The organism is Pseudomonas sp. FSL R10-0056 (genome assembly GCF_009600105.1).
GTDB lineage: Bacteria > Pseudomonadota > Gammaproteobacteria > Pseudomonadales > Pseudomonadaceae > Aquipseudomonas > Aquipseudomonas bubulae.
This window is the reverse complement of the sequence record NZ_WIWL01000067.1, coordinates 1-88822: the sequence shown is the minus strand read 5'-3', so window position 1 is coordinate 88822 and position 88822 is coordinate 1. Positions and strand designations below refer to the sequence as shown.

The 88822-nt window shown below is 57.5% G+C and carries 78 protein-coding genes, 2 pseudogenes and 1 riboswitch; of the genes and pseudogenes, 42 read left to right on the top strand and 38 right to left on the bottom strand.

From position 1 onward, the window contains the following. The 8 genes and pseudogenes from GHO42_RS03795 to arcD (GHO42_RS03760) form a co-directional block, all read right to left on the bottom strand. Positions 1 to 784: pseudogene (locus tag GHO42_RS03795) on the bottom strand (glycine dehydrogenase (aminomethyl-transferring)); the annotation flags it as partial. Positions 785 to 794: 10 nt separating this feature from the next. Continuing rightward, positions 795 to 1178 carry a glycine cleavage system protein GcvH gene (gene gcvH / locus GHO42_RS03790; protein WP_133144258.1) on the bottom strand — a complete coding sequence of 128 codons (384 nt, stop codon included), beginning with the start codon at positions 1176 to 1178 and terminating at the stop codon, positions 795 to 797. A gap of 464 nt (positions 1179 to 1642) precedes the next feature. Then, on the bottom strand, positions 1643 to 3151 hold the full coding sequence (locus GHO42_RS03785) for a sigma-54-dependent transcriptional regulator (RefSeq protein ID WP_095019742.1): 1509 nt from the start codon (positions 3149 to 3151) through the stop codon (positions 1643 to 1645). 184 nt (positions 3152 to 3335) lie between these two features. Then, positions 3336 to 3695 carry a DUF5064 family protein gene (locus tag GHO42_RS03780; protein WP_016782057.1) on the bottom strand — a complete coding sequence of 120 codons (360 nt, stop codon included), beginning with the start codon at positions 3693 to 3695 and terminating at the stop codon, positions 3336 to 3338. A gap of 54 nt (positions 3696 to 3749) precedes the next feature. Next, a complete protein-coding gene (arcC, locus tag GHO42_RS03775; RefSeq protein ID WP_095001375.1) occupies positions 3750 to 4679 on the bottom strand; it encodes a carbamate kinase in 930 nt (309 codons plus the stop codon). A 124-nt stretch (positions 4680 to 4803) separates the two neighbouring features. Then, complete coding sequence (locus GHO42_RS03770; RefSeq protein WP_095001376.1) at positions 4804 to 5814, bottom strand: ornithine carbamoyltransferase; 1011 nt, start codon at positions 5812 to 5814, stop codon at positions 4804 to 4806. A gap of 78 nt (positions 5815 to 5892) precedes the next feature. Continuing rightward, a complete protein-coding gene (gene arcA / locus GHO42_RS03765; protein ID WP_088377977.1) occupies positions 5893 to 7149 on the bottom strand; it encodes an arginine deiminase in 1257 nt (418 codons plus the stop codon). A gap of 33 nt (positions 7150 to 7182) precedes the next feature. Further along, positions 7183 to 8610 carry an arginine-ornithine antiporter gene (gene arcD, locus GHO42_RS03760; protein ID WP_029611554.1) on the bottom strand — a complete coding sequence of 476 codons (1428 nt, stop codon included), beginning with the start codon at positions 8608 to 8610 and terminating at the stop codon, positions 7183 to 7185. A gap of 454 nt (positions 8611 to 9064) precedes the next feature. On the opposite strand from arcD (GHO42_RS03760), the gene arcD (GHO42_RS03755) reads away from it, so the two are divergent. Further along, positions 9065 to 10492, top strand: coding sequence for an arginine-ornithine antiporter (gene arcD, locus GHO42_RS03755; protein ID WP_095001377.1), 1428 nt, complete (start codon positions 9065 to 9067; stop codon positions 10490 to 10492). A gap of 171 nt (positions 10493 to 10663) precedes the next feature. On the opposite strand, the gene GHO42_RS03750 is transcribed toward arcD (GHO42_RS03755), so the two are convergent. The 7 genes from GHO42_RS03750 to gap form a co-directional block, all read right to left on the bottom strand. Then, a complete protein-coding gene (locus GHO42_RS03750; protein WP_095001397.1) occupies positions 10664 to 11065 on the bottom strand; it encodes a YbaN family protein in 402 nt (133 codons plus the stop codon). Between the two features lie 57 nt (positions 11066 to 11122). After that, positions 11123 to 11731: a biliverdin-producing heme oxygenase gene (locus GHO42_RS03745; protein ID WP_095001378.1), complete on the bottom strand. Its 609-nt coding sequence runs from the start codon at positions 11729 to 11731 to the stop codon at positions 11123 to 11125. Between the two features lie 112 nt (positions 11732 to 11843). Then, the gene (locus GHO42_RS03740; RefSeq protein WP_095001379.1) at positions 11844 to 14441 is read right to left on the bottom strand and encodes a TonB-dependent receptor; all 2598 of its coding nucleotides are present in this window, start codon (positions 14439 to 14441) and stop codon (positions 11844 to 11846) included. 118 nt (positions 14442 to 14559) lie between these two features. Further along, entirely contained in the window at positions 14560 to 15528 is a 969-nt protein-coding gene (locus tag GHO42_RS03735) for a FecR domain-containing protein (protein WP_178126952.1), read from the bottom strand. Between the two features lie 51 nt (positions 15529 to 15579). Then, positions 15580 to 16098 (bottom strand): RNA polymerase sigma factor, encoded by a 519-nt coding sequence (locus GHO42_RS03730; protein ID WP_095001381.1) that lies wholly within the window; start codon positions 16096 to 16098, stop codon positions 15580 to 15582. A gap of 165 nt (positions 16099 to 16263) precedes the next feature. Continuing rightward, the gene (locus GHO42_RS03725) at positions 16264 to 16728 is read right to left on the bottom strand and encodes a methylglyoxal synthase (protein ID WP_095001382.1); all 465 of its coding nucleotides are present in this window, start codon (positions 16726 to 16728) and stop codon (positions 16264 to 16266) included. Positions 16729 to 16732: 4 nt separating this feature from the next. Next, positions 16733 to 17734 carry a type I glyceraldehyde-3-phosphate dehydrogenase gene (gap, locus tag GHO42_RS03720; RefSeq protein ID WP_153327067.1) on the bottom strand — a complete coding sequence of 334 codons (1002 nt, stop codon included), beginning with the start codon at positions 17732 to 17734 and terminating at the stop codon, positions 16733 to 16735. Positions 17735 to 17943: 209 nt separating this feature from the next. Between gap and edd the strand changes: the two genes are divergently transcribed. The 4 genes from edd to GHO42_RS03700 all read left to right on the top strand — a co-directional run bounded on the left by edd (position 17944) and on the right by GHO42_RS03700 (position 22994). Then, positions 17944 to 19770, top strand: coding sequence for a phosphogluconate dehydratase (edd, locus tag GHO42_RS03715; RefSeq protein ID WP_095001384.1), 1827 nt, complete (start codon positions 17944 to 17946; stop codon positions 19768 to 19770). Next, entirely contained in the window at positions 19767 to 20723 is a 957-nt protein-coding gene (locus tag GHO42_RS03710) for a glucokinase (protein ID WP_095025545.1), read from the top strand. The genes edd and GHO42_RS03710 overlap by 4 nt, the downstream gene beginning before the upstream one ends. A gap of 89 nt (positions 20724 to 20812) precedes the next feature. Continuing rightward, positions 20813 to 21544: a response regulator gene (locus tag GHO42_RS03705; protein WP_095019828.1), complete on the top strand. Its 732-nt coding sequence runs from the start codon at positions 20813 to 20815 to the stop codon at positions 21542 to 21544. Next, positions 21534 to 22994: a HAMP domain-containing sensor histidine kinase gene (locus GHO42_RS03700; protein ID WP_153327071.1), complete on the top strand. Its 1461-nt coding sequence runs from the start codon at positions 21534 to 21536 to the stop codon at positions 22992 to 22994. The genes GHO42_RS03705 and GHO42_RS03700 overlap by 11 nt, the downstream gene beginning before the upstream one ends. Here the strand turns inward: GHO42_RS03700 and GHO42_RS03695 are convergent. Next, positions 22963 to 23610: an AP2 domain-containing protein gene (locus GHO42_RS03695; protein ID WP_095020852.1), complete on the bottom strand. Its 648-nt coding sequence runs from the start codon at positions 23608 to 23610 to the stop codon at positions 22963 to 22965. The genes GHO42_RS03700 and GHO42_RS03695 overlap by 32 nt on opposite strands. 354 nt (positions 23611 to 23964) lie before the next feature. Here GHO42_RS03695 and GHO42_RS03690 point away from each other — a divergent pair, with 354 nt between their 5' ends. From GHO42_RS03690 to GHO42_RS03665, 6 genes are all read left to right on the top strand, one after another. Further along, the gene (locus GHO42_RS03690; protein WP_095019694.1) at positions 23965 to 25254 is read left to right on the top strand and encodes an ABC transporter substrate-binding protein; all 1290 of its coding nucleotides are present in this window, start codon (positions 23965 to 23967) and stop codon (positions 25252 to 25254) included. A 107-nt stretch (positions 25255 to 25361) separates the two neighbouring features. Next, the gene (locus GHO42_RS03685; RefSeq protein ID WP_095003275.1) at positions 25362 to 26270 is read left to right on the top strand and encodes a carbohydrate ABC transporter permease; all 909 of its coding nucleotides are present in this window, start codon (positions 25362 to 25364) and stop codon (positions 26268 to 26270) included. Then, positions 26263 to 27099, top strand: coding sequence for a carbohydrate ABC transporter permease (locus tag GHO42_RS03680; protein WP_095020853.1), 837 nt, complete (start codon positions 26263 to 26265; stop codon positions 27097 to 27099). The genes GHO42_RS03685 and GHO42_RS03680 overlap by 8 nt, the downstream gene beginning before the upstream one ends. Positions 27100 to 27102: 3 nt before the next feature. Beyond that, positions 27103 to 28263 carry an ABC transporter ATP-binding protein gene (locus tag GHO42_RS03675; RefSeq protein WP_095003273.1) on the top strand — a complete coding sequence of 387 codons (1161 nt, stop codon included), beginning with the start codon at positions 27103 to 27105 and terminating at the stop codon, positions 28261 to 28263. Positions 28264 to 28347: 84 nt separating this feature from the next. After that, on the top strand, positions 28348 to 29685 hold the full coding sequence (locus tag GHO42_RS03670) for a carbohydrate porin (RefSeq protein ID WP_095003272.1): 1338 nt from the start codon (positions 28348 to 28350) through the stop codon (positions 29683 to 29685). 97 nt (positions 29686 to 29782) lie between these two features. Beyond that, entirely contained in the window at positions 29783 to 30646 is an 864-nt protein-coding gene (locus tag GHO42_RS03665; protein WP_095003271.1) for a D-hexose-6-phosphate mutarotase, read from the top strand. 22 nt (positions 30647 to 30668) lie between these two features. Here the strand turns inward: GHO42_RS03665 and GHO42_RS03660 are convergent, their stop codons facing one another. Continuing rightward, entirely contained in the window at positions 30669 to 31529 is an 861-nt protein-coding gene (locus tag GHO42_RS03660) for a MurR/RpiR family transcriptional regulator (RefSeq protein ID WP_169845242.1), read from the bottom strand. Between the two features lie 205 nt (positions 31530 to 31734). Between GHO42_RS03660 and zwf the strand changes: the two genes are divergently transcribed. From zwf to GHO42_RS03645, 3 genes are read left to right on the top strand one after another with little or no spacing between them, the layout of a single operon-like run. Next, positions 31735 to 33204, top strand: coding sequence for a glucose-6-phosphate dehydrogenase (zwf, locus tag GHO42_RS03655; protein WP_153327073.1), 1470 nt, complete (start codon positions 31735 to 31737; stop codon positions 33202 to 33204). Continuing rightward, positions 33191 to 33904 (top strand): 6-phosphogluconolactonase, encoded by a 714-nt coding sequence (gene pgl / locus GHO42_RS03650; protein ID WP_095019695.1) that lies wholly within the window; start codon positions 33191 to 33193, stop codon positions 33902 to 33904. The genes zwf and pgl overlap by 14 nt, the downstream gene beginning before the upstream one ends. Positions 33905 to 33921: 17 nt before the next feature. Further along, entirely contained in the window at positions 33922 to 34587 is a 666-nt protein-coding gene (locus GHO42_RS03645; protein ID WP_095003268.1) for a bifunctional 4-hydroxy-2-oxoglutarate aldolase/2-dehydro-3-deoxy-phosphogluconate aldolase, read from the top strand. A gap of 95 nt (positions 34588 to 34682) precedes the next feature. Here GHO42_RS03645 and GHO42_RS03640 read toward each other — a convergent pair whose 3' ends face one another. Then, positions 34683 to 35876, bottom strand: coding sequence for an aminotransferase class V-fold PLP-dependent enzyme (locus tag GHO42_RS03640; protein WP_153327075.1), 1194 nt, complete (start codon positions 35874 to 35876; stop codon positions 34683 to 34685). 12 nt (positions 35877 to 35888) lie between these two features. After that, positions 35889 to 36125, bottom strand: a complete 237-nt coding sequence (locus GHO42_RS03635) for a DUF3820 family protein (RefSeq protein ID WP_019693207.1) — start codon at positions 36123 to 36125, stop codon at positions 35889 to 35891. A gap of 208 nt (positions 36126 to 36333) precedes the next feature. Between GHO42_RS03635 and GHO42_RS03630 the strand changes: the two genes are divergently transcribed. Next, complete coding sequence (locus tag GHO42_RS03630) at positions 36334 to 36801, top strand: PA2169 family four-helix-bundle protein (RefSeq protein WP_095003266.1); 468 nt, start codon at positions 36334 to 36336, stop codon at positions 36799 to 36801. A 119-nt stretch (positions 36802 to 36920) separates the two neighbouring features. Here GHO42_RS03630 and GHO42_RS03625 read toward each other — a convergent pair whose 3' ends face one another. Both GHO42_RS03625 and GHO42_RS03620 read right to left on the bottom strand, forming a co-directional pair. Then, positions 36921 to 37391: a MaoC family dehydratase gene (locus tag GHO42_RS03625; RefSeq protein WP_019829146.1), complete on the bottom strand. Its 471-nt coding sequence runs from the start codon at positions 37389 to 37391 to the stop codon at positions 36921 to 36923. Positions 37392 to 37470: 79 nt separating this feature from the next. Then, the gene (locus GHO42_RS03620) at positions 37471 to 38415 is read right to left on the bottom strand and encodes an alpha/beta hydrolase (protein ID WP_095003265.1); all 945 of its coding nucleotides are present in this window, start codon (positions 38413 to 38415) and stop codon (positions 37471 to 37473) included. Positions 38416 to 38624: 209 nt separating this feature from the next. Between GHO42_RS03620 and fadD2 the strand changes: the two genes are divergently transcribed. Both fadD2 and fadD1 read left to right on the top strand, forming a co-directional pair. Next, positions 38625 to 40313 (top strand): long-chain-fatty-acid--CoA ligase FadD2, encoded by a 1689-nt coding sequence (gene fadD2, locus GHO42_RS03615; protein WP_153327077.1) that lies wholly within the window; start codon positions 38625 to 38627, stop codon positions 40311 to 40313. 329 nt (positions 40314 to 40642) lie between these two features. Next, positions 40643 to 42334 carry a long-chain-fatty-acid--CoA ligase FadD1 gene (fadD1, locus tag GHO42_RS03610; RefSeq protein ID WP_095003263.1) on the top strand — a complete coding sequence of 564 codons (1692 nt, stop codon included), beginning with the start codon at positions 40643 to 40645 and terminating at the stop codon, positions 42332 to 42334. A gap of 206 nt (positions 42335 to 42540) precedes the next feature. Here the strand turns inward: fadD1 and GHO42_RS03605 are convergent, their stop codons facing one another. Then, positions 42541 to 42921: a hypothetical protein gene (locus GHO42_RS03605; RefSeq protein ID WP_016782092.1), complete on the bottom strand. Its 381-nt coding sequence runs from the start codon at positions 42919 to 42921 to the stop codon at positions 42541 to 42543. 281 nt (positions 42922 to 43202) lie between these two features. Here GHO42_RS03605 and GHO42_RS03600 point away from each other — a divergent pair, with 281 nt between their 5' ends. Next, the gene (locus GHO42_RS03600) at positions 43203 to 44156 is read left to right on the top strand and encodes a YihY/virulence factor BrkB family protein (protein WP_095003262.1); all 954 of its coding nucleotides are present in this window, start codon (positions 43203 to 43205) and stop codon (positions 44154 to 44156) included. Positions 44157 to 44158: 2 nt separating this feature from the next. Then, positions 44159 to 44698: a peptide deformylase gene (gene def / locus GHO42_RS03595; RefSeq protein ID WP_095003261.1), complete on the top strand. Its 540-nt coding sequence runs from the start codon at positions 44159 to 44161 to the stop codon at positions 44696 to 44698. On the opposite strand, the gene GHO42_RS03590 is transcribed toward def, so the two are convergent. After that, the gene (locus GHO42_RS03590) at positions 44652 to 45098 is read right to left on the bottom strand and encodes a GNAT family N-acetyltransferase (protein WP_095003260.1); all 447 of its coding nucleotides are present in this window, start codon (positions 45096 to 45098) and stop codon (positions 44652 to 44654) included. The genes def and GHO42_RS03590 overlap by 47 nt on opposite strands. Positions 45099 to 45702: 604 nt before the next feature. On the opposite strand from GHO42_RS03590, the pseudogene GHO42_RS26385 reads away from it, so the two are divergent. Beyond that, positions 45703 to 46473, top strand: a pseudogene (locus GHO42_RS26385) (PAS domain-containing protein); the annotation flags it as partial. Beyond that, a complete protein-coding gene (locus GHO42_RS26380) occupies positions 46450 to 47022 on the top strand; it encodes a methyl-accepting chemotaxis protein (protein WP_371928113.1) in 573 nt (190 codons plus the stop codon). The pseudogene GHO42_RS26385 and the gene GHO42_RS26380, both read left to right, overlap by 24 nt. A 34-nt stretch (positions 47023 to 47056) precedes the next feature. Here GHO42_RS26380 and GHO42_RS03580 read toward each other — a convergent pair whose 3' ends face one another. After that, positions 47057 to 48088: a LacI family DNA-binding transcriptional regulator gene (locus tag GHO42_RS03580; RefSeq protein WP_095003278.1), complete on the bottom strand. Its 1032-nt coding sequence runs from the start codon at positions 48086 to 48088 to the stop codon at positions 47057 to 47059. Between the two features lie 229 nt (positions 48089 to 48317). On the opposite strand from GHO42_RS03580, the gene GHO42_RS03575 reads away from it, so the two are divergent. Beyond that, positions 48318 to 48851 (top strand): gluconokinase, encoded by a 534-nt coding sequence (locus GHO42_RS03575; RefSeq protein ID WP_095003258.1) that lies wholly within the window; start codon positions 48318 to 48320, stop codon positions 48849 to 48851. A gap of 85 nt (positions 48852 to 48936) precedes the next feature. Further along, entirely contained in the window at positions 48937 to 50289 is a 1353-nt protein-coding gene (locus tag GHO42_RS03570; RefSeq protein WP_095003257.1) for a GntP family permease, read from the top strand. 48 nt (positions 50290 to 50337) lie between these two features. On the opposite strand, the gene alaC is transcribed toward GHO42_RS03570, so the two are convergent. Continuing rightward, positions 50338 to 51546, bottom strand: a complete 1209-nt coding sequence (alaC, locus tag GHO42_RS03565) for an alanine transaminase (protein WP_095003256.1) — start codon at positions 51544 to 51546, stop codon at positions 50338 to 50340. Between the two features lie 198 nt (positions 51547 to 51744). Between alaC and GHO42_RS03560 the strand changes: the two genes are divergently transcribed. After that, positions 51745 to 52236 (top strand): GyrI-like domain-containing protein, encoded by a 492-nt coding sequence (locus GHO42_RS03560; protein ID WP_095019698.1) that lies wholly within the window; start codon positions 51745 to 51747, stop codon positions 52234 to 52236. Here GHO42_RS03560 and GHO42_RS03555 read toward each other — a convergent pair. From GHO42_RS03555 to GHO42_RS03535, 5 genes are all read right to left on the bottom strand, one after another. After that, positions 52233 to 52739 carry an N-acetyltransferase gene (locus GHO42_RS03555; protein ID WP_153327079.1) on the bottom strand — a complete coding sequence of 169 codons (507 nt, stop codon included), beginning with the start codon at positions 52737 to 52739 and terminating at the stop codon, positions 52233 to 52235. The two genes, GHO42_RS03560 and GHO42_RS03555, sit on opposite strands and share 4 nt — an antisense overlap. Positions 52740 to 52852: 113 nt before the next feature. Continuing rightward, positions 52853 to 53641 carry a methanethiol S-methyltransferase gene (gene mddA / locus GHO42_RS03550; protein WP_095019700.1) on the bottom strand — a complete coding sequence of 263 codons (789 nt, stop codon included), beginning with the start codon at positions 53639 to 53641 and terminating at the stop codon, positions 52853 to 52855. A 141-nt stretch (positions 53642 to 53782) separates the two neighbouring features. After that, the gene (locus GHO42_RS03545) at positions 53783 to 54961 is read right to left on the bottom strand and encodes a GAF domain-containing sensor histidine kinase (protein ID WP_153327081.1); all 1179 of its coding nucleotides are present in this window, start codon (positions 54959 to 54961) and stop codon (positions 53783 to 53785) included. Between the two features lie 130 nt (positions 54962 to 55091). Next, a complete protein-coding gene (locus tag GHO42_RS03540) occupies positions 55092 to 55397 on the bottom strand; it encodes a PepSY domain-containing protein (RefSeq protein ID WP_095003251.1) in 306 nt (101 codons plus the stop codon). Positions 55398 to 55492: 95 nt separating this feature from the next. Then, the gene (locus tag GHO42_RS03535; protein ID WP_153327083.1) at positions 55493 to 56626 is read right to left on the bottom strand and encodes a glycerophosphodiester phosphodiesterase; all 1134 of its coding nucleotides are present in this window, start codon (positions 56624 to 56626) and stop codon (positions 55493 to 55495) included. Positions 56627 to 56794: 168 nt separating this feature from the next. On the opposite strand from GHO42_RS03535, the gene GHO42_RS03530 reads away from it, so the two are divergent. Next, positions 56795 to 57118: a DUF2025 family protein gene (locus tag GHO42_RS03530; protein WP_095003249.1), complete on the top strand. Its 324-nt coding sequence runs from the start codon at positions 56795 to 56797 to the stop codon at positions 57116 to 57118. Between the two features lie 23 nt (positions 57119 to 57141). On the opposite strand, the gene GHO42_RS03525 is transcribed toward GHO42_RS03530, so the two are convergent. Beyond that, a complete protein-coding gene (locus GHO42_RS03525; protein WP_095003248.1) occupies positions 57142 to 58221 on the bottom strand; it encodes a diguanylate cyclase in 1080 nt (359 codons plus the stop codon). Between the two features lie 256 nt (positions 58222 to 58477). Here GHO42_RS03525 and GHO42_RS03520 point away from each other — a divergent pair, with 256 nt between their 5' ends. Then, complete coding sequence (locus GHO42_RS03520) at positions 58478 to 59506, top strand: MBL fold metallo-hydrolase (protein WP_095003247.1); 1029 nt, start codon at positions 58478 to 58480, stop codon at positions 59504 to 59506. Between the two features lie 9 nt (positions 59507 to 59515). Here the strand turns inward: GHO42_RS03520 and GHO42_RS03515 are convergent, their stop codons facing one another. Beyond that, on the bottom strand, positions 59516 to 59833 hold the full coding sequence (locus tag GHO42_RS03515; RefSeq protein ID WP_095003246.1) for a helix-turn-helix transcriptional regulator: 318 nt from the start codon (positions 59831 to 59833) through the stop codon (positions 59516 to 59518). 609 nt (positions 59834 to 60442) lie between these two features. Between GHO42_RS03515 and GHO42_RS03510 the strand changes: the two genes are divergently transcribed. Next, positions 60443 to 61489 carry a hypothetical protein gene (locus tag GHO42_RS03510; protein WP_153327084.1) on the top strand — a complete coding sequence of 349 codons (1047 nt, stop codon included), beginning with the start codon at positions 60443 to 60445 and terminating at the stop codon, positions 61487 to 61489. Between the two features lie 79 nt (positions 61490 to 61568). Here GHO42_RS03510 and GHO42_RS03505 read toward each other — a convergent pair whose 3' ends face one another. The 3 genes from GHO42_RS03505 to GHO42_RS03495 all read right to left on the bottom strand — a co-directional run bounded on the left by GHO42_RS03505 (position 61569) and on the right by GHO42_RS03495 (position 63985). After that, positions 61569 to 62819, bottom strand: a complete 1251-nt coding sequence (locus GHO42_RS03505; RefSeq protein WP_016782118.1) for a ribonucleotide-diphosphate reductase subunit beta — start codon at positions 62817 to 62819, stop codon at positions 61569 to 61571. Between the two features lie 503 nt (positions 62820 to 63322). After that, positions 63323 to 63580: a heme utilization protein gene (locus GHO42_RS03500; RefSeq protein ID WP_095019707.1), complete on the bottom strand. Its 258-nt coding sequence runs from the start codon at positions 63578 to 63580 to the stop codon at positions 63323 to 63325. A gap of 141 nt (positions 63581 to 63721) precedes the next feature. Then, the gene (locus GHO42_RS03495; protein WP_095003243.1) at positions 63722 to 63985 is read right to left on the bottom strand and encodes a DUF2790 domain-containing protein; all 264 of its coding nucleotides are present in this window, start codon (positions 63983 to 63985) and stop codon (positions 63722 to 63724) included. Positions 63986 to 64400: 415 nt separating this feature from the next. On the opposite strand from GHO42_RS03495, the gene acs reads away from it, so the two are divergent. From acs to argR, 7 genes are all read left to right on the top strand, one after another. Next, entirely contained in the window at positions 64401 to 66356 is a 1956-nt protein-coding gene (acs, locus tag GHO42_RS03490; protein WP_086798394.1) for an acetate--CoA ligase, read from the top strand. A 512-nt stretch (positions 66357 to 66868) separates the two neighbouring features. Then, positions 66869 to 67642, top strand: a complete 774-nt coding sequence (locus GHO42_RS03485; RefSeq protein ID WP_095003241.1) for an ABC transporter substrate-binding protein — start codon at positions 66869 to 66871, stop codon at positions 67640 to 67642. Between the two features lie 105 nt (positions 67643 to 67747). After that, positions 67748 to 68437, top strand: coding sequence for an ABC transporter permease (locus GHO42_RS03480; RefSeq protein WP_095003240.1), 690 nt, complete (start codon positions 67748 to 67750; stop codon positions 68435 to 68437). Further along, on the top strand, positions 68434 to 69132 hold the full coding sequence (locus GHO42_RS03475) for an ABC transporter permease (protein WP_095003239.1): 699 nt from the start codon (positions 68434 to 68436) through the stop codon (positions 69130 to 69132). The genes GHO42_RS03480 and GHO42_RS03475 overlap by 4 nt, the downstream gene beginning before the upstream one ends. Before the next feature lie 3 nt (positions 69133 to 69135). After that, entirely contained in the window at positions 69136 to 70248 is a 1113-nt protein-coding gene (locus tag GHO42_RS03470) for a succinylglutamate desuccinylase/aspartoacylase family protein (RefSeq protein WP_095003238.1), read from the top strand. Positions 70249 to 70271: 23 nt separating this feature from the next. Beyond that, positions 70272 to 71036 carry an ABC transporter ATP-binding protein gene (locus GHO42_RS03465; protein ID WP_095003237.1) on the top strand — a complete coding sequence of 255 codons (765 nt, stop codon included), beginning with the start codon at positions 70272 to 70274 and terminating at the stop codon, positions 71034 to 71036. Positions 71037 to 71151: 115 nt separating this feature from the next. Beyond that, positions 71152 to 72132, top strand: a complete 981-nt coding sequence (argR, locus tag GHO42_RS03460; RefSeq protein ID WP_095003236.1) for a transcriptional regulator ArgR — start codon at positions 71152 to 71154, stop codon at positions 72130 to 72132. 2 nt (positions 72133 to 72134) lie between these two features. Here argR and GHO42_RS03455 read toward each other — a convergent pair whose 3' ends face one another. After that, positions 72135 to 77258, bottom strand: coding sequence for an NEL-type E3 ubiquitin ligase domain-containing protein (locus tag GHO42_RS03455; protein ID WP_153327085.1), 5124 nt, complete (start codon positions 77256 to 77258; stop codon positions 72135 to 72137). A gap of 396 nt (positions 77259 to 77654) precedes the next feature. Between GHO42_RS03455 and GHO42_RS03450 the strand changes: the two genes are divergently transcribed. From GHO42_RS03450 to astE, 7 genes are all read left to right on the top strand, one after another. Further along, positions 77655 to 78875 (top strand): aspartate aminotransferase family protein, encoded by a 1221-nt coding sequence (locus GHO42_RS03450; RefSeq protein ID WP_153327086.1) that lies wholly within the window; start codon positions 77655 to 77657, stop codon positions 78873 to 78875. Between the two features lie 240 nt (positions 78876 to 79115). Next, positions 79116 to 80135, top strand: a complete 1020-nt coding sequence (aruF, locus tag GHO42_RS03445; RefSeq protein ID WP_095003233.1) for an arginine/ornithine succinyltransferase subunit alpha — start codon at positions 79116 to 79118, stop codon at positions 80133 to 80135. 55 nt (positions 80136 to 80190) lie between these two features. Beyond that, positions 80191 to 81228: an arginine N-succinyltransferase gene (gene astA / locus GHO42_RS03440; RefSeq protein WP_130872045.1), complete on the top strand. Its 1038-nt coding sequence runs from the start codon at positions 80191 to 80193 to the stop codon at positions 81226 to 81228. After that, positions 81225 to 82694, top strand: a complete 1470-nt coding sequence (astD, locus tag GHO42_RS03435; protein ID WP_176465210.1) for a succinylglutamate-semialdehyde dehydrogenase — start codon at positions 81225 to 81227, stop codon at positions 82692 to 82694. The genes astA and astD overlap by 4 nt, the downstream gene beginning before the upstream one ends. Positions 82695 to 82811: 117 nt before the next feature. Continuing rightward, positions 82812 to 84158 carry an N-succinylarginine dihydrolase gene (astB, locus tag GHO42_RS03430; protein WP_095003230.1) on the top strand — a complete coding sequence of 449 codons (1347 nt, stop codon included), beginning with the start codon at positions 82812 to 82814 and terminating at the stop codon, positions 84156 to 84158. Between the two features lie 67 nt (positions 84159 to 84225). Beyond that, complete coding sequence (locus GHO42_RS03425; protein WP_003440880.1) at positions 84226 to 84513, top strand: hypothetical protein; 288 nt, start codon at positions 84226 to 84228, stop codon at positions 84511 to 84513. A 12-nt stretch (positions 84514 to 84525) separates the two neighbouring features. Further along, the gene (astE, locus tag GHO42_RS03420) at positions 84526 to 85536 is read left to right on the top strand and encodes a succinylglutamate desuccinylase (protein ID WP_095003229.1); all 1011 of its coding nucleotides are present in this window, start codon (positions 84526 to 84528) and stop codon (positions 85534 to 85536) included. On the opposite strand, the gene GHO42_RS03415 is transcribed toward astE, so the two are convergent. After that, complete coding sequence (locus GHO42_RS03415) at positions 85533 to 87014, bottom strand: M91 family zinc metallopeptidase (RefSeq protein WP_153327087.1); 1482 nt, start codon at positions 87012 to 87014, stop codon at positions 85533 to 85535. The genes astE and GHO42_RS03415 overlap by 4 nt on opposite strands. A gap of 152 nt (positions 87015 to 87166) precedes the next feature. Further along, on the bottom strand, positions 87167 to 87661 hold the full coding sequence (locus GHO42_RS03410) for a 6,7-dimethyl-8-ribityllumazine synthase (RefSeq protein WP_095019218.1): 495 nt from the start codon (positions 87659 to 87661) through the stop codon (positions 87167 to 87169). A 131-nt stretch (positions 87662 to 87792) separates the two neighbouring features. After that, positions 87793 to 87963: riboswitch (FMN riboswitch) on the bottom strand. A 215-nt stretch (positions 87964 to 88178) separates the two neighbouring features. Between GHO42_RS03410 and ltaE the strand changes: the two genes are divergently transcribed. Beyond that, a partial coding sequence (gene ltaE, locus GHO42_RS03405; protein WP_153384116.1) for a low-specificity L-threonine aldolase occupies positions 88179 to 88822 on the top strand: 644 nt, incomplete at its 3' end.

Below are 88822 nucleotides of genomic sequence, written 5' to 3'. Positions count from 1 at the left end.
CGTCCGCGCCGAACTCGCCCGGCGGGGTCAGCAGGGTCAGCGCCAGCAGGTCGGCGGCAACAGCCACCAGGGCGTTGGCGGCGTGGAAACGCTCGACCAGTTCGCGATAGTCGAATACATCGCCGTTGCTGGCCGGGTATTGCAGCAACGCGCCGAAGAAGGCTGTCACGTCAGTCAGTTCGCGCTCGTCGGCCACAAACACTTCAATGCCCAGCGGCTCGGCACGGGTGCGCAGCACGTCGAGGGTTTGCGGGTGGCAGTGGCTGGAGGCGAAAAAGCGGTGGCTGGTTTTGTTCTTGCTCAGGCGTTTGCAGAAGGTCATGGCTTCTGCAGCAGCGGTGGCTTCGTCGAGCAGCGAAGCGTTGGCAATCGGCAGGCCGCTAAGGTCGCTGATCAGGGTCTGGAAGTTGAGCAGCGCTTCGAGACGGCCCTGGGAAATTTCTGGCTGGTACGGTGTGTAGGCGGTGTACCAGGCCGGGTTTTCCAGCAGATTGCGCAGGATCGGCGAAGGCGTGTGGCAGTTGTAATAGCCTTGGCCGATATAGGTTTTGCATAGTTGGTTTTTGGTCGCAATGGCCTTGATCGAGGCCAGGGCGTCGGCTTCACTTTGCCCGGCCGGCAAGTTGAGCACGCTGGTGCCCTTGATGCTTTCCGGGATCACGCTGGCGCTGAGACCTTCAAGGGAATCAAAGCCCAGGGTGGCGAGCATGGCCTGTTCATCGGCCTGACGCGGGCCGATATGGCGCGCGATAAATTCATTGGCGGTGCTGAGATTGATGGTCATGGCTGGGCTCTCAGTTGTCGTCTTGGGCTTTGAGCAGGCGGTCATAGGCGTCCTGATCGAGCAGTTGGCCAACAGCGTTGGCGTCGGCGGGCTTGAAGCGGAAGAACCAGCCTTCGCCCAGCGGGTCTTCGTTGACCAGTTCCGGGCTGCTGTCGAGCGCCGGGTTGACTGCGATCACTTCGCCGTCCAGGGGCATATACACGCCGCTGGCCGCCTTGACCGACTCGACAGTCGCGGCTTCGGCGCCCTTGTCGTAGGCCTGCAGCTCGGGCAATTGCACAAACACCACGTCACCCAGAGCGTTTTGCGCAAACGCGGTAATCCCCACGGTTACGCTGCCGTCAGCTTCGGCGCGCAGCCATTCGTGGTCTTCAGTAAAACGCAATTCGCTCATGGAAACTCCTCAAGGCCAGACAGGTCTGGTGGTCACAGGTAAATGCTCGTGCAGGTCGAGCTTATGAGGAGTTCTCTGCAAGATGGTTGCCAGTTTAAAAATATCCTTATTTATCAATGAGTTAAGATTTTAAAAGAGGTATTCGAAGAGCAAGACTGTAGCGAATTCGATACAGCCTGAAGGCCATAAAAAAATCCAAGGGGATCAAAGCCTTGCGTGGCATGGGTAGAGAGGGTGTGTATCGAATTCGTTCCGGTGGATTGAATTCGATACAAGGCTTGGGTTGCCAATGAGCGGGAGCACAAACTCTGTGGCGGCTGCCGAACTCAGCCTTCGGCAGCTGCAAGGTCTGAAGGGAATTTTAACTGTGGGAGCGAGCCTGCTCGCGAACGACTTTCGCGAGCAGGCTCGCTCCCACAGGGAGGGTTGACAGGCAACAGAGTATCTACAGGGCTCTGTGTCCGTCAGGCCTTGCCCGGGATGCCGTATTTGCGCAGTCGATGGGCGATGGCGGTGTGACTGGTTTGCAGGCGGCTGGCCAGTTGGCGGGTGGAGGGGTAACTGACGTAGAGCTTCTCCAGCAGCGCCTTCTCGAATGTTTCGACAGCGTGCTCGAGGGTCTCGATCTCGCTGTCGTTTTGGCGTGCCACCGAGGTGCCGGCGATATCCAGGTCGCCAATGTCCACCAGCGAACCCTCGCAGATGGCCGCTGCGCGAAAAATCACGTTCTGCAACTGGCGTACGTTGCCGGGCCAGCGGTTGCCCAGCAGGGCCGGGTAGGTACCGGGTGCCAGGCGACACGCCGGACGCTGGATCTGGGTACAGGCCTGCTGCATGAACGCGCGTGCCAGCAACAAAATATCCTGGCCACGCTCACGCAGGGGGGGCACTTCGATATTGAGCACGTTCAGACGGTAGAACAGGTCTTCGCGAAAGCTGCCTTCGTTGACCATTTTTTCGAGGTTGCGGTGCGTGGCGCTGAGGATGCGCACATTGACCTTGACCTCGCGTTCGCCGCCCACCCGGCGAAAGCTGCCGTCGTTGAGAAAGCGCAGCAGCTTGGCTTGCAGGTAGGGTGACATTTCGGCGATTTCGTCGAGAAATACCGTGCCGTTGTTGGCCAGTTCCATCAGCCCCGGCTTGCCGCCACGCTGGGCGCCGGTAAAAGCGCCGGGGGCATAGCCGAACAGTTCGCTTTCAGCCAGGTTCTCCGGGAGCGCAGCGCAGTTCAGGGCCAGGAACGGTGCGCCAAACCGATCGCTGATGGCATGGCAGGCGCGGGCCACCAGTTCTTTGCCGGTGCCGGTCTCCCCCTGGATCAGCAAGGGCGCGTCCAGGGCCGCTACGCGCTGCGCCCGGGCTTTCAGCGTGCGGATGGCAGGTGAGTCGCCGAGCAGGGCGTCAAAGCCTTCTGCGTGATCGTGATGCAGGGCTGCCAGGCGCTCGCCGATGCGGCTTGGCTGGTACAGGGTGAGCAGGGCGCCGGCATCGGTGATCGGCGTAGCGTCGAGCATCAGCGGATGGCCGTTAAGCGTGACTTCGCGCAGTGGCAGGCGAAAGCCGTTTTCCAGCAGCACGTCGAGCAGCCCGGGGTCGCTGAACAGTTGGCCGATACTTTCGCCGGTCGGCTCGTGGCCGTACAGTGCAACCAGCGCCGGGTTGGCCAGCAGCACATGGCCTTCGCTGTCGAGCGCCAGTACCGGGTCGGTCATGGCGGCGAGCAAGGCGTCCAGTTGCAGGTGACGGCGCTGGCCGGGAAGGATATCGACCACCGTTACCGTTTGCACACCGCGGACACCAAACAGGGCCTCGCGCAGCTCGTCGAGCACTTGCGGGCTGAGGGTCGGGGCGTCGATGTAAACGTTGGGCGGAACCATTTCCACCGCATCCAGATTGAGGTTGCGCCCGCCCAGCAATGCCAGGACTTCCTGGGTGATGCCAACTCGGTCGATAAAACTGACATGGATACGCATGGGAACGGCAAACACTTCTGGCCAGCAGGGACGGCCAGTATGCCTTGGCGGGGGGGATAGGTGAAATTCCGTGGGAGCGGGCTTGCTCGCGATGGCATCAGCGCGGTCTAGTCGTTAAACCGTGTTGCCTGCATCGCGAGCAAGCCCGCTCCCACAAAAATGCAGCCCTCAGCCAGTGGCTGAATCAGTCCAGATGGTCGAGCTTGATCGGGTCGCCCGGCTTGTGGTTGAGCTGGGCCATCACGTCGGCGAACATCTTGTCGTAGTAACCGTGCATCGAGCGGATGTCGGCGGTTTTGGGAATGCCGTGCTTCACGGCAATCTGGAAAGCGTCATGGGCAAAGTTGTAGGCCATGTCCTTGGGCAGTGTGAAGGACTCCTTGAACTCCTTCTGGTTGATCTGGCCGTGCATGTCGAACTGCATCGACTTGCCTTCCTTGGGATCCTGAACGACCTGGTAATCGATCTTGATGTCATACCCAAAGTCGCTCGGTTGCAGCGGTTCGCGGTGGATATGCAGGTGACCGGGTTCGAACGAGGCCATAGGGTACTCCTTGAGGCTATGGGAAAGGGCAGGCCCCGGGGCCTGCCCCGAGGTTCAGAAGTAGGTGATACCCGGTTTTTCGGTGCTGACCCGAGTACCGGCCTTACCTTGAACGATTGCTTCGATATCCGCCAGTGCGCCGATCACGGCAGTCTTGCCGGTTTTGCGGGCAAACTCGCAGGCCGCTTCCACTTTAGGGCCCATGGAGCCCGAGGCAAAGCCGAGTTTTTCCAGCTCGTCCGGGTGGGCCTGAGCAATGCCCTTCTGGGTTGGCTTGCCCCAGTCGATAAAGGCCGCATTCACGTCAGTGGCGATCACCAGCAGGTCGCTGTCCAGTTGCTGGGCCAGCAGCGAGGACGCCAGGTCCTTGTCGATCACCGCTTCGATGCCGCGCAGCTTGCCGTCTTCGCCGTACATGGTGGGAATGCCGCCGCCGCCCGCACAGATCACGATGGTGCCTTTTTCCAGCAGCCACTTGATCGGGCGAATTTCGAAGATGCGTTTGGGTTTCGGGCTAGGCACTACGCGACGGAACTTGTCGCCGTCCGGAGCAATGCTCCAGCCTTTTTCGGCGGCCAGGCTCTTGGCTTCGCTTTCGGTGTAGACCGGGCCGATCGGCTTGGTCGGCTTCTGGAACGCGGGGTCCTTGGGGTCGACTTCAACCTGAGTCAGCAGGGTGGCAAACGCGGCCTCCTGTGGCAGCAGGTTGCCCAGTTCCTGCTCGATCATGTAGCCGATCATGCCTTCGGTTTCAGCACCGAGCACGTCCAGCGGGTAAGGGGCGACTGCAGTGTAGGCGGCGGCTTGCAGGGACAGCAGGCCGACTTGCGGACCGTTACCGTGGGCCACTACCAGCTCGTTGCCATGGGCAATGCGGGCAATCTGGGCGGTAGCGGTCTGGATGTTTTCGCGCTGGTTCTCGGCGGTCATGGGCTGGCCGCGACGCAAGAGGGCGTTACCGCCCAGTGCAACGACGATACGCATAGAAGATGTCCTTTTAGAAATATGAGAGCGCCTTGTGTGGGAGCGAGCCTGCTCGCGAAGCTCGTTCGCGAGCAGGCTCGCTCCCACAGTCGTTATGCATTCACATAACGACTGTGAGCCAGGCTTAGATATCAGCCAATGCCGCGACCAAAATCGCCTTGATGGTGTGCATGCGGTTTTCAGCTTGCTCAAAGGCGATGTTGACAGGGGACTCGAACACTTCCTCGGTCACTTCAATGCCGTTTTTCAGGTTTGGATGGTGCTCGGCCACGTCTTTGCCGACCTTGGTTTCACAGTTGTGGAACGCAGGCAGACAGTGCATGAACTTCACGCGTGGGTTTTCTGCCGCCTTGATCATGTCGCTGTTGACCTGGTAAGGCAGCAGCAGCTTGATACGGTCGTTCCAGGCTTCAACCGGCTCGCCCATCGATACCCAGACGTCGGTGTGGATAAAGTCCACGCCTTTGACGGCAGCTTTAGGGTCTTCGGTCAGGGTGATTTTGGCACCGCTTTCCTTGGCGAATTCCTGGCACTGTTTAACGAACGACTCTTCCGGCCACAGGCTTTTTGGTGCGGCAATACGCACGTCCATGCCCAGTTTGGCACCGATCAGCAGCAGCGAGTTACCCATGTTGTTGCGGGCGTCGCCCAGGTACGCGTAGCTGATGTTGTGCAGCGGCTTGTCGCTGTGTTCGCGCATGGTCAGCACGTCGGCGATCATTTGCGTCGGGTGGAACTCAGCGGTCAGGCCGTTGAACACCGGCACGCCTGCGTACTTGGCCAGCTCTTCGACAACAGCCTGTTCAAAGCCACGGTATTCGATGGCGTCAAACATGCGGCCCAGAACGCGGGCGGTGTCTTTCATGCTTTCTTTGTGACCGATCTGCGAAGAAACCGGGTCGATGTAGGTAACGTGCGCGCCCTGGTCGTGGGCTGCCACTTCAAATGCGCAACGGGTGCGGGTCGACGTTTTTTCGAAGATCAGGGCGATGTTTTTGCCTTTCAAGTGCGGCTCTTCAGTACCGGTGTACTTGGCGCGCTTGAGATCGCGGGACAGATCGAGCAGGAAATGCAACTCACGTGGAGTGTGGTGCATCAGGCTCAGAAGGCTGCGGTTTTTCATGTTAAAAGCCATGGTGATCTCCTTGGTTTCGGGTTAACCGGCTTGCACCGGCCCCGTGTTGGGGCCGGGGCAAGCAATCAAATGGGTAGATTAATAGTCGACAGGGTCACGCACGATCGGGCAGGTCATGCAGTGACCGCCGCCACGGCCGCGGCCCAGTTCGGAGGCGCTGATGGTGATGACTTCAACGCCAGCCTTGCGCAGCAGGGTGTTGGTGTAGGTGTTGCGGTCGTAACCGATCACCACGCCAGGCTCCAGGGCCACCACGTTGTTACCGTCATCCCACTGCTCGCGTTCTGCTGCGAACGAGTTGCCGCCGGTTTCGACCACACGCAGTTTTTTCACGCCCAGGGCCTTGGCCACTACGTCGAGGAAGTGGCCTTCTTCGCGTCGTACGTCCACGCCGCCTTGTTTCTTGTCGTCCGGGTACACCGAGAACGCAACGATCTGGTTCACGACTTCAGGGAAGATGGTTACCAGGTCGCGGTCGCAGAAGCTGAACACGGTGTCCAGGTGCATTGCCGCGCGGGACTTGGGCATACCGGCAACGATCACTCGTTCTACAGCGCCGTTCTTGAACAGGTTTTGTGCCAGTTGGCCAATGGCCTGACGTGACGTGCGCTCGCCCATACCGATCAGGACTACGCCGTTGCCGATTGGCATCACGTCGCCGCCTTCAAGGCTGGCGTTGCCATGGTCGACTGTCGGGTCGCCGTACCAGATCTGGAAATCGGCGTTGGTGAACTCAGGGTGGAACTTGTAGATCGCGGTGGTCAGCAGGGTTTCCTGACGACGCGCCGGCCAGTACATAGGGTTCAGCGTCACGCCACCGTAGATCCAGCAAGTGGTGTCACGGGTGAACTGGGTGTTGGGCAGCGGTGGCAGGATAAAGCTGGTGTGACCGAGGAAGTCACGGAACATCTGGATGGTCTTGCCACCAAAGCTGTCTGGCAGATCGTCTGCCGACACGCCGCCGATCAGGTACTCGGCAATTTGGCGTGGCTCAAGGCTTTTAAGCCAGGATTTGACTTCGTTGACCAGGCCCACACCCACCTGATTGGGGGTCACTTTGTGGTCCAGAATCCAGTCCAGGGCTTCCGGGATGGCAACGATATCGGTCAGCAGGTTGTGCATTTCCAGCACATCAATGCCGCGGTCGCGCATTTTGGTGACGAAGTCGAAGTGGTCACGCTTGGCCTGGTTGACCCACAGTACGTCATCGAACAGCAATTCATCGCAGTTGCTTGGGGTCAGGCGCTGGTGAGCCAGGCCTGGGGAACACACCATAACCTTATGCAGCTTACCGGCTTCGGAATGCACGCCGTATTTCACTTTTTCCGTGGTCATTACAGTCATCCTCCAAAGTACACAAACAGGTTGTTACAGGGTCAGGAAACCGTCGTAGAGACCATAGGCAGCCACCAGGGCGCCGATCACTACTGCGGCAAAAATCACTTTCTCGATGTTGGTGAACACGGGCTGGCCGCTTTCACGCTTGGCCTTGGCGAACAGAATGGCGCCAGGTGCATAGAGCAGGGCCGACAACAGCAGGTACTTGAGGCCGCCGGCATAGATCAGCCAGATCGCGTAGATCAGCGCGATACCGCCGATGATCAGATCTTTCTTGCGTTCTGCCAGGGCGTTCTCGTAAGTCTCGGCACGTACCGCCAGCAGGAAGCCGTAGGCTGCAGACCAGAGGTAAGGCACCAGGATCATCGAGGTCGCCAAGTAGATCAGCGACAGATAAGTACTGGCCGAGAACAGGGTGATGATCAGGAACAGTTGCACCATGGCGTTGGTCAGCCACAGGGCGTTGACCGGTACATGGTTGGCGTTTTCCTTTTTCAGGAAGGCCGGCATGGTGTGGTCCTTGGCCGCCGAGAACATGATCTCTGCGCACAGCAGTACCCAGGAGAGCAGGGCACCCAGCAGGGAGATGATCAAGCCGACGCTGATCAGTACTGCACCCCAGTGACCGACCACATGCTCAAGCACGGCCGCCATCGAAGGGTTTTGCAGTTTTGCCAGTTCAGGCTGAGTCATGATGCCCAGCGACAGCACGTTCACCAGTACCAGCAACAGCAGCACGGTGATAAAGCCGATCACGGTGGCCCGACCCACGTCCGAACGTTTTTCGGCACGGGAAGAGAAGATGCTTGCGCCTTCGATACCGATGAACACCCAAACGGTGACCAGCATCATGTTGCGCACCTGATCCATCACGCTGCCCAGGTCCGGGTTTTTTACGCCCCAGATGTCACTGGTAAAGATGTCCAGTTTGAACGCGAAGAGGGCAATCAGGATAAACAGAACCAGCGGTACGACCTTGGCAACGGTGGTTACCAGGTTGATGAACGCTGCTTCCTTGATGCCGCGCAGTACCAGGAAATGCACGGCCCAGAGCAGGATCGAGGCGCCGATGATGGCGGCGGGGGTATTGCCTTCGCCGAAGATCGGGAAGAAGTAACCCAGGGTGCTGAACAGCAACACGAAGTAGCCGACGTTACCCAGCCAGGCGCTGATCCAGTAGCCCCAGGCTGACGAGAAACCCATGTAATCGCCGAAGCCTGCCTTGGCGTAGGCATACACGCCGCCGTCAAGGTCAGGTTTGCGATTGGCGAGGGTCTGGAACACAAAAGCGAGGGTCAACATACCGACAGCGGTAATTGCCCAACCGATCAGGATTGCGCCGACATCAGCGCTGGCGGCCATGTTTTGAGGCAGCGAAAAAATCCCGCCGCCAATCATTGAGCCGACTACCAGAGCAACCAACGCACCCAGTCGCAGTTTTCCAGGAGTATCAGACATTTGTAGTGACTCCAATCTAGGAGAAGTGAGGCTTCAAAGTTAAGTCCATTGATATTCAAGCCGTTTGACATAGATCAGGGCATTACTACATTCCATTGTTGATAGAGCGGGGAAGGTCGCGATCACGCATTTTTATGACGCTTCCTGAAAGCCTTACTCCAGAGATGTTTTCAGGTATTAATACGTTCGTTACCCACGGTGTCGTGGGGATTGAAGCTAGCCAGTATTTCCAGATTTGCAAATGTCATCTTCAAGTTTCATGAACCCCTCCATGAAATTAAATCGTCATCTATATATGAACGGTTTTTTAGGTTTCAATAGGCGCAATGGTTATCAGGGAAGCACGGCTTATTGCGGGGATCTATTAAACGTTTGGGCACTGCATATATTTAGTCAGTGAACGTCTGTAGCCTGATATTCATAAGTTTTAACCAAGTAGTACAGCGAGGTGACGATGTCGCAACAGACGCAAAAGCTTAGGCTCAACGCCCTGATCGCGTTGGTTGTCGGCTCGATGATTGGAGGCGGGATTTTTTCGTTGCCACAAAATATCGCCGAGCATGCTGCCGGTGGTGCCGTGTTGATCGGCTGGGCAATCACGGCAGTGGGCATGCTGGCGCTGGCCTTTGTGTTCCAGACCCTGGCCAATCGCAAGCCGCAGCTGGATTCGGGGGTGTATGCCTACGCCAAGGCCGGGTTTGGCGACTACATGGGTTTCTCGTCAGCCTGGGGCTACTGGATCAGCGCCTGGATGGGCAACGTCGGTTACTTCGTATTGCTGTTCAGCACCCTGGGCTATTTTTTCCCGGTGTTTGGCCAGGGCAACACGCCGATCGCCATAGGTTGCGCATCGTTGCTGCTGTGGGGGGTGCATTTCCTGGTGCTGCGCGGGATCAAGGAAGCGGCGTTTATCAACCAGCTGACCACCGTGGCCAAAATCGTCCCCATTGTGATGTTTATCGTGCTCACCGCCGTGGCGTTCAAGGCCGATATTTTCACCCGGGATTTTTGGGGCACACAAACACCCAGCCTGGGCAGCGTGATGGATCAGGTGCGCAACATGATGCTGGTGACGGTTTTCGTGTTTATCGGTATTGAAGGTGCCAGTGTCTACTCGGGCCGTGCCGAGAAACGTTCGGATGTGGGCAAGGCTACGGTTATTGGCTTTCTCGGCGTGCTGGCCCTGCTGGTGCTAGTGAACGTGCTGTCGCTGGGGATCATGAGCCAGCCGGAACTGGCCAGTCTGCAAAACCCGTCGATGGCCGGGGTGCTCAAGCATGTGGTGGGAGAGTGGGGTGCGATACTGATCAGTATCGGGCTGGCGATCTCGCTGCTGGGGGCGCTGCTGTCGTGGGCGTTGCTGTGCGCCGAGATCCTCTATGCCACAGCCCGGGACAACACCATGCCGGCGTTCCTGAAAAAGGAAAACGCCAACCATGTGCCGGTCAATGCCCTGTGGCTGACCAACTCGATGATCCAGATTTTCCTGGTGATCACCCTGGTGTCCGCCGGTACTTACACCAGTCTTATCTATCTGGCGTCATCGATGATCCTGGTGCCTTACCTGTGGTCGGCAGCTTACGCGGTGCTGCTGTGCGTGAGGGGCGAGACTTACGAGCGGGCGGGGCGGCGGAGGGTCAAGGACCTGCTGGTAGGGGCGGTGGCGCTGATTTATGCGATGTGGCTGTTATATGCGGCGGGGCCCAAATACCTGCTGCTCTCGGCGTTGCTGTATGCACCGGGGGTGTTCTTTTTCGCCAAGGCCAAGCGCGAGCAGGGTGAGCTGCTGTTCAAGCCCTGGGAGAAGGTGATATTCGCGATGGTGGTGATAACCGCACTGGCGGCAGCTTATGCGCTGTATAGCGGGGCGTTGGCGTTGTAAGTGGCGATTTGTGGGAGCGGGCTTGCTCGCGATGGCATCGCCGCCGTTTGCCTGATACACCGGGGTGTCAGTATCGCAGGCAAGCCAGCTCCCACAGGTGTGCGGCGCTCATAAATTCCGAGGGGGGCCAGTTCCTGTAAAAAGCCTTATGAGTGCTCCGCTCGTCAGCTGCTACGAAGGGCTTGGCAAGCGCTCCGGTCGCGACCAGATCCACAGATTGCCCATGCTCATGCCGGCTATCGCCAGAAACACCGGCCAGTTGTGATCCAGCACATACAGCATCAGCCCTGCGCACAACAACATGCTGACAGTGGCGCTGATTTTGGCGTTGCGCTTGATGATCTTGCCGTTGCGCCAGTTGCTCAGGATCGGACCAAACAACCGGTGGTTTTCCAGCCAGGCACTCAAGCGCGGGGAGCTTTTGGTCGCGGCCCAGGCGGCGAGCAAAATAAATTCGGTGGTCGGCAGGCCAGGAATCACAATCGCAATCAGGCCAATGCCCAGGCTCACATAGGCCAGCAAGCCGAACAGGATTCGGGCGATTTTCGACGTGGATCGGGTTTGGCGGGTCATAAGCTCAGGACGCATAAAAGGACACCCGACCAGCGTGCGCTGGTCGGGCCTGTCAGCTTAAGCCAGTTCTGGCTGAGCAGCGTAGGCGTGTTCCAGTAATACGGTAAAACGCTCAAAGGCCGCTACTGCACCTTTGTCGAGGTCGGCTTCTTCTTCAGCCGTCAGTTCCAGGCCGTCGAGGGTGCGGATAAAGCTTTTCCAGCCTTCGGCACGGCCACCGGCAGGCTCGCCCAGGTGGCGGGCGCCGAAGCTGTCGCTCAGGCCCAGGCCCACAGCACGCTTGATCAGGAATGCAGCGCCCAGCTTGGAGCCTTCGGAAACGAAGATCCAGCCCAGTGCTTCAGCCTTGCTTGGCGAGTTGACCGCGCCGGCAACCGGGGCAGGCACTTCGGTGTTGAGGTCGGCCAGGTCGGCCTTGGCTTGCTCGGCGCGGCAGCGCTCTGGCAGGTCAGGGACGATTTCTTTCAGGGCCGGGTCGGTGTACAGCGCCTTGAGCTCCGACTGGAACAGGTACTGGGCGACGACAAAGCGGGCGAAGCTGGCCACGTCATCAAATGGCTTGTGCGCCTTGACCAAAGCGTCGAGCTTTTGATGCGGCTCGTTGGTGATCTGGTTCAGACGTTGGGAACGCAAGGCCGGACGTGATGCGGAATCAGCAGTGGTCATGAAAAAATCCTTGAGAATGAGATGCGCTTTGTAACTAGACGATCAGGAAGACGCATCACAGTAAAAAATCCTCACTGCGCAGAGCAGAATTCTGCGCAGTGAGCGTGGCTGATCAGATATCCCAGACCAGATTGATCGAGAAGTTGCGGCCCGGCGCGGTCAGTCGCTCCATATTGGCCGGGTTCAGCACGCCGGCCTCACCCACGCTGTCGTAGCCGCGCACGTCATCCCAGTTCCAGTATTTCTTGTCGGTCAGGTTGTACAGGCCGGCATTGACGGTGACGTCCTTGGTGACCTTGTAGAAACCGGTCAGGTCGAGCACACCATAGCCAGGCGACTTGAACTGCTTGCTGGTGCCATCGGGGGCGAAGTAGCTGGTGTCGTCGACCTGATCCTTGCTCTTGACCAGGGTCCAGCTCACCAGAGCGCCATAGTTCTGCTGCTCGTAGCCCAGGCCCATCACGGCGGTCAGCGGGTTGACGCTGTTGATCGGCTGGCCGGTGTCTTCGTTGCGACCGTGGGCATATGCCACGGAACCACGGGTATAGAGGCCCTGTGGCGCGCCGAAAGCGTCCAGGTTCAGGCGGCCTTTGACCTCGGCACCCTTGATGGTGGCGTGCTTGATGTTGTTGGCCTGGAACTTGAGGTCGTCGTAGCCGGGGGTGATGGCATCTTCGTTAATGAAGTCGCGGTACTTGTTATAGAACACCGCCACGTCGAATGAGCCAGCGTCAAAGTTGCCGCGCAGGCCGGTCTCGTAGCTTTTGCTTTTTTCCGGTTCCAGATCCGGGTTCGGCTCTACCGAGTAGCCTGCCTGCAGGTTGTCAAATCGACCGTACAACGCTTTGGCGGTCGGGGTGCGGAAGCCTTCGGCGTACTGGCCGTACCAGGTGTAGTTGTCGTTGAATGCGTAAGTGACGCCCAGTTTTGGCGACAGGCGGTGCCAGACCTTGTCTGCATCGCTTACGGTGCCTTTCTGGTCGCTGTTGACGGTGTTGAGGAATTCCTGGGTGATATGCGGCGTCAGCTTGGTGTAGTCGTAGCGCAGGCCGGGCATGAAGGTCCAGTCATTCCAGCTGATCTGGTCCTGGGCGAACAGGCTGTAGGTGTTGATGGTCGGGTCCGGGAAGTCGCTGGATTTGACCAGGTAATCTTTCGGGCTGTCGGCGCCCACGGCGGTGCAACCATTGCCTACTGCCAGGCAGGTGCCCGAGCCACTGCGCGAACCGGTGACTTTCTGGTGCTTGATAGTGGCACCGTAGGTCAGCAGGTGATCGGTGTCAGCAATATGGAAGGCTTTATCTGCCTGGGCGTCCAGTACCCAGGTTTTTTCTTCGTAGGTGGTGTTGCGCGAACGCATCACATGACGGCTGTAGGGGAAGTAGTCTTCCAGGGTGTTCTGGTCGGTTTTGGCGATCTGGTAGTTCAGGCTCCACTTGAAGTGGTCAGCCACGGCGGTATCCAGCGCCATGCTGTTTTCCAGGCCGAAACGCTCGCGGCTGATGGTGTCCTTGCCGTTACGCGACAGGTACATGCCCAGCGGCTGGCCGTTGTTGAACGGTCCGCCGACCGCGCTTTTTTCATTGATGTCGAGGCGGTCCTTGTACTTCTCATAAGTGAAGCCAAGACGGTCGTCATCGTTGTAGTTCCAGCCCAGCTTGGCCAGTACGTTGGTGGTTTTGGTATCTTCAGGGTTGGCCGCGGTACGGGACAGCCCGGTGCCGCCGTGGTCACCGTAGGATTCGGTTTCGTGACCGTCGCGCTGGCTCAGGTGCAACAAGCCGTCGAAGTCGCCCGAGCGGCCGGCGACGGTGCCGGATTTCAACCAACTGCGATCGGCCGAGCTGTAGCCGGCCTTGAGGCGGGCGCCAACATCCTGGCCCGGCTTGATGATGTCATTGGGGTCGAGGGTGAAGTAGCTGACGGCACCGCCAATGGCGTTGCTGCCATAAAGTACCGACGCCGGGCCACGGAGGATTTCGACGCGCTTGATGATTTCCGGGTCGACGTAGTTGCGCTGGGTCTTGGCGTACGGGCCGTTGAAGAACGAGTTGGGGATCTCGACGCCGTCCACCTGGGTCAGGATCCGGTCGCCGTCGATACCGCGGATGTTGTAGTTGCTGATGCCGCCACGCTGGCCGGCGCCGCCTACCGAGACACCCGGCTCATAGCGCACCAGGTCCTTGATGGTATTGACGTTATCGCGGTCCATATCCTGGCGGTCATGGACGGTAATTGTGCTGGGCACCGAGTTCACGTCCTGCTCCTGGCGAGTGGCGCTGATGGTGACTTGTTGCAGGGCCAGGGTGCCGGTGGAGCTGCTGCGCTTTTCCAGCACGATATTGTTGCTGGCCAGCTTGCGGTAGCCCAGGTTGGTGCCGATCAACAGGCGCTCCAGGGCTTTTTCCGGGGTGAGTGAACCGCGCACGCCGGGCGAGGACACATTCTGCGCCAGCTCTGCCGGCAGGCCGACCTGCCAGCCGGTCACCGTGCTGAAATCGTTAAGCGCGGAGGCCAATGGCTGCTGGGAGATCGCAAACTTGTAATTGCCCACGGAGCGGGTCGCCGGCTGCTCATCGGTCGCCGCCAGGGCTGGAGCCGCCTGCACACCGGCCAAAAGCATGGCGGCGGTCAACAACGACAACGTGCACTGCTGCAAACCACCCTTGCGGGCGTTGGATGAGGACCGGCTGTTGAAACGAGTGGGCATTGATAGCGCTCCGTGGTGAACGAATCTTATAGTTGCGAAGCTGACTCAAAATGCGAATCAGTTGCATTGACTACAACGAGACGTATGACCTTAGGCTATCGAGTAAAAAAACCTACTTTTAATTGAGAATTACCAACGCCGGGAATTCTGAAAGGCTACTTGAGGTGATATGGGCCAGTGAGCGGACGATATCCAGAGGCTGATCCAGCCGGTAGTTGCCGGTCACTGCCACGTTGGCGAGTTTGTCGTTGTTGTTGACGATCCAGCCTGGGTAGTAGCGGCGTACTTCATCCAGCACCTTGCCCATCGGGCAGTTTTCGAACACCAGGCGCCCCTGCACCCAGGCCAGGTCGGTCTGGGGGTTGAGCCGGGCGGTCTTGCTGAAGCCGTCAGGGCCAATGCGCACGCTGTTGCCAGCCGACAGGCGCATTTGCGCACCGGCACTGTTGACCCGCAAGTCGACGTCGCCGCGCTGCACCCGCACCTGTGTTTCACCATTGAGGTAGCTCACGGCGAAGGCGGTGTCGCGCACGCTGACGCGCACGGGGCCAGCATCAAGCACCAGCGGGAACTCCAGGTCGGCGGGAATTTCGAAATACGCTTCGCCCTGATACAGGCGGGCGCTGCTTTGGGCATTGACCACCTTGCTGGAAAACGCCGAGTTGGTGTTAAGCAGCACTTTTGAGCCGTCCTCGAGTTGCAGGCGCTGGCGCTCGCCCACCACGGTCAGGTGATCGGCTTGCAGGCGTAACGGTACATTGCTGTAGCTGCCGACGCTGATAATCACCACCGCCGCAGTTGCCAGGTGTTTCCAGTGTCGTCCTATGCGCCGCAACAGGCCGGGGCTACGGCGGGCTTGCAGGGTTTGCGCGGCGGCCAGCAGCGGTTCGCCGTTCCAGATCGCATTGGCCTTGGCAAAGGCCTGGGCATGGGCGGGGTCGGCATTGAGCCAGTTATCGAAAGCGGCTTTTTGTTCGTCGCTCGCACACTCAAGAGTAATCAGCCATTCCAGTGCCTGATCCATGGCGCTGTCCTGCAGCACGTCTTGCGCCAGTTCTGGCACGGCAGATTTGTGAGTGTCCGTCACGGATGTTCCTTGGCAGTTTCAGAGCGTTCTAGCAGGCATCGCCGGTCAAGGTTAAGGGCGATTGAGTCTGTCGGCTACCCCGATGCAGATTGCCATGATCAATTTGAGTTCCTTTTGAACGGTGCTCAAGGAAACGTCAAGCTCTTCGGCAATCTCCTGATAACTGCAGCCATGCAGGCGGCTGAGGATGAAAATCCGTTGTTGACGGGCACTTAACTGGCTCAGGCTCACACTCAGACGCTCCAGTAGTTGCGCGGCTTGATGGGCTTCTTCAGGGGTGCTGAGAGGGGAGGCAACGCCTTCGATCACTTCAGTGGGCACATCTTCGACCACGGTGCGTGACTGGATCCGCCGGGCGCGCAGGTGGTCAAGCGCCAGATTGCGTGCGGTCTGGAACACAAAGGGCTCAAGGTGCTCGACGCTGCGTTCGCTCAAGGCGCGGGTTACGCGCAGGTAGGTCTCCTGCAGCAGGTCTTCGGCGGTGCTGTGGTTGTTGACCATCCGCTCCAGGGTGCGCAGCAGGGTTACCCGTTGGGTAAGGAAGACTTGATTGAAGTGGGACTGACTCACAGTGCTACCCGACCGATTTTGAGCGAATGATAATGCTTATCATCTGTGCTATTGGTCAAGTGCTGTTTTGAAATGGTTTGAAATCGTTCTGGTGGGAGTGAGCCTGCTCGCGAAGGTCGTAGACGATAGTGCGTCTTCGCGAGCAGGCTCGCTCCCACCATAAACCTAAACCCGACCCTTCAAATACGCACTGTAATCAGGAATGCGGTGTTCATGGGGCTGGCTCATCAGCGGGCTGCTGAGCAGGTAGTCGGCGCTGCATTCATTGCACGCCACGGGGATGTTCCATACTGCCGCAACCCGCAGCAGTGCCTTGATGTCCGGGTCGTGGGGCTGGGGCTCGAACGGGTCCCAGAAGAACACCAGCATGTCGACCCGTTGCTCGGCGATCCGTGCCCCCACCTGTTGATCGCCGCCCAACGGCCCGCTGATCATGCTTTCGATCGGCAGGCCCAGGCGCTGGCTCAGCAGCAGCCCGGTGGTGCCGGTGGCGCACAGGTCATGCTGGCTGAGGGCTGCCTTGTGGCGTTCGGCCCAGTCCAGCAAAAAGCCCTTGCAATGATCGTGGGCCACCAGGGCGATACGCTTGCGCGCCGCCAGGGTGGCCGTGGTGAAGCTGATACCGATCATCGCGTTACTCCGCGTTGTTCAGCGCCAGGCAGTTATCGAGCATGCGGTTGGAGAAGCCCCACTCGTTGTCGTACCAGGCCAGCACTTTTAGCAGTTTGCCGCTGACTTTGGTGTGATTGGCATCGAAGATCGACGAAAGCGGGTTGTGGTTGAAGTCGCTCGATACCAGCGGCAGGGTGTTGTAACCCAGTACCCTGGAGTGCTGGCTGGCTTCCTTGAACAGTGCGTTGACTTCAGCTGCGGTGGTTTCGCGCTTGAGTTCAATGGTCAGGTCGACCAGCGACACGTTGATCACCGGCACCCGCACGGCCATGCCGGTGAGCTTGCCGGCGAGTTCCGGCAATACCAGGCCCACGGCTTCGGCTGCGCCGGTTTTGCTCGGGATCATGTTCTGGGTGGCCGAACGTGCGCGGTAGGGGTCCGAGTGATAAACGTCGGTCAGGTTCTGGTCATTGGTGTAGGCGTGAATGGTGGTCATCAGGCCGTTTTCAATGCCGAATTCGCGGTGCAGGATTTGCGCCACGGGTGCCAGGCAGTTGGTCGTGCAGGAAGCATTGGAAATAATGTGGTGGGATTGACGCAAAATGTCGTGGTTGACACCGTAGACCACCGTCGCATCGGCATTTTTGCCGGGAGCAGAGATAATCACCTTGCGGGCGCCAGCAGTAATATGTGCTTGTGCCTTGCTGCGCTCGGTGAACAAACCTGTGCATTCAAACACCACATCGATGTTCAGTGCCGCCCACGGCAGTTCGGCCGGATTGCGAATGGCGGTCACGCTGATGCGGTCACCATTGACGGTCAGGCTTTCCTGATCGTGTTCGACATTGGCGTCGAACGTGCCGTGAACCGTGTCGTACTTGAGTAGATGGGCATTGATCGAACTGTCACCCAGATCGTTGATGGCGACGATCTGCAGGTCCTGACGGTAGCCTTGGGTATACAGTGCGCGCAGGACGTTACGGCCGATACGGCCAAAACCATTGATTGCGATTCGTAGAGTCATGGAAAGCGCCTGCCATCGATTTGTTGTTGGAATTACAAGATTATTCGCATAAAAATAGAAAACAAGCCATTTAAGTGGCAATATTTTGTTTTATCTACAACGAGTGACCTGAATCAACGGGTCCGAATGATTGAAGTCGCTCCCCGGAGCCCTTCGGTCAGCATAGGACACGCACAGGTCGCCACATCCGTTAGCCTGGAGTTCAACACATGCATCCCCGCGTTCTTGAAGTCACCGAGCGTCTTATTGCCCGCAGTCGTGCAACCCGCGAGGCGTATCTGACGCTTATTCGTGGCGCTGCCGGCGACGGCCCGCAACGCGGCAAGCTGCAATGCGCGAACTTCGCCCACGGCGTGGCAGGGTGTGGCACTGAAGATAAAAACAGCCTGCGGATGATGAACGCGGCCAACGTGGCAATTGTTTCGTCATATAACGACATGCTCTCGGCGCACCAGCCGTACGAGCACTTTCCTGAGCAAATCAAAAAAGCCCTGCGTGAAATTGGCTCGGTGGGCCAGTTCGCAGGCGGCACCCCGGCCATGTGTGACGGCGTGACCCAGGGCGAGCCGGGCATGGAACTCAGTTTGCTGAGCCGCGAAGTGATTGCCTTGTCCACAGCCGTGGCGCTGTCCCACAATATGTTCGACGCGGCGCTGATGCTGGGCATTTGCGACAAGATCGTGCCGGGCCTGCTGATGGGGGCGCTGCGTTTTGGTCACTTGCCGACCATCTTTGTACCGGGTGGGCCGATGCCGTCGGGCATTTCCAACAAGGAAAAAGCCGATGTGCGCCAGCGCTACGCCGAAGGCAAGGCCAGCCGCGAAGAGTTGCTGGAATCGGAGATGAAGTCCTACCACAGCCCTGGCACCTGCACGTTCTACGGCACCGCGAACACCAACCAGTTGCTGATGGAAGTGATGGGCCTGCATTTGCCAGGCGCCTCTTTCGTTAACCCCTACACGCCTTTGCGCGATGCCCTGACTCGCGAAGCGGCTCATCAAGTCACTCGTCTGACCAAGCAAAACGGCGATTTCATGCCGCTGGGCGAGATCGTTGACGAGCGTTCGCTGGTCAACTCCATCGTTGCGCTGCACGCCACCGGCGGTTCGACCAACCACACCTTGCACATGCCGGCGATTGCCATGTCGGCGGGTATCCAGCTGACCTGGCAAGACATGGCCGACCTCTCCGAGGTGGTACCTACCCTGTCCCACGTGTATCCAAACGGCAAGGCCGATATCAACCACTTCCAGGCCGCCGGTGGTATGGCGTTCCTGATTCGGGAGCTGCTGGAAGCCGGTCTGCTTCACGAAAACGTCAACACCGTGGCGGGCTATGGCCTGAGCCGCTACACCCGCGAACCGTTCCTGGTGGATGGCGAGCTGGTATGGCGTGAAGGTCCGATTGAAAGCCTCGACGAGTCGATCCTGCGCCCGGTTGCCCGTGCATTCTCCGGCGAGGGTGGCCTGCGGGTGATGGAAGGCAACCTGGGCCGTGGCGTGATGAAGGTCTCGGCGGTAGCCCCCGAACATCAGATCGTCGAAGCCCCGGCGCGGGTGTTCCAGGACCAGCAGCAACTGGCCGATGCGTTCAAGGCCGGTGAGCTGGAACACGACTTCGTGGCCGTGATGCGTTTTCAGGGGCCGCGCTCCAACGGTATGCCCGAGCTGCACAAGATGACGCCGTTTCTGGGTGTGTTGCAGGATCGGGGCTTCAAGGTGGCGCTGATTACCGACGGGCGGATGTCAGGCGCGTCGGGGAAGATCCCGGCAGCGATTCATGTGAGCCCCGAGGCTTCGATTGGCGGCGCCCTGGCGCGGGTGCAGGACGGCGACATAATTCGCGTCGATGGGGTAAAAGGTACGTTGCAACTGCTGGTGGATGAGGCAGAATTTGCCGCGCGCACCCCGGCTGTCGGCACTCTGGATAATGCCGTCGGCACCGGGCGTGAGTTGTTTGCGTTTATGCGTCAGGCCTTCAGTTCGGCCGAGCAGGGCGCGAGCACCTTTACCTCGTCTCTGGAAAATCTGAAATGAAGCTCGCACTGGTCGGTGATATAGGCGGTACCAACGCACGTTTTGCGTTGTGGGAAAACGACCAGTTGCGTTCGGTCAGCGTATTGCCCACAGCAGACTTCGCCTGCCCGGAAGATGCCATCAAGCTTTACCTGGATACGCTGGAACTGGCTCCGGGCTCTGTAGGCTCGGTATGTCTGTCAGTGGCCGGGCCGGTGAGTGGCGATGAATTTCGTTTTACCAACAACCATTGGCGCTTGAGCCGCTCGGCTTTCTGCCATGCGCTGCAGGTCGACAATCTGCTGCTGATCAACGACTTCAGCGCGATGGCCTTGGGCATGACCCGGCTGCAACCCGAAGATGTGCGCCAGGTTTGCCCGGGGGTTGTTGACCCGACGCGCCCGGCGGTGGTTATCGGGCCGGGCACCGGGCTGGGTGTGGGCACTTTGCTCAATCTCGGCGAGGGTCAATTCATGGCCTTGCCGGGGGAGGGCGGGCATGTCGACCTGCCCATGAGCAACCCGCGTGAAGTGCAGTTGTGGCAGCACATCTACAATGAAATCGGCCATGTGAGCGCCGAGAGCATTTTGAGCGGCAGCGGTTTGCCGCGGGTCTATCGGGCGATTTGTGCGGTGGATGGCCATGCACCGGTACTGGACAGCGACCGGGCCATTACCGCGGCTGCTTTGGCGGGCGACCCTGTGGCGCTGCAAGTGCTGGAACATTTCAGTTGCTGGCTGGGCCGTGTGGCGGGCAACAATGTGCTGACCATCGGTGGCCGTGGCGGGGTGTATATCGTCGGCGGGGTGATTCCGCGCTTTGCCGATATCTTCCTGGCCAGCGGCTTTGCCCGCAGCTTTGCCGACAAAGGCTGCATGAGCGACTACCTCAAGGGTATCCCGGTGTGGCTGGTGACGGCGCCGTACCCGGGTTTGATCGGTGCCGGGGTGGCGTTGCAGCAGGCGTTTGGCTGAAAGCTCCGTGAGTGGGCTTGTTGTGGGAGCGAGCAAGCCCGCTCCCACAGAGTTTGGATCGCCGTATAAAAACAATAAGGAACACCACTGTGAGCACACCCGGCAAATCCATTTTGCTGGTCGATGACGACCAGGAAATTCGCGACCTGCTTGATCTGTATCTCACCCGCGCCGGTTTCCAGGTGCGTGCCGTGGGAGATGGCGCCGGTTTTCGCGAAACGCTGGACAGCGCGGCGAGTGATCTGTTGATCCTCGATGTCATGTTGCCCGATGAAGACGGCTTCAGCCTGTGCCGCTGGGTGCGTCAGCATCCGCGCTTTGCCCAGATCCCGATCATCATGCTCACTGCCAGTTCCGACGAGGCCGATCGCATCATTGGCCTTGAGCTGGGCGCCGACGATTACCTGGGTAAACCCTTCAGCCCCCGTGAGCTGCTGGCGCGGATCAAGGCGTTGTTACGCAGGGCACAATTTGTCGCTACCACCTCGGGCAACGAGGTGCTGGCATTTGAAGAGTGGCGGCTGAACACCGTGACTCATCGGCTGTTTCATACCGATGGAGAAGAGGTGATTTTGTCGGGGGCAGATTTTGCCTTGCTCAAATTGTTTCTCGATAACCCGCAGCAGATTCTCGACCGCGACACTATTGGCAATGCAACCCGCGGGCGTGAGCTGATGCCGCTTGATCGCATTGTCGACATGGCGGTCAGCCGCCTGCGCCAGCGCCTGCGTGACACTGACAAGCCGCCACGGCTGATCCGCACCATCCGCGGCAGCGGTTATCAGCTGGCGGCTCAGGTCATGTCCGGCAATGACCTTTAAGCGCCTGGGCAAATGGCATATGCCCCGTTCGCTGCTGGGACGCATGTTGTTGCTGACCTTGCTCGCCATCCTGCTGGCGCAAACCCTGTCCAGTGCTATCTGGTTGTCGCAGTTGCGTACCACGCAACTCGAAGGCCTGGTCAACAGCGCGCGTAGCCTGGCCCACTCGATGAACGCCACCGTCGCCTACCTGCGTTCCCTGCCGCTGGCCTATCGCCCATTGGTACTGGATCAACTGCGCAGCATGGGCGGTACGCGTTTTGTCGTGAGCCTCAACGACAAACCACTGGATATGCAGGTGTTGCCGCCCACCCAGCGCAAGCAGGCGGTACTGGATGCCGTGGATCAGGTATTGCGCGAGGCCGTGGGGCCCAATGTCGAGATGTCGGTGCAGTTTGTCAGCCCCCAGGATCTGCGTATTTTCAATGCCGGTCTCAAACTCGACGAGCTACCGCGCTCCTGGGCGCATTTTGCACTGACGCTGGAGCCGGTCGATCCGCCGATCCTGGTCACACAAATCCAGATGGTGCCCGGTGAATGGCTGTATATCGCCTCCTTGTTGCCCCAGTCCTACACCAGTCTCGAAGAGGAGGGGCTGCCGGCCCTGCAGGTGTGGTTTATCGTGCTCAGCAGTATTTTTCTGTTGTTGTTCATCGGTCTGTTGATGCACTGGCAAAGCCGTCCGCTCAAGCGTCTGGCGCGAGCGGCCCGGGACATGTCGCTGGGTGAGGACGAGGTCAAGCCGGTCGAGGTGGGCGGCGGCAGTGAAGTGGTCGAGGTGGCGCGCGCCCTCAATACCATGCGTGCCCGCATCAGTCGTTATCTGACCGAGCGCGGCCAGTTGTTCAGTGCCATCTCCCATGATTTGCGCACGCCCATTACCCGCTTGCGCCTGCGGGTCGAGCTGCTCGACGACGAACAACTGCAATACAAATTCGGCCGTGATCTGGACGAGCTGGAAATGCTGGTCAAAGGGGCGCTGCAATGTGTGAAAGACACCGATATTCACGAAAACATCGAAGCCGTGGACTTGAACCAGTTGCTTGACTGCCTGATCGAGCCTTACCTGCTGCCCCAGGGTAACGGCCGCGTAACGCTGCAGGGCCGGGCTGTCAGACCTTACTATGGTAAACCCCTGGCGCTGCGGCGCTGCATGGGCAACCTGATCGATAACGCGCTCAAGTACGGCCACTACGCGCATTTGCGTATTGATGACAATGAGCAGGCCTTTGTCCTCACGGTTGACGATGAGGGGCCGGGCGTACCCGAGCAGCGTCTTGAGCAGGTATTCGAACCGCACTTTCGCCTGGCCGGGCAGCAGCAGGGCTACGGGCTCGGATTGGGGATTGCACGCAGCATCGCCCATAGCCATGGCGGTGAAGTCAGTTTGCAGAACCTGCGGGCCGGCGGCCTGCGGGTTACTTTGCACTTGCCGCGAAATGGCGATTGATCGACAGGGTCGCCTGCTCGGGGCTGATGGGCAACAGGGGTTCCAGGTTGCTGTCCGAAGGCTTGGCAAGGGTGGGGCTGGGCGGGTGGTCGCTGTTCATGGCGGCGTTGATACGGTTCTCACGCACGCGCCTGCTGGTCTGGCCGAAGTGCTGTTGCAGTTTTTCCATGGCCACGTCGTAGGGCTCATTGCACAGAGTCAGTTGCCTCTGACGCTCTTGTAGCGCCAGACGTTTGGCCTCGTCATCGCCATGCCGGTCAACGCGAAAGCTCTTGCTCAGGTTGTAGCCGTGAATGCGGGTTGTCGCACGCCAGTAGTCGATCTGGTTGGAGCGGACCCGGTACACCCCTGGATGACCGCTGGTGTTGTGCGGCATAAGGCGCTGACGGTTTTCATAAGAGAACGCCAGGGGCATTTTGAGTACCAATTGGTTACGCATGGTCTCAGCGGCCTCCAGGGCAGCAGCCTGATCCGCGTAGTCGGTGAAATTGAAACAGTGGACATGTACTTTTCCCGAGCGCCGAATGTCCAGCTTCCAGGCGCAGGGGGTGCCGTCCGGATCCAGTAGCTGGCTGATAAAACAGTGATTCTGGGGCGTTGCGCGCTGTTTTGGCATGAAACTCATCTCCTGATGGGGGGGCCGGCATCCGTTCTTGAATTGTGGCGAAGTGTTGCAGCCTCGCTGAAGTTTTTTGCAGGTTCAACGTGGGAAAACGACTTCGGGATCCGTCCTACATGCAACGCAGAAAATACCTTATGTATCGATAGGCGCAGCTTAAGTGCCCAGAGGAATACGGGCTTAAGCACTGTTGAAAGATCTTTGGAACAGAACAATCACCTCGTCCGCCATGTCACCAGGTTGTGACATTTCGGCGTCTGTTCGTTACGTGCAGGCAGTTTGCGATGGATACACTCTCTAGCAGCGCAAGCAAAAGACTTGCACAGCTATAACAACAAGAAAGGTCTCGACATGAATTCATTCAATCGCCTCGCCGTTGTCATTTCGCTTGCCACACTGTTCCCCCTGGGTGCTTATGCTGCCGCCCCTGCCGATTCCAAAGGCACGGTTGAAGTGGTGCATTGGTGGACCTCCGGCGGTGAAGCCAAAGCGGTTGATGTGCTGAAAAAACTGATCGAAAAAGACGGTTATACCTGGCAGGACAGCGCTGTAGCAGGCGGTGGCGGTGCTGCGGCCATGACCGTGCTGAAAACCCGCGCCGTCTCCGGCAACCCGCCATCAGCGGCGCAGATCAAGGGCCCGGACTTGCAGGAGTGGGGCGCACTGGGTTTGTTGACCAACCTCGATGAGGTGTCCAAGGCCAACAACTGGGATGGCATGCTGTCCAAGACCGTATCCGACACCATGAAGTACGACGGCCATTACGTGGCGGTACCGGTGAATATTCACCGGGTGAACTGGTTGTGGATCAACCCTGAAGTGTTCAAAAAGGCCGGTATCGACAAGGCGCCCACTACCCTTGACGAACTCTTTGCTGCGGGCGACAAGCTCAAGGCAGCGGGCTTTATTCCCCTGGCCCACGGCGGCCAGCCGTGGCAGGACAGCACGGTCTTTGAAGACCTGGTGCTGAGCGTCATGGGCCCGCAAGGCTATAAAAAAGCGTTCGTCGATCTTGATGAGAAAACCCTCACCGGCCCGCAGATGGCTGAAGTGTTCAGCAAACTGAAAAAACTCCAGGGCTATATGGACCCTGATGGCACCGGCCAGGACTGGAACCTGGAAGCGGCCAAGGTGATCAACGGCAAGGCCGGCATGCAGATCATGGGTGACTGGGCGAAAAGCGAATGGGCTGCTGCGGGCAAAAAGGCCGGTACTGATTTCGAATGCGTGCCGTTTCCGGGCACCCAGGGCAGCTTTACCTACAACATCGACTCGCTGGCGATGTTCAAACTCTCGGCGAAAAACAACACGCCGGGCAATATCGCCGCGCAAAACGACGTGGCCAAAGTCGCCCTTGAACCCGAATTCCAGTACGTGTTCAACCAGAACAAAGGTTCGATCCCGGTACGCAGTGACCTGGACATGAGCAAGTTCGACAGCTGTGCCCAGGCCTCGGCCAAGGATTTTGCCGAAGCGGGCAAAACCCACGGTCAGTTGCCGAGCATGGCGCATAACATGGCCACCTCGCTGGCGGTACAGGGCGCTATTTTCGACACGGTAAGCAACTTTATGAGCGACAAGAGTGCTGATCCGGCCACTGCCGGGAAAAAGCTCTATTCGGCCATCAAGTCGGCACAGTAATTCGTTGAGCTGACCCGCCACGCCTTGTGCGTGGCTCCCCCCCCTTGTCCCTGGTTGTGCGGCATCTGCATTGGCGGATGCCGGCATACCCTGCCGGGAGTATTTCGATGAGTTCCGTGGCTGTGTTCAGCAAGGCCTCGCCCTTTGATGCGCTGCAGCGCTGGTTGCCCAAGCTGGTTTTGGCGCCGAGCATGCTGATCGTATTGGTGGGCTTTTATGGCTACATTTTTTGGACGTTCCTGCTGTCGTTCACCAACTCCAGTTTTATGCCCAGCTACCAGTGGGTCGGCCTGCAGCAATATGCGCGCTTGATGGCCAATGACCGCTGGTGGGTTGCGAGCAAGAACCTGGCGGTGTTTGGTGGCATGTTTATCGTCATCAGCCTGGTGATTGGCGTGTTCCTGGCGATTCTGCTCGACCAGCGGATTCGCAAGGAAGGTTTTATCCGCACCATCTACCTGTACCCGATGGCGCTCTCCATGATCGTCACCGGTACGGCCTGGAAATGGCTGCTCAACCCGGGCCTGGGGCTGGATAAAATGCTTCGTGACTGGGGCTGGGAAGGCTTTCGCTTTGACTGGCTGCTGGATCAGGACCGGGTGGTGTACTGCCTGGTGATCGCGGCGGTATGGCAGGCCTCCGGATTTGTCATGGCGATGTTTCTGGCCGGGTTGCGCGGGGTTGATCAGTCGATCATTCGTGCCGCTCAGGTCGACGGCGCAAACTTGCCGACCATCTACTTGCGCATTGTCCTGCCGAGCCTGCGACCGGTGTTTTTCAGCGCTTTCATGATCCTGGCGCACATTGCCATCAAGAGCTTCGACCTGGTGTCAGCGATGACTGCTGGAGGCCCTGGCTACTCCTCGGATCTGCCTGCGATGTTCATGTACTCCTTTACTTTCAGCCGTGGGCAAATGGGCATCGGTTCTGCCAGCGCGATCATGATGCTGGGTGCGATTCTGGCCATTCTCGTGCCGTATCTGTATTCCGAGCTGAGGAACAAACGCCATGATTAATGCTCAGCGTTTTACCTTCAGCCGTATGGCGATCTACGCCACCCTGATCCTTGCGGCGGCGGTGTATCTGGTGCCGTTGGTGGTGATGCTGCTTACCAGTTTCAAAACCCCGGAAGACATCCGCACCGGCAACCTGCTGAGCTGGCCGCAAGTAATCGACGGTATCGGCTGGATCAAGGCCTGGGACACGGTGGGCGGGTATTTCTGGAACTCGGTGAAAATCACCGTGCCAGCGGTCCTGATTTCGACCTTTATCGGCGCCATGAACGGTTATGTCCTGTCGATGTGGCGTTTTCGCGGCTCGCAGCTGTTTTTCGGCCTGCTGTTGTTTGGCTGCTTCCTGCCGTTTCAGACGGTGTTGCTGCCGGCCTCATTCACTATCGGCAAACTGGGGCTGGCCAACACCACCACCGGCCTGGTGCTGGTGCATGTGGTCTACGGTCTGGCCTTTACCACGCTGTTTTTCCGCAACTACTACGTGAGTATCCCGGATGCGCTGGTCAAGGCTGCGCGTCTGGACGGTGCGGGCTTTTTCACTATTTTCGGGCGCATCCTGCTGCCGATGTCGGTGCCCATCGTCATGGTCTGCCTGATCTGGCAGTTCACACAAATCTGGAACGACTTTCTGTTTGGTGTGGTGTTTGCCAGTGGCGATGCGCAGCCGATTACGGTGGCGCTCAACAACCTGGTCAATACCAGCACCGGCGCCAAGGAATACAACGTGGACATGGCTGCGGCCATGATTGCGGGGCTGCCGACGCTGCTGGTCTACATCTTTGCGGGCAAGTATTTTCTGCGCGGGCTGACGTCCGGCGCGGTCAAGGGGTAAGGCATGGCGACTCTAGAATTACGCAACGTAAATAAATCCTACGGCAAGGGTTTGCCCGACACGCTGAAAAACATCGAGCTGAAAATCGATGACGGCGAGTTCCTGATTCTGGTGGGGCCTTCGGGCTGCGGCAAATCAACCCTGATGAACTGCATCGCCGGTCTTGAGAGCATCAGTGGCGGGGCGATTCTGGTGGACGATGCCGATATCAGCGGCATGAGCCCCAAGGACCGTGACATCGCCATGGTGTTTCAGTCCTACGCGCTGTACCCGACCATGAATGTCCGCGACAACATTGCCTTCGGCCTGAAGATCCGCAAGATGAGTGCGGCAGCCATTGACGAAGAAGTGGCGCGGGTGTCCAAACTGCTGCAGATCGAGCACCTGCTGACGCGCAAGCCCGGCCAGCTGTCCGGTGGCCAGCAGCAGCGCGTGGCCATGGGCCGGGCGCTGGCGCGGCGGCCGAAGATCTACCTGTTCGACGAGCCGCTGTCCAACCTCGATGCCAAGCTGCGGGTCGAGATGCGCACCGAAATGAAGCTGATGCACCAGCGCCTGAAAACCACCACCGTCTACGTTACCCACGACCAGATCGAAGCCATGACCCTGGGCGACAAAGTGGCGGTGATGAAAGACGGCATCATTCAGCAGTTCGGTACGCCGAAACAGATCTACAACGACCCGGCCAACCTGTTTGTCGCCAGTTTTATTGGCTCGCCACCGATGAACTTTATCCCCCTGCGTCTGCAGCGTCGCGACGGGCGCTTGCTGGCCTTGCTCGACAGCGGCCAGGCGCGTTGCGAGCTGCCGCTGGGCATGCAGGACGCCGGGCTGGAAGACCGCGATGTGATCGTGGGCATCCGCGCCGAGCAAATTGTGCTGGCGCCAGCCGAACCCAATGGCCTGCCGGTTATTCGCGCCGAGGTGCAGGTTGTCGAACCCACCGGCCCCGATACTCTGGTTTTTGTCAGCCTCAACGGCATCAAAGTGTGCTGCCGCATGGCTCCGGATGATGCCCCTGCGGTCGGTCAGAGCCTCAATTTGCAGTTCGATCCTGCCAAAGTGCTACTGTTTGATGCGAATACGGGGGAGCGTCTGGGGGCGATGAGTTCGCCTCAGGCTCAAGGCCGGGCTGATAACGTGGCGCAATTCAAGGGTCGTTAAGTCAACAGGGAGCCTGTTACCGGGCCTCCTTGCAGTTGTGCCGCGTTAAACAAAGCCAATAAGAAGACAACGAGGATTAAAGGGATGACTAACAGAATGACCCGCACCCGTCTGGCCTGCCAGCTATCGGCAATTGTCGCGCTAGGTCTGGGTGCAAGCAGTGTCTACGCCGACGAAGCCTTCAGTGCCGATTCGAAATGGATGACGGGCGACTGGGGCGGCGAGCGCACCAGACTGATCGAGCAGGGTATCGACATCAAGGCCGATTATGTCGGTGAAGTGGGCGCCAACCTGCACGGCGGCTACAACGACGACAAGACCGCACGCTACAGCGACCAGTTTGGTCTGGGTGTGGCGCTGGACCTGCAAAAGCTGTGGGGCTGGGACAACACCCAGGCGAAGATCCAGCTGACCAACCGTAATGGTCAGAATATTTCCAATGACCGTGTCGGTGATCCGCGTGCAGGGACCTTGAGTTCCTCCCAGGAAGTCTATGGCCGTGGCCATATGGTGCGTCTGACCCAATTGTGGATCCAGCACCAGTTCCTCGATGGCAAGCTGGACGTCAAGGCCGGTTATTTCGGTGAAGGCGAGGACTTCAACACCTTCCCGTGCGAATTCCAGAACCTGGCGTTCTGTGGCTCGCAGGTGGGTAACTGGGCCACCAACCTCTGGTACAACTGGCCGGTCAGCCAGGCGGCGCTGCGCGTGAAGTACAACATCACGCCTGAGTTGTACGCGCAAATCGGTGCGTACAACCAGAATCCGTCGCAACTGGAGCACGGCAACGGCTTCAAGCTCAGCGGCAGCGGTACCAAGGGCACTGTGTTGCCGGTTGAGTTGGTGTGGTCGCCCAAGGTCAATGACCTGCCGGGCGAATACCGTGTGGGTTACTACAAGAGCACGGCGCCTGCCGATGACGTGAAGGTCAATATCACCAACGATGGTCAGGACTATCGCGTACGTGACAGCAAACACGGCTACTGGTTTGTCGTGCAGCAGCAGCTCACCAGCCACAACGGTGACGCTTCGCGCGGCCTGCATATCGCGGCCAACGCCACCTTCCATGACAAGCAGACCAACATCGTCGACAACTATCAGTCGCTGATGTTTGTGTACAAGGGGCCGTTCGATGCCCGGCCCAAGGATGACATCGGCATTGGCGCCGCCCGTATTCATGTCAACGATGACGTGAAGAAAAGCGCCGAGTTGATCAATGCGTCCATCGGTGCCACCGACTACAGCGACCCCTTGTACACGCCGCTGCGCAATACCGAGTACAACTACGAACTCAACTACGGCTTCCACGTGACCAACTGGCTGACGGTGCGTCCAAACCTGCAGTACATCACTCACCCGGGTGGTGTGGACCAGGTAGACAACGCATTGGTGGCCGGACTGAAAATTCAGTCGACGTTCTAAATGCGCTAAGCTCCTTGTTTTTCCAGCGGATAGCCTTGGCTATCCGCTTTTTTTCGGGGCTGCACCCCCCGGCGCATGATTTTCAGGACTGCGGCACATGCATGAGCATCCGCTTCACCGTTTTTTCAAATCCAGACGCGAGCAGCCGGTTTTCCAGTGGGAGCGCTTTCAGCAGCGCGACGTACTGGTGATCGATCATCCGCATTGCCAGGCGGTGTTCAGCCGTCAGGGCGCGCAGTTGCTGCACTTCCAGCCGACCGGGCAAAAACCCTGGCTGTGGTGCGCTGCCAAGTGGCCGCAAGTGGGTGCGATACGTGGTGGGGTACCGATCTTCTGGCCCTGGTATGGCCGTCACCCCAGTGAAAACGCCTGGCCATCCCATGGCTGGGCGCGGTTGATCGACTGGAAGCTGCTCGACAGCAGCAGCGACGAAGAAGGGGTGACCTTGCACTGGCGCTTGCAGCTGTGCGATTGGCAGGTGGATTTGCATGCGCGATTGGGCGAAGAAATGGAGCTGCGCCTGAGCACGGAACATCAGGACGACGAGCCTTGCCAGGTGAGCCAGGCGTTGCGCGCTTACTGGCGAATTGGTGATGTTGCTGAGGTAGCGCTGTCCGGTCTGGACGGAGCGCACGGCTACGACCAGTTGAACCGTGAGGTATGCCAGCAGAAAGGCGAGTTACGGGTGGGTGGTGGTTGTCAGCGGGTGTTCCAGCATGACGGCGAAATGCAGCTCAATGACCATGCCTGGCAACGGGCTTTGAGCATCGACACGGGTGATCAGGGCAGCACGGTGGTCTGGCATCCCGGCAAGCGGCCGTTGCTGGGGGTGAGCTGGAACGAAGTGATGGGCTTTGTGTGTGTGGAGTCCACGAGTGGCGGTACCCATAACCAGGCCCTTGCCCCGGGCGAGCAGGCTCATTTGAGCTTGCAGGCGAGGGCGGGGCTTTGCAGCGTCTGATGGGGCATTACCAAGCGCTTGCCTAGTTGAACTCATCGCCCACCGGATAGCGGCTGGCGTTGAGGCTTTCCTTGATTTTGCGCAGGTGTGGCTGGAAGTCCACGCCGCGGCGCAGGGTCATGCCGGTTGCCAGTACATCCAGTACGGTCAGCTGGATGATGCGCGAGGTCATCGGCATATAGATGTCGGTGTCTTCGGGCAGCGGGATGTTCAGGCTCAGGGTGCTGGCCTTGGCCAGTGGCGAGTTTTCCGCAGTTAGCCCCAGTACCGAGGCACCGTTGGCGCGCGCAATGCGAGCCACTTCCACCAGTTCACGGGTGCGACCGGTGTAGGAAATAATCACGAACAATTCACCCGTGTGCGCCACCGAGGCGATCATGCGCTGCATCAGCACGTCGGCGTGGGCGGTGACGGCCAGGTTGAAGCGGAAGAACTTGTGTTGCGCATCCAGTGCCACCGGTGCAGAAGCGCCCAAGCCAAAAAAGTGGATCTGCCGGGCCTGGATCAGCAAGTCGACGGCGCGGCTGATAAGGTTGGGGTCCAGTGCCTGGCAGGCACTGTCCAGCGAGGCGATGGCGCTGCCGAAGATTTTTTGTGTATACGCGGCCGGATTATCGTCTGCCTCTACCGCGCGGCTCACGTAAGCTGCGCCGCTGGCCAGGCTTTGTGCCAGTTGCAGCTTTAACTCGGGGTAGCCGCTGACACCAAATGAACGGCAGAAACGGTTAACCGTGGGTTCGCTGACAGAAGCTGCCTGCGCCAGGGCGGCGATGCTGAATCGGGTCGCCTGCTGCGGGTTCTGCAAAATGATTTCGGCCACTTTGCGCTCGGCCTTGTTCAGGTCTTCGAGGCGGCCCTTGATCTGTTCGAGTAAATTTCGCACGCGGTCCATTTATGGTCCTTGGGTCAGCGATGCAAGAACCGGACTAAAGCGGTTCTGGAAGGTGGCCTATCCTACTGGTGGCCTGTGACGACCACTAGCAGGAATCTGTATTTTGAGAAAATGTTGTGTTTATTACTACATTTTTCCTTGAGTGATACCTTGAAAAAAGGTATTTGTAGCTTAACTTGATAAAAGAACAAACATCATGCCTTCGATTACGGTTGAACCGTGCACCTTTGCCTTGTTCGGCGCCCTTGGCGATCTGGCCCTGCGCAAGCTGTTTCCTGCCTTGTACCAACTGGATCGCGCCGGTCTGCTGCATGCCGACACACGCATTCTCGCGCTGGCCCGAGAGCCGGGCGAGGCCTCCACGCACCTGGCGCATATCGACAGCCAGTTGCGCCAGTATCTGGGCGAGAAGGAAATCGAAGTCGAAGCATTGAACCGCTTCCTGGCTCGCTTGAGCTACCTGCATGTGGATTTTTTCAAGACTGAAGATTACCTGGCGCTGGCTGAAATGGCCGGCACAGAGCAGCGCCTGATCGCTTACTTCGCCACTCCGGCGGCTGTGTACGGTGCCATTTGCGAGAACCTGTCCGCGGTCGGCCTGGCTGAAAACACCCGTGTGGTGCTGGAAAAGCCCATCGGTTCGGATCTTGATTCTTCGCGCAAGGTCAACGATTCCGTGGCGCAGTTCTTCCCCGAGAACCGCACTTACCGCATCGACCACTACCTGGGCAAAGAGACCGTACAAAACCTGATCGCGCTGCGTTTTGCCAACAGCCTGTTCGAGACCCAGTGGAACCAGCGCTACATCTCCCACGTTGAAATCACCGTGGCCGAGAAAGTCGGCATCGAGGGCCGCTGGGGCTATTTCGACAAGGCTGGCCAACTGCGCGACATGATCCAGAACCACCTGCTGCAGTTGCTGTGCCTGATTGCCATGGACCCGCCTGCGGACCTGTCGGCCGACAGCATTCGCGACGAAAAGGTCAAAGTGCTCAAGGCCCTGGCCCCGATCAGCGCCGAAGGCCTGACCACCCAGGTGGTACGCGGCCAGTACATTGCCGGTTACAGCGAAGGTCAGTCGGTGCCGGGTTATCTGGAGGAAGAAAACTCCAACACCCAGAGTGACACCGAGACCTTTGTGGCACTGCGCGCCGATATTCGTAACTGGCGTTGGGCAGGGGTGCCGTTCTACCTGCGCACCGGCAAGCGCATGCCACAAAAGCTCTCGCAAATCGTTATCCACTTCAAGGAGCCGTCGCACTACATCTTTGCTCCCGAGCAGCGCCTGCAAATCGGCAACAAGCTGATTATTCGCCTGCAACCGGACGAAGGTATTTCCTTGCGGGTAATGACCAAGGACCAGGGCCTGGATAAAGGCATGCAACTGCGCAGCGGCCCGTTGCAATTGAATTTTTCTGACACTTATCGCAGCACACGGATTCCGGATGCTTACGAGCGCCTGTTGCTCGAAGTCATGCGCGGCAACCAGAACCTGTTTGTACGCAAAGATGAAATTGAAGCGGCATGGAAATGGTGCGACCAGTTGATCGCCGGCTGGAAAAAGTCCGGTGATGCGCCCAAGCCTTACGCGGCGGGGTCCTGGGGGCCGATGAGTTCCATTGCACTGATTACGCGGGACGGGAGGTCTTGGTATGGCGATATCTGATTTGAAACTGCCTGAAGGTGTGAGCTCGCACACCTTCAAGAACCCGGCGTTGTTGGCCGAAGGGCTGGCAACAAAAGTTGCCGGGCAATTGAACCAGGCTATCGCCGAGCAGGGCGTTGCCACTCTGGTGGTGTCCGGCGGCCGCAGCCCGGTGGCGTTTTTCCAAAGCTTGATCAAGCAGCCGGTCGATTGGTCGAAAGTGGTTGTCAGCCTGGCGGATGAACGCTGGGTGCCGGTCGAGCATGCCGACAGCAACGCGGGCCTGCTTAAAAAGCATCTGCTCCAAGGCCCGGCGGCCAAAGCCCGTTTTGTCGGCTTGTATAACGCTGCAGCCACGGTAGAAAAGGCTGCGCTGGAGGCCGATCAGGGGCTGGCCGAGTTGCCGCCGATCGATGTGCTGATCCTGGGTATGGGCGATGACGGGCATACCGCGTCGCTGTTCCCCAATAGCCCGAATCTGAGTGAAGCCCTGCAACTGGACAACCCGCGTCGTTGCTGGGCGATGCTGGCGCCAACGGTGCCGCACCAGCGTCTGAGCATGAGTCGCAGCCTGTTGGCGAGCGCGAAGCACAAGGTGCTGTCGATCCAGGGCCAGTCCAAATTGAACACCCTCAACGAAGCGCTGGGGGGCACAGATGTTGCCGCCTTGCCGATTCGTGCCTTCCTGCAACCTACGTTAGAGATTTACTGGTGCCCATGAGCCAAGGATCAGCTGCCATGACAACAACAATTGCGAACGTATCGATGGCGGATAAAGTCGCCCTGATCGACAGCCTGTGTGAGCGAGCACGAATTCTGCCGGTGATTACCATTGCCCGCGAACAAGACATCCTGCCTTTGGCGGATGCGCTGGCGGCCGGTGGTCTGACGGCGCTGGAAGTGACCCTGCGTTCGGCGTTCGGCCTCAAGGCCATTCGTATCCTGCGTGACCAGCGCCCTGAGCTGGTGACAGGTGCGGGTACCGTACTGGATCGCCATATGCTGGCGGCGGCGGAAGACGCCGGTTCGCAATTTATTGTTACTCCGGGCATTACCCGTGACTTGCTCGAGGCCAGTGTTGCCAGCGACATTCCGCTGCTGCCGGGCATCAGCAATGCTTCCGGGATCATGGAAGGCTATGGCTTGGGTTACCGCCGTTTCAAACTGTTCCCTGCAGAAGTCAGCGGCGGTGTAGCGGCGATCAAGGCCCTGGGCGGTCCTTTTGGCGAAGTGAAATTCTGCCCGACCGGCGGTGTTGGTCCGGCCAATATCCGCAACTACATGGCCTTGAAAAACGTGATGTGCGTGGGCGGTAGCTGGATGCTGGACAGCGAATGGATCAAGAACGGCGACTGGGCCCGAATCCAGGAATGCACCGCTGAGGCGCTTGCCCTGCTGGATTGATGTTTTAGTTACGAATGTGTTGTGTGTTCTACGGTTTTTGGTGCGCTTGGTCGGCGCACCTTTTTTTTGCCTGAAAAATACCCGCTCCCACAAGGTTATGTGTGAGCTTGCGAAAGCCCGCGCAGCGCCCGCACCAGTTGGTTGATGTCATCCAGCGTGGTGGCAAAGCCCACTGTTACCCGGATACAACTGCCACACGCCGAACCGTTGCGGGCTACGGTGAACAGGTTGTAGTCCTTGAGCAGGCGATCAACCATCGGTTGTTGATCCTGCACATGGGTAAAGCGCAGCGAAGTGATTGCGCAATACAAGCGCGGATCATCGTTGACCAGCACTTCAATGCCCTCGATCTTGCGCGCCTCGCTGACCCACAGGTTGCGCAGGTAGTTGAGTCGGGCACCCTTGCCTCGGGCGCCACCCATCTCATGGTGTTCCTGCAGCACCTTGGTCAGGGTTAGCCAGGCGGGGATGTTGACCGTGCCATAAACGGCGCGGTTGCGCACATCCGGCTCGGGGTAGCGCTCATTGCCCATATCGGGGTCAATGTCGCCCAGGCGCTGGGGATCGATATACATCAGGCCCAGGGTCAGCGGCGCGCCAATCCATTTATGCAGGTTGAAACCGGCAAAGGCCACTCCCAGTGCCGGCAGGTCCAGTTCGATCTGCCCCAGGGCATGGGCACCGTCCAGAATCACGTCAACCCCATGCTCTTTTGCCGCCGCAACAATGGCCTCCACGGGCATGACCAGGCCAGTGCGATGGGTAACGTGAGTGAGCGCCATCAGCTTGATCCGCGGGTTACGTTCAAATGCCTGGCGATAGCTGGCCACCAGGCTTTCAAACGTGGCTGGGTGCGTGTGGGAGATTTCGATAAGTTCCAGGCCGCGTTGGCGTGCCACTCCACGCATGGCGTATTCGACGCTGTGGTATTCCAGGTCGCTGATCAGCAATTGATCGCCCGTTTGCAGGCCATTGTAGTTGCGGATCAATGATTGCAGGCCGTCAGACGCGCAAAAGGTCAGCGCCAGGCCGGCAGGGGCTACACCAAGCAACCCCGCCAGAGAGTCGCGAATTTCCAGGCCCTGAGTGGTATCGAAGTGCTGGCGCACAGGCACCGAGTTGTTGCGGTTAATAAAGTCGATATTACGCTGGTAGTCCTGTGCCACGTCGCGGGTCATACGCCCGAAGTAGCCGTTCTCCAGATTGATCGGGCCGGGCGCAAGGTCGTAGCGCTCGGCAATTGCTTGCCAGAAGTGTTCGTCGCGGGCGTTGTCTTCAATCCTTGGCATGGGGCAGCTCTATCAATGGCGGGGTTTGGGTTTTCCGTGTTTGGCGCGTAACGGGTCGAGCAGGTCCGACAGGCCGTTATGATCAATCTCTTGCATCAGGGCCAGCAAGCCGCCCAGTTCTCCGTGGGGGAAACCTTCACGGGCGAACCAGTTGAGGTACTGGCCGGGCAGGTCGGCGATGATTCGGCCCTTGTATTTGCCGAAGGGCATTTCACGAGTGACCAGCAGTTCGAGTTTTTCGGGGTTCATGCAGCGGCCCTTAGATGGGTAAAGCTGTGGAAATCAAAATACAGGCAATTTGCATGAAGGCCAATTGACAGATCATGCATATAAACCGGATACAGATTTTTTGATATTTATTAAGTCATTGATATTTAAGGATTTTATTTAATTATAAAACTGGCACGAGCCCTGCAACCTCTATTGCACGATCCTCAACCTTGTAAGGAATTGAACAATGACTGACCTTAATAAAGAAGCCATTAGCATCCTGAACGATCTGATCGAAACCAGCAAAGACGGCCAGGAAGGGTTTAAAAGCTGTGCCGAAGATATCAAGCACCCGGAGCTAAAGGCTCTGTTTGCCAAGCGTTCAGCCGATTGCGCTGCCGCAGCTGCCGAACTTCAGGCTCAAGTTCGAGCCCTGGGTGGTGACCCGGAAACCAGCACCAGCGTGGCCGGTGACTTGCATCGCCGTTGGGTGGATGTGAAGTCCGTGTTTACCGGCAAAGACGAAGAAGCGGTGCTCAACGAAGCCGAGCGCGGCGAAGACCATGCGCTGAAGGCTTATAAAGAAGCGCTGGAAAAAATCAGCAAGCACAACCTGGTCGGCATTCGTGATCTGGTAGAGCGTCAGTACCACGGCGTGCAACGCAACCACGATCAGGTCAAGGCGCTGCGCAATCAGGCCCGTGCCCGTGCATGATTAGCTTGAAGCTGTAGTTCCAAAAATGTGGGAGCGGGCTTGCTCGCGATGCAAAAACTCGATTGATCAGAATGATCGAGTTGATGCTATCGCGAGCGAGCCCGCTCCCACATTGCGTTTTAGCCAATGCTGATCGCAGGCAGTACCGGCAGGGTCACGGTTTGTTGCTTGCGTGGCGCAATGATTTCGGCCTCGCCATCAACAACGATTTCATCGCGCTGGTTGAACACGCGAGTAGCAATACGCACGCGGAACTTGGGCAGTTTTTCCAGGATTTCCAGGCGCACGGTGAGGGTGTCACCGATTTTCACCGGTTTCTGAAAGCTCATTTGCTGGCCGACATAGATGGTGCCCGGGCCAGGCAGCTCGCAGGCTACGGCAGCACTTATCAGCGCACCACTGAACATGCCATGGGCAATACGCTCCTTGAACATGGTGGCGGCGGCGAACTCGGGGTCGAGGTGCACCGGATTGTGGTCGCCGGACATGGCCGCAAAAAGCTGAATGTCACGCTCTCCGACGGTTTTGCTGTAGCTGGCTGTCTGGCCGACTTCGAGGGCTTCGTACGGGGTGTTGGTAACCTGAGTCATCTAGCGCATGTCCTGTGACGAGTGTTTGGTTTTAAAGCTATGATTTTAAAAGCTTTTTAGGTGTAAATCTGTTTTTCGCTCATTCGCTTCGCGACGGGCGGGAGTGGCTCAATGCCTGATTTAGCCACTTAATTACATCAGCCATGACTTCATCGCGGTTGGTTTCGTTGAAGAGTTCATGCCGCGCTTGCGGATACAGATTCAGTTGCAACTGACGATTGCCGGCATTTCGCAATGCCCTGGCCAGATCAGTGAGACGCTTGCCTTCACTCACCGGATCACATTCGCCGCCGATTATCAGCAGCGGCAGGCCCGGATCGATCTGAGCGAGATTGGACGCTTTGCTGATTTGCTGCAACCCGCCGAGCAGGTCGATCCACAGTTGGTTGGTGCACCGAAAGCCGCACAGGGGGTCGCTGGCGTAGGCATCGACCTGGGCCGGATCGCGGCTGAGCCAGTCATACGGCGTGCGATTGGGTTTGAAGGCCTTGTTGAACGAGCCGAACGACAACCATTCGATCAGCGCACTGCGGCCCTTGGCTCCCTGGCGCCAACGCTCTAGTCGGGCGATCAGGCTGGCTGCACGATAGAGCGCCACCGGCTGGAAATTCGAAGCACTCAGAATCACCCCTTGCAGGCTGGCACTGTGATGCATCACATACGCCTGCGCGATATAGCTGCCCATGCTGTGCCCGAGCAAAAAAACCGGTATGCCAGGGTGGGCCTGGCCGATATGCCGGCTCAGGCTGGCCACGTCGCTGACCACCGCGCACCAGCCATCATTGTCGGCAAAATAGCCCAGGGTGCCGCGCTCGGCTGTTTTACCGTGACCGCGCTGATCATGGGCATACAGGGCAAAACCGGCAGCACACAGGGCCTGGCCCAGGTGCGCATAACGGCCACTGTGTTCGGCCATGCCATGAGCCAGCAGGACAACAGCCCTGGGTGTACTGTCCGGCAGCCACTGGTTAACGAAAAGACCGCTGCGGTCATTCGCTTCCAGCCAGAAAGTCTCAGGGGTCATGGCATTTCCTTTAATTATTGTCGTACCAGTGTATAGCGCATTTGCAAGGGGGCCAGTTAACGGGCGTTTACCCGGCAATAAGATTCAAGATGTAAATGGCGAAGATCGCTGTATTTGCCTACAACTTTATAACTGTTAACGTCCGCAAGCTCCGCTTTTCATTCGACACGAGACGCGGCCAGGCACACTCAGGTACGAGGATAAAAACAATGCAACCTGATTTCTGGAATGACAAACGTCCCGCCGGTGTACCGCTGGATATCGACATGACGGCTTTTAAATCGGTTGTTGACGTGTTTGAGCGCTCCTGCAAAAAGTTTGCGGATCGCCCGGCCTTCAGCAATCTGGGAGTGACCATCACCTATGCCGAGCTTGAGCGCCACAGTGCCGCGTTTGCCGGTTATCTGCAGGAGTACACCGATCTCAAGCCGGGCGACCGTATTGCCGTACAAATGCCCAACACCCTGCAATATCCGATTGCCGTGTTCGGAGCCATGCGTGCAGGCCTGATTGTGGTCAATACCAACCCGCTCCACACCTCGCGCGAGATGCGCCATCAGTTCAAGAGCGCCGGGATTCGGGCGCTGGTGTACCTGAACATGTTCGGCAAGCGGGTACAGGAAGTGCTGCAAGACACCGAAATCGACTACCTGATCGAAGCCAGAATGGGCGACATGATGCCGGCCGCCAAAGGCTGGATCACCAACCTGGTGGTCGACAAGGTGAAAAAACTGGTGCCTGCCTATCAGTTGCCCCAGGCCATTTCCTTCAAGAGCGTCTTGCGCCGGGGCGCGGGGCAGGTGATCCGCCCGTTGGCGGTAACGCTGGATGATATCGCCGTCCTGCAGTACACCGGCGGCACCACCGGCCTGCCCAAGGGCGCGATGCTCACCCATGGCAATCTGGTCGCCAATATGCAGCAGATTCGTGCGTGCCTGTCCCAGCATGCCGAAGATGGCCTGCCGATGTTCAAGGACGGTCAAGAGATCATGGTGGCACCGTTGCCGCTTTACCATATCTACGCATTCACGGCCAATTGCATGTGCATGATGGTTACGGGCAATCACAACCTGTTGATTACCAATCCGCGCGATATCAAGGGTTTTATCAAGGAGCTGAAAAACTGGAAGTTCTCCGGGTTGCTGGGCTTGAACACCCTGTTTGTGGCTCTGATGGACCATCCTGACTTTAAAGACCTGGATTTCTCCCACCTCAAGCTCACCAACTCAGGCGGTACTGCGCTGGTCAAGACCACAGCTGAGCGTTGGGAAAGGCTCACCGGCTGTCGCATCGTCGAAGGCTATGGCTTGACTGAAACCTCACCGGTGGCCAGTGCCAACCCTTACGGCCCGCAGGCGCGTCTGGGCACTGTGGGCATGCCGGTACCGGGAACGCTGATGAAGGTGATCAGCGATGATGGCAATGAGGTTGGGCTGGGTGAGCGCGGCGAGCTATGCATCAAAGGCCCGCAAGTGATGAAGGGTTACTGGCAAAACCCCGAGGCTACGGCCGAGGTGCTGGACGCCGAGGGCTGGTTCAAGACCGGCGATGTCGCCGTGATTGATCCGGACGGTTTTGTCCGCATCGTCGATCGCAAGAAAGATCTGATTATCGTCTCAGGCTTTAATGTCTACCCCAACGAAATCGAAGATATCGTGATGGCACACCCTAAAGTGGCCAATTGCGCAGTTATCGGCGTACCTGATGAGCGCACGGGCGAGGCAGTCAAACTGTTTGTGGTGCCGCGTGCAGGCGGGGTGACCGTTGAGGAGCTCAAGGCCTACTGCAAGGAAAATTTCACCGGTTACAAGGTGCCCAAGCAAATAGTGTTGCGTGATGCTTTGCCCATGACGCCGGTGGGAAAAATCCTGCGACGGGAGTTACGGGATACCGCCTGATTCGTTCATCATGGCGACAGACGCTCGCAGGCTGAAAGGCCGCGGGCGTTTTTTTATGCCTATGATAAGGGGCTGTAATACCTGAGATAGAGGGGTTTATCGGTTAATAGAGTGTTTATACTAATGATGACTTTGGATTGTCCTACAGTCAGGTTGGTTACTCTAAACCCGGTTTTTGGCTCTAGGCGGCCTTTGGCAAAGCTGCTACTCTCGGCGCGCTTTGTGACTTCAGGGTAAGTGAAAGTCAGAGCTGTCCATTATAAAAATCAAACAAATAAGAACCGCACCCGATGCGGTGAAGAATTCGCGACGCTGAGGAGTGGGCTTCCATGATTGAAGGCTTTTGGAAGGATAAGTACCCAGCTGGGATTGCTGCTGAAATCAATCCAGATGAATATCCAAATATTCAGACGGTACTGCGGGAATCTTGCCAGCGTTTCGCCGATAAACCGGCGTTCAGTAACCTCGGCAAAACCATTACCTACGGTGAGCTCTATGAGCAGTCGGGCGCTTTTGCAGCCTGGTTGCAGCAGCACACCGACTTGCAGCCGGGCGATCGCATCGCCGTGCAGCTGCCCAACCTGTTGCAATACCCGATTGCTGTGTTCGGAGCCATCCGCGCCGGTTTGATTGTGGTCAACACCAACCCGCTGTACACCGCGCGGGAAATGGAACACCAGTTCAAGGATTCCGGTGCCAAGGCACTGGTGTGCCTGGCGAACATGGCGCATCTGGCTGAAAAAGTCGTGCCCCAGACGTCGGTCAAGTATGTGATCGTCACCGAAGTGGCTGACATGCTGTCGCCTTTCAAGCGGGTGCTGATCAATAGCGTCATCAAGTACGTGAAAAAGATGGTCCCTGCTTATCATTTGCCACAGGCCGTCAAGTTCAACGACGTGCTGAGCAAAGGCCAGGGCCAGCCGGTCAAGGAAGCCAGCCCGGTGAGCAGTGATGTTGCCGTGCTGCAATACACGGGCGGCACTACCGGTGTGGCCAAGGGCGCGATGCTGACCCATCGCAACCTGATCGCCAACATGTTGCAGTGCAAGGCATTGATGGCCTCCAACCTCGATGAAGGTTGTGAAATCCTGATTACGCCTTTGCCGCTGTATCACATCTACGCCTTTACCTTTCACTGCATGGCGATGATGCTACTGGGCAATCACAACGTATTGATCAGTAACCCCCGTGATTTACCGGCGATGGTCAAAGAGCTGTCCAAGTGGAAATTCACCGGTTTTGTCGGCCTCAATACCCTGTTTGTGGCGCTGTGCAACAGCGAGGCGTTCCGCAAGCTGGATTTCTCGGCCCTCAAAGTGACGCTCTCGGGTGGCATGGCCTTGCAACTGTCGGTGGCCGAGCGCTGGAAGACCGTGACCGGTTGCCCGATCTGCGAAGGTTATGGCATGACCGAGACCAGTCCGGTAGCCACGGTCAACCCGGCCCAGAGCATTCAGATCGGTACCATTGGCATTCCGGTGCCTTCGACCCTGTGCAAAGTGATTAACGATGCCGGCGAAGAGCTGCCGCTGGGTGAAGTCGGCGAGCTGTGCATCAAGGGCCCGCAGGTCATGAAAGGCTACTGGGAGCGTCCTGACGCCACCGCCGAGATCATGGACAGCGAAGGCTGGTTGAAATCCGGTGATATCGCAGTGATTCAGCCTGATGGCTACATGCGTATCGTTGATCGCAAAAAAGACATGATTCTGGTGTCGGGCTTCAATGTTTACCCCAACGAGCTGGAAGACGTGATGGCCTCCTTGCCGGGCGTATTGCAGTGCGCTGCAATCGGTATTCCGGACGAGAAGACCGGTGAGCTGATCAAGGTGTTTATCGTGGTCAAGCCGGGTATGACGCTGACCAAGGAACAGGTCATGACGCATATGCGTGCCAACCTGACGGCTTACAAGGCGCCCAAGTTCGTCGAGTTCCGCGACAGCTTGCCGACCACCAACGTGGGCAAGATCCTGCGTCGTGAGTTGCGAGACGAAGAACTGAAAAAGCTGGGCCTCAAGAAGTAACAGGCCTGGATACGAAAAATCCCCGCAATGCGGGGATTTTTCGTTTTGATACGGTGAAGGTCTGTTGTAGCAGCTGCCGAAGGAACACTGCAACTGTGGGAGCGAGCCTGCTCGCGAAGGTCGTTCGCGAGCAGGCTCGCTCCCACAATAGGGCTTGACCTGCAACAGAGTATCTACAGGTCGGCCACAGGTTTTGGCCTTTGGGTTTATTTCTGTAAAAACTGTGCGAAGTTGACGCCAGTACCTGTAGGACGCACGTCCTGCAGATAGGAGTCCTTGTCTGCACTCAACTCCAGGCTCATGGTCGGCGTACGCTTGTGCGTTGCACGTACTACCATGCCTTCGCGTTTTTCACGCAGGAATGCAGTCGTTACCTTCAGGTGCAGCAGTTCGTCGGTGCTTGGGGTGTGCAGGAGCAGATGCACCCATTCGTACTGGCCGACGGCCAGGCGCGCCAGCGGAATATCGAACCACCAGATGTTCTTGTTGGTGTTCAGTGCGGCGAAATGGCAGTTGTTGACGCCGAGTACCGCGCCGCCGAGTTCCTGGTTCCTGCGGGCAATAGCCAGCTTTTTATCGAGTTTCATAACCTTCCTACAATTGCGGATCTTCAGCGCCATAGCCTGAATACGTCGCGTATTCTCGGGGGTTAGCGGGCAAACATAAAGCCCAACCTGCGCTGATCGACGAAATGATGGGCAGAAAATAAATGAAACTCGATGCCGGACCACAAGGTCAATGTTGGGTTGGCCTTTTTACGGGTTTGGCGATCCGGTATTTTCAAAGTCGCCAATTGGGCTACTTTTAGGTAAAACCCTTCGCTTGGAGGCGTGTTGACCTCATTAACGGTGCGGCGAAAGGAGACGCTATGTTATTCCCAGGCTTGAACGGCCTGCCTTTGGGCAAAGTCTTGATCCGAACGGTCAAGGAATTTATCGACGATGAAATGTCGACCTACGCCTCGGCGCTGGCCTATCAAATGCTGTTTTCGTTATTCCCTTTCATTCTGTTCCTGATTGCATTGATCGGTTTTTTGCATCTGCCAGACTTCTTTACCTGGTTGCGCCTGCAGTCCGAACTGGTACTGCCGCCGCAAGCGCTGGAGCAGGTCAACCCGGTGATCGACCAGTTGCAGCAATCCAAGGGCGGATTGCTTTCGGTAGGTATCGTCATTGCGCTATGGACGGCTTCTGCGGGTGTGCGCCTGATGATGAGCGCAATGAATGCTGCCTACGACGTGGTTGAAGGGCGCCCTGTCTGGAAACGTTTTCCGCTGTCGATTTTCTACACGATCGGCATTGCCGGCATGCTGCTGGTCGCCGCCGCACTGATGGTGCTCGGACCGCAGGTGATGAGCTGGCTGGCGGGGCAGGTGGGGCTTGAAGACTTTGTGGTCACGCTGTGGACCATCCTGCGCTGGCCGGCGATTATTTTGCTGATGATGGTGGCAGTGGCGTTGATGTATTACGTGATGCCCGATGTTGAGCAGAAATTCCGTTTTATTACCCCGGGCTCGGTGCTGGCGGTAGTGGTCTGGATTGTGGCTTCCTTGGGGTTTGCCTTTTATGTCAAAACCTTCGCGGACTACAACGCCATGTATGGCAGTATCGGTGCAATCATCGTGCTGTTGCTTTACTTCTACATTTCGGCCGCGGTGCTGTTGCTGGGCGCTGAAATGAATGCTGTGATCGAACATATGTCGGCTGAAGGCAAAAATCCGGGCGAGAAGACATTCGATGAGTCTGCCGACCCTGATCCAAAGCAGCATGTCTCCGGCCTTGGCCGCGACCACTCCCTTAAATCCACTTCTGATGAAACCTGACCATGATTCGTGAAATCCTGAAAATGGGTGATGAGCGTTTATTACGTGTGGCCCAACCGGTGCCGGATGAGATGTTCGACACGCCAGAACTCTGGCAACTGCTCGACGACATGTTGCAGACCATGGAACACGCTGGCGGCGTGGGCCTGGCAGCGCCGCAGATTGGCGTTGACCTGCAGCTGGTGGTGTTCGGTTTCGAGCACAGCGAGCGTTACCCGGATGCCGAAGCCGTGCCGCAGACCATTCTGATCAACCCGCTGATCACGCCGCTGAGCCCGGCAGTTGAAGAGGACTGGGAGGGTTGCCTGTCGGTGCCGGGTCTGCGTGGGGTCGTGGAGCGCTTCCACAAGATCCGCTACGAAGGTTTCACCCCCAAGGGTGAGCCAATCGTACGGATTGCAGAGGGGTTTCATGCGCGGGTCGTGCAGCATGAGTGCGATCACTTGATCGGTCGTCTGTATCCGTCACGGATCAAGGACTTCAGCAAGTTCGGTTTTATTGAGGTGCTGTTTCCTGATCTGGATCCGCACACCAAGGAGTAAGGCCCATCGCTATCATCGCTTTGTTGCGTTGATAGCGAACCAGCCGCTCATGCAGGGCATGGGGCAATTCCACGTCCAGGCTAAACCCCAGCTTTTCATAAAACCCCTGCAACTGCGGGTCGCAGAACAACCAGATCGGGCCATCGACGGCAGCTATTGCCTGGCTGACCAGATCGCCAGCTACCCCTTGGCCGCGTAGCGCTGGCGCGACAAAAAGCCCGGTCAGCCAGTGGCCGTGAGCCATTGGCCGCAAACATAAACCGGCAATAATCCCCTCTTTGCGGGCGACCCATAACTGCGCTTCCCTGACCGCCTTCATCGATGATTGATGTGTGCGATAAAACTTGTTCATCAGTGGCCATAAAGCCGCTTCAAGCGGGGCGTAAATAATGGCAGTCATAAGTCCACAGGCTCGGGGGAGGGGCGCGCAGTATAAATAACTAAAAGGCAGATTTCTGCGGGTTATCTGAATAGTGTGGGTGATCTGTATTCGGAATTAAAGGGTACACATACGCATTCATTTCGAAATAACCGACTTTAAATGAAAGTTCACCATGGATCAGTGCTATACCTCAGTGAACAACCCTGGTTACTGGAGTGCATAACATGTCCAAAGGTATGGATTCAAAGAAAGCAGCGAAGAAAAAGCCGGCTAAAACAGCCGATGAAAAACGCGCTGACAAGAAAGCCAAAAAAACTGACACCGGATTGTTTGGTCATTAAGTGGATTTACCGGGGCTCGCTCCTCGGGGCCCTGTCACTTTTAATACTGCATCATCCATTTGGTAAATTTTTAAAGCGTGAGCGTTCCGTCGCAGGTTGATGGCCATTTGCTTGCGCGCGTCATTTGGCTAGCTATGCTCCATGTTTACGGGGTCGTAGCCATAAGTGCTCAAACCCTCGAAGTGCGTACAGCTCTAACGTTAAGAGTGAGATACCCAGCTGATTGGCTGCGTCTTGAAACTTTTGAATTATCAATAGACAGCACCTCCAGGGATTGAGCCATGTTTAATTCGCATCGCAAAGCCGATCTGCTCGAAAATCAACGTCTTAGCGGCTTATTAAATGACATGGCCGCTAAAGTGCAGGCTATCAGCCGTTCCATGGCAATTATTGAGTTCGCCCCTGACGGCACCATTCTGGATGCCAACGAGAATTTTTGTCGGGTTGTGGGTTATTCCGCTGACGAGATTCGGGGCAAGCACCATCGGCTATTTTGCGAAGCGGCTTACGTTAAATCCAGTGAGTACAACAATTTCTGGCGGGACCTGGCCCGAGGCGAACCTTTGAGCGGCACCTTTTCACGGCTCGACAAGGCGGGGCGTGAGGTGTGGCTGGAAGCCAGCTACATGCCCATCGTCGGCGCTGACCAGCACGTTGTGCGTGTCATCAAGGTGGCTTCGGATGTCACAGATCGAATCAATAAAGAACACGAAACCCAGAGCATCGTAAACGCCCTGAGCCGGTCGATGGCGGTGATCGAGTTTTCACCGGATGGGCGGGTAATCAATGCCAACCAGAACTTCCTCGACACCATGCATTACTCGCTGAGCGAAATTGTCGGCCAGCATCACGGCATGTTCTGTCGTCGAAGCGAGGCCGAGTCAGCCGGCTACAAGGCTTTCTGGGCCTCGCTCAATCGCGGCGAGTACCATTCCAGACGATTTGAGCGGGTCGACAAACACGGTCATACGGTGTTTCTCGAGGCCTCCTATAACCCCATCTTCGATGCCAGGGGGCGCCTGTACAAAGTGGTGAAATTCGCCAGTGATATCACTGCTCAGGTCACCAACCTGCAGACTGCCGCCGAATCGGCCCACAGCACTTCGGTGCAAAACGATGCCTGCGCGCAGAAGGGCTCGCAGGTGGTGCAGCAAACCGTGCAAATCATCGAGGCCATTTCCAAAGACCTTAATGAAGCAGCGCAGAGCATTGATGCGGTAAGCAAACAGTCGGACAGTATCGGCAAGATCGTGCAGACCATTCGTGGTATTGCGGATCAAACCAATTTACTGGCGCTCAATGCCGCGATCGAGGCAGCGCGGGCGGGGGAGCACGGGCGCGGCTTTGCCGTGGTGGCCGATGAGGTCAGAAGCCTTGCGGCGCGCACCAGTGCGGCCACCCTGGAAATTGTCGAAGTGGTGCGTCGAAATCATGATCTGTCGCTGAGCGCTGTGACCAGCATGCAGTCGAGCCTTAGCCGCACAGGGCTTGGTGTTGAGCTGGCAAATGAGGCCGGGGAAGCGATTCTGGAAATCCAGCAAGGCTCCCGGCATGTGGTCGATGCCATCAGCCAGTTCAACTCGACGTTGCAACTGCATTAAAGCTGTACTGTGTACATGATGAGGGTGAGGGGCTTTAACTGCTTTCACGCACCATCAGTTCAAAGCCCATGTCCTGAACAGGGTTGGCAACTTTATTGCCTGCCATCAGTGTCAGCATCTGCTCGGCTGCGCGACGGCCAATGGCTTCCCGGGGCGTACGAATACTGCTCAGGCGAGGCACCATAAACTCTGAAGACGGGAGGTCGTTAAAGCCCAGTACGGCGATTTGCTCCGGGATTTTGATGCCGATGCGTGCAGCCTCAAGCAAGGCGCCCTGGGCCAGGTCGTCGTTGCCGAAAAAGATCGCATCCACTTGTGGATGGCTGGCGAGCAATTGCAGGAACAATTCGCCCCCCAGGCCAACCGAAGACGGACGTGGCGTCAGTACTTCAAGATCAGGGTTGTACAGTCCGGCTTCCTGCAAAGTGCGGCGATAACCCTCACCGCGCAGCAACGTGCGTTGATCGAGCTGGGCGCCGATATAGGCCAGATGTCTGCGGCCACGGGAGATCAAGTGCCGGGCAGCTGTTTCACCGGCCTGCAGCTGTGAAAAGCCGACGCAGTTCAAGCCCTCGGCGGCATCCAGCTCCATCATGTACACGCAGGGTACATTGCTGGTCTCGATCATCCGCCGTGAGCTTTCCGAACGATCAAAACCGGTCAGCAGCAGGCCTCGGGGTTGGTAGGCCATATAGTTGCGCAGCAAATTTTCTTCTTCGTCACGGGAATAGTGGAAGTTGCCGATCAATACTTCAAAGCCACGGGGGCGCAACACGTCATGGATGGCTTCGAGGGTGTCTATAAAAAGCAGGTTGGACAGCGAAGGTACCAGCACCACGACAGAATGACTCTGCGCCGAAGCTAGCGCGCGGGCGGCGGGATTGACCACATAGTTCAGCTCGTCGGCAGCAACACGGACCTTTTCGGCCAGCTCCGTGGCAACGCTGCTGATACCGCGCAGGGCTCGCGAGGCGGTGATGGGGCTGACCCCCGCAAGGCGGGCAACTTCGTTAAGGGTGGGGCGACCCGTGGTCCGGGTGTTTTTATCGTTTTTGGAGGTGGTCATCAGGGCGGCTTGCCAAACAAAAAACAAGTCACTAAGGTAGCGCTGTCCTGGCGGACCCGCAATTGCCTGATTGCGTGTAAATCAGTTACCCCAGCTTTGTATGTCGAGAGCGTCTCCGCGTCTCCCCATAAAAATGAGAAATAGACGTCGGTAGCCTAAGCTTTGTGCTTTGCTTTCAAGTATTGAACGCATGAACAAAGACAGCGCTGTCTACGGACTGAGGTGTTTCATGAGTCAACCTATCACTGCTCTGGTCATCATGGGTGTTGCCGGCTGCGGCAAATCCAGCGTTAGCCAGGCATTGTGCCAGCTCAATGGCGCGACCCCGATTGAAGGCGATGCGTTTCACCCGGCGGCCAACATTGCCAAGATGAGTGCCGGTATTCCCTTGACCGATGAAGACCGTGCCGGCTGGCTTGACAGCCTGTGCGACGAATTGCGTCGTGCGGTTGCCAGTGGTCAGCGCCCGGTGCTGACCTGTTCGGCACTCAAGCTGCGTTATCGCGAGCGTTTACGCAGTGCGGTAGATGGTCTGGGTTTTGTGTTTCTGGAGCTGACCCCTGAGGTGGCGGCTGCCCGGGTGGCCGATCGTCCGGGGCACTTTATGCCCAAGACCCTGATCGACAGCCAGTTCGCTGCGCTTGAATCACCGACCAATGAATCCTTGGTGCTGACTCTGAATGCAGCCCAGATGAACGTTAAGCAATTAGCAAGCGCCGCCCGAGATTGGTGGTGCGAGCAGACGGTAATGGCAACTTCATGATGTTGTTTCAAACAGATAGCGCTATCTGCCTCGGCTGTAGCGGCACCCCCGTACTTGATAACAACAAAAAGGCAGGAGACGCCCCATGCTAGGCATGTCCCATAATACGTTTCTGCTGCTTGATGCAGTGGTGACCATTATCGGCCTGATCGTACTGATCACCCGATTCAAGCTGCACCCCTTTATTGCCTTGATCATCGCCTCTGCGTTTCTGGGGCTGACGGCCGGCATGCCTGCCAACCTGATCATCAAGTCGTTCCAGGACGGTTTTGGCGGCGTGTTGGGCTTTGTCGGGATCATCCTGGCGCTGGGCACCATGCTTGGCAAAATGATGGCCGACTCCGGTGGTGCTGACCAGATCGCCCGTACCCTGATCCGTGCCTTCGGCAAAGACAAGGTGCAGTGGGCAATGATGTTTGCCGCCTTTCTGGTCGGTATTCCATTGTTCTTCGAAATCGGCTTTGTACTGCTGATTCCGTTGGTGTTTATCGTTGCGCGACGTACTGGCGTGTCGATCATCAAGATCGGTATCCCGCTGCTCGCCGGCTTGTCGGCTGTTCACGGGCTGGTACCGCCGCACCCGGGCCCGCTGCTGGCCATTGGCGTGTTTGGTGCCGACATCGGCAAGACCATTCTGTACGGCCTGATTGTTGCTCTGCCTACCGCGATCATTGCCGGACCGATTTACGGTACGTTTATCGCCAAGTACATTCCGGGCCATGCATCCCAGGACCTCATGGATCAACTGGCCAGTGAGCCGGAATCCAGCACCTTGCCGAGTTTTTCCATCACCCTGATCACCGTGCTGTTGCCGGTATTCCTGATGCTGCTCAAGACGTTCGCCGACGTGGCGCTGCCCGATGGCAACTTCTTCCGTGTGTGGATGGACATGATCGGCCACCCGATCAGTGCGCTGTTGCTGGCATTGCTGCTGGCGCTGTACACCTTTGGCGCCCGCCAGGGTATCGACTCCAAACGCATCCTCAAGCTGCTGGACGCGAGCCTGGCTCCTACCGCAGCGATCATTCTGATCATTGGTGCGGGCGGCGGTTTCAAGCAGATGCTGGTAGCCAGCGGTGTGGGTGACGTGATCGGCCATATGGCGGTAAACGCGCAAATCTCGCCGATTTTGCTGGCCTGGCTGGTGGCTGCAGTGATTCGTATCGCGACGGGTTCTGCGACCGTAGCGACCATTACCGGGGCGGGGATTGTGTTGCCGGTGGTGGACATGATTCCGGGTGTGAACCGTGAGCTGCTGGTATTGGCAACCGGCGCAGGCTCGTTGATCCTGTCTCACGTCAACGACGCAGGTTTCTGGCTGGTGAAGCAGTACTTCAATATGACCGTGGCTGAAACCTTCAAGACCTGGACCGCGATGGAAACCATCCTCTCGGTTGTAGGTTTGATCTTTATTCTGCTGCTGTCGTTGGTGGTTTAAAGCACCAATAAACCTGTGGGAGCTGGTTTACCAGCTCCCACAGTCGTTTTAGCCAGCGTTAAAGCCATCAGCGCGGAACATAGCGCGAATCCCACGCAGCGCCTGACGAATGCGATCCTGATTTTCAATCAGGGCAAAGCGCACATGGTCGTCACCGTATTCCCCAAAGCCTACCCCCGGTGAAACACAGACCTTGGCATCTGCCAGCAGCTTCTTGGCGAATTCCAGTGAGCCCAGGTGGGCGTAGTGTTCGGGAATCTTGGCCCAGATATACATCGAAGCTTTCGGGTTTTCGACCATCCAGCCCAGTTCGTGCAGCCCTTTGACGATCACGTTACGGCGCTGACGATACTGTTCGGCAATATCCTTCACACATTGCTGGTCACCCTCAAGTGCAGCAATTGCCGCCACTTGCAGCGGGGTAAAGGTGCCGTAGTCGTGGTAACTCTTGATTCGCGCCAGAGCATTGACCAGCTCAGGATTGCCCACCATAAAACCGATACGCCAGCCTGCCATGTTGTAGCTTTTGGACAGTGTGAAGAACTCCACGGCGATGTCCTTGGCGCCCGGTACTTGCATGATCGAAGGCGCTTTCCAGCCGTCATAGACGATATCGGCGTAGGCCAGATCGTGCACAACCAGCACATCATATTGCTTGGCCAGGGCCACCACGCGCTCGAAGAAATCCAGTTCGACACACTGCGCCGTCGGGTTGGACGGGAAGCCCAGGATCATCATTTTCGGTTTGGGGATGGAGCCGCGGATAGCTTTTTCCAGCTCGGCAAAAAAGTCCACGCCGGGGATCAGCGGTACCGAACGCACCTGGGCACCGGCAATCACGGCACCGTAGATATGAATCGGGTAGCTGGGGTTGGGCACCAGCACGGTGTCGCCCTGATCCAGGGTGGCAAGCATCAAGTGCGCCAGGCCTTCCTTGGAACCGATGGTGACAATGGCTTCGTGCTCGGGATCGATCTCAACGTTGTAACGGTCGGCATACCAGCGCGAAATGGCCCGGCGCAGGCGTGGAATTCCCCGCGAAGTCGAGTAGCCGTGAGTGTCTTCACGCTGCGCGACGGTGCAGAGTTTTTCGACGATGTGGGGAGGTGTCGGGCCGTCAGGGTTACCCATGCTGAAATCGATGATGTCTTCGCCACGGCGGCGGGCGGCCATCTTCAGCTCGGCAGTGATATTGAAAACGTAGGGGGGGAGTCGATCTATGCGCGCAAAGCGTCGCGGCGAACCTTGGTCTGCCATGTGTGCCTCTGATACGTAAGCGCCCGGAACCGTCCGAGCGACGTTGACCACTGCGGTGGTCTGGACGAAACAATACGGGCGCTGATGGCCTTTTGTCTAGGTGCTGTCAGCGTCTATTTTTCGCTGATCCGACCTGTATGTGGTTTTGTTCCTATACTCAGATGCTAGGTTTCCTACTTCCTCCATCGAGCATGCCCCATGGACCAACTAAAAAAGTTCGAGCTGTCAGCGCCGCGATTTGCCAAAGGCCAGTTTCAATTGATCGCGGGTTTGGGTGGCCGTTTCACTGAGGAGAGCGTTGATCGAATCCCGCTGTTATGGGAAAAATTCATTCCCGAAATCGGCAAAGTACCAAGCCAAATTGGCGATGAAACCTACGGTGTTTGTTGTAATCCTGATGGCGAGGGTGGTTTTGAATACATTGCTGGCGTGGCTATCAGCAAGCTTGATGATCTGCCTGAGCGGTATCGCTGGATTGAACTGCAGGAGCAGTCTTACGCGGTCTTTGAGCATCACGGGGCATTGGACACGCTTGGTCAGACCTTTCAGGCGATCTGGAAAGACTGGTTGCCAAATTCGGGCTACCAAGCCGCTGATGCGCCCGAGTTCGAGCGCTACAGCGCAGACTTCAATGCGGACACCGGTACGGGGCTGCTGGAAATCTGGCTGCCGATCAAAAAGCCTGCTTAGCTTGCCTGCAACTGCAGGGGCGGCATGGGGGCCAGCGACAGCACCAACCGTCGCTCACCACGATAGGCCTCGCCTTGCTCGACCCAGCCCTGGCTCAGATAAAAAGCCATGGCGCTGGTATTGAACGGGCTGACCGAGAGCATCAATTGGCGAATCTCGGGCCATATCTGTTCAATGGCCCTGGCCAGCTCGCGCAAACAGGCCTTGCCCAATCCCTGGCCCTGAGCACGGCTGTCGACCTGTAGTGCGTGCAAGGTGGCGCAGCCCGGCTCGGCCCAGTGGGCCAGAAGCGGCTCGCGCTTGAGAAGCAAAAATGCCACTGGCAACTCGTCGTTGAGCAGCACCAGCCCTTTGATGCCCGCCTGCGGCTGGACCGGCAACGAGTGCAGGGCAGACTCGATGGTGCCGCAAAAAGCAATCTGCTCAGGGCGAACTTCTATCTCGCGCAGTTGCTCGCGCTGGCGGGGTGTCAGGTCTTCATAAGCGCATAGGCGGGTGTTCATGTCGGGTTTCTGTCGAGGCGCAATAGGAGGCATCTGACAGGCAGTGTCAGTAGCCGCTGAACAGCGCGTCAGTTTCTACCCATCACGGTTCTAAATACAGATTTATTCGTGGGTCAGCGCCCGGTGCCGGACTTGCGGCGTAGAGAGGGCAGCAACATGCCGACGTTTTTTTGATAAACCCGGTACTTGTCTCCAAACAGCTCAACCAGATCTTTCTCTTCCAGTTGGGTGCCGATCAGAATGTAAAGGGTGCTTGTCAGTGCAAACACCAGGTGCCCGACACTCATCTCGGGCGTTACCCAGAAAGCGATCAGGAATCCCAGATACAACGGGTGACGCACGAGCTTGTAGAGCGCGGGGGTTCTGAATGCGTTGTTTACGGGTTTTGGTTGGCGCAGGGTGTCCAAGGGCTGTTTGACGCCAAACAATTCGAAGTGGCTGATCATGAAAGAGGCCAGCAGCACCAACCCCCATCCGAACCAGTACAGCGTGACAAGTAACCCCGCAAACAAGGGCGACTGTACACTCCAGACACTGATATCGATCGGCTGCCACAGCCAGCATATAAGCGCCAGCACCGCACTGGAGGCCAGGACATAAGTGGCTCGTTCAATAACTGGCGGTATGACATGACACCACCTGCGCTTGAAGCTTTTGCGCGCCATGATGCTGTGTTGCAGGGCAAATACGGTGATCAGCAGCACATCGACCACAAGCGCCCAGGGCCATGCCAGGCCTGGCCCCGAATCGATACTTTTCGGGACGGCGACATTCCCCAGAAAACCTATCAGATAAACAAATGTCAGTAGAAAAAACAGATAGCTGAACAGGCTATAGAGCAGCGCTGCGAGTTTTTCAGTACGGCTGGTTGAACGCGGTTTCAGCTCAATTTTGGTGTGCATGAACGACTCCTTTCGAACATGGCGAAATTTCAATTAAAACGTCTACAGCCAGTACCTTAGCCCCTATATGGCAAATGGCTAGCGTCGCGGCCGGGCGGTCATAAGATGTCGTCTCACATACCAGTCGAGGGCGTCAGAGCATCAGGGCAGCGCCATGCTGAAGGTGAAGACTGTGCCTTGGTCCTGGTCCGAGGTGACTTCCATATGGCCGCCGTGGGACAGGGCGATCTGGCTGGCAATATACAGCCCAAGGCCAAGTCCGGCCTGGGGAGTGTCGGTGGCCGGGCGTGAGTAGGGTTTGAACAAATGCGGCAGTTGTTCGGCCGGGATGGGCTCGCCCTGGTTGCAGATCCTCAGGGTGAATACCCCATTGAGTACCAGTGCCGAGATGTCAACGGGCCCGTCGGGGCAGCCATGGGTGATGGCATTGGTCAACAGGTTGGAGAGCAGTTGGGCCAGGCGGCCGCTGTCACAGCGGATGCCCTCAAGTGGCCCTATGTCTGAGCGGATGGAACGTTGCGCATGAACGTTTTGCAGTTCCGAGATGACATGGATGAAGACCTGGTCGAGATCGGGGCACTCGCGCAGCGTCAGCGGGATGCCGCTACCGAGCCGTCCGCGGGCAAAGTCCATAACGTCCTCAACCAGCTGCGAGGCACGGTTGCCGCAGCTCAGGATATGCTTGACCAGGACATCGGTGGAGGGGTCTGGGTGCACCCGTAGCAAGCGCTCTGCGGCTGTGGTGATGGCGAATAACGGGTTGCGCAGGTCATGGCCTATAACAGCGATAAATTGCTCGCGCAGCTCTGCGGTTTCACGCTCCTGCTCCAACGCGGTTTCTGTACGTTGCAGGTTTTCTTCGGCGTCAATTTGCAGCGACAGCAGGCGTGCGAATGACTCCATTGTGGACTGGATCGTACTGTTCCTGAGGCTTGCAGGCTCGGGGTCGAGTGCGCACAGGGTGCCGAAAAAACTACCGTCAGTGCGCCATACCGGAATCGTGATGTAGCTTTCGAAGCGATAAATCCGCGGCGTGTGATGGTGTTGGTACAGCGGATCGGCGCTGGCTTTATCAATGATGATCGGCAGGTGCGAGTTCATGCTTTCAAAGCACAGGGTGCTGACCAGGTCCAGCTCGCCACCGGACTGCAAACCGAAACCCAGCTTGTCGAGTACCGCGCAGGCGGTCCAGGTGGTCTGGGTGACACGGGCAACGGCAGCAAAGCGCATACCGGTCATTTCCGTAATCACCTGCAAGATTGCAGGTACGGCACTGATCCGGTTAATTGTCGCGATATCGTCAGCCGTGCCGTGCGTCATGGTAAAAGCTCGAGCTCAAAAAGATGATTCTAGCCAGAACACTTGAGCGCGGCACTTATTCCTAAGCAAGCGCTAAATAAAAAGGCCGCGCCACCCATGAAGAGTGGCGCAGCCTTTTATTCAAATCAACTTATGTGTCTTGTTTGTCTTGCAGCACTTCGCCGGTTTTTGCGTCGAGATCTACGTCCCATTTGATGCCTTTGGTATCGCGCAATTCAACTTCATACACCAGCTTGCCGTAGGAGTGATCAAGCTCGGTATCGAGAATGGTCGCGCCAGGGTGTTTGTCCAGTGCTGCTTGATTCAACTTTTCAAACGAGGTGATTTCACCCGATTTGATCAGGCCCGGGATATGGTCCGGGCGTACATCGGCCTGAGCAATACCGGCAGTCAGAGCCAGGGCAACAGTTGCAAATACCAGATTAAGTTTTTTCATGTTGAGTCCCTTTGGGTTGATCTGTTCAAGTGGGATCAGATTAACCGGCGCAACTTAACTCACCCTTAATTTTCGCCCCTTGCCGGCTTGCAGGTTTAAAAGCCATTTTTCTCCAGCAACTGATTGACGCTTTGTGGCACCGGGCGCTGGTAATACGTGAGCAACTCGCTGGCGCGGTTGGTGAAGATGCCGTCGACACCTGCGTCGATTGCCTTTTTGAAGTCAACGGGGGCATCGAGGGTGTAAACATGTACCAGCATGCCCCGGTCATGGGCGGCGCTGTTCATCCAGGGCTGGATCAGGTCGAAGTAGCTCTGGTCACCCCCGTGGGTCAAGGCTGCCGAAGGGCCTGTACCGATGGCACCGTTGGCCTTGGCAAAGTCGAGCCACTGGATGAATTCGGCTTTGTCCTTGGGTTGCTGTTTGGCGTAGTACGCGGCTTTATCCTTTTCGCCGGAGTCGGCGAAACTGACTGAGGTGTTGGGCTTCATGCCGCCTTCACCTACCCATAACAGCAGGATCTTCGGCGTGTCGGGCATTTCTTTTTGCAGCAGCTCAAGGCTGTTTTTGTCGAAGGTTTGCAACATGACCCGGCCTTTGCCCTGGCCGACCAGTGGTTTGCCTTCCGCCTCTGCCGAGGCAACGGGCTCAAGCCAGCCGCGTTCGCTCAACTTGTTTTTCAGATCGTGTTCAAGGCCCGGGAACTGCCTGGGCTCTTTGGTTTCGATGTAGAGGCCCGGTTTGTACTGTGGATTGCCCTGGGCGATATCGATAATTTCGTCCAGGGTCAGGATCGGCAGCCCGACATAGGACGGGCGCGCGCGATCCGGATAAGCCTGGTTGAACCAACTGCCGGCATCCAGGGTTTTAAGCTCGGCCAGGGTAAAGGCGCTGGCCGGGCTGTCCTTGCGTTGCGGAAACTTTTTGGCGACGTCAGTGGTGCGCAACAGGCTGTTGTCATGCAGCGCAAACAGAACGCCGTCCTTGCTACGTTGCAGGTCCATTTCCAGATAGTCAGCCCCCAGATCCCTGGCAAGGGTGTAGGCGGCAGCGGTTGATTCCGGAGCATCGAAGGACGCACCGCGATGGGCGATCACCGCCGGGCGCGGTATGCCGTGAGCGTTGGCCAGTTCCGCCTCGGTCGCATTGGATGCGCCAGCATTCTGTACGCCACCCAAGCCCAGGAGCAGGCTCAGCAGCAGGGCGTTTTTGCCAAAAGTGTCAGGCATTGGTTGAGTTCCTTTCAATCAGAAAAACAGAGGGTGTTTTTTAGCGGTTTTTCGTGAAGATGTGCAGTATTCTTGGCCACATCAACGTCCCCGGCAGAGGGGCAGGCAATCGAACTTGCGTGTAAACCACCGTCCCGGAGCCTTTCAGGCTCATCAGTGAGGTTTACCATGCGTATCACTTCGCAACTCATCTGTCAGGCCGCTGACCTACTTAGCGGCTTTGTTGGTTTCAATCGTAAGACAGGCCAGCACATTGTCCGTTTCAGTGAAGATTCATTTGGAATGGATGTCGCCGACGACAACATCACGCCCACCAGCGAATTTGTCTGGCAGGCCGATGGTGCTGGCACCATGACTCTCAAGCGCGAGTTGATTCAGTTGTTGCTGGATCAGAATATCGATGACCGCCTGAACATCACCGAGCCCTTGAGGGTGTATATGCAGCGCCAGGATGTGCCCGAGATCTCGGCCTTGCGTCGCTGCATCAGTTGAATAGCGCTGCCCGGGCCCTGTTTCTATACCGGATCATTGCTCAGCTGTGATTCAGCAAGGGTGTCTGCTGCGCCAACACTGATTTTGTTGCGCCCCGTATTCTTTGCGATATACAGCGCTTTGTCTGCCTCGTTCAGCCACGTGCTGGCCTGGAGGAGTTCGGGGCGGCAAGTGGCAAGCCCGATACTCAGGCTAACGCACAGGCCGGGCTCGTCGGCGTGTTGATAGTTGTCAATCACGTGGCGCAGCCGTTCCATGATTTCCCGGGCCTGGTCCAGGGTGCGATTGGGCAGGATGACGCAGAATTCATCACCGCCGTAGCGGCCTGCAAGGTCTTCAGTACGCAAATTGTCCTTGAGCTCCTTGCTGAGCTGGCGCAATACACTGTCGCCGACAATATGCCCGTAGGTGTCGTTGATCTGTTTGAAGTGATCGATATCAATCAGCGCCAGAGTCGCCGGAGAATTGCGCTCCAGACTTTGCTGGAAACTGAGTTGCAGCAGGTCTTTCCATGAGCCGTGATTAAGCAGCCCGGTCAGGCTATCGGTGCGGCTGAGGGTACTGAGGGTGCGTTTATGCTCGGCCAGGGTGATTGCCAGACCATAGCTGACCATGCCTACAGCAAAAGGGTAAAGAATCAGCACGGGTACGCAGGCATAGACCTGCAGGCTGGTGGTATGGGGTGTAAACGCAAAGCCGAACAGCAGCAACGCAACCAGGGCGCCTGCCAGCTGCGCCAGCGCTCCGCGAACCAGCAGTTTTGGCCCTCCGGCAGCCACGTTGTGCATGGTCATCATCGACACGATGATCACCGTAGGCAGCGGATTGAACTCGATAGCCGCCGCCCAAAACCCTCCGCACAGGGAATCAATCAAAATATTTCGACGTTCAGCCCGGTAGGGATAGGTTGCACGCGATGACAATTGATAGGCCAGGTGAGGCCATACGAACGCGTTTAGCAGCAGTAGTGGCCAAACCCATATGGATCTGTCGAGGGGGTAGAGGGCGGCCATTAGCCCGATACTGCCAAACCCTGAGCCAATCACTCGCGGCGCATAAATACGCTTGGCGAACGACAACCCTTTGCCTCTTTTATTGTCCATGTCTATCTGCGCAAGATGTGCGGGCGGAGTTTCTGGCAACTGCCGGGTACTGCATTATCGATTGTTGGCTGGTCGGTCAGCCTTGTCGAGAATACACCCCATCTGTTCCGAAAATTCTGAAACAGTTATGGGGACTAGATTAGCTTATTAAGTCGAGGGCAAGCTGCGGCGCAGAAGGATGCCAGTAGAATGTCGATCATCCTCTAACAGGCCTGTAAACAGAGTATTAATCACTTTTGACTGGAGCCTTCAAGCCATGGCACTCGACTCAAGCAGTGCAGAGGGGCCTAAGCCCGCTGAGCGTCATAAAGGTGCATTTCAAAATGCTGGCGTCAGGCCGCCTTCCAGTATCGGCAAAACCTTGGGCATTTTTTGGAGAATGATATTCCAAAAGCCTGCGAGCACTCGCCCTGCAGGTGTGATCCCGGTCAAACCGCTGACCCGTGAGCAATTGGACGAGGCTGCGGATTTCAGTGTGTACCGGTTGGGTCACTCGACTCTGCTGCTCAAGCTCAAGGGAAAGTACTGGTTGACCGACCCGGTCTATGCTGAGCGTGCATCGCCGTTCCAGTGGGCTGGCCCCAAGCGCTTCCATGCGCCGCCCATCAGCCTTGATGAGCTCCCGCCACTGGAAGCAGTGATTCTTTCCCACAATCATTACGATCACCTGGACCAAAAAACCGTATTGCAACTGGCCGCCAAAACACAGCAGTTTTTGGCGCCGCTGGGTGTGGGCGACTTGCTGGTCAAATGGGGAGTACCAGCCAGCAAGGTTCAGCAACTGGATTGGTGGCAGGGCACCCAACTTGCAGGTATCCGCTTTATCGCGACTCCTTCCCAGCACTTTTCAGGCCGCGGCCTGTTTGATCATAACCAGACGCTTTGGGCATCCTGGGTCATGATCATTGATGACGTGCGAATCTTCTTCAGTGGAGACTCAGGTTACTTCGACGGTTTCAAGCTGATCGGCGAGCAGTTTGGGCCATTTGATCTGACCCTGATGGAGACGGGTGCCTACAACACCGACTGGCCCGATGTGCATATGCAGCCCGAACACAGCCTGCAAGCGCACAACGACCTCAACGGGCGTTGGTTGTTACCTATTCACAACGGCACCTTTGATCTGGCTTTTCATGCCTGGTTCGAGCCGTTTGAGCGCATTGTGGCGTTGGCAGAGCAACGCAAAGTGCTGATTACAACGCCACAAATGGGTGAGGCTTTCAATCTGCTAACCCCTCACCGGGGCCGTGCCTGGTGGCTTGAGGTAGAAACCCCAGGGCAATAGGGCCGTATTTCACTCGATCAGAGCAAAATCTTCGCGCCCCATCGGGTCTGGTGTTGTGCCGCGAACATTTCCCCCGCGACCGGGGGTAAAGCCGGGAAAGAACACCAGGCCCTGCGCCTCAAGGCTATAGGCCAGGGCCAGCCGGGTTACGTCGCGAACGGGGGCTTGTGACTCGAAGCGTTCAATGGCCGAGACTGAAACCCCGGACTGCTCACTCAGGTACTCGCGATTCCAGCCCAGCATTTCGCGGGCCTGCGAGCAGTGCAGCGGGGTAAATTGATTGATGACGATACGTTCAAACGTACTGCGCGTGGCTGAATGAGGCATGGGTTTCTCCAGGGCTGAGTCAGTGCTTGAAAATGTACTGTGTTTTTATACAGCTATCTTGGTGCCGGAACAAACTCATTTTTTGATAAGTGCCGAGGGGCGAAATCTGTTGTCTGGCTGCATTTTTATGAGCTTTTGCGCGAAGAGCATGGGTCGAAAATTTCGATAGTGGGGTGGGTGTAATCTTTTCGCGGAAAACGGCCATGTTGCTCACGTCATCGCGGGGACACGGTTAGCAGAGCTTTCTTCGTGGCAATCAGAAACGTCCTAACTCTTTTATTTTAAATAAGCTTAAGACTGGTTCCCATATCAGGGATGTCCCAGTGCTTAGCCTGCACATTGACGCTATCAAAATATAATGCCCATAAAGTTTGCACACTTGTAACTGTTGTAGCAGCCATCACCTTCTACGAGGACACCCACGTTGTGTTCAGGGTGGGAGCCTTGCGGCGAAAATCAGTAATAAGTCAGTTGCAAAAGGTATCTGGGGTTTTCTCTGTAGCTGGGTGTGTGCGGTTAATGTAAAAGAGAACTTTTAAACAGTTTTTCAGTAGTCGGATGATGACTGTTTAAACGTTTACCCTTATCTGCAAGAACGGTATAAAAAAGATGATGGAAGCCATAGGTGAGCCCACCAACAGTATCAATCAACTCCTGTATTTGCTGTATGGCGGCAAAGAAGTTTATCGGCTTGAAGCAAAATTCAGTATTTTGTCGGCGTTGCGCTACAGAAAAGATCCGGCTGACTTTACGATCACACTGATGACTGATCAGCCTGAGGCATTTGATGGCTGGCCTGTGAGCGTGTTGCCTCTGAGCGTTGAGGTGCTGGACGCCTGGCAAGGGGCAGGCGGTTATTATCACCGGCGTAAGGCTTGCGCTATCCAGGCGGGCGTTGCGCTGTCTGGCAAAACCATTTTCGTTGATACCGATACGGTTTTTTTCAAAGACCCGGCCCAGTTGTTTAAACGGGTCTCTGACAATCATTTTTTGATGGATAAGTTTGAGTTGAGCTGGGCAGATGCTTCCCGGCGTCTGGGGTTTCGTAAACTGGTTACACAGCTCGACGCTGAAAATAAAGCCCCCGCACCGTGGTTGAAGCTGTTCAATAGCGGGGTTTGCGGGATGACCAAAACCAACGGTCATATTTTTGAAGGTGTAATTTGTTTGATTGATCAATGGGCTCATCATGGAGCAACACTTCTTACGATTGAGCAAATTGCTATATCGTTTATGCTGCATGGTCGAAAAGTGATTGCGGCCAATGACTGCATTAATCATTACTTCTCGGTGAAGCACTATCACCATGCAATGTACCGGGCTTTTTTTAATAAGCAGGGTGAGGGCTATCGTGAGGGTTTACCGCAAGCATCATTTGCCGTTCCTGACCGTCTTCCCAGGGTCTCACTGCGTCACCGTTTACAGCTGAGGTGGAAATTGAGGGGGCAATGCAGTACCTCTCGAAAAATTGCCAAACTCTATCTGCTGGGTAAGGCGGGTAGCCAATTACCCTATCTTGAGGCGTGTACGCCTCTTTGGTGGGCTGTAGCCGTTGAAGAACTGAGAAATCTGGAAGCTGCTGGAAAGTCTCACACGAAACTCGCCGCACTATGGCAGGCGGATTCCGGCTTTTTGAGTTTAATAAAGGGTAATTGAAAATTTCGATGCCAATAAAAAGGGCCAACATGGTTGGCCCTTTTTATTTACCCGGTGTGGCTTTAACCAACCCGGTGTATCAATCCCAGCTCAATGCACCGCCGGTTTGGTATTCGATGACCCGTGTTTCGAAGAAGTTTTTCTCTTTCTTCAAATCCATGATTTCGCTCATCCATGGGAACGGGTTAGTCGTGCCCGGGTATTCTTCTTTCAGGCCGATTTGCGACAGGCGGCGGTTGGCGATGAACTTGAGGTAGTCTTCCATCATCGCTGCGTTCATGCCCAATACGCCGCGTGGCATGGTGTCACGTGCGTATTCGATTTCCAGCTGGGTGCCTTGCAGAATCATCTGCGAAGCTTCTTCCTTCATTTCAGCGTCCCACAAGTGCGGGTTTTCGATTTTGATCTGGTTGATCACGTCGATGCCGAAGTTCAGGTGCATGGATTCGTCGCGCAGGATGTACTGGAACTGCTCGGCAACCCCGGTCATTTTGTTGCGACGACCCATCGACAGGATCTGCGTAAAGCCGCAGTAGAAGAAGATGCCTTCCAGAACGCAGTAGTAGGCGATCAGGTTGCGCAGCAGCTCTTTGTCGGTTTCGACAGTACCGGTTTCGAACTTCGGATCAGAGATCGAACGGGTGTATTTCAGGCCCCAGGTAGCTTTTTTAGCAACCGACGGGATCTCGTGGTACATGTTGAAGATCTCGCCTTCATCCATGGCCAGCGATTCGATGCAGTACTGGTAGGCGTGGGTATGGATCGCCTCTTCGAAAGCCTGGCGCAGGATGTACTGGCGGCACTCCGGGTTGGTGATCAGGCGGTATACGGCCAGTACCAGGTTGTTGGCAACCAGGGAGTCGGCAGTCGAGAAGAAGCCCAGGTTGCGCATCACGATGCGGCGCTCGTCGTCGGTCAGGCCTTCCGGGTTTTTCCAGAGGGCGATGTCGGCGGTCATGTTGACTTCTTGCGGCATCCAGTGGTTTGCGCAACCGTCCAGGTATTTCTGCCACGCCCAGTCGTACTTGAACGGTACCAGCTGGTTCAGGTCGGCGCGGCAGTTGATCATCATTTTTTCGTCAACCGCTACACGGGCGGAAGCGCCTTCGAGTTCGGCCAGACCTTCAGCAATGTCGAGGTTGTCCAGCGCGGCTTTGGCACGAATGATCGCGGCCGAGTCGGTAGCCGTGACTGCGCGGGCTTCCTGGGCAGCTACGCCGCCAGCGGCGTCGAGGCGGTCCATGTTGGCTTCGGTTGCGTGGCCTGCGTTGGCGCCTTTAACAGCGACTTCGCCTTCGTCTTCTTTGTCGAATTCGTCCCAGCTCAGCATGACGTGTCGTCTCCTGCGTGAGGGCCTGATAGCTGCGTGAAAACACTTATGGTTTGGTTTTTACGCGGCCATAGGCCACTTGGATCTAAGAAATGTTGCTTGCAGTAGCGTTGTGCTCACGCAAAAACATGAATGTGTACGTTGGCTTGTACCGCTGTCGTTCAGGGAAGGAGGTCGTGCCTGCACTTGCCCTGGGCCTTGAGGCCGTAGCAGCGTGGTTTTTTAGCCCGCGAAGGGGATATGCCAAGCCTTTTTGATGGCCGCAGTATAAGGCTTTTGCACAAGGTATTTCAGCCAGTTTTTTTGCTGGAGATGCGACGAAACGCCCTAAATTTGTCCAGGGCTTAAGCAAGGCTGCGGCTGGGCGAGGGTTTGCCGGGGCAGAAGTTTTTTTGTCATGGGTCTGGGCGACCAAATGACCTGTGGCATGAGCGGGAGGGAAGGGAGATTTGTTGCAAGGCAGACCACGCCCGGCAGCTACCGGGCGTCAGGTCGAAGCGGTGTTAGCTGAGACGATGGCCGTTGGTACGGTCATAGCCGTCTTCAGCAAAGCTGGCCGAGCGGGTGCTGTCATAGCCGTCTTCGGCAAAGCTGGCCGAGCGGGTGCTGTCATAGCCGTCTTCGGCAAAATTGGCCGAGCGGGTGCTGTTGTAGCCATCTTCAGTAAAAGTGGCGGCGTGGGTACGGTCATAACCGTCAGCGGCAAAAGCTGAGCTGGCCAGAACAGACAAACTGAAAGCCACTATCAAAGAACGTTTCATTAGATAATTCCCGGGCGATACATGCGCGGCGGGCAACGTTTCAAAGTTATATAAGCCAGGTTGAAAGTTGCAATTAAACACCGCGTTGGTTCGCGTGAATAAGTGAGTTGATTAACGCTGGAATAAATCGCAGGTTATTAATCAGCCGTTGGAGCAGCCGTTGCCCATGACACGGTATTCAAGGGTGTGCTGCTTGCCCTGCGAGTCTTCGTAGACCATCTGGGCTGGCACAACTTCGCAAACGCTGGGGATTTCGCTCATGGAAATCACTTTGGCGATGTCCAGTTCGGATGAGTAGGAATACTGTTCGACGGCAGGTTGCGGGTGCGCAGCTTGTGTGTTCACTTCCTCAGCCATGGCGGTCAGACACACACTGCTCAGGGCCAGAACTAACAACGCTTTCATTTCAGAGTTACCTGTTTTAGGTCGAGTGGGGTCACACAGCCCTTGTGAGGCTGTGCGTGAAACTGAGTATTGAAGAGCGACTTAACTTGCCTTCGTGGGGGCTGTAACTTGGGTTAATCGCGGTGCCTTGGTTGGCGAGATGAATTTTAGGCCTGTGCCGTGCGGGCATATAGAGGGAGTTTTGATAAAGACTGTTGACAGTTTCTGCAACAATCGTCGAAAACAGAGCTCATTTCTGACGTTTACAAGGCGCGTGACGAGCAGGAAATCGCTGTAAGTACTGTGCTTGAGCCTTGCGCAGAAAAACCATGACTTTTCTGCGTGTTTCTTACTACCAACGTCGAATGGATCTCACGGCCTGGCCCGGCTAAAACAGGGTCATAAAACAACAACTACAAGCATTGAGGTATGAAACATGAGTGCCGCTTCCCTGTATCCCGTACGCCCTGAAGTCGCTGCCAATACGCTGACTGACGAGGCGACCTACAAGGCGATGTACCAGCAGTCCGTCGTCAACCCGGATGGCTTCTGGCGCGAACAAGCAAAGCGCCTCGACTGGATCAAGCCTTTTACCACCGTCAAACAGACCTCTTTCGACGATCATCATGTCGATATCAAATGGTTCGCGGACGGCACTCTCAACGTTTCCTACAACTGCCTGGACCGTCACCTTGCCGAGCGCGGCGATCAAGTGGCCATCATTTGGGAAGGGGATGATCCTTCCGAGCAGCGCAACATTACCTACCGTGAGCTGCACGAAGAGGTGTGCAAGCTGGCCAACGCCTTGCGCGGTCAGGATGTGCACCGGGGTGACGTAGTCACCATCTATATGCCGATGGTGCCTGAGGCTGTGGTCGCCATGCTGGCGTGTACCCGGATCGGTGCAATCCACTCGGTTGTATTTGGTGGGTTCTCGCCAGAGGCGCTGGCCGGCCGGATCATCGACTGCAAATCCAAGGTAGTGATCACCGCTGACGAAGGCCTGCGTGGCGGCAAGCGTACCGCGCTCAAGGCCAATGTCGATGTGGCACTGACCAACCCGGATACCTCCAGCGTTCAGAAGATCATCGTGTTCAAGCGTACCGGCGGGGACATCGCCTGGTACAAGCATCGTGATATCTGGTACCACGACCTGATGGCCGTGGCCTCGACTCACTGCGCCCCGAAAGAAATGGGCGCAGAAGAAGCCTTGTTTATCCTTTATACCTCCGGCTCCACCGGCAAGCCCAAAGGTGTGCAGCACACCACGGGTGGCTATCTGCTCTATGCGGCGTTGACCCACGAACGCGTGTTCGACTACCGCCCGGGCGAGGTGTACTGGTGCACGGCGGACGTCGGCTGGGTGACCGGTCACACTTATATCGTCTACGGGCCATTGGCCAACGGCGCAACCACCGTGCTGTTCGAAGGTGTGCCGAACTACCCGGACATTACCCGCGTTTCGAAAATTGTCGACAAGCACAAGGTCAATATTCTCTACACCGCGCCTACAGCCATTCGCGCGATGATGGCCGAAGGTCAGGCGGCGGTTAAGGATGCCGATGGCTCCAGCTTGCGCTTGCTGGGCTCGGTGGGTGAGCCGATCAACCCTGAGGCCTGGAACTGGTACTACACAACGGTCGGCAAAGAGCGTTGCCCGATTGTGGATACCTGGTGGCAGACCGAAACCGGCGCTTGCATGATGAGCCCGCTGCCTGGGGCGCATGCACTCAAGCCAGGCTCTGCAGCGCGTCCGTTCTTTGGTGTGGTGCCAGGGCTGGTGGATAACCTTGGCAACCTTATAGAAGGGGCCGCTGAAGGTAACCTGGTGATTCTGGACTCCTGGCCTGGACAAGCGCGCACCTTGTATGGCGATCACGACCGGTTCGTCGATACCTACTTCAAGACCTTCCGTGGCATGTACTTCACCGGCGACGGCGCGCGTCGTGACGAAGACGGTTACTACTGGATCACCGGTCGTGTAGATGACGTGCTCAACGTGTCCGGCCACCGGATGGGGACTGCTGAAATCGAAAGCGCAATGGTGGCCCACCCTAAAGTGGCAGAGGCTGCAGTGGTTGGCGTGCCCCATGACATCAAAGGGCAGGGGATTTATGTCTATGTCACCCTCAATGGTGGCGAAGAGCCAAGTGAGGCGTTGCGCCTTGAATTGAAAAACTGGGTGCGCAAAGAGATCGGTCCGATCGCTTCGCCGGATGTCATCCAGTGGGCGCCCGGCCTGCCGAAAACCCGTTCGGGCAAAATCATGCGTCGTATCCTTCGCAAGATAGCTACCGGTGAATACGACGGTCTGGGTGATATTTCTACTCTGGCTGACCCGGGTGTGGTGCAGCACTTGATCGATACCCATAAAGGCATGAAGGTCGCGTAACATGGCCTGAAGGTTACCAAGCCCCGTCCGGCATAACCTGGCGGGGCTTTTTATTGGGCAACTGCAGATCCTGTGGGAGCCGACTATGTGTTACCGCAGATGTAACCGGTTGCCCGTTAGCGGGGCCTTCTGATACTCAAAGCACCGTTTTAGAGCCCTTTTCGGCTCCTGAATAAATAAGATGAAACGCTGCACTTGCCGGAATAGAAGGCTTTGCGAATAATAGGCCCGCTATTTGCAACTCACATAGGTTCTATGTCTTTTGCTCTTGCATAAACATGAAGAGCTGTCAATGCCTGGAGTCGCTTTTTTCGGTGCATCTGTAACTAGTTGTCGCATTGAAGAAATAACGGCTTGAAGCCTGTCGTTAGAATGCCGATCACCCGCTCGTCGTTGTTGTGCTGGTCACAGTGCAACGCCAGTAGGACGTGGCGCCGCATTCCCGGTTTAACCTCCGCATATTGGGCTCAGGCTCACTCTGCTTTTATTGCCTTTACCGATGGAGTCCTAAGATGAAGAAACTCGTGCTTCTTGGCGCCCTGGCACTGTCCGTGCTGTCCCTGCAGGCTTTTGCTGCTGACAAACCTCTGAAAATTGGTATTGAAGCGGCTTACCCTCCGTTCGCTTCCAAAGCCCCGGATGGCAGTATCGTGGGTTTTGACTACGACATCGGTAATGCACTGTGCGAGCAGATGCAGGTCAAGTGCGTGTGGGTCGAGCAAGAATTCGATGGCCTGATCCCGGCACTTAAAGTGCGCAAAATCGACGCAATCCTGTCCTCGATGTCCATCACCGAAGACCGCAAGAAGTCCGTTGATTTCACCAACAAGTACTACCTGACGCCAGCCCGCCTGGTGATGAAGGAAGGTACTGTGGTCAGCGACAGCCTTGATGAACTCAAAGGCAAGAAAATCGGCGTACAGCGCGGCTCGATTCACGACCGTTTCGCCAAGGAAGTTCTGGCGCCTAAAGGTGCCGTTGTCGTTCCTTACGGCTCGCAGAACGAAATCTACCTGGACGTGGAAGCGGGTCGTCTCGACGGCACCGTTGCAGACGCCACCCTGCTGGAAGACGGTTTCCTGAAGACCCCGGCTGGCAAAGGCTACGCATTCGCGGGCCCGGCATTCACCGACGTCAAGTACTTTGGTGATGGCGTGGGTATCGCCGTACGCAAGGGCGACGCCCTGAAAGACAAGATCAACGCTGCTATCACGGCTCTGCGTGAAAACGGCAAGTACAAGCAAATCCAGGACAAGTACTTCAACTTCGATATTTACGGTCAGTAATACATCGCAGCGGTACGTCCGAAATGGCGCAAGCGACAGAATCTCTGAAGTTTGCGCCATTTTTTATTCCCCCATTTTCGAGCTATTTTTTAGAGGGCCGGAATCATGTTGAAAGGCTACGGGGCTGTCATCCTCGATGGCGCTTGGCTGACGCTTCAGCTCGCCTTGTCGTCCATGGCCCTGGCCATTGTTCTAGGTCTGATCGGTGTTTCGTTGCGCTTGTCGCCGGTACGTTGGCTGGCTTGGATGGGCGATCTGTATTCAACGGTAATCCGCGGGATTCCCGACCTTGTGCTGATTTTGCTGATTTTCTACGGCGGTCAGGACCTGCTCAATCGCGTTGCGCCGATGCTGGGCTACGACGATTACATTGACTTGAACCCGTTGGCGGCCGGTATCGGCACCCTGGGCTTCATTTTTGGTGCCTACCTGTCCGAGACCTTTCGTGGGGCCTTCATGGCCATTCCCAAGGGGCAGGCTGAAGCCGGCATGGCTTATGGCATGAGTCCGTTTCAGGTGTTTTTCCGGGTATTGGTGCCACAGATGATTCGCCTGGCGATCCCTGGCTTTACCAATAACTGGCTGGTGTTGACCAAGGCGACTGCACTGATTTCGGTGGTGGGCCTGCAAGACATGATGTTCAAGGCCAAGCAGGCGGCTGATGCCACCCGCGAGCCGTTCACCTTCTTCCTGGCCGTTGCGGCGATGTACCTGGTACTGACCAGTGTTTCGCTGCTGGCATTGCGACAACTTGAGAAGCGCTACTCGGTAGGCGTAAGGGCGGCTGATCTATGATCTTTGACTACAACGTCATCTGGGCCAGCATGCCGCTGTACTTGAGCGGCATGCTGGAAACCGTGAAACTGCTGGGTATCTCGCTGTTTTTCGGCCTGCTGGCAGCCGTGCCGCTGGGGTTGATGCGGGTCTCCAAGCAGGCCTGGGTCAACTTTCCGGCCTGGCTGTTCACCTACGTGATTCGCGGCACGCCGATGCTGGTGCAGCTGTTCTTGATCTACTACGGGCTGGCCCAGTTCGAAGTGATTCGTGACAGCTTTATGTGGCCGCTGTTGTCCAGTGCCACCTTCTGTGCCTGCCTGGCGTTTGCCATCAATACCAGCGCCTATACCGCCGAAATCATAGCCGGCAGCCTGCGGGCCACGCCCAATGGTGAGATTGAAGCGGCCAAGGCAATGGGCATGTCCCGTTCCAAGATGTATCGCCGCATTTTGCTGCCGTCGGCCATGCGCCGGGCTCTGCCGCAATACAGCAATGAAGTGATCATGATGTTGCAGACCACCAGTCTGGCCTCCATCGTGACCCTGATCGACATTACGGGCGCTGCGCGTACCGTCAATGCCCAGTACTACCTGCCGTTTGAGGCCTACATCACGGCCGGTGCTTTCTACCTGTGCCTGACCTTCATTCTGGTGCGCCTGTTCAAACTGGCCGAGCGCCGCTGGCTGGGCTATATGGCCCCGCGCAAGGCCTGAGTCATGGAGCGTATCGATCACCTGCTGCCCTGGAGCAGCCTGGGTTCCGAGCGTCACTTGACGGTGTTCCGTTTCGGTGAAGGTGAGCGCAAAGCCTATATCCAGGCCAGCCTGCATGCAGACGAACTGCCGGGCATGCGTTGTGCCTGGGAACTGAAAAAGCGCCTGAGCGAACTTGAAGCCCGGGGTGCTTTGAATGGCGTGATCGAACTGGTGCCCGTGGCCAACCCCCTGGGGCTCGGCCAGTTGCTGCAAGGCAGTCATCAGGGACGTTTCGAGTTTGGCAGCGGCAAAAACTTCAACCGCGATTTCGTCGAGTTGAGTGAGCCGGTAGCGCAGAGGCTGGCAGGTCGCCTGGGGGATGATCCTCACGCCAACACCCGACTGATCCGTCAGACAATGCTTGATATATTGTCCGAGTTGCCAGATCCGGTCAGTCAGTTGCAAGGTATGCAGCGTGTTTTGTTGAGTCATGCCTGTGATGCAGACATTGTCCTGGATCTGCACTGCGAGACCGATGCCGCACTGCATCTGTACGCCTTGCCCCAGCATTGGCCGCAGTGGCGTTCGCTGGCTGCGCATCTGGGTGTGCGGGTTGGGCTGTTGGCTGAAGACTCGGGTGGCAGCTCCTTCGATGAAGCCTGCTCAGTGCCCTGGCTGCGTTTGCAGCGCCAGTTTGCCGATGCGCAGATCCCTTTGGCCTGCATGTCGACCACCCTGGAGCTGGGCGGGCAGGCGGACACCGGCCGCCCGCAGGCCGAGGCTTATGCCGAGGGCATTCTGGCGTTTCTGGCCGAACAGGGCCTGATCACAGGTGACTGGCCTGCAGCGCAGCATGAGGCATGTGAAGGCATGCCATTTGAAGGCACTGAGTTGTTGTTTGCACCGCACCCCGGTGTGGTGAGTTTTTTACGTCCGGTGGGCGCTTGGGTTGAGCCCGGCGAGCCGCTGTTTGAAGTGATTGATCCTTTATCTGACCGGGTCAGTACGGTATGCGCGGGCACCGCCGGTGTGTTATTTGCCGTTGAGCGACTGCGCTATGCCCAACCCGGTTTCTGGCTGGCTAAAGTGGCGGGGCGCAAGCCTTTGCGTCACGGGCGCTTGCTCAACGACTGACTGTTTTTGTGAGAACCGACAGCATGTACAAACTTGAAGTCCAAGACCTGCATAAACGCTATGGCAGTCATGAAGTGCTCAAAGGCGTTTCGCTGGCCGCCAAGGCAGGTGATGTGATCAGCATCATCGGTTCCAGTGGCTCCGGCAAAAGTACCTTTTTGCGTTGCATCAACCTGCTCGAGCAACCCCATGCAGGCAAGATCCTGCTCAATGGTGAAGAGCTCAAGCTGATTGCCAACAAGGACGGCGCGCTCAAGGCCGCCGATCCCAAGCAGTTGCAGCGCATGCGCTCGCGCCTGTCGATGGTGTTCCAGCATTTCAACCTGTGGTCGCACATGACCGCGCTGGAAAACATCATGGAAGCGCCGGTGCATGTACTGGGCATGTCCAAGGCCGAAGCCCGTGACAAGGCTGAGCATTACCTGCAGAAAGTAGGCGTGTCGCACCGCAAGGATGCTTACCCGGGGCATATGTCCGGTGGCGAGCAGCAGCGTGTGGCAATTGCCCGTGCGCTGGCGATGGAGCCTGAGGTCATGCTGTTTGACGAGCCGACCTCGGCCCTTGACCCTGAGCTGGTGGGTGATGTGCTCAAGGTGATGCAGGATCTGGCCCAGGAAGGTCGCACCATGGTGGTGGTGACCCACGAAATGGGTTTTGCCCGTGAAGTGTCGAACCAACTGGTGTTTCTGCATAAAGGTATTGTCGAAGAAAGCGGTGACCCGCGTGAAGTGCTGGTTAACCCGCAGTGCGAGCGGTTGCAGCAGTTTCTGTCGGGCAGCTTGAAATAACTGCAATTTTAAGACTGCCGCTGTGCACCAAAATAGGTCATGCTCCGCATCCCACGTAGCTGGCCCAGGCTGGGTGCACAGGTTTTATTCCCGTTTTCGTTCCGGATAGCACGCCATGACCGCCCATCGAATTGGTTTCCTCATTTGGCCCAGCACCAAAGCCTTGACTCTGGCGCTGGCCGAGGAAGCGTTGCGTGTTGCCCAGCGCGTGCATCCTGAAGTCGTCTACGAGTTGTTGTTCCTGCAGGCCGAGGCACCGCTTGAAGGTGCCTGGCAATTGCCGGGTGAGCCCTGGAACGGCAAGCTTGAAGGTTGCCAAAAGCTGTTTTTGCTGGCGGATGAGCCGCCTGCCGCCCTGACCTCGGCCCTGAGCAGTGCGCTCAAGCAACTGGTGCGGGCAGGGTGCGTGATTGGCGGGCTGTCGGCGGGTGTCTACCCGCTGGCGCAATTGGGTTTGCTGGATGGCTACCGTGCGGCCGTGCACTGGCGCTGGCAGGACGATTTCGCCGAGCGCTTCCCCAAAGTAATCGCCACCAGTCATTTGTTCGACTGGGATCGTGATCGCCTGAGCGCTTGCGGCGGGCTGTCGGTACTCGATTTGTTGCTGGCGGTGCTGGCTCGCGATCATGGTGCCGAACTGGCCGGTGCGGTGTCCGAGGAGCTGGTGGTCGAGCGCATCCGTGAAGGCGGTGAGCGTCAGCGTATCCCGCTGCAGAACCGTCTTGGCTCCAGCCATCCCAAGCTGACCCAGGCTGTGTTGCTGATGGAGGCCAATATTGAAGAGCCCCTGACCACCGACGAAATCGCCCAGCATGTGTGCGTTTCCCGTCGTCAGTTGGAGCGTATCTTCAAGCAGTACCTCAATCGCGTGCCGAGTCAGTACTACCTCGAACTGCGCCTGAATAAAGCCCGGCAGATGTTGATGCAAACCAGCAAGTCGATCATCCAGATCGGCTTGTCCTGCGGTTTCTCGTCGGGGCCGCATTTCTCCAGCGCCTATCGCAACTTCTTTGGTGCGACTCCCCGTGAAGATCGCAATCAGCGCCGTAGCAGCAGCCCTTTCGAGTTGTCTTCGGCCCCGGCCGAGCGCGGCTGAGGTCAGGTCAGCCTGGCTTTGGTCAGAGCCTGACGGGTCAACTGCCGGCTGAGCTCTTTGCGTTCATCGGCGATCTGGCTGTAGATCCGGTAGTAGAGCTTGTCATTCATGGGCTCGGAGGTGAATACCTGAGGCTCAGGCACTGCCAGTTTTAGGGCGAGTTCCTGCAGCTCGACACGCTGCCCTGCATGGCGCTGCTCCAGGCGCGTATCCGAGCGAACCCAATTATCCTGCAGCTCCCTGAGCTGCTCGAGCCACTCGGCCTTCTGTTCGAAGAGGCTGGCGTTGGCGTCCAGTTCCGAGGCGTAAGTTTTGTTCAGGTAGGTCTCCCAGAAGGGCACATCAAGGATCTGATTGACCAGCCCGTCACCGGCTTCGCCCTCATGAATCAGGCGATAGGCCCTGACAAACTCCGTATCGCCCACCTGGGCAGTCATCCTGTAGACCATGTAGTTGGGTACCCAGGGCAGTTCGAGGCTTGTGCTCAGCCGGGTCTGGTAGCCGGTGTGGACTTCGACTTCGTCGACCGTTCCGGGCGCACCATCGATCACTTCGCTGGTAAACCTCAAGCCCTGGCCGCCCTCACTCACAGGCCTGACGCGTTGCGCCACATCAGCCCGGGCAATGTCACCGATCTTGGCCAGCCGGGCCTTGCCGCGTGCCAGCGTTATCAGGTTTTTTTCCAGTTCCAGTGGTGTGCTTCGGGCGTTATAGAACTCATGGGCCATGGTTTCCAGGCCCATGGCATTGAATATCTGGGCGCCGGCGTCGGCGCAATTGGTGGGCGAACTGGCCATGGTGAACAGTAGCTCGCGCATGCGGGTGTCGTTACTGGCAGCATCGATCAAGCGCCAGACTTTCTGCGTCAAATCTCCCAGGCCTTCCTGATAGGCAATTTGGTCAGAGGGTGTTTCAAATACGTCCGGGGGGATTTCCATTCGGGCGATGACTTCAAAAAAACCCTGTGAGCCATGCTCTTGCTCTAGAGTCTCCCAGAGTTCCTGCATGGATACCTGTGACCCGGGAGGGCCGAACAACCAGAATGAGCTTTGCTCTGACCCTCGTGGCGGATAAGTGCGATGAGGGTCTAGGCCAAGGGCGCGGCGATACTGAGTGACACGGTCCTGACTCTCCAGGTCGAGCTTCTGGCGTTCAAGGCGGGCATTGGCAATCAACCAGGATTCGGCCGATTGATCGGGGTAGTCGGGCACGGTATGGATCTCATTGCCCAGCAGGTTCAATTTGAAAGCCTTCGGTCGTGGCTGGTCGAACAACCCCGGGGGCCATTGAGTGATGCGGGTGTTCTCCAGTACGAGTGTCCTGAGTTCGGGCATATGCCCCACGGCCAAAGGGCTGCCAAGAGGGTTGTGACCCAGATCAAGGTGTTGAAGACGGGTAAGGTGCTTGAGCTGACTCTGCATCCCGGCGTTCAGGGTCAGGCGGTTATGGGCAAGGTGCAGCGACCTGAGGTGCGGCAGTGTATCGAGTGTCTCGGGCAGGGTTTCAAGGTCGTTGGCGTTGAGCGAAAGTACCTTCAGATTGGGAAAGTAGGTCAGGAAGTCGCCCTGGTTTGGGGAAAAGCTGCAATCGTCGAGCCTCAGCAGGCCTACATGGCTCAGGGGGCGGCTTAAAACCAGGCTGTCGGTGCCGGCATGGCCGAATAGGGTGCTGCTGAAGTCCAGTTCGGCCACTATGGCAGCCTGTCCTGTTTTGTTGATATGGACCTTGTCGGCCGATAGCCAGGAGTTCTTTATTCTGGAGCCTATCAGGCGCCTTAAACCATGAAGGTTGGGTGGCAATGCGTTGTCGGTGGTGACGCCGATCGCAGCGCTGATCCAGTTGTCCAGTGTCTCGAAAAGCTGGTCTTTTTCCTCCTCGGTGGCGCGCAGGTGTTCAAGGGCCTGCTCGCTGTCGATTCGCGCCGTGATCAACGCTATCTCGTCGCTATTTCGATAGGGGTAGAGGGCCTTGACCCGTTCCTGCAAGGGATTGGCTGCAGGCGTGGTATTGACCCGGCTGCTGGCGGCGCCGCGCAACAGGGTTTCGCTTTCGGTTGCCACGCAAGCTGCCGGGGATGGCAGATCAAGTGCCGTTCGGATTTCACCGGGGGCGCTGTACTTATCTGCCAGCCATTGTTTGAAGTTCTGGCCAATGGCGAACCTGGATTTCAGGTGCTCGCTGTTGCGTTCGGGGAGCGCCTTCATCAGCGCACCGTGAAAGCGCGAGGCTGGATGCAGCAGGGCATGCTCGCCATCGTAGGTATCATAGGCGTCCGGACCTTTACGAACCAGTATTCGGGTGTGCCTGGCGTCCTTGGGGGCATGGCTGCAGCGCAAGGTGCCGTCAACGACCAGATCGCGCACCTCGAGATGAAGGTCGTGGATCGCATCGGTGTAGGTTTTCAGGATGTTTATGGCCAGTTTTTCGCCGTCTGGAGTCAGCAGGTCATCTTCAAGCAGTCCCTCCTGGGCGTGAGCTATGCGGGTTTGGTGTTCCAGCTCGGTGGCCAGATTTTTTACCCTCAGGGGGATTCTGCCATTCTCGAGGAGGGCGGTTTTCTCGAGCGTGCTGGTGGTCTCAAGCAGTGCTTGGGTGACAGGGGCGGGCAGGTGCGCAAAGGTGCTTTCTATCAATCGCGCTGCCGGGTTTTTTGTCTGGCGCTCCCTGGCGTACTGATGGTCGAAGATGTCTTCCCGTCGTTGCCGGGCGTAGTCGGACACCTTGGCCTGCAGGGTGTTGACGGCTTCTGTCTTTGCTGCGCGCGGGCCCAGCAGGGCATCGAGTTGTGGCGTGTTGAAGTTGTCGACAATCAGGGGCCACAGTTTGCCGTTCTTGATGTCCTGCTGAGAAATCCTGAGAGAGTCCTCGGGGAGTGCCTCGGGGGCACCGTAGACATGGGCCATGCCACTGAGGGTTTCATCGACAAAGACATTCAGGGCTTTGTCTGACGGCCAGCCGGGTAATTCGGTGGGCAGGCTTTCCAGCCAGTTCCCCTTGGTTGAAAGGGCTCGCCCTTGGCGAATACGGGTGATGTCCTCGATATTTTGTTTTTGGATCCTCAGTCGTGCCATACAGTCTTTGAGCAGAGGCGGAGTCGGTTCGTTATGCAGGTGAACCCTTCGCAACACGCCTTCATCGGTGCCGCTGATAATTCGCAGCTTTTCCAGCTCGGCATCGCTGAAGCCCTCGGCGACAGGGCCGAGCCGACGCATAAGGATCGAGCCTTGCCAGGTTTGCGGGCGCTCACCCTCCATCAGCCAGGCGCCTTCATCGTTGTGCTGCATCCGGGGGCCGTAGGCGTGGGGCCGTGTCGGGTGACGCAAAGTATAAGGGCCGGCGCTTTCGGTCTTGTCCAGTACTAGCGTGTGTCGGGCTTGCTGCCCGGAACTGAGGGTCAGCAGTGTTTTGTCCTGGTGGTACTGCAGGCCCAGTTCGTCGGACGCGAGGTGTTCGGGCAGGGCCAGGTCGTGGTGGTAGGCGCTGATGTCAGGGTTCCACAATCGAGTGGCGCCATCGTTGCAGGTGACAGGTTTCATGCCTTGTACAAAGGCGGATGGCTTGGGCAGCAAGCCTCCCAGCACTTTTGTGCCCGCCGCAAAAAAACCTGCCTGGATACCGCTCTCCAGCACCCCGAACAGGTGTTCGAATGCTTCAGTGGTCTTGCCTTGCACCCAGTCGTGGATACCCTCATAGGTGTCGTCCAGCAGTTGCCAGGCCATTTGCAGCAGCATCAGTTCGCCGACGACAGGTACAAAAGGCGCGATGACAAAGGCTGCGGCATTCAGCAGTGCCATGCCAATGCCTTTCAGGCGTTCAAGGCGTGCCTCACGGGTTTTGCGGTCTTCGGCATCGGTCGACACGGCGAGGCTTTTGGCATCGTTGAAAATTTTTGCCAGTTGCCTGCTGTAAAGCGTTTCCCAGAGGTCATCAGGTATCGGCACCAGCAGGTATTCAATTGCGGGTTTTTCGATCGGTATCAGGGTTTGCGCAACCAGTGCGTCTGGTAGCGTTGCGCCCGGTGCGATGGGGGTGTCGGGGATGACCTGCCAGTAGGTTCTTTTAAGACCCTCCAGAAAAGCCCCCAATCGGTCGTGGGCGACGAAGCGGCTGAAGAAATGCTGGTAGGAAGTGCTTTTCAGGCGTTCGGTCAGATGCGCCATGCACTCGCCGATCGATGAGTATTCCTTGACCGGATGCAGGGGGTCGTGGGGTATGTACGCAACTACCGATCGTTGATGTACCGGCATGAAGATCAGCGGGCTTTCGATGTCGAGGGAGAGCACTGTCAGGCGATGTGTCAGCCAACGGTTGTCCAGGCCTATGAGAAAGGCATCCAGTGACTCATACAGGGGCAGGCCGATCTGTCTGGTCATCACGGCGTAGGTCAGATCGGCCTTCAGGTCGGCGCGTTGACTGTCCAGTATTTTGTTTTTCAGCCTTAACTGCCTGCCATGATCGTCAAGACCCAGATGGCGCGTGAGATGGTCCTTGTAGCGGGCGCCCAGATTCAGTGTTCGGCACAAGGCCGTGAACGCCTGGACGGGCATGTGCTCGGTGATGTGATTGAGCTGCTTGAAATGCCCCTGGGCATCGGGGCGGCTGATATACCCCGAGCCTGAGAGGTAGGCATAGGGCAGGGTTTCATGCAGTTCAAAGTTGTGCAGGGCCGCGTCTAGCAGGGACACGCGCCAGGTCGTGGTACCGCTTTCGCGCAGGCCGATGACAGGCAGGTAGTTCGGGATATACAGATTGATAAAGGTGTTGTGTACATCCAGGTCCAGCTGATATTGGCGTTTAATAAGGTTGTTCAGCAAGGGCGCCGCAAACCCGTGAACATCTACGACCCTTGCCAGGTCTTTTTCAACATCGTTGCGGGCGGCCCATCGCGCTGCAAACGTTTTGCGCAAGGTGTCGCCCTGAGCGGGCGTGAGGGTCCTCAAGGTTGGGTGAAGGCTGGGGGACGTCCCTTTCAATGCGTTCAGGGTCGGTCGGCCCAGGGACGTGGCCCAGGGCGGCATGGCCTCGGCAATGGTCGTGAAGTGGGGGATGGTCTGGAGTCGGTTCGCCGCTGTTAACCCTTTTTCAGGGGGCGGTTTCAGGGGCGCAAGAGGTGTTGGATCGGGCATGTCCGGTACTCGTATGTCCTGATGGAGTACCTTCAAGATCCGCCAGTACGAGCCCGTTAAAAAGCGCAAATATTTGCTGGCTGGCGGAGGCTTTGCATCAACAATCAGCGATCAATCCATACATATTTAGCACCCATACGTACAGATCCGGCGGTGATCGGCAAAAACTCGCGTTTTCCGGGCAAATCAGCGCGCCAGAGTGCTGCCGCAAAGACGCCCCAGCGTTTAAACTGCGCCTTTGTGACGGAATATGTCGCATTGTCGTAATGCCTTTGTAAATCGTGGTTTGGCGCTATAAGAAGTTGTCGCTTGGCGACAAGGCGTGCTCCCGATGTGTCCCTACAATCCCCCCATCGCTCGCCAGTTTAGGCAGGCGTTCCTCTTCAGGAGACTCCGATGTCCGTTGAGCAAGCCCCGGTGCAACGCGCCGATTTCGACCAGGTCATGGTTCCCAACTACGCGCCTGCAGCCTTTATTCCTGTGCGTGGTGCCGGTTCCCGAGTGTGGGATCAGGCCGGTCGGGAGCTGATCGACTTCGCGGGCGGCATTGCCGTTAACGTTCTTGGCCATGCGCATCCGGCATTGGTCGGTGCCTTGACTGAGCAGGCGAATACTCTTTGGCATGTGTCCAACGTGTTCACCAACGAGCCGGCGTTGCGCCTGGCGAAAAAACTGGTGGACTCGACCTTCGCCGAGCGTGTGTTCTTCTGCAACTCGGGCGCTGAAGCCAACGAAGCCGCTTTCAAGCTGGCCCGTCGTGTCGCCCATGACCGTTTCGGCAGCGAGAAGTACGAAATCATCGCCGCGCTCAACAGCTTTCACGGCCGCACGCTGTTCACCGTGAACGTGGGCGGGCAGTCGAAGTACTCCGACGGTTTTGGTCCGAAAATCACCGGCATTACCCATGTTCCGTTCAACGACCTTGATGCGCTGAAAGCGGCGATTTCGGACAAGACCTGCGCAGTGGTGCTGGAGCCGATCCAGGGCGAAGGCGGCGTGCTGCCGGCCGAGCAGGCTTACCTGCAAGGCGCCCGCGAACTGTGCGACCAGCACAATGCGTTGCTGGTGTTTGACGAAGTTCAAACCGGCATGGGTCGTACCGGCGAGCTGTTTGCCTACATGCATTACGGCGTGACCCCGGATATTTTGACCAGCGCCAAGAGCCTGGGCGGCGGTTTCCCGATCGCAGCCATGCTGACCACCGAAGCGCTGGCCAAGCATCTGGTTGTCGGCACCCACGGCACCACCTACGGCGGTAACCCGCTGGCGTGTGCAGTCGGCAATGCGGTAATCGATGTGATCAACACGCCAGAGGTACTGCAAGGCGTCAAGGCCAGGCATGACCTGTTCAAGACCCGCCTTGAGCAAATCGGCCAGCAATACGGCCTGTTCACTCAAGTGCGTGGCATGGGCCTGCTGCTGGGTTGTGTGCTGAACGATGCCTGGAAGGGCCGCGCCAAGGACATTTTCAATGCTGCTGAAAAAGAAAACCTGATGATTCTGCAGGCCGGCCCCGACGTTGTGCGTTTCGCGCCAAGCCTGGTGGTTGACGAGGCCGATATCGAAGAAGGTCTGAACCGCTTCGAATGTGCCGTAAAGAATCTGACGCAAGCCTGAGTGTGACCTCGACGCCCGGCTTGCCGGGCGTCGAACCGAATTTAATGTGCCGGGCCAGGCTCAATGCACAGGGCTTTCAATGTGGGAGCGGGCTTGCTCGCGATACAGGCAGCGCGGTGTGTCAGTCACGCCGCAGTGACGTCATCGCGAGCAAGCCCGCTCCCACAGTTGAAATCCCGGGTGTACTCGACTGTTCGGCCTATACCCCTCTATGCAATTCAAGGATTAAGGAGTGACACCATGCTGGTGATGCGCCCTGCGCAAATGGCTGATCTGGGCGAGGTACAGCGTCTGGCTGCGGACAGCCCGATTGGTGTCACTTCATTGCCGGACGATATCGAACGCCTGCGCGACAAGATCGCCGCGTCTGAAACCTCGTTCGCTGCCGAAGTGAGCTTCAATGGCGAAGAAAGCTATTTTTTCGTCCTTGAAGACACCGCTGCCGGCAAGTTGGTGGGGTGCTCGGCGATCGTGGCCTCGGCCGGTTATTCGGAGCCGTTTTACAGCTTCCGTAACGAGACGTTCGTGCACGCCTCCCGCGAACTGAAGATTCACAACAAGATTCACGTCCTGTCGCAGTGCCATGATCTGACCGGTAACAGCCTGCTGACCAGTTTTTATGTGGTCCCGGAACTGGTGGGGTCGGCCTGGTCCGAACTCAACTCCCGTGGCCGCCTGCTGTTTGTGGCCAACCACCCGGAGCGTTTTGCCGATTCCGTGGTCACCGAGATCGTTGGCTACAGCGATGAAAATGGCGACTCGCCGTTCTGGGACGCCATTGGTCGCAACTTCTTCGACTTGAACTATGCCGCCGCCGAGCGTCTGTGCGGGCTTAAAAGCCGCACCTTCCTCGCCGAGCTGATGCCGCATTACCCGATTTACGTGCCGCTGCTGCCCGACACAGCCCAAGAGGCCATGGGGCAAGTCCACCCGCGTGCGCAGATCACCTTTGACATCCTGATGCGCGAAGGTTTCGAGACCGATCACTACATCGATATTTTCGACGGTGGCCCGACCTTGCATGCCCGGGTTTCGGGCATCCGCTCAATCGCCCAGAGCCGCGTGGTTCCGGTCAAGATCGGCGCACTGAGCACAGGCGGTGGACGTCAGTATCTGGTGGCCAATGCCCAGCTACAGGATTACCGCGCCGTATTGCTGGAGCTGGATTGGGCGCCGGGCAAACCGGTCACGCTGGATCTGGAAGCGGCCGAAGCACTTGGTGTTGGCGAAGGTGCCAGCGTACGAGTGGTAGCGGTATAACGCGTTTGAGCGAGTTTCGCGGGGGTCGTCAGCGAGCCCCGTCCAAGGAGATAGCATGATCGTTCGTCCTGTACGCAACAGCGATTTACCGGCCCTGATTGAGCTGGCACGCAGCACCGGCACCGGCCTGACCACCTTGCCGGCCAACGAAGAGCGCTTGCTGCATCGGGTCACCTGGGCTGAGAAAACCTTCCGTGGCGAAGCCGAGCGTGGCGATGCGGACTATCTGTTTGTGCTCGAAAACGACGATGGCAAAGTGGTGGGTATTTCCGCCATTGCCGGTGCCGTGGGCTTGCGTGAGCCCTGGTACAACTTCCGTGTGGGCCTGACGGTCAGCGCCTCTCAAGAGTTGAATATTTACCGCGAAATCCCGACCCTGTTTCTGGCCAATGACCTGACCGGCAACTCCGAGCTGTGCTCATTGTTCCTGAGTGCCGATTACCGTACCGGGCTCAATGGCCGCCTGCTGGCCAAGGCGCGGATGCTGTTTATCGCCGAGTTCCCGGAGCTGTTTGGCAGCAAGATCATTGCCGAAATGCGTGGCATGTCCGATGAAAGTGGCCGCTCGCCATTCTGGGAAAGCCTGGGCCGGCACTTTTTCAAAATGGAGTTCAGCCAGGCCGACTACCTGACCGGCGTGGGCAACAAAGCCTTTATCGCCGAGTTGATGCCCAAGTTCCCGGTGTACACCTGTTTCCTGTCCGAAGATGCCCGAGCGGTGATCGGCAAGGTGCATACCCACACCGAACCGGCCTTGAACATGCTTAAAAGCGAAGGCTTCAGTTATCAGGGCTACGTCGATATTTTTGACGCAGGCCCGGCGGTTGAGTGTGAAACCAGCAAGATCCGCGCAGTGCGCGACAGCGAAGCGCTGGTGCTGGCTATTGGCACACCGGGTGACGACGCAACGCCTTACCTGATGCACAACCGCAAACGCGAAGATTGCCGCATCACGGCCGCCCCTGCGCGGCTGGCTGCTGGCACCCTGGTGGTCGACCCGCTGACCGCCAAACGCCTGCAACTGAGCGCGGGCGACCAGGTGCGCGCCGTTGCCTTGTCCGCCCAGTCAATGGCCCCACGGGAGTCAAAATAATGAGTACGTTGTATATCGCAGGTACCTGGCAGAGCGGGCAGGGCGAGGCTTTGGAGTCGCTGAACCCGGTTACCCAGCACGTGCTTTGGGCTGGCAAGGGTGCCGATGCCGGGCAAGTGGATGCCGCCGTGAAGGCTGCGCGCCAGGCTTTCCCGCAGTGGGCCAAACAGACTTTCGAGCAGCGCCTGAGCGTGCTCGAAGCGTTTGCCGCAAGCCTTAAAAACCACGCCGACGAACTGTCGCGCTGCATCGGTGAAGAAACCGGCAAACCCCTCTGGGAGTCGGCCACCGAAGTCACCAGCATGATCAATAAAGTGGCGATTTCGGTACAGAGCTACCGCGAGCGCACGGGTGAAAAAAGTGGACCGCTGGGGGATGCCACGGCCGTTTTGCGTCACAAGCCTCATGGTGTAGTGGCTGTTTTCGGTCCGTACAACTTCCCCGGTCATTTGCCCAACGGGCACATTGTTCCGGCGTTGCTGGCGGGTAACAGCGTGGTATTCAAACCGAGCGAATTGACCCCTAAAGTCGCCGAACTGACGGTCAAGTGCTGGATCGAAGCGGGTCTGCCTGCGGGCGTGCTCAACCTGCTGCAGGGCGCACGCGACACCGGTATCGCCCTGGCGGCGCACACGGGTATCGACGGGTTGTTCTTCACCGGTTCGAGCCGCACCGGCAATGCCCTGCACCAGCAATTTGCCGGGCGCCCGGACAAAATCCTGGCTCTGGAAATGGGTGGCAACAACCCGCTGGTGGTCGATCAGGTAGAGGACCTGGACGCAGCGGTGTACACCATCATCCAGTCGGCCTTTATCTCCGCCGGGCAGCGTTGCACCTGTGCCCGCCGCTTGCTGGTGCCGCAAGGCGCATGGGGCGACAGCCTGCTGACGCGCCTGGTTGAAGTGAGTCAGAGCATCGAAGTGGGTGCTTTCGATCAGCAGCCGGCGCCATTCATGGGGTCGGTGATTTCCCTTGGCGCAGCGCGCGCCTTGATGGATGCCCAGGAAGTGTTGCTGGGGTCGGGGGCTGTGGCCTTGCTGGAAATGCACCAGCCAGACAGCAATGCCGCCTTGCTGACGCCGGGCATTATCGATGTGACAGAGGTTGGCGATCGTTCGGACGAAGAACTGTTCGGGCCATTGCTGCAAGTGATTCGCTACGCTGACTTTGATGCGGCGATTGCTGAAGCCAACAACACGGCGTTTGGTCTGGCGGCCGGGTTGCTGTCGGATTCCGAAGCGCGTTACCAGCAGTTCTGGCTCGAAAGCCGCGCCGGTATCGTCAACTGGAACAAACAATTGACCGGCGCGGCGAGCAGTGCGCCATTTGGTGGTATCGGGGCGTCGGGCAATCATCGCGCCAGTGCCTACTACGCGGCGGATTATTGCGCATACCCGGTGGCTTCCCTTGAAACGCCGACCCTGGCTTTGCCAGCAGCGCTGACCCCGGGCGTGCGGATGTCGTAACGCTTATCTCAACCCTGTGGGAGCGAGCTTGCTCGCGAAAGCCTTAAAGGCCATTCGCGAGCAGGCTCGCTCCCACAGGTGCTGTATGACTTATAACCGTTTTCCGGAGCCTCGCTGATGAAGTCCTTTGAAGTCAATTTTGACGGTTTAGTGGGGCCGACCCATAACTATGGCGGTTTGTCGTTTGGCAACGTCGCTTCCCAGAGCAACAGCCAGCAGGCTTCCAACCCTAAGGAAGCTGCGCTGCAAGGCCTGGAAAAAATGAAAGCGTTGATGGACATGGGCTTTGTCCAGGGCGTGCTGGCCCCGCAAGAGCGTCCGGACGTTGCTGCCTTGCGCAGCCTGGGTTTTGCCGGGACTGATGCTCAGGTGATCGAGCGCGCCGCCAAAGAGGCCATGCCATTGCTGGTCGCCAGCTGCTCGGCCTCGAGCATGTGGGTAGCCAATGCGGCCACAGTCAGCCCCAGTGCCGACACCGCTGACGGTCGCGTGCACTTCACCGCTGCCAACCTCAATTGCAAATACCATCGCAGTATCGAGCACCCGACCACCAGTCGCGTGCTGGGCGCGATGTTTGCCGATCAGGAGCATTTTGCCCACCACGCGGCTTTGCCGGCAGTGGCGCAATTTGGCGATGAAGGTGCAGCCAACCACACGCGTTTTTGCCGCGATTATGGTGAGGCTGGTGTCGAGTTTTTTGTGTTCGGCCGCAGTGCGTTCGACAGTCGTTACCCGGCACCGCAAAAATACCCGGCGCGCCAGACCCTCGAGGCTTCGCAGGCAGTGGCTCGCCTGCATGGCCTGAGCGAGGAGGGTGTGGTGTTTGCCCAGCAAAATCCTGCGGTCATTGACCAGGGTGTGTTTCATAACGACGTGATCGCCGTGGGTAATGGTGAACTGTTGTTCCATCACCAGGATGCTTTCCTCAATACCGAGCAGATGCTGGCCGAGTTGCAGGCCAAGCTGGCGACCCGCGGCGCCAACTTCCAGTCGATCAGCGTGCCCCGTGATCAGGTGGCCGTGGAAGATGCCGTGCGCTCTTATCTGTTCAACAGCCAGCTGCTGAGCCGCGCCGATGGCTCGATGCTATTGATCGTGCCTGAAGAGTGTCGTGCCAACCCGCGCGTGTGGCAGTACCTGCAAGGGCTGACGGCCGCTGGCGGGCCGATCCGTGAGGTCAAGGTGTTCGACCTCAAGCAGAGCATGCAGAATGGCGGTGGTCCGGCGTGCCTGCGCCTGCGGGTCGCGCTCAACGAAACCGAGCTGGCGGCCGTCAACCCCGGCGTGATCATGACCCCGGCGCTGTACGACACCCTGACGGTCTGGGTGAACAAACATTATCGTGATGCTTTGCGCGAAAGTGACCTGGCTGATCCACAATTGCTGCTTGAATGCCGCACGGCATTGGATGAACTGACGCAAATCCTTAAACTGGGCGCGGTTTACCCCTTCCAGATCAATTGAAAGGCGCTGTGCCTGGGCGATAGTTGACGCCGGGCACGCACCTTCACACCCCAATGAGAGCGATGAAATGACTGATACCCTGAAGCTGATCCTTGAAGACACCGACGGTACCCAGCTGGAAACGTCCTGCACGCGCGTTGCTGTCATGTGGCAGGGCAAGGAATTGTGGATCCAGCAGGACGGCCGTGGCCAGTTGCTGATCGGTGTAGACGTTGAAGAAGGCGATGCCGAATACGCCAACCTGCTGCTGCGCCCATTGGCGACTAACCTTGTGAGCCTGCAACTGGAAATGGAACCGGCTGATCTGGGCGATGATGAAGACGGTCACGTACACGGTCCGGACTGCAACCACTGATAAGGAAGTTCTATGCTCGCTCTCGGCAAACTGCTTGAACTGACCTTGGCCGGACGTGAACCGGCCGAGAAAACTCAACTGACTGTCGACGGCGTGCGGATGCGCTGGCTGACCGAAGGCGCGCTTGAAGTGCGCCCGCCCGAGGCTCGTGACAACGGTATGGATCTGTTGTTGTCAGCCGGCATCCATGGCAATGAAACAGCGCCGATCGAGTTGCTTGATCGCCTGTTGCAGGCCATTGCACGGGGTACTATCAAGCCCCGTGCGCGAATTCTGTTCCTGTTCGGCAACCCCGGCGCCATGCGTACTGGCGCACGTTTTGTCGAGGAAGACCTCAACCGGCTGTTCAACGGCCGTCACGAAAGCAGCAGTGGCCCCGAAGCCCTGCGTGCTTGCGAGCTTGAACACCTGGCTGAAACCTTTTTCAGCCCTCCCGGGCGTACTCGTCTGCACTACGACTTGCACACGGCCATTCGAGGGTCGAAGATCGAGCAGTTTGCGTTGTATCCCTTCAAGGAGGGCCGTAGCCACTCTCGCGAAGAGCTGTCGCGCTTGCGTGCGGCCGGGATGGAAGCGGTGCTGTTGCAAAACAAGCCCTCCATTGTGTTCAGTGCCTATACCTACGATCGCTTGGGCGCCGAGGCGTTTACCCTTGAGTTGGGCAAGGCCCGGCCTTTCGGGCAGAACGGCGGAGTCAATGTCGAACGTCTGGAGCAGCGTTTGCAGCAGATGATCGAGGGTAGCGAGCCAGCACTGGCCGATGCTTCGCTCGAGGGTTTGCAGTTGTTCAGTGTGGCGCGTGAAGTCATCAAGCACAGTGATGCCTTTATCCTGCACTTGCCTGCCGATATCGAAAATTTCAGCGAGTTGCCCAAGGGCTATCTACTGGCGCAAGACGCCGGCAAAACCCGCTGGATTATTGAAGAAGAGGGTGCGCGGATCATCTTTCCCAACCCTAAAGTCAAAAATGGCCTGCGCGCCGGTATCATTATCGAACCGACAACCCTGGCCCCACAGGGTTAATCATCCGAGTAATGGATATAGGTTTTGCGCAGGGGCAGCCCCAGTTCTTCGCGTATGCCGTTTTCGCTGAACTGTGCCGGGTTCGTGGGGAGGGCAGGGGTTGCAGGGTCTTTATCGAAGTCAAAGGGCTCTGTGTTGCAAGGTAAGCCCACGGCCTGCAGTTCATCATTTTTCACCAGCGCAGCTTGCTTGGTTCCCTGATGCCCGTCGGGGCTTGCGCCTAAAAATCGTGTGCCCGTGACAAAGTTGTAGGCGTGGCATAGCTCGTGGTACAGAGAGGTAAGCGGTATCGCGCCGGGTGTGGAAAATGCCGGGTTGTAGTACACCGTTCCTCCGAAATCAGGCAGACCTGCCATCCCGACCTGAATAAAAGACCGGCCATCACCCAGATTGGGTATGTATAGGCCGTTATTTACCTGCTTGAGTTCGGCGATGGTGATGGGTTTCTGGCTTTTACGAATACTTTTTGTCAGTTCGCGCAGTAGCTGGCTCCCGTTGCCGGAGCTCAGCAACAGTTTCAAGTCATCCTGAACCCTTACGATAAACTCTTCGCTGCCTTGAATAATCAGCCCTGATTCCGGCAGGGGGATTGGGCTGCCAATAAATGTATTGGCGACCTTTTTGTGCGGGGTGATTCTGCCTTCGGCGATATAGGTGGGCTCGCTGTCGGTGAATACTTTGTCCCTGTCTTTTATTTGATTGAGGATGTCCTGGCCCTGGCCGGTATAGATCACATTGGAGCCCGCTCCTGCTGTAATAAGGTCATCGCCGTCGCCCCCGCTTAGAATGCTGTGGCCCTGGCCTCCGACGGCTACATCGTCACCTTCTCCTGCGTCGATAAAGGCCATGCCGGCCCCGCCACGAAAAAAGTCTGCCCCTTTGCCCGTGTAGGCAACGGTTGTGCCCGTGCCATTGGCGTTGACGATGTCATTGCCATCTCCAGTGTCTACGTAGCTGGTGCCCCCACGGGTCATCACCATGTCATCGCCAGTACCGGTCAGCACCGTGGACTTGCCGCTGCTGGTCACGACGGTGTCATTGCCGGGGCCGGTTTCGATATGAAAGGTGTTTTTCAGGGTATCGGCGATGTAAACCGTATCGTTGCCGTTCAAGGTATGAATTTCGATGATCTGCTTTGCACTTGCAGGCTTTATCCGATAGCGCTCATGGTTCAGGTCGATCAGCAGAGAGTCGTTGTCGCCCTTGGTGACGCAAATGGATGCCCGCGCCACCGAGGCACGGAAGACCAGGCGGTCAATGGGGCGGGGGTACAGGACGCCTTCAGTGACGTAGCGCACGAGGGTGGCGTTATCGCCAATATGAAGAATGCTTTGTGTGGTGCTCTCTGTCACATGGGGCAGGGGGTGTGAAACCGTTGTTTCGGTTCTTTCGAGCGGGGCCTGGGCACCGCCGTCAAACTCGAAATGATGAGGGGCTGGCAGAGGGGTAGTTGTTACTGGGGGCGGGGTTGGGCACATAAGAGATGCTCCTGGGCGTCAAGTTCAAATGTCATCGGTGACCGGGCACCTGTATCGACAATTGAAACGCCTGGATGGCTTATGTGTGCGTTACATGTTTATGGTGTGCTCCCCGGCGAGCCTGGTTTCAGGGCTGGCCGGGGAATCAGGCATTACACCGCGCGTTTTTGCTGGGTATCCATGCGCTTGATGTTGCGGATTTTCTGCAGTGTGTCTACGCACGTCCGGGCGGCTTCCTGGCCTTTGTGCACGAAGTGCTCAAAGAAAAACTTCTGATGCTCCTCACCGGCGTGGAAGTGGTGCGGCGTGAGGCTGACGGAGAACACCGGCACTTCGGTTTCCAGTTGTACTTGCATCAGGCCGCTGACGACCGTCTGGGCAACAAAGTCGTGACGGTAGATGCCGCCATCCACGACCAGTGCGGCGCCGACAATTCCGGCGTAACGACCGGTCTTGGCCAGCAGCTTGGCGTGCAGCGGGATCTCGAACGCGCCGCCGACTTCGAAGAAATCGATGTCGCTTTCCTGATAGCCCAGCACCAGCATTTCGGCCAGGAAGCCCTTGCGGCTCTGGTCGACAATCTCTTTGTGCCAGGAAGCCTGGATAAATGCGACACGTTCGTTGTGGTGAATAGCTGTAGGTTGCATGTTCAGATTCCTGTTTGTGTGAAAAACAGGGCATATGAATCGAATGGGATTAAAGGGTACGTTCAGGAGGGCAGCGCACGGCCATACGGCATCGCCACTATCCCGCCTGGTTGACGGCCCTTTGGCGCCAATCCCGTTCTCTCTTCATCCGGACTATGACCGTCGGCCCCGGGATCACACCGGGTCTGCTGACCTTGGTTTATTCCTGGCCGAAGCTCAAGAATGTGCCAAGCGCTCGCGGGCTATGCGCTTTGCGCGCAATTACCGCCGGTGGGGAGTCGCACCCCGCCCTGAGAACGTTGCCACCAGCCTTTCTGGCGGCGGACATTTTGTATCACATATTTTTCGAGTATGCATTGATGCTTTTTGCTAATAGCTATCAGTTTTTCCATTTCATTAATAAGGTAATTCCTACGTGAGCATCCGAATATTGTCGATCGCTGCAGAGTAGGCTTGTTCTGGCGGGAATCGCACGTTTAGCATTCAACACTGATCAAACCTTGCCGAGGCCAATGCCATGTCTGTTATCGATCTTCGTAGTGACACCGTGACCCAACCCACCCCAGGCATGCGTGAAGCCATGGCAAATGCGCCTATGGGCGATGATGTGTATGGCGAAGATCCTTCGGTGAACAAACTGGAATCCGAGCTGGCATTGCGCCTGGGCTTTGCCAGGGGGCTGTTTGTGCCCACCGGCACCATGAGCAACCTGCTGGCCTTGATGGCGCATTGCGAGCGCGGTGATGAATACATCGTCGGTCAGCAGGCTCACACCTATAAGTATGAAGGTGGCGGGGCGGCGGTCCTGGGGTCCATTCAGCCGCAGCCGCTGGAGGTGCAGGCCGATGGCTCGCTTGATCTGAAACAGGTGGCTGCCGCGATCAAACCGGATGACTTCCACTTTGCCCGCACCCGCCTGCTTGCGCTGGAAAACACCATGCAAGGCAAGGTGCTGCCCACCGAGTACCTGGCAGCGGCCGGCCGCCTGACCCGCGAGCACGGCCTGGCGCTGCATCTTGATGGCGCGCGGTTGTACAACGCGGCGGTCAAACTGGGCGTTGACGCCGGTGATATCACCCGCCATTTCGATTCGGTATCGGTCTGCCTGTCCAAAGGCCTGGGCGCGCCCGTGGGGTCGGTGCTGTGCGGCACCGCCGAGCT

Coding starts and splice junctions, on each gene's coding strand:
- gcvH (WP_133144258.1), bottom strand. CDS start 1,178: ATGAGCGAATTGCGTTTTACTGAAGACCACGAATGGCTGCGCGCCGAA.
- GHO42_RS03785 (WP_095019742.1), bottom strand. CDS start 3,151: ATGCGTATCCATGTCAGTTTTATCGACCGAGTTGGCATCACCCAGGAA.
- GHO42_RS03780 (WP_016782057.1), bottom strand. CDS start 3,695: ATGGCCTCGTTCGAACCCGGTCACCTGCATATCCACCGCGAACCGCTG.
- arcC (WP_095001375.1), bottom strand. CDS start 4,679: ATGCGTATCGTCGTTGCACTGGGCGGTAACGCCCTCTTGCGTCGCGGC.
- GHO42_RS03770 (WP_095001376.1), bottom strand. CDS start 5,814: ATGGCTTTTAACATGAAAAACCGCAGCCTTCTGAGCCTGATGCACCAC.
- arcA (WP_088377977.1), bottom strand. CDS start 7,149: ATGACCACGGAAAAAGTGAAATACGGCGTGCATTCCGAAGCCGGTAAG.
- arcD (WP_029611554.1), bottom strand. CDS start 8,610: ATGTCTGATACTCCTGGAAAACTGCGACTGGGTGCGTTGGTTGCTCTG.
- arcD (WP_095001377.1), top strand. CDS start 9,065: ATGTCGCAACAGACGCAAAAGCTTAGGCTCAACGCCCTGATCGCGTTG.
- GHO42_RS03750 (WP_095001397.1), bottom strand. CDS start 11,065: ATGACCCGCCAAACCCGATCCACGTCGAAAATCGCCCGAATCCTGTTC.
- GHO42_RS03745 (WP_095001378.1), bottom strand. CDS start 11,731: ATGACCACTGCTGATTCCGCATCACGTCCGGCCTTGCGTTCCCAACGT.
- GHO42_RS03740 (WP_095001379.1), bottom strand. CDS start 14,441: ATGCCCACTCGTTTCAACAGCCGGTCCTCATCCAACGCCCGCAAGGGT.
- GHO42_RS03725 (WP_095001382.1), bottom strand. CDS start 16,728: ATGATCGGTATCAGCTTCACCACGGCCACCCTGGCGGCGCGCAAGCGT.
- gap (WP_153327067.1), bottom strand. CDS start 17,734: ATGACTCTACGAATCGCAATCAATGGTTTTGGCCGTATCGGCCGTAAC.
- edd (WP_095001384.1), top strand. CDS start 17,944: ATGCATCCCCGCGTTCTTGAAGTCACCGAGCGTCTTATTGCCCGCAGT.
- GHO42_RS03710 (WP_095025545.1), top strand. CDS start 19,767: ATGAAGCTCGCACTGGTCGGTGATATAGGCGGTACCAACGCACGTTTT.
- GHO42_RS03700 (WP_153327071.1), top strand. CDS start 21,534: ATGACCTTTAAGCGCCTGGGCAAATGGCATATGCCCCGTTCGCTGCTG.
- GHO42_RS03695 (WP_095020852.1), bottom strand. CDS start 23,610: ATGCCAAAACAGCGCGCAACGCCCCAGAATCACTGTTTTATCAGCCAG.
- GHO42_RS03690 (WP_095019694.1), top strand. CDS start 23,965: ATGAATTCATTCAATCGCCTCGCCGTTGTCATTTCGCTTGCCACACTG.
- GHO42_RS03685 (WP_095003275.1), top strand. CDS start 25,362: ATGAGTTCCGTGGCTGTGTTCAGCAAGGCCTCGCCCTTTGATGCGCTG.
- GHO42_RS03680 (WP_095020853.1), top strand. CDS start 26,263: ATGATTAATGCTCAGCGTTTTACCTTCAGCCGTATGGCGATCTACGCC.
- GHO42_RS03675 (WP_095003273.1), top strand. CDS start 27,103: ATGGCGACTCTAGAATTACGCAACGTAAATAAATCCTACGGCAAGGGT.
- GHO42_RS03670 (WP_095003272.1), top strand. CDS start 28,348: ATGACTAACAGAATGACCCGCACCCGTCTGGCCTGCCAGCTATCGGCA.
- GHO42_RS03665 (WP_095003271.1), top strand. CDS start 29,783: ATGCATGAGCATCCGCTTCACCGTTTTTTCAAATCCAGACGCGAGCAG.
- zwf (WP_153327073.1), top strand. CDS start 31,735: ATGCCTTCGATTACGGTTGAACCGTGCACCTTTGCCTTGTTCGGCGCC.
- pgl (WP_095019695.1), top strand. CDS start 33,191: ATGGCGATATCTGATTTGAAACTGCCTGAAGGTGTGAGCTCGCACACC.
- GHO42_RS03645 (WP_095003268.1), top strand. CDS start 33,922: ATGACAACAACAATTGCGAACGTATCGATGGCGGATAAAGTCGCCCTG.
- GHO42_RS03640 (WP_153327075.1), bottom strand. CDS start 35,876: ATGCCAAGGATTGAAGACAACGCCCGCGACGAACACTTCTGGCAAGCA.
- GHO42_RS03635 (WP_019693207.1), bottom strand. CDS start 36,125: ATGAACCCCGAAAAACTCGAACTGCTGGTCACTCGTGAAATGCCCTTC.
- GHO42_RS03630 (WP_095003266.1), top strand. CDS start 36,334: ATGACTGACCTTAATAAAGAAGCCATTAGCATCCTGAACGATCTGATC.
- GHO42_RS03625 (WP_019829146.1), bottom strand. CDS start 37,391: ATGACTCAGGTTACCAACACCCCGTACGAAGCCCTCGAAGTCGGCCAG.
- GHO42_RS03620 (WP_095003265.1), bottom strand. CDS start 38,415: ATGACCCCTGAGACTTTCTGGCTGGAAGCGAATGACCGCAGCGGTCTT.
- fadD2 (WP_153327077.1), top strand. CDS start 38,625: ATGCAACCTGATTTCTGGAATGACAAACGTCCCGCCGGTGTACCGCTG.
- fadD1 (WP_095003263.1), top strand. CDS start 40,643: ATGATTGAAGGCTTTTGGAAGGATAAGTACCCAGCTGGGATTGCTGCT.
- GHO42_RS03605 (WP_016782092.1), bottom strand. CDS start 42,921: ATGAAACTCGATAAAAAGCTGGCTATTGCCCGCAGGAACCAGGAACTC.
- GHO42_RS03600 (WP_095003262.1), top strand. CDS start 43,203: ATGTTATTCCCAGGCTTGAACGGCCTGCCTTTGGGCAAAGTCTTGATC.
- def (WP_095003261.1), top strand. CDS start 44,159: ATGATTCGTGAAATCCTGAAAATGGGTGATGAGCGTTTATTACGTGTG.
- GHO42_RS03590 (WP_095003260.1), bottom strand. CDS start 45,098: ATGACTGCCATTATTTACGCCCCGCTTGAAGCGGCTTTATGGCCACTG.
- GHO42_RS03580 (WP_095003278.1), bottom strand. CDS start 48,088: ATGACCACCTCCAAAAACGATAAAAACACCCGGACCACGGGTCGCCCC.
- GHO42_RS03575 (WP_095003258.1), top strand. CDS start 48,318: ATGAGTCAACCTATCACTGCTCTGGTCATCATGGGTGTTGCCGGCTGC.
- GHO42_RS03570 (WP_095003257.1), top strand. CDS start 48,937: ATGCTAGGCATGTCCCATAATACGTTTCTGCTGCTTGATGCAGTGGTG.
- alaC (WP_095003256.1), bottom strand. CDS start 51,546: ATGGCAGACCAAGGTTCGCCGCGACGCTTTGCGCGCATAGATCGACTC.
- GHO42_RS03560 (WP_095019698.1), top strand. CDS start 51,745: ATGGACCAACTAAAAAAGTTCGAGCTGTCAGCGCCGCGATTTGCCAAA.
- GHO42_RS03555 (WP_153327079.1), bottom strand. CDS start 52,739: ATGAACACCCGCCTATGCGCTTATGAAGACCTGACACCCCGCCAGCGC.
- mddA (WP_095019700.1), bottom strand. CDS start 53,641: ATGCACACCAAAATTGAGCTGAAACCGCGTTCAACCAGCCGTACTGAA.
- GHO42_RS03545 (WP_153327081.1), bottom strand. CDS start 54,961: ATGACGCACGGCACGGCTGACGATATCGCGACAATTAACCGGATCAGT.
- GHO42_RS03540 (WP_095003251.1), bottom strand. CDS start 55,397: ATGAAAAAACTTAATCTGGTATTTGCAACTGTTGCCCTGGCTCTGACT.
- GHO42_RS03535 (WP_153327083.1), bottom strand. CDS start 56,626: ATGCCTGACACTTTTGGCAAAAACGCCCTGCTGCTGAGCCTGCTCCTG.
- GHO42_RS03530 (WP_095003249.1), top strand. CDS start 56,795: ATGCGTATCACTTCGCAACTCATCTGTCAGGCCGCTGACCTACTTAGC.
- GHO42_RS03525 (WP_095003248.1), bottom strand. CDS start 58,221: ATGGACAATAAAAGAGGCAAAGGGTTGTCGTTCGCCAAGCGTATTTAT.
- GHO42_RS03520 (WP_095003247.1), top strand. CDS start 58,478: ATGGCACTCGACTCAAGCAGTGCAGAGGGGCCTAAGCCCGCTGAGCGT.
- GHO42_RS03515 (WP_095003246.1), bottom strand. CDS start 59,833: ATGCCTCATTCAGCCACGCGCAGTACGTTTGAACGTATCGTCATCAAT.
- GHO42_RS03510 (WP_153327084.1), top strand. CDS start 60,443: ATGATGGAAGCCATAGGTGAGCCCACCAACAGTATCAATCAACTCCTG.
- GHO42_RS03505 (WP_016782118.1), bottom strand. CDS start 62,819: ATGCTGAGCTGGGACGAATTCGACAAAGAAGACGAAGGCGAAGTCGCT.
- GHO42_RS03500 (WP_095019707.1), bottom strand. CDS start 63,580: ATGAAACGTTCTTTGATAGTGGCTTTCAGTTTGTCTGTTCTGGCCAGC.
- GHO42_RS03495 (WP_095003243.1), bottom strand. CDS start 63,985: ATGAAAGCGTTGTTAGTTCTGGCCCTGAGCAGTGTGTGTCTGACCGCC.
- acs (WP_086798394.1), top strand. CDS start 64,401: ATGAGTGCCGCTTCCCTGTATCCCGTACGCCCTGAAGTCGCTGCCAAT.
- GHO42_RS03485 (WP_095003241.1), top strand. CDS start 66,869: ATGAAGAAACTCGTGCTTCTTGGCGCCCTGGCACTGTCCGTGCTGTCC.
- GHO42_RS03480 (WP_095003240.1), top strand. CDS start 67,748: ATGTTGAAAGGCTACGGGGCTGTCATCCTCGATGGCGCTTGGCTGACG.
- GHO42_RS03475 (WP_095003239.1), top strand. CDS start 68,434: ATGATCTTTGACTACAACGTCATCTGGGCCAGCATGCCGCTGTACTTG.
- GHO42_RS03470 (WP_095003238.1), top strand. CDS start 69,136: ATGGAGCGTATCGATCACCTGCTGCCCTGGAGCAGCCTGGGTTCCGAG.
- GHO42_RS03465 (WP_095003237.1), top strand. CDS start 70,272: ATGTACAAACTTGAAGTCCAAGACCTGCATAAACGCTATGGCAGTCAT.
- argR (WP_095003236.1), top strand. CDS start 71,152: ATGACCGCCCATCGAATTGGTTTCCTCATTTGGCCCAGCACCAAAGCC.
- GHO42_RS03455 (WP_153327085.1), bottom strand. CDS start 77,258: ATGCCCGATCCAACACCTCTTGCGCCCCTGAAACCGCCCCCTGAAAAA.
- GHO42_RS03450 (WP_153327086.1), top strand. CDS start 77,655: ATGTCCGTTGAGCAAGCCCCGGTGCAACGCGCCGATTTCGACCAGGTC.
- aruF (WP_095003233.1), top strand. CDS start 79,116: ATGCTGGTGATGCGCCCTGCGCAAATGGCTGATCTGGGCGAGGTACAG.
- astA (WP_130872045.1), top strand. CDS start 80,191: ATGATCGTTCGTCCTGTACGCAACAGCGATTTACCGGCCCTGATTGAG.
- astB (WP_095003230.1), top strand. CDS start 82,812: ATGAAGTCCTTTGAAGTCAATTTTGACGGTTTAGTGGGGCCGACCCAT.
- GHO42_RS03425 (WP_003440880.1), top strand. CDS start 84,226: ATGACTGATACCCTGAAGCTGATCCTTGAAGACACCGACGGTACCCAG.
- astE (WP_095003229.1), top strand. CDS start 84,526: ATGCTCGCTCTCGGCAAACTGCTTGAACTGACCTTGGCCGGACGTGAA.
- GHO42_RS03415 (WP_153327087.1), bottom strand. CDS start 87,014: ATGTGCCCAACCCCGCCCCCAGTAACAACTACCCCTCTGCCAGCCCCT.
- GHO42_RS03410 (WP_095019218.1), bottom strand. CDS start 87,661: ATGCAACCTACAGCTATTCACCACAACGAACGTGTCGCATTTATCCAG.